The 112,571-nt window shown below is 66.0% G+C and carries 104 protein-coding genes (1 of these 104 running past the window's edge); 66 read left to right on the top strand and 38 right to left on the bottom strand.

The features are described 5' to 3' along the window. Positions 1–620, top strand: partial view of a glycerate kinase gene (locus HOP52_RS10650; RefSeq protein ID WP_238977364.1) — the 3' portion only. 547 nt of this gene lie to the left of the window's left edge; only the last 620 of its 1,167 coding nucleotides appear in the window; the start codon falls outside the window, past its left edge; the stop codon is at positions 618–620. Between the two features lie 7 nt (positions 621–627). Here the strand turns inward: HOP52_RS10650 and HOP52_RS10645 are convergent, their stop codons facing one another. Continuing rightward, positions 628–1,155: a macro domain-containing protein gene (locus tag HOP52_RS10645; protein ID WP_238977363.1), complete on the bottom strand. Its 528-nt coding sequence runs from the start codon at positions 1,153–1,155 to the stop codon at positions 628–630. A gap of 156 nt (positions 1,156–1,311) precedes the next feature. Between HOP52_RS10645 and HOP52_RS10640 the strand changes: the two genes are divergently transcribed. The 5 genes from HOP52_RS10640 to HOP52_RS10620 all read left to right on the top strand — a co-directional run bounded on the left by HOP52_RS10640 (position 1,312) and on the right by HOP52_RS10620 (position 7,685). After that, positions 1,312–1,542: a DUF2798 domain-containing protein gene (locus tag HOP52_RS10640; RefSeq protein WP_238977362.1), complete on the top strand. Its 231-nt coding sequence runs from the start codon at positions 1,312–1,314 to the stop codon at positions 1,540–1,542. A 218-nt stretch (positions 1,543–1,760) separates the two neighbouring features. After that, complete coding sequence (locus HOP52_RS10635; protein WP_238977361.1) at positions 1,761–3,149, top strand: KamA family radical SAM protein; 1,389 nt, start codon at positions 1,761–1,763, stop codon at positions 3,147–3,149. Between the two features lie 340 nt (positions 3,150–3,489). After that, on the top strand, positions 3,490–4,470 hold the full coding sequence (locus HOP52_RS10630; protein WP_238977360.1) for a TAXI family TRAP transporter solute-binding subunit: 981 nt from the start codon (positions 3,490–3,492) through the stop codon (positions 4,468–4,470). Between the two features lie 174 nt (positions 4,471–4,644). After that, positions 4,645–7,242: a TRAP transporter permease gene (locus HOP52_RS10625; RefSeq protein ID WP_238977359.1), complete on the top strand. Its 2,598-nt coding sequence runs from the start codon at positions 4,645–4,647 to the stop codon at positions 7,240–7,242. A 14-nt stretch (positions 7,243–7,256) separates the two neighbouring features. Further along, a complete protein-coding gene (locus HOP52_RS10620; RefSeq protein WP_238977358.1) occupies positions 7,257–7,685 on the top strand; it encodes a universal stress protein in 429 nt (142 codons plus the stop codon). A 107-nt stretch (positions 7,686–7,792) separates the two neighbouring features. Here the strand turns inward: HOP52_RS10620 and soxZ are convergent, their stop codons facing one another. The 4 genes from soxZ to HOP52_RS10600 form a co-directional block, all read right to left on the bottom strand. Beyond that, positions 7,793–8,620: a thiosulfate oxidation carrier complex protein SoxZ gene (gene soxZ, locus HOP52_RS10615; protein ID WP_238977357.1), complete on the bottom strand. Its 828-nt coding sequence runs from the start codon at positions 8,618–8,620 to the stop codon at positions 7,793–7,795. A 19-nt stretch (positions 8,621–8,639) separates the two neighbouring features. Further along, the gene (locus tag HOP52_RS10610) at positions 8,640–9,665 is read right to left on the bottom strand and encodes a YeeE/YedE family protein (protein WP_238977356.1); all 1,026 of its coding nucleotides are present in this window, start codon (positions 9,663–9,665) and stop codon (positions 8,640–8,642) included. Between the two features lie 160 nt (positions 9,666–9,825). Continuing rightward, entirely contained in the window at positions 9,826–11,151 is a 1,326-nt protein-coding gene (locus tag HOP52_RS10605; RefSeq protein ID WP_238977355.1) for an NAD(P)/FAD-dependent oxidoreductase, read from the bottom strand. A gap of 11 nt (positions 11,152–11,162) precedes the next feature. Next, a complete protein-coding gene (locus tag HOP52_RS10600) occupies positions 11,163–11,495 on the bottom strand; it encodes a c-type cytochrome (protein WP_238977354.1) in 333 nt (110 codons plus the stop codon). A 329-nt stretch (positions 11,496–11,824) separates the two neighbouring features. Between HOP52_RS10600 and HOP52_RS10595 the strand changes: the two genes are divergently transcribed. The 4 genes from HOP52_RS10595 to HOP52_RS10580 all read left to right on the top strand — a co-directional run bounded on the left by HOP52_RS10595 (position 11,825) and on the right by HOP52_RS10580 (position 17,726). Then, entirely contained in the window at positions 11,825–12,652 is an 828-nt protein-coding gene (locus HOP52_RS10595; RefSeq protein ID WP_238977353.1) for a DUF2189 domain-containing protein, read from the top strand. Between the two features lie 106 nt (positions 12,653–12,758). Further along, positions 12,759–13,283 carry a putative pterin-binding protein gene (locus HOP52_RS10590; RefSeq protein WP_238977352.1) on the top strand — a complete coding sequence of 175 codons (525 nt, stop codon included), beginning with the start codon at positions 12,759–12,761 and terminating at the stop codon, positions 13,281–13,283. Positions 13,284–13,341: 58 nt separating this feature from the next. Continuing rightward, entirely contained in the window at positions 13,342–15,513 is a 2,172-nt protein-coding gene (locus HOP52_RS10585; protein ID WP_238977351.1) for an ATP-binding protein, read from the top strand. Positions 15,514–15,623: 110 nt separating this feature from the next. Next, positions 15,624–17,726, top strand: a complete 2,103-nt coding sequence (locus tag HOP52_RS10580; protein ID WP_238977350.1) for a NosR/NirI family protein — start codon at positions 15,624–15,626, stop codon at positions 17,724–17,726. Between the two features lie 159 nt (positions 17,727–17,885). Here the strand turns inward: HOP52_RS10580 and HOP52_RS10575 are convergent, their stop codons facing one another. Beyond that, the gene (locus tag HOP52_RS10575) at positions 17,886–18,299 is read right to left on the bottom strand and encodes a tetratricopeptide repeat protein (protein ID WP_238977349.1); all 414 of its coding nucleotides are present in this window, start codon (positions 18,297–18,299) and stop codon (positions 17,886–17,888) included. Positions 18,300–18,503: 204 nt separating this feature from the next. Between HOP52_RS10575 and pqqA (HOP52_RS10570) the strand changes: the two genes are divergently transcribed. The 8 genes from pqqA (HOP52_RS10570) (at position 18,504) to HOP52_RS10535 (ending at position 28,697) form a co-directional block, all read left to right on the top strand. Continuing rightward, positions 18,504–18,572: a pyrroloquinoline quinone precursor peptide PqqA gene (gene pqqA / locus HOP52_RS10570; protein WP_238977393.1), complete on the top strand. Its 69-nt coding sequence runs from the start codon at positions 18,504–18,506 to the stop codon at positions 18,570–18,572. Positions 18,573–18,631: 59 nt separating this feature from the next. Beyond that, entirely contained in the window at positions 18,632–19,561 is a 930-nt protein-coding gene (pqqB, locus tag HOP52_RS10565) for a pyrroloquinoline quinone biosynthesis protein PqqB (RefSeq protein ID WP_238977348.1), read from the top strand. 50 nt (positions 19,562–19,611) lie between these two features. Next, on the top strand, positions 19,612–20,385 hold the full coding sequence (gene pqqC, locus HOP52_RS10560) for a pyrroloquinoline-quinone synthase PqqC (RefSeq protein WP_238977347.1): 774 nt from the start codon (positions 19,612–19,614) through the stop codon (positions 20,383–20,385). Between the two features lie 238 nt (positions 20,386–20,623). Continuing rightward, positions 20,624–21,790: an alcohol dehydrogenase-like regulatory protein ErcA gene (gene ercA / locus HOP52_RS10555; RefSeq protein WP_238977346.1), complete on the top strand. Its 1,167-nt coding sequence runs from the start codon at positions 20,624–20,626 to the stop codon at positions 21,788–21,790. A gap of 16 nt (positions 21,791–21,806) precedes the next feature. Next, positions 21,807–23,507, top strand: a complete 1,701-nt coding sequence (locus tag HOP52_RS10550; protein WP_238977345.1) for a PAS domain-containing hybrid sensor histidine kinase/response regulator — start codon at positions 21,807–21,809, stop codon at positions 23,505–23,507. 175 nt (positions 23,508–23,682) lie between these two features. Next, complete coding sequence (locus tag HOP52_RS10545; protein WP_238977344.1) at positions 23,683–24,831, top strand: porin; 1,149 nt, start codon at positions 23,683–23,685, stop codon at positions 24,829–24,831. A 118-nt stretch (positions 24,832–24,949) separates the two neighbouring features. Then, on the top strand, positions 24,950–26,143 hold the full coding sequence (nosP, locus tag HOP52_RS10540; protein WP_422677705.1) for a nitric oxide-sensing protein NosP: 1,194 nt from the start codon (positions 24,950–24,952) through the stop codon (positions 26,141–26,143). Then, the gene (locus HOP52_RS10535) at positions 26,118–28,697 is read left to right on the top strand and encodes a hybrid sensor histidine kinase/response regulator (protein ID WP_238977343.1); all 2,580 of its coding nucleotides are present in this window, start codon (positions 26,118–26,120) and stop codon (positions 28,695–28,697) included. Before nosP ends, HOP52_RS10535 begins: the two co-directional genes overlap by 26 nt. On the opposite strand, the gene HOP52_RS10530 is transcribed toward HOP52_RS10535, so the two are convergent. Continuing rightward, positions 28,669–29,352, bottom strand: a complete 684-nt coding sequence (locus tag HOP52_RS10530; protein ID WP_238977342.1) for a response regulator — start codon at positions 29,350–29,352, stop codon at positions 28,669–28,671. The two genes, HOP52_RS10535 and HOP52_RS10530, sit on opposite strands and share 29 nt — an antisense overlap. Before the next feature lie 749 nt (positions 29,353–30,101). On the opposite strand from HOP52_RS10530, the gene HOP52_RS10525 reads away from it, so the two are divergent. Genes HOP52_RS10525 through HOP52_RS10515 form a run of 3 tightly spaced genes read left to right on the top strand, consistent with a single transcriptional unit; the run spans position 30,102 to position 32,519 of the window. After that, positions 30,102–31,091: an ABC transporter substrate-binding protein gene (locus HOP52_RS10525; RefSeq protein ID WP_238977341.1), complete on the top strand. Its 990-nt coding sequence runs from the start codon at positions 30,102–30,104 to the stop codon at positions 31,089–31,091. Then, positions 31,088–31,852 (top strand): ABC transporter permease, encoded by a 765-nt coding sequence (locus HOP52_RS10520; protein ID WP_238977340.1) that lies wholly within the window; start codon positions 31,088–31,090, stop codon positions 31,850–31,852. The genes HOP52_RS10525 and HOP52_RS10520 overlap by 4 nt, the downstream gene beginning before the upstream one ends. Next, the gene (locus HOP52_RS10515) at positions 31,845–32,519 is read left to right on the top strand and encodes an ABC transporter ATP-binding protein (protein ID WP_238977339.1); all 675 of its coding nucleotides are present in this window, start codon (positions 31,845–31,847) and stop codon (positions 32,517–32,519) included. Before HOP52_RS10520 ends, HOP52_RS10515 begins: the two co-directional genes overlap by 8 nt. A gap of 46 nt (positions 32,520–32,565) precedes the next feature. On the opposite strand, the gene HOP52_RS10510 is transcribed toward HOP52_RS10515, so the two are convergent. The 5 genes from HOP52_RS10510 to HOP52_RS10490 all read right to left on the bottom strand — a co-directional run bounded on the left by HOP52_RS10510 (position 32,566) and on the right by HOP52_RS10490 (position 36,919). Beyond that, the gene (locus HOP52_RS10510) at positions 32,566–33,372 is read right to left on the bottom strand and encodes an ABC transporter permease (RefSeq protein ID WP_238977338.1); all 807 of its coding nucleotides are present in this window, start codon (positions 33,370–33,372) and stop codon (positions 32,566–32,568) included. Continuing rightward, a complete protein-coding gene (locus tag HOP52_RS10505; RefSeq protein ID WP_238977391.1) occupies positions 33,369–34,091 on the bottom strand; it encodes an ATP-binding cassette domain-containing protein in 723 nt (240 codons plus the stop codon). Before HOP52_RS10505 ends, HOP52_RS10510 begins: the two co-directional genes overlap by 4 nt. A gap of 2 nt (positions 34,092–34,093) precedes the next feature. Further along, positions 34,094–35,077, bottom strand: coding sequence for a PQQ-dependent catabolism-associated beta-propeller protein (locus HOP52_RS10500; RefSeq protein WP_238977337.1), 984 nt, complete (start codon positions 35,075–35,077; stop codon positions 34,094–34,096). A gap of 107 nt (positions 35,078–35,184) precedes the next feature. Next, positions 35,185–36,375: an ABC transporter substrate-binding protein gene (locus tag HOP52_RS10495; RefSeq protein WP_238977336.1), complete on the bottom strand. Its 1,191-nt coding sequence runs from the start codon at positions 36,373–36,375 to the stop codon at positions 35,185–35,187. 52 nt (positions 36,376–36,427) lie between these two features. Further along, positions 36,428–36,919 (bottom strand): cupredoxin domain-containing protein, encoded by a 492-nt coding sequence (locus HOP52_RS10490; RefSeq protein WP_238977335.1) that lies wholly within the window; start codon positions 36,917–36,919, stop codon positions 36,428–36,430. A 294-nt stretch (positions 36,920–37,213) separates the two neighbouring features. On the opposite strand from HOP52_RS10490, the gene pedF reads away from it, so the two are divergent. From pedF to HOP52_RS10435, 12 genes are all read left to right on the top strand, one after another. Next, positions 37,214–37,702, top strand: a complete 489-nt coding sequence (pedF, locus tag HOP52_RS10485; protein ID WP_238977334.1) for a cytochrome c-550 PedF — start codon at positions 37,214–37,216, stop codon at positions 37,700–37,702. A gap of 64 nt (positions 37,703–37,766) precedes the next feature. Next, positions 37,767–38,756, top strand: a complete 990-nt coding sequence (locus HOP52_RS10480; protein ID WP_238977333.1) for a substrate-binding periplasmic protein — start codon at positions 37,767–37,769, stop codon at positions 38,754–38,756. 380 nt (positions 38,757–39,136) lie between these two features. Beyond that, positions 39,137–40,918: a PQQ-dependent methanol/ethanol family dehydrogenase gene (locus HOP52_RS10475; protein ID WP_309674655.1), complete on the top strand. Its 1,782-nt coding sequence runs from the start codon at positions 39,137–39,139 to the stop codon at positions 40,916–40,918. A 500-nt stretch (positions 40,919–41,418) separates the two neighbouring features. Then, positions 41,419–42,939, top strand: a complete 1,521-nt coding sequence (exaC, locus tag HOP52_RS10470; protein ID WP_238977332.1) for an acetaldehyde dehydrogenase ExaC — start codon at positions 41,419–41,421, stop codon at positions 42,937–42,939. A 237-nt stretch (positions 42,940–43,176) separates the two neighbouring features. Next, entirely contained in the window at positions 43,177–45,825 is a 2,649-nt protein-coding gene (locus HOP52_RS10465) for an insulinase family protein (RefSeq protein WP_275298158.1), read from the top strand. A gap of 167 nt (positions 45,826–45,992) precedes the next feature. Next, on the top strand, positions 45,993–46,097 hold the full coding sequence (pqqA, locus tag HOP52_RS19805; protein WP_422677704.1) for a pyrroloquinoline quinone precursor peptide PqqA: 105 nt from the start codon (positions 45,993–45,995) through the stop codon (positions 46,095–46,097). Positions 46,098–46,118: 21 nt separating this feature from the next. Then, a complete protein-coding gene (pqqD, locus tag HOP52_RS10460) occupies positions 46,119–46,460 on the top strand; it encodes a pyrroloquinoline quinone biosynthesis peptide chaperone PqqD (RefSeq protein WP_238977330.1) in 342 nt (113 codons plus the stop codon). After that, entirely contained in the window at positions 46,429–47,571 is a 1,143-nt protein-coding gene (pqqE, locus tag HOP52_RS10455) for a pyrroloquinoline quinone biosynthesis protein PqqE (protein WP_238977329.1), read from the top strand. Before pqqD ends, pqqE begins: the two co-directional genes overlap by 32 nt. A 292-nt stretch (positions 47,572–47,863) precedes the next feature. Next, on the top strand, positions 47,864–48,370 hold the full coding sequence (locus HOP52_RS10450) for a hypothetical protein (protein WP_238977328.1): 507 nt from the start codon (positions 47,864–47,866) through the stop codon (positions 48,368–48,370). A 4-nt stretch (positions 48,371–48,374) separates the two neighbouring features. Continuing rightward, entirely contained in the window at positions 48,375–49,448 is a 1,074-nt protein-coding gene (gene serC, locus HOP52_RS10445; protein ID WP_309674650.1) for a 3-phosphoserine/phosphohydroxythreonine transaminase, read from the top strand. 218 nt (positions 49,449–49,666) lie between these two features. Further along, positions 49,667–50,422, top strand: a complete 756-nt coding sequence (locus HOP52_RS10440) for a dihydroorotate dehydrogenase (RefSeq protein ID WP_238977326.1) — start codon at positions 49,667–49,669, stop codon at positions 50,420–50,422. A 149-nt stretch (positions 50,423–50,571) separates the two neighbouring features. Further along, on the top strand, positions 50,572–51,201 hold the full coding sequence (locus tag HOP52_RS10435; RefSeq protein ID WP_238977325.1) for a methyltransferase domain-containing protein: 630 nt from the start codon (positions 50,572–50,574) through the stop codon (positions 51,199–51,201). 51 nt (positions 51,202–51,252) lie between these two features. Here HOP52_RS10435 and HOP52_RS10430 read toward each other — a convergent pair whose 3' ends face one another. From HOP52_RS10430 to HOP52_RS10415, 4 genes are all read right to left on the bottom strand, one after another. Continuing rightward, on the bottom strand, positions 51,253–51,492 hold the full coding sequence (locus HOP52_RS10430) for a hypothetical protein (protein WP_238977324.1): 240 nt from the start codon (positions 51,490–51,492) through the stop codon (positions 51,253–51,255). 183 nt (positions 51,493–51,675) lie between these two features. Then, a complete protein-coding gene (locus HOP52_RS10425; RefSeq protein ID WP_238977323.1) occupies positions 51,676–52,905 on the bottom strand; it encodes a MerC family mercury resistance protein in 1,230 nt (409 codons plus the stop codon). Positions 52,906–52,924: 19 nt separating this feature from the next. Then, on the bottom strand, positions 52,925–53,188 hold the full coding sequence (locus HOP52_RS10420) for an anti-sigma factor family protein (RefSeq protein ID WP_238977322.1): 264 nt from the start codon (positions 53,186–53,188) through the stop codon (positions 52,925–52,927). Next, positions 53,185–53,898 (bottom strand): RNA polymerase sigma factor, encoded by a 714-nt coding sequence (locus HOP52_RS10415; RefSeq protein WP_238977321.1) that lies wholly within the window; start codon positions 53,896–53,898, stop codon positions 53,185–53,187. Before HOP52_RS10415 ends, HOP52_RS10420 begins: the two co-directional genes overlap by 4 nt. A gap of 216 nt (positions 53,899–54,114) precedes the next feature. Here HOP52_RS10415 and HOP52_RS10410 point away from each other — a divergent pair, with 216 nt between their 5' ends. After that, entirely contained in the window at positions 54,115–54,591 is a 477-nt protein-coding gene (locus HOP52_RS10410) for a cupin domain-containing protein (protein ID WP_238977320.1), read from the top strand. Positions 54,592–54,677: 86 nt separating this feature from the next. Here the strand turns inward: HOP52_RS10410 and betT are convergent, their stop codons facing one another. The 8 genes from betT to HOP52_RS10370 form a co-directional block, all read right to left on the bottom strand. Next, entirely contained in the window at positions 54,678–56,726 is a 2,049-nt protein-coding gene (gene betT, locus HOP52_RS10405) for a choline BCCT transporter BetT (protein ID WP_238977319.1), read from the bottom strand. Between the two features lie 288 nt (positions 56,727–57,014). Next, on the bottom strand, positions 57,015–57,677 hold the full coding sequence (locus HOP52_RS10400; protein WP_238977318.1) for a hypothetical protein: 663 nt from the start codon (positions 57,675–57,677) through the stop codon (positions 57,015–57,017). A gap of 97 nt (positions 57,678–57,774) precedes the next feature. Further along, complete coding sequence (locus HOP52_RS10395; RefSeq protein ID WP_238977317.1) at positions 57,775–58,485, bottom strand: response regulator; 711 nt, start codon at positions 58,483–58,485, stop codon at positions 57,775–57,777. 12 nt (positions 58,486–58,497) lie between these two features. Then, positions 58,498–59,925 (bottom strand): ATP-binding protein, encoded by a 1,428-nt coding sequence (locus HOP52_RS10390; protein WP_238977316.1) that lies wholly within the window; start codon positions 59,923–59,925, stop codon positions 58,498–58,500. A gap of 168 nt (positions 59,926–60,093) precedes the next feature. Further along, complete coding sequence (locus HOP52_RS10385; RefSeq protein ID WP_238977315.1) at positions 60,094–61,020, bottom strand: LysO family transporter; 927 nt, start codon at positions 61,018–61,020, stop codon at positions 60,094–60,096. A gap of 359 nt (positions 61,021–61,379) precedes the next feature. Continuing rightward, entirely contained in the window at positions 61,380–62,045 is a 666-nt protein-coding gene (locus tag HOP52_RS10380) for a hypothetical protein (protein WP_238977314.1), read from the bottom strand. A 107-nt stretch (positions 62,046–62,152) separates the two neighbouring features. Further along, the gene (locus HOP52_RS10375) at positions 62,153–63,502 is read right to left on the bottom strand and encodes a nicotinate phosphoribosyltransferase (protein WP_238977313.1); all 1,350 of its coding nucleotides are present in this window, start codon (positions 63,500–63,502) and stop codon (positions 62,153–62,155) included. Further along, positions 63,499–64,065, bottom strand: coding sequence for a nicotinamidase (locus HOP52_RS10370; protein ID WP_238977312.1), 567 nt, complete (start codon positions 64,063–64,065; stop codon positions 63,499–63,501). Before HOP52_RS10370 ends, HOP52_RS10375 begins: the two co-directional genes overlap by 4 nt. Positions 64,066–64,429: 364 nt before the next feature. On the opposite strand from HOP52_RS10370, the gene HOP52_RS10365 reads away from it, so the two are divergent. After that, positions 64,430–66,385: a methyl-accepting chemotaxis protein gene (locus HOP52_RS10365; RefSeq protein ID WP_238977311.1), complete on the top strand. Its 1,956-nt coding sequence runs from the start codon at positions 64,430–64,432 to the stop codon at positions 66,383–66,385. A 92-nt stretch (positions 66,386–66,477) separates the two neighbouring features. Here HOP52_RS10365 and HOP52_RS10360 read toward each other — a convergent pair whose 3' ends face one another. After that, complete coding sequence (locus HOP52_RS10360) at positions 66,478–67,413, bottom strand: 2-hydroxyacid dehydrogenase (RefSeq protein ID WP_238977310.1); 936 nt, start codon at positions 67,411–67,413, stop codon at positions 66,478–66,480. A 271-nt stretch (positions 67,414–67,684) separates the two neighbouring features. Here HOP52_RS10360 and doeA point away from each other — a divergent pair, with 271 nt between their 5' ends. The 16 genes from doeA (at position 67,685) to HOP52_RS10280 (ending at position 87,664) form a co-directional block, all read left to right on the top strand. Next, entirely contained in the window at positions 67,685–68,884 is a 1,200-nt protein-coding gene (gene doeA / locus HOP52_RS10355) for an ectoine hydrolase DoeA (protein ID WP_238977309.1), read from the top strand. Positions 68,885–69,079: 195 nt separating this feature from the next. After that, entirely contained in the window at positions 69,080–70,108 is a 1,029-nt protein-coding gene (doeB, locus tag HOP52_RS10350) for a N(2)-acetyl-L-2,4-diaminobutanoate deacetylase DoeB (protein ID WP_238977308.1), read from the top strand. Then, entirely contained in the window at positions 70,105–70,578 is a 474-nt protein-coding gene (locus HOP52_RS10345; RefSeq protein WP_238977307.1) for an Lrp/AsnC family transcriptional regulator, read from the top strand. The genes doeB and HOP52_RS10345 overlap by 4 nt, the downstream gene beginning before the upstream one ends. 217 nt (positions 70,579–70,795) lie before the next feature. Continuing rightward, positions 70,796–71,665 (top strand): carbon-nitrogen hydrolase family protein, encoded by an 870-nt coding sequence (locus HOP52_RS10340; protein WP_238977306.1) that lies wholly within the window; start codon positions 70,796–70,798, stop codon positions 71,663–71,665. A 203-nt stretch (positions 71,666–71,868) separates the two neighbouring features. Then, a complete protein-coding gene (locus tag HOP52_RS10335) occupies positions 71,869–73,341 on the top strand; it encodes a biotin carboxylase (RefSeq protein ID WP_238977305.1) in 1,473 nt (490 codons plus the stop codon). A gap of 44 nt (positions 73,342–73,385) precedes the next feature. Then, complete coding sequence (locus HOP52_RS10330; RefSeq protein WP_238977304.1) at positions 73,386–74,384, top strand: C45 family autoproteolytic acyltransferase/hydrolase; 999 nt, start codon at positions 73,386–73,388, stop codon at positions 74,382–74,384. A gap of 85 nt (positions 74,385–74,469) precedes the next feature. Next, a complete protein-coding gene (locus tag HOP52_RS10325; RefSeq protein WP_238977303.1) occupies positions 74,470–77,247 on the top strand; it encodes an aminotransferase class I/II-fold pyridoxal phosphate-dependent enzyme in 2,778 nt (925 codons plus the stop codon). Positions 77,248–77,479: 232 nt separating this feature from the next. Further along, positions 77,480–78,979, top strand: coding sequence for an NAD-dependent succinate-semialdehyde dehydrogenase (locus HOP52_RS10320; RefSeq protein WP_238977302.1), 1,500 nt, complete (start codon positions 77,480–77,482; stop codon positions 78,977–78,979). A 296-nt stretch (positions 78,980–79,275) separates the two neighbouring features. Further along, entirely contained in the window at positions 79,276–80,694 is a 1,419-nt protein-coding gene (locus tag HOP52_RS10315) for an aminotransferase (RefSeq protein ID WP_238977301.1), read from the top strand. A 121-nt stretch (positions 80,695–80,815) separates the two neighbouring features. Beyond that, positions 80,816–80,962: a mercury resistance system transport protein MerF gene (locus HOP52_RS10310; RefSeq protein WP_238977300.1), complete on the top strand. Its 147-nt coding sequence runs from the start codon at positions 80,816–80,818 to the stop codon at positions 80,960–80,962. Then, positions 80,955–82,361, top strand: a complete 1,407-nt coding sequence (gene merA / locus HOP52_RS10305; protein ID WP_238977299.1) for a mercury(II) reductase — start codon at positions 80,955–80,957, stop codon at positions 82,359–82,361. Before HOP52_RS10310 ends, merA begins: the two co-directional genes overlap by 8 nt. A gap of 87 nt (positions 82,362–82,448) precedes the next feature. After that, complete coding sequence (locus HOP52_RS10300; RefSeq protein WP_238977298.1) at positions 82,449–83,120, top strand: MerR family transcriptional regulator; 672 nt, start codon at positions 82,449–82,451, stop codon at positions 83,118–83,120. Between the two features lie 22 nt (positions 83,121–83,142). Beyond that, positions 83,143–83,781 (top strand): cytochrome c biogenesis CcdA family protein, encoded by a 639-nt coding sequence (locus HOP52_RS10295; RefSeq protein ID WP_238977297.1) that lies wholly within the window; start codon positions 83,143–83,145, stop codon positions 83,779–83,781. Positions 83,782–83,912: 131 nt separating this feature from the next. After that, a complete protein-coding gene (locus HOP52_RS10290; RefSeq protein WP_238977296.1) occupies positions 83,913–86,366 on the top strand; it encodes a heavy metal translocating P-type ATPase in 2,454 nt (817 codons plus the stop codon). A 147-nt stretch (positions 86,367–86,513) separates the two neighbouring features. Then, a complete protein-coding gene (locus tag HOP52_RS10285; protein ID WP_238977295.1) occupies positions 86,514–86,873 on the top strand; it encodes an NHL repeat-containing protein in 360 nt (119 codons plus the stop codon). Positions 86,874–86,980: 107 nt separating this feature from the next. Continuing rightward, complete coding sequence (locus HOP52_RS10280) at positions 86,981–87,664, top strand: haloacid dehalogenase type II (RefSeq protein WP_238977294.1); 684 nt, start codon at positions 86,981–86,983, stop codon at positions 87,662–87,664. Positions 87,665–87,756: 92 nt separating this feature from the next. Here HOP52_RS10280 and HOP52_RS10275 read toward each other — a convergent pair whose 3' ends face one another. Further along, the gene (locus tag HOP52_RS10275) at positions 87,757–88,416 is read right to left on the bottom strand and encodes an ArsR/SmtB family transcription factor (RefSeq protein ID WP_238977293.1); all 660 of its coding nucleotides are present in this window, start codon (positions 88,414–88,416) and stop codon (positions 87,757–87,759) included. Between the two features lie 133 nt (positions 88,417–88,549). On the opposite strand from HOP52_RS10275, the gene HOP52_RS10270 reads away from it, so the two are divergent. Both HOP52_RS10270 and HOP52_RS10265 read left to right on the top strand, forming a co-directional pair. Beyond that, complete coding sequence (locus HOP52_RS10270; protein WP_238977292.1) at positions 88,550–88,894, top strand: DsrE/DsrF/TusD sulfur relay family protein; 345 nt, start codon at positions 88,550–88,552, stop codon at positions 88,892–88,894. 44 nt (positions 88,895–88,938) lie between these two features. Then, a complete protein-coding gene (locus HOP52_RS10265; protein WP_238977291.1) occupies positions 88,939–90,138 on the top strand; it encodes an MFS transporter in 1,200 nt (399 codons plus the stop codon). Between the two features lie 201 nt (positions 90,139–90,339). On the opposite strand, the gene HOP52_RS10260 is transcribed toward HOP52_RS10265, so the two are convergent. After that, complete coding sequence (locus tag HOP52_RS10260; protein WP_238977290.1) at positions 90,340–91,296, bottom strand: sulfurtransferase; 957 nt, start codon at positions 91,294–91,296, stop codon at positions 90,340–90,342. A 198-nt stretch (positions 91,297–91,494) separates the two neighbouring features. Here HOP52_RS10260 and HOP52_RS10255 point away from each other — a divergent pair, with 198 nt between their 5' ends. From HOP52_RS10255 to HOP52_RS10240, 4 genes are all read left to right on the top strand, one after another. Beyond that, on the top strand, positions 91,495–93,882 hold the full coding sequence (locus HOP52_RS10255) for a PqqD family peptide modification chaperone (RefSeq protein ID WP_238977289.1): 2,388 nt from the start codon (positions 91,495–91,497) through the stop codon (positions 93,880–93,882). Between the two features lie 132 nt (positions 93,883–94,014). Continuing rightward, positions 94,015–94,338, top strand: coding sequence for a hypothetical protein (locus HOP52_RS10250; RefSeq protein ID WP_238977288.1), 324 nt, complete (start codon positions 94,015–94,017; stop codon positions 94,336–94,338). 92 nt (positions 94,339–94,430) lie between these two features. Next, a complete protein-coding gene (locus HOP52_RS10245; protein ID WP_238977287.1) occupies positions 94,431–94,994 on the top strand; it encodes a DinB family protein in 564 nt (187 codons plus the stop codon). Positions 94,995–95,019: 25 nt separating this feature from the next. Further along, a complete protein-coding gene (locus HOP52_RS10240; RefSeq protein ID WP_238977286.1) occupies positions 95,020–95,373 on the top strand; it encodes a hypothetical protein in 354 nt (117 codons plus the stop codon). Positions 95,374–95,466: 93 nt separating this feature from the next. Here HOP52_RS10240 and HOP52_RS10235 read toward each other — a convergent pair whose 3' ends face one another. Both HOP52_RS10235 and HOP52_RS10230 read right to left on the bottom strand, forming a co-directional pair. Next, a complete protein-coding gene (locus HOP52_RS10235; RefSeq protein ID WP_238977285.1) occupies positions 95,467–95,658 on the bottom strand; it encodes a zf-HC2 domain-containing protein in 192 nt (63 codons plus the stop codon). Beyond that, positions 95,655–96,239 carry a sigma-70 family RNA polymerase sigma factor gene (locus HOP52_RS10230; RefSeq protein ID WP_238977284.1) on the bottom strand — a complete coding sequence of 195 codons (585 nt, stop codon included), beginning with the start codon at positions 96,237–96,239 and terminating at the stop codon, positions 95,655–95,657. The genes HOP52_RS10235 and HOP52_RS10230 overlap by 4 nt, the downstream gene beginning before the upstream one ends. A 511-nt stretch (positions 96,240–96,750) precedes the next feature. Here HOP52_RS10230 and HOP52_RS10225 point away from each other — a divergent pair. From HOP52_RS10225 to HOP52_RS10215, 3 genes are all read left to right on the top strand, one after another. Then, positions 96,751–98,496 (top strand): cation:proton antiporter, encoded by a 1,746-nt coding sequence (locus tag HOP52_RS10225; protein WP_238977283.1) that lies wholly within the window; start codon positions 96,751–96,753, stop codon positions 98,494–98,496. Between the two features lie 115 nt (positions 98,497–98,611). Continuing rightward, positions 98,612–99,043: a DoxX family protein gene (locus HOP52_RS10220; RefSeq protein WP_238977282.1), complete on the top strand. Its 432-nt coding sequence runs from the start codon at positions 98,612–98,614 to the stop codon at positions 99,041–99,043. Positions 99,044–99,083: 40 nt separating this feature from the next. Continuing rightward, on the top strand, positions 99,084–99,461 hold the full coding sequence (locus tag HOP52_RS10215; RefSeq protein ID WP_238977281.1) for a hypothetical protein: 378 nt from the start codon (positions 99,084–99,086) through the stop codon (positions 99,459–99,461). Between the two features lie 132 nt (positions 99,462–99,593). Here the strand turns inward: HOP52_RS10215 and HOP52_RS10210 are convergent, their stop codons facing one another. After that, on the bottom strand, positions 99,594–100,211 hold the full coding sequence (locus HOP52_RS10210; RefSeq protein WP_238977280.1) for a TIGR04282 family arsenosugar biosynthesis glycosyltransferase: 618 nt from the start codon (positions 100,209–100,211) through the stop codon (positions 99,594–99,596). After that, positions 100,201–100,893 carry a TIGR04283 family arsenosugar biosynthesis glycosyltransferase gene (locus HOP52_RS10205; protein ID WP_238977279.1) on the bottom strand — a complete coding sequence of 231 codons (693 nt, stop codon included), beginning with the start codon at positions 100,891–100,893 and terminating at the stop codon, positions 100,201–100,203. The genes HOP52_RS10210 and HOP52_RS10205 overlap by 11 nt, the downstream gene beginning before the upstream one ends. 208 nt (positions 100,894–101,101) lie before the next feature. On the opposite strand from HOP52_RS10205, the gene HOP52_RS10200 reads away from it, so the two are divergent. Next, a complete protein-coding gene (locus HOP52_RS10200) occupies positions 101,102–102,136 on the top strand; it encodes a DUF3179 domain-containing protein (RefSeq protein ID WP_238977278.1) in 1,035 nt (344 codons plus the stop codon). Then, entirely contained in the window at positions 102,133–102,714 is a 582-nt protein-coding gene (locus HOP52_RS10195) for a hypothetical protein (protein WP_238977277.1), read from the top strand. Before HOP52_RS10200 ends, HOP52_RS10195 begins: the two co-directional genes overlap by 4 nt. Positions 102,715–102,889: 175 nt before the next feature. Here the strand turns inward: HOP52_RS10195 and HOP52_RS10190 are convergent, their stop codons facing one another. Together HOP52_RS10190 and HOP52_RS10185 are read right to left on the bottom strand one after the other, a co-directional pair. After that, complete coding sequence (locus HOP52_RS10190) at positions 102,890–103,126, bottom strand: zf-HC2 domain-containing protein (protein WP_238977276.1); 237 nt, start codon at positions 103,124–103,126, stop codon at positions 102,890–102,892. Next, the gene (locus HOP52_RS10185) at positions 103,120–103,419 is read right to left on the bottom strand and encodes a sigma factor-like helix-turn-helix DNA-binding protein (protein ID WP_238977275.1); all 300 of its coding nucleotides are present in this window, start codon (positions 103,417–103,419) and stop codon (positions 103,120–103,122) included. The genes HOP52_RS10190 and HOP52_RS10185 overlap by 7 nt, the downstream gene beginning before the upstream one ends. Before the next feature lie 268 nt (positions 103,420–103,687). On the opposite strand from HOP52_RS10185, the gene HOP52_RS10180 reads away from it, so the two are divergent. Beyond that, a complete protein-coding gene (locus HOP52_RS10180; protein WP_238977274.1) occupies positions 103,688–104,086 on the top strand; it encodes a hypothetical protein in 399 nt (132 codons plus the stop codon). Positions 104,087–104,168: 82 nt separating this feature from the next. On the opposite strand, the gene HOP52_RS10175 is transcribed toward HOP52_RS10180, so the two are convergent. From HOP52_RS10175 to HOP52_RS10155, 5 genes are all read right to left on the bottom strand, one after another. Beyond that, the gene (locus HOP52_RS10175) at positions 104,169–104,804 is read right to left on the bottom strand and encodes an ATP-binding cassette domain-containing protein (RefSeq protein ID WP_238977273.1); all 636 of its coding nucleotides are present in this window, start codon (positions 104,802–104,804) and stop codon (positions 104,169–104,171) included. Further along, positions 104,801–106,498, bottom strand: coding sequence for an ABC transporter permease (locus HOP52_RS10170; RefSeq protein ID WP_238977272.1), 1,698 nt, complete (start codon positions 106,496–106,498; stop codon positions 104,801–104,803). Before HOP52_RS10170 ends, HOP52_RS10175 begins: the two co-directional genes overlap by 4 nt. A gap of 67 nt (positions 106,499–106,565) precedes the next feature. Next, entirely contained in the window at positions 106,566–107,768 is a 1,203-nt protein-coding gene (locus HOP52_RS10165; protein ID WP_238977271.1) for an ABC transporter substrate-binding protein, read from the bottom strand. Between the two features lie 42 nt (positions 107,769–107,810). Continuing rightward, positions 107,811–108,881: a phosphotransferase gene (locus tag HOP52_RS10160; protein WP_238977270.1), complete on the bottom strand. Its 1,071-nt coding sequence runs from the start codon at positions 108,879–108,881 to the stop codon at positions 107,811–107,813. A 318-nt stretch (positions 108,882–109,199) separates the two neighbouring features. Then, positions 109,200–109,604 (bottom strand): VOC family protein, encoded by a 405-nt coding sequence (locus HOP52_RS10155; RefSeq protein ID WP_238977269.1) that lies wholly within the window; start codon positions 109,602–109,604, stop codon positions 109,200–109,202. Positions 109,605–109,690: 86 nt separating this feature from the next. Here HOP52_RS10155 and HOP52_RS10150 point away from each other — a divergent pair, with 86 nt between their 5' ends. The 3 genes from HOP52_RS10150 (at position 109,691) to HOP52_RS10140 (ending at position 112,545) form a co-directional block, all read left to right on the top strand. Next, positions 109,691–110,002 (top strand): putative quinol monooxygenase, encoded by a 312-nt coding sequence (locus HOP52_RS10150; RefSeq protein ID WP_238977268.1) that lies wholly within the window; start codon positions 109,691–109,693, stop codon positions 110,000–110,002. 160 nt (positions 110,003–110,162) lie between these two features. Next, positions 110,163–111,653, top strand: coding sequence for an NfeD family protein (locus tag HOP52_RS10145; RefSeq protein WP_238977267.1), 1,491 nt, complete (start codon positions 110,163–110,165; stop codon positions 111,651–111,653). 55 nt (positions 111,654–111,708) lie between these two features. Further along, positions 111,709–112,545: a slipin family protein gene (locus HOP52_RS10140; RefSeq protein WP_238977266.1), complete on the top strand. Its 837-nt coding sequence runs from the start codon at positions 111,709–111,711 to the stop codon at positions 112,543–112,545. Positions 112,546–112,571 lie beyond the last annotated feature (26 nt).

Here is a 112,571-nt window from a genome sequence, read left to right as displayed (position 1 = left end):
TGGCGTCGCTGGCCGTCGAGACCGCGGTGGACGTGGACAACCCGCTGCTGGGTCCCCGCGGTGCCAGTGCCGTCTTCGGGCCCCAGAAGGGGGCCATGCCGGACGAGGTGGCCACGCTGGACGCGGCACTGGGCCGTTTCGCCGACTGCACGGCGGCGGCGCTGGGCGAAGACCATCGCGAGCTCCCCGGTGCGGGTGCCGCCGGCGGCATGGGCTTTGCGGCTCGCACCTTCCTCGGCGCCGAACTGCGTCCCGGCATTGAGCTGGTGATGGATCAGGTGGGCTTCGAGGCGCGCTTGGCGGCGGCCGATCTGGTGATCACCGGGGAAGGGCAGCTCGACGGCCAGAGCCTGGCCGGCAAGACGCCGATCGGCATCGCGCGGTGTGCCCGGGCCCATGGTGTGCCGGTGGTGGTGTTGGCCGGCCGCCTGGGCGAGGGGTGGCAGGTGGCCCATGCGGAGGGTGTCACCGCGGCCTTCGCCCTGGCCGATGGCCCGATGGGGCTGGAGGAGGCCCTGGAGCGCTGCGCCGAGCTGCTGACGGCGCGCGCAGAGAACATTGCCCGGCTGTTCTTGGTCGCTGGATCGGTTAAGGCCGCAGCCCCACTCGTGGGGGACTGAAGCGGCGTTAACCTCCGTTCAGGGATGCCAGGGTACGCTGATGCAGCCGGGTGCTTTCGCCATCGAACAGTACGAAACGTACCCGTTCGACGTGGGGGCAGTCGGGCAGCGTCTTGAGTACCGTGGAGAGCGCCACGCGTGCGGCCTCCGCCGCCGGATAGCCGAAGGCGCCGGAGGAGAGCGCCGGAAAGGCCACCGAGGCGATGCTGTGCTCCTCGGCCAGCTGCAGGGCGCGGCGATAGCAGCTGGCCAACAGTTCGTCGGAGGGTTCGTCGCTGCCGTAGACCGGCCCCAGGCAGTGGATCACGTAGCGGTTGGGCAGCGCGAAGGCCTCGGTGATCACCGCCTGGCCGGGCTGGATAGGGGCAAGGGAGCGACAGGCCCGGTCGAGTTCGGGGCCGGCGGCGCGGTGCAGCGCACCGGCCACACCGCCGCCTGGGCGCAGTTCGGCGTTGGCGGCATTGACCACGGCCTCCATGTCATTCTGGCGGGCGATATCGCCCTGTCGGCATTCGATGCGGGAGAAAGCGTCCATCGTCATCTCCTTGATGAGGGCTAGTGGAGAGGCATGCCCAGTCTGACCGGTGTCCCGCCGTGAGTTCCCTGCCAGCCACGGCTGCATGGTGTTGTTGATATAGTTATAAGATAATTCCTGTTCCGTTTGTTCCTGTTTTCCGATCGAGGAGTGCCCATGCTGTTTCCGGCCCGCTACGCCCCGCTGCTGTTTTCGGTCCTGATGTCGATCTACATGGTGACCCTGATGACCTTCGTCATCACCTGGGTCAACACTGGGCTGGGCGACGGTTTTGGCGGCCGCTGGTGGCGTGCTTTCTATATCGCCTGGCCGATCGCCTTCGTGCTGATCCTGATCGGTGCACCGCGTCTGCAGCGCCTGGTGGGCGGGCTGGTGCGCAAGCCCTGAAGGGCCTTGGGGAAATGATCAAAGTGTTGCGCTTAATGCCTGATGGCGCGACATTCGTTGCAAATCGCTGCAAAAGCTTGCAAGTTGCCCCTTGAGTCGGTACCAATAGCCACCCCGAAGAGACCACGGCATAGCGGTCGCCGCGCCAGCGGCTCGGTCGCGGCCACCGGCCTGATCCCGGTGCGCCTAGCATGCCGTGCCAGACCAGAGGAGGTGGCATGAACCAGCGTGTGAACATCGATCTCGGCGATCCGCGAGCCGAGGCCTTCGAGGCCCGTCAGTTCAAGGTCTACACTCATCGCCAGCTCGACAAGATCGAGGCGATCCAGAATCTGCCTGACGACCTGCGCTTCGACATGCGGGTGGTGAGCCAGGTGCTGCCGTTTCGCGTCAACGAGTACGTGATCGACGAGCTGATCGACTGGCAGAACGTTCCCGCCGACCCGGTCTTCCAGCTCACCTTTCCCCAGCGCGGCATGCTCAAGCCCGAGCACTTCGAGGAGGTGGCCGAGCTGATGCGCCAGGATGCCAGCGCGGCCGAGATGAAGCCGGTGATCGAGCGTATCCGCTCCGAGCTCAACCCCCACCCGGCGGGGCAGATGGACCTCAATCTGCCGCTGCTCGACGGCGAGCCGCTGCCGGGCATGCAGCACAAGTACCGCGAGACGGTGCTGTTCTTCCCCAGCCAGGGGCAGGTGTGCCACAGCTACTGCACCTTCTGCTTCCGCTGGGCGCAGTTCGTCGGTGACAAGGACCTGAAGTTCGCTTCCAGCGAGGCTGACTCCCTGCATCGCTACCTGGCCGAGCATACCGAGGTCACCGACCTGCTGATGACCGGCGGTGATCCCATGGTGATGAAGGCCAAGCACCTGCGCATGTACCTGGAGGGCTTGATGAAGCCCGAGCTGGACCACGTCCAGGACATCCGCATCGGCTCCAAGAGCCTGACCTTCTGGCCCTACCGCTTCGTCACCGACCCGGACGCCGAGGATATCCTGGCGCTGTTCCGTGAGTTGACGGCCGCCGGCAAGCACGTGGCCTTCATGGCGCACTTCAACCACTGGAAGGAGATGGATACTCCCATCTGCCGCGAGGCGATCCGCCGCATCCGCGCCACCGGGGCCGAGATCCGCACCCAGGCGCCGCTGCTCAAGCATATCAACGACGACGCCGACCAGTGGGCACGCATGTGGACCACCCAGGTGCGCTTGGGGATGATTCCCTACTACATGTTCGTCGAACGCGATACCGGCGCCCGCCACTACTTCGAGGTGCCGCTGGTCCGTGCCTGGGAGATCTACCGCGAGGCCATCAAGCAGGTGCCGGGCCTGGCGCGTACCGCCCGTGGTCCGTCGATGTCGGCAGATCCGGGCAAGGTGGAGATCCAGGGCGTTACCGAGATCCACGGCGAGAAGGTCTTCGTGCTGCGCTTTATCCAGGGCCGCGACAACGACTGGGTGCAGCGTCCCTTCTTCGCCAAATTCAATGAGGAGGCGACCTGGCTCAACCACCTCGAGCCGGCGCTCGGTGAGCGGGAGTTCTTCTTCGAACCTGAGTTCGCCGCCATGAAAGACGCGAAGCAGGCGCTGATCATGAAGGCCTCCTAGCCCCGGCACAGGCCGACCCCGCATGGGGTATGCCGTTTCCGCTTGCAGGCTCCCCGCTCGGTCATCCGGGCGGGGAGCCTGGTGGTTCTGGGGCCTGTGCGCGGTGGGTGACACCCCAATCCCGAGGAGAGGTGCAAGTTAGGTGGCGCCAAAAATTAACGCACACTAAACGGTATTCGTGACTAAAATTAGGCTGTTGAAAAAGAGCTCATCAGGCAGGCGTATTTTTCGCTAAAGTAGGGGGGAGCGGTAAGGACCGCCGGTAGCCGACTGTTCCGGCTGCCAATCAGACCCAGCTGTCAGCAACGTCAGCTTGCTCACAATATCAAGAGGTGTGTTCATGAAACGCCATGCATTCTCGGCTGCTGCCTTCTCCGGCGCCCTGCTCGGTGCCGCGCTGTTCTCGACGCCCGCGGTGGCGGATAGCCGCTTTATCACCATCGGTACCGGCGGGCAGGTCGGTGTCTACTACGTCGTTGGCCAGTCCGTCTGCCGCATGATCAATCGCGGCAGCGACGAGCACAACATCCGCTGCAACGCCCCCTCCACCGGCGGCTCTGTCGCCAACGTCAACGGCATGAAGGCTGGCGAGCTCGACATGGGCGTGGTGCAGTCCGACGTCCAGTATCGCGCCTATCACGGTGAGGCCAACTTCGCATCCGACGGCCCCTGGGAGGAGATGCGCGCCGTCTTCACCATGCACGGCGAGCCGCTGACCGTGGTGGCACGGGCCGACTCCGGCATCGAGCACTTCAGTGACTTCCCCGGCAAGCGCGTCAATGTCGGTAACCCCGGCTCCGGTCAGCGCAACACCATGAACGTGGTGATGGACGCCATGGGCTGGGACATGGACACCTTCTCGCTGGCCTCCCAGCTGGATGCCGCCGAGCAGGCCGCGGCCCTGTCCGACAACAACATCGATGCCATGATCTACGTGGTGGGCCACCCCAACGGCTCCATCCAGGAAGCCACCACCACCATCGATGCCCGTCTCATCCCGGTAACCGGCCCGGAGATCGATGCACTCGTCGAGGAGTATCCCTACTACACCCGTTCGGTGATTCCCGGTGGGCTCTATCGCGGCAACGATCAGGACACCGAGACCTTCGGTGTGGCGGCGACCTTCGTCAGCTCCACCGCGGTGGACGAGGATGTCATCTACGAGACCGTCAAGGCGGTGTTCGAGAACTTCGAACGTTTCAAGCGGCTGCATCCGGCCTTCGAGAACCTCAACGAGGAGGACATGATCTCCGACGGCCTGACGGCACCGCTGCATGACGGTGCGGCTCGCTACTATCGCGAGCGTGGCTGGATCGAGTGACAGATAAGTCGAGGGTCCCGACCCTCCGGTGAAGAATGCGCGGACGCCACTGGGGTCCGCGCATCTGTTTCAAGGCTGGCGGAAGAAGGCCGGCTGCAGTGAGGGAATACCGTACCGCAATGACGTTTCATCAGCAGGGAACTGCACGTCAATCAACACTGGGCAGGGTGACGTATGACTGACGAAAAGAACACCTCCCGAGCGCCCGATGTCGACCTGGAGGATATGGTCGCCTCCAGCGACTCGGGCGCCCGAAAGCCGCTGGGGGCGCCGGGCAAGCTGCTGGTCGGCATCGCCGCTGCCTGGTCACTGTTCCAGCTGTGGATCGCCTCGCCTCTGCCCTACATGTTTCGTTTCGGGGTCTTCAACGCTACCGAGGCGCGCTCGATTCACCTGGCCTTCGCCATGCTGCTGGCCTTCATGGCCTATCCGGCGCTGAAGCGCTCGCCCCGTGACCGCATCCCCATCCAGGACTGGGTGCTGGCCCTGGTGGGGGCCTTCTGTGCCGCCTATATCTTTCTTTTCTATGCTGAGCTCTCCGAGCGCCCCGGGGCGCCGATTACCCAGGATGTGATCATCGGCGCGGTGGGGGTCGTGGTGCTGCTCGAGGCGGCGCGCCGGGCGCTGGGGCCGCCGCTGATGATCGTGGCCTCGGTCTTTATCATCTATTCGCTGTTCGGCCCTCAGATGCCGGGCCTGCTGGCCCACCGCGGCGTCAGCCTCAACGGCCTGATCAACCACCAGTGGCTGACCACCCAGGGGGTGTTCGGCATCGCGCTGGGGGTCTCGACCAGCTTCGTGTTCCTGTTCGTGCTGTTTGGGGCGCTGCTCGACAAGGCCGGCGCCGGCAACTACTTCATCAAGGTCGCCTTCTCGCTGCTCGGCCACTACAAGGGCGGCCCCGCCAAGGCGGCGGTGGTGGCGTCCGGCATGACCGGGCTGATCTCCGGCTCGTCGATCGCCAATACCGTGACCACCGGTACCTTCACCATTCCGATGATGAAGCGCGTCGGCTTTTCCGCCGAGAAGGCCGGGGCGGTCGAAGTCTCCTCCTCGGTGAACGGCCAGATCATGCCGCCGGTGATGGGGGCCGCGGCCTTCCTGATGGTGGAGTATGTCGGCATCCCCTACGTGGATGTGATCAAGCACGCCTTCCTGCCGGCGCTGATCTCCTATATCGCGCTGATCTACATCGTCCACCTGGAGGCGCTCAAGGCCAACATGGCCGGCCTGCCGACGAGCAATCCGGCGCGGCCTTTGCTCAATAAGGTGATCGGCTTTCTCACTGGCCTGCTGCTGCTGATGGCGCTCTCCTTTGGTGTTTACTATGGCCTCGGCTGGCTCAAGCCGGTGCTGGGCGATTCCACCCCCTGGGTGGTGGCCGTGGCGCTGACGGTGGTCTATGTGGGGCTGCTCAAGGTGGGGTCCAACTACCCGGAGCTGGAGCTCGACGATCCCAACTCTCCTGTGGTCAAGCTGCCGCAGACGCGACCCACGGTGATGGTGGGGCTGCACTTTATCCTGCCGGTGATCGTGCTGGTGTGGTGCCTGATGGTGGAGCGCCTCTCACCCGGGCTCTCGGCCTTCTGGGCCACGGTGTTCATGATCTTCATCATGATCACCCAGCGGCCGATCACCGCGCTGTTCCGTGGGCGCAGCCGACTGGCGGCCGACATCTTCGAAGGTTTCAAGGACCTGTGGGACGGCCTGGTGGCCGGTGCCCGCAACATGATCGGCATCGGCATCGCCACCGCCACTGCCGGCATCGTGGTGGGGGCGGTCTCCCAGACCGGCGTCGGCCTGGTGCTGGCCGACGTGGTGGAGATTCTCTCCATGGGCAACCTGATGCTGATCCTGCTGCTCACCGCGGTGCTCAGTCTGGTACTCGGCATGGGCCTGCCCACCACCGCCAACTATATCGTGGTCTCGGCGCTGATGGCGCCGGTGATCGTGACGCTGGGCCAGCAGAGCGGCCTGATCGTGCCGCTGATCGCCGTGCACCTGTTCGTCTTCTACTTCGGCATCATGGCCGATGTGACCCCGCCGGTGGGGCTGGCGTCGTTCGCCGCGGCGGCGGTGTCCGGGGGCGATCCGCTGCGCACCGGCTTCCAGGCGTTCTACTACAGCCTGCGCACCGCGGCGCTGCCGTTTCTGTTCATCTTCAACACCGACCTGCTGCTGATCGATGTCGGCTTCTTGCAGGGAATCGTGATATTCATCATATCGACGATCGCCATGCTGATCTTCGCCGCCGGCACCCAGGGCTTCATGGTGGTGCGTAACCGCTGGTACGAGTCGATCCTGCTGCTGCTGGTGGCCTTCACCCTGTTCCGCCCCGGCTACTGGATGGACAGGATCCACGACCCCTACCAGTCGGTGCCGCCGAGCGAGTTTGTCCAGGCGCTGGGCGAGGTGGAGGATGGCAGCAACCTGCGGGTGCAAATCGCCGGTGAGGATCCCTTCGGTGACCCCATGACCACCTACATCCTGGTGCCGGTGCCCCGGGGGGATACGCCCGAAGAGCGCATGGAGCGCCTCGGTATGGAGCTGTGGGTCGACGGCGACCAGACCCTGGTGGATTTCGTCGAGTTCGGCGGCCTGGCCCAGGACCTCGGTTTCGATTTCGACCAGGAGATCATCGAGGTGATGGCGCCGGTGGATCGCTGGGCCAAGGAGTGGATGTGGATTCCCGGCTTCCTGGTGTTTGGCCTGGTGGTACTGCTGCAGCGTCGTCGACGCAACGTCCAGTCGCCTAGTGAGGCGACTGCCTGAGGAGGTAATGAGCCATGTATAGCAAGATACTGCTGCCGGTGGACCTCAACGAGGAGAGCTCTTGGGAGAAGGCGCTGCCCACGGCGGTGACCCTGTGCCGGACCTTCAACGCCTCGCTGCACGTGGTGACGGTGCTGCCGGACTACCGCATGCCGCTGGTGGGCTCCTACTTTCCCAAGGACTTCGCCAACAAGGCGCATCAGGCTGTCACCGACGCCCAGCACAAGTTCATCGAGGAACATGTGCCCGATGACCTCCAGGTCCAGACGGTGATCGTCGATGGCTCGCCCTGGGAGGCGATCGTCAAGGCGGCCAAGAAGCTCGAGGTCGACCTGATCGTCATGGCCTCCCACAACAAGCGCAAATTCGCCGACTATGTGCTCGGTCCCAACGCCGAGCACGTGGTGCACCATGCGAAGATGTCGGTGATGATCGTGCGCTGAGATCGCCTTGCGTAGGTGGCCCGACCAAGGCAACCGCGACAGACGCCCCAGTCAGCTCTCAGCTGGCCGGGGCGTCTTTTCGTCGATCCACCGAATCGGGCGTGCCGTTAGCCCAGCTCGAAGCTTGCCTCATGCCTGGCCGACTCGCCGCGGTCGTCCCGCCATTCGAAGACCGCCTCGCCGCCGGCCTCGGGGCTGAGGTGGAAGCGCAGGTAAGGATTGGCGGAAATCGACTGGTGCAGCTCGGCCTCGAAGGCGGTTTCGCCGTTGAGGCTGACCCGGAAGCGCTCGACGATATGGCGCGGCAGCGTCTCGCCGTTGGCTCCCTCGCGCAGGCCGGTCTCCATGGGGTGGTTGATCAGGGTGCGCACCTCTTCGGGCTGGCCGGCGGTGAAGCGGGAGGGCACGCTGACGCGGGCGTTGCTCAGCGGTTCGGGCGGGGCGTCGTCGCCGCGCATCAGGCAGCCGCTGACGGTGACGCGCACCTCGCGGGCGGTGGCGAACTGCTCGCCCTGACGGCTGGTGGCGATGGCGATCACCCGCTGCGTCTCGTTGAGCCGCACCCGGGTGGAGATCTCGGGCTTTCCGCTCATGGGGGTGAGATGGAAGCTGGCGATCTCGGGGGAAGGGTTGTCGCTGGCGAAAAGGTCGATGCGCTCGATGTAGTCGCCTTCCGCGAGTCGACCCTCGAAGCCCACCGTCAGCGCCACGGCCGAGCCGTCCTCGGAGACAAGCGGTAGATCGAGCACCAGGCCCTCGGTGTGCGGCGGGGTGTCGCCCAGCACGCTGCGGGCGGCGTCCAGGCGCTGCCAGGGGCCGTCGGCCAGGGCCGGCAGGCTCAGGCCCAGCAGGCCGACGCCGAGGATCGCCGTGGCCAGGCCGCGCAGCAGGCGGCGACGCAGGGCGTCGGGGGGTGACGCAGGGGTCGAACGCATGGTTTCCTCCAGATGAGAATCATTGCTTGGACAGTGCCAAGGGGCTCGAAATTCCCAGCCGGGCACCGGCCAGAATGCCCGCCAGGGCGGCGAAGGTGGCCAGCGACAGCGTCGAGAATCCCGACAGCCCCTGGCCGATGGAGCAGCCCAGCGCCATCACCCCACCGATGCCCATCAGGGTGCCGCCGGCCATGCTGCGCAGCATGTGTTGCGGGCCGTCGAAGCCCCGCAGGCGCAAGTCACGACGCGCGAGCGCCGTGATCAGCGCGCCGGCCACCACCCCGGCCACCACGCTGACACCGAAGCCGAGCCGCGTGCCGGTGGCCAGCATCAGGTACTGCAGCGTCTCCCCGATAGGGGCGATGAAGGTCAGGGTGGCCAGGCGTACCGGCTCGAAGTCGTCGAACCCCACCACGCCGGTGACGTACCAGCCGGCGGGCACCAGGGCGCCGATGATCGATCCGCCCAGCCAGTCCCGCGGCGAGGCGCGAAAGGCGCTGCCGGCCAGCGCCCAGCCGGCCAGTGCGCCGCCGATTACCAGCGCCGGCAGCCAGGCGGGCAGGCCGAGCAGGCGCGGCAGGTCCCGGGCGGGCAGCGGCAGCGTCGTGATGCCCTCCAGCCAGACCCGAAGCGGCGCCAGTACCCCGGAGAGCGTCATGTAGGCCGCCAGGCCCAGGCACACCAGCACCACGAAGCTGCGCAGGTTGCCGCCGGCCAGCAGCACCAGCGAGCGGGCGCCGCAGCCGTTGGCCAGCACCATGCCGTAGCCGAACAGCACTCCGCCCAGCGGCACCGCTAGCCACGAGGGGGATGGCGTCAGGTAGAGGGCATCGCCCAGCGATAGCACGCCCAACGCCACCAGCGCCTGGCTGCCGAGCAGCGCCACCGCCATGGCCAGGGCAAAGCCTCGCAGCTTGCGGGTGTCCGCGTCGCGCCAGGCGTTGACCAGCCCGCGGGTGAGACAGAAGCCGGTGGCCTGCCCGGTGGCCCCGAAGAGCAGACCGATGGCCAGGCCCGACCAGACGACCAGCTCGGTATGGCTCATGGCGATGAGCTCCTTTCATGACGTCGGTGCATAACTACGCGTTGGGTGAGTGCAAGCGGGGCCACCCGAAGGTGGCCCGCGCGCAGTATACCGGGGAAGCGGACGGCGCGTCTTAGCAGGCTTTCGGCCCGGGGCGCCCGAGAGCCGCTAAGCGCCGCGCTCAGGCCGTGCCGGGCGTGGTGCCCCAGGTGTCCTGGCAGATGGCGTTGTACCAGCCCACGGCGTACTGGGCCTCCAGGGCCCGGGTGCTGTCCGGGGCATCGGCCGGGCTCAGCCCGCCAGCGCCTTCCACCTCGGCGATATGGCCGTCCTGGATCCGATAGACCCCGGCCACCGAGATGCCGTATTCCGGCCCGATCAGGCTGTAGCAGGTGTTGCTCCAGTAGGCGTCCGGCGCCGGGCGCGACTCCAGGGAGGCGGCAATGGCGGCGGCCACCACCTTGGCCTGGGCGTTGGCGCAGAAGCCGGACTTGGGCATCGGCGCGGCCACGCTGGCGTCGCCCACCACATAGATATCCTCGACCCGCTGCGACTCGAAGGTTTCGGGCTTCACCGGCACCCAGCCGGAGTCGTCGGTGACCCCGGCGCGGTCGGCGATCCAGCCGGCCTTCTGGGGCGGGATGACGTTGAGCACGTCGGCTTGGTGGCGGGTGCCGAACTCGGTTTCCACCTCCAGGCGGTCGGCATCGACGCGGGTCACCCGGCCGTCGTTGGAGAGGCCCACCCACTCGATGCGATCGCCATAGAGTCGCTCCCAGCCGGCGGTGAACAGGCCCTGCTTGGAGAAGTTGTCCTTGGCGTCGAGGATCAGCACCTTGGATCTGGGCTTGTGCTGGGACAGGTAGTGGGCGATCAGGCTGGCGCGCTCGTAGGGCCCCGGGGGGCAGCGGAAGGGGTTTTCGGGCGCCACCATGACCACGGTGCCGCCATCCTCCATGGCCTCCAGCTGGCCGCGCAGCAGCTCGGTCTGGGGGCCGGCCTTCCAGGCGTGGGGGGCCTTGCGGGCGGCGGCCTCGTCGTAGCCTTCCAGGGCGTTCCAGCGGATATCGATCCCCGGCGACAGCACCAGGCGGTCGTAGTCCAGCGACTCGCCGCTGGACAGCGTCACCCGATGGGCCTCGGCGTCCACGTCCTCGGCCATGGCATGGACCACGCGAACGCCGTAGCGGTCGCGCAGCTCGTCGTAGCCGTGGGCGATCTTGTCCAGGCCGCGCAGGCCGCCCAGATAGAGGTTGCTGAACGGGCAGGTATAGAAGGTCTCGGCGGGCTCGACCAGGGTCACTTCTATGGCCGGGTTGGCGCGCTTGAGGTACTTGGCGGCGGTGGCGCCACCGAAGCCTCCCCCCACGACCACCACCCGGCCGGCGTGCTGGCCGCCGATGGCAAAGCTGCCGACGCCACCCGCCAGGGGCAGCAGGGAGGCGGCTCCCAGCGCCTTCATCAGCTGACGGCGGGTCAGGCCGCTGTGGTTGTGCTGCTGGCTCATATCGCGCTCCCTCATTTCGGATAGATGTCGGCGAAGTGCTGGGCCAGAGCAGTAAGCTCCTCGTCAGTGAAGCCCCTGGCGATCCGGTCCATGATGGTGGTGTCCGGCACCGACTCGTGCTTGAAGGCGAGCAGGCGTGAGGCCAGCAGCTCGGCGGGGCGCCCGGCAATGGCGGGCACGTTGCCGCTCAGTCGACCGTCGGTACCGTGACAGTTGGCACAGCCGCCGGCCATTACCTCGAGCTGGGCGGGGGAAAAGGCGTCATCGGCGAGTGCTGGCGTCACCCCGGCCAGCAGCAGGGCGCCCATCAGCCCTGCGGACATGCGGTGAAAGACCCGTTTCATCATCAGGCTCCCTTGCGATGGGGGTGTCCTTGGAAGGTGTTATTAACTTTGCATGCTAATGTGCCCGCTCGGCCGCCGGAAGGAACGCTTTTGCATTCCGTTATGCCAATATGACCTCTCTGGTTTGTCTTTTATGCACTTTTGTCTATGCCTGCACGCCGGGTTGCATGAGCTTCCGAGAGGCTCAGCGTTGAGAGGCCCGCCCGGCAGTCTTGTGCCAGGTCAACTACATTGTTAAACGTGAACCAAGACAACAAGACGTCACCCGGGCTCAGCCGGAATGGCGCTCACCTTTGTCCCTTCCCACGGCGACTAGACGGGGTAACAAGATGAACGCAACCACCAAATCTACAGGCCAGTCCTCGGTCCCCACGGTGAAGATCACTATCAATCCGGTCGGCATGGACAGGCCGCGCGCCTGGCTGGCGGCCGGCCTGGAGGACTTTCGACAGGCCACGGTGGTCAGCCTGGCCTACGGCATGTTCTGGGTGGGGCTGAGCATTGCCGTCACCGTGGGTGCCATCATGCTGGATCTCTGGCACTGGCTGCTGCCCATGGCCGCCGGCTTCATGTTCATCGGCCCCCTGGTCACGGTGGGCTCCTACGGCATCAGTCGCGCCCTGGAGGCGGGCCGGGCCCCGCATCTTGGCGATGCGTTCAGCGCCTGGCGGCCCCACGCCGGCCAGCTGGCGATGATGGGCGTGATGCTGATGATCTTCTTCCTTGCCTGGATTCGCCTGGCGACCCTGCTGTTCGCGCTCTTCTACGGTTTCGAGGCGCCGGGGCCGGCGGCCCTCTACGCCTCGCTGCTCACCACGCCCCAGGGGCTTGGCATGATCGTGGTCGGCTCGGCGGTGGGTGCGGTGTTGGCCTTCGGCGCCTTTACCATCAGTGTGGTGGCGATCCCGACTCTGATGGACCAGGACCTGACCTTCATGGAAGGCATCGAAGCCAGCGTGCGCTCGGTGGCGCGCAACTTCCGCCCCATGCTGCTGTGGGCGGTCATCCTCACCGGCTGTGTGCTGGTCGGCATCCTGACTTTCTACATCGGCCTGGCGCTGATCCTGCCGGTCCTCGGCCATGCCAGCTGGCACGCCTATGAGGACCTGGTGCGCTGCGAGCCGCTGGAGCCGGACAACGACAAGCAAAGCGCTTGATCGCCCGTCAAGGGGGGCAAGTCCCCCCTTGCGGCCATTTGACGCCTGACCGAAAGCGTGAGATCGCGTAACCTTGATGGCTGTTCCCGCGACCTGCCGGATGGTCATGATGCTTCGAGAAAGGCGACTCCCCTTTGCGTTGTTCCTGTGGTTCCTGCTGCTTGGCGCCCTGCCCGTCAAGGCGCTGGCCGAGCCCCTGCCGCCGCCCGAGGGCGAGGTCATCCTGCGTCTCAGCGGCGACCTGGCCCGCCCCAACGTGGGCGATGAGCTGCACCTGGACCGTGCCATGCTGATGACCCTGCCCTCCACGGTGGTCGAGACCCGCACCCCCTGGACCGAGGGCGTGGGGCGTTTCGAAGGCCCCCTGGCGCGGGCGGTGCTCGATGCCGCCGGCGCTCGCGGCGAGTGGGTTCAGGTGCGCGCCCTCAACGGCTTCGAGGCGGAGATTCCCGTCTCGGATTTTCGTGACTACGATGTCATCCTGGCCATCCAGCGTGACGGCGAGCCCATCGCCGTGCGTGATTTCGGGCCGGTGTTCGTGCTCTACCCCTTCGATGACCACCCGGAGCTGCTCAACGAGACCATCCGCTTTCGCTCGGTGTGGCACGTGGGCAGCATCCATGTGCGCTGAGTCATTGCCCGGCTTGCTCGACAGGCGGCTGGTCTGACCGCTGTTCTGGAGGTCTAACGTGCTGCGCTACCCGCTCCGGCTGAAGCTGGGCGCTATCGCCGCCCTGCTGTTCTTCACTGCCGCCCTGGTGGTGGTGGGGCTGGTGGCCTGGCGCCAGGAGGGGCTGCACAGCAGCGTGGGCGGCGACGCGGCCTGGCACGCCTACAAGCTCGACCGGGATATCGTCCAGCTGCGCAGCGACCTGGCGCTGGCCGGCGGAGAGGCGCTGTCTCAGTCCGGACTGCGGCTGCGCTTCGAGTTGATCTACAGCCGCCTCAACCTGTTGCAGCGGGGTGATATCACCGAGCTGCTGGCCGAGATCGCTACCGTCAGCCGGCTGCTGCCCGCGCTGATTGAGCAGTTCGACGCCCTGGATGCCAAGCTGCAGGGTCTCGAGCGGCTGGGGGAGGGTGAGCGACTCGCCCTCGACGGCCGCCTGGAGCATCTGGGACAGCTCACCGAGCGGTTGATCATCGCCATCAATGGCCATCTCGCCGAGTCGGCCACCCGCGAGCGAGAGGTGCTGCAGTCGCTGTATGCCCTGCTGTTGGCGCTGATCCTGGCCATGAGCCTGGCCGGGCTGCTGGTGGTGGTCTTCCTGGTGCGCGAGGCCCGCGACAACGCCACGGCGCGCCGCTCGCTGGAGCGCCTCAGCCGAGAGCTGCAGACCACGGCCCGGCGCGCCGAGTCGGCCAGCCAGTCCAAGTCCGAGTTCCTGGCCACGGTCAGCCATGAGATTCGCACCCCGCTCAACGGCGTCATCGGCATGAGCGACCTGCTGATGGATCAGCCGCTGGATCAGCGTTCCCGGGACTATGCCCGCACCCTGCATGCCAGCGCCGGCCGCCTGCTGGAACTGATCAACGATATCCTGGATTTTTCCAAGATCGAGTCGGGACGCCTCGAGCTGGAGCGACGCCCGATTCGCCTGGCGGCGCTGATCGAGGATGCCTGTCAGCTGTTCCGCCCGCGCGCCGATGCCAAGGGGCTGGCGCTGGAGGTCCGGCTGTCGCCCGAGCTTCCGGCCAGGGTGATGGGCGACCCGGCCCGGCTGCGCCAGGTGCTGCTCAACCTGCTCGCCAACGCCATCAAGTTCACCGAGTGCGGCGAGGTGCGCATCGAGGCCGGAGTGAGCCGGGCGGGACGGCTGAGTCTGGCCGTGGAAGATACCGGCCCCGGGATTCCCGCCGATCAGCAGGAGCGGCTCTTCGAACCCTTCCGCCAGGGCGATGCCTCCACCGCCAGGCGCTACGGCGGCACCGGCCTGGGGCTGGCCATCTGTCGGCGCCTCACCGACGCCATGGGCGGTGAGATCGGCGTGGACAGCGCCCCGGGCGAGGGCAGCCGCTTCTGGGTCGAGCTGCCGCTGGAGCCGGTCGATGCCGAGTCGGAGCACGAGGCGGCGCTGCCGGCCGCGCCGCCGCCGGTGCCGGGCGCCAGCGTGCTGGTGGTGGAGGACAACCCCGTCAATCAGCAGGTGGCCTCGGCGATGCTCGAGCGCCTCGGATGTCGGGTGCAGCTGGTCGAGAGCGGGGGGCGGGCCCTGGCGGCCGTTGCGGATCAGGCCTTCGATGCCATCTTCATGGACGTCCAGATGCCCGACATGGACGGGCTGGAGACCGTGCGGCGGCTGCGCGAGGGTGGCGGCTGGCGGGCCTCGGTACCGGTGGTGGCGATGACCGCCGGTGGCCCGGGCGCGGAGCAGGCGCGCTGCCTGGCCGCCGGCATGAGCGACTACCTGACCAAGCCGCTGAGCCGGGAGGCGTTGGCCGGCTGTCTGCGGCGGGTCTTGCCCCAGTCGCCGCCTTGCCGGGACGCCGAGGCAGTCGGGGAGCGAGCCGTCGACGAGGGCCTGCTCGACGAGGCGGCGCTGGCCGAGCTCGAGCAGAGTATCGGCAAGGAGGGGCTGGAAGCGCTGACCTCGCTCTATCGGCGCCAGCTGGCCGAGCGCCTTGCCGAATTGGAGCGCGCCCTGGCCGGCCTGGGACTGGATGCGGTCAGGCGGCTCGCCCACCAGCTCAAGGGGGAGTCCGCCAGCCTGGGAGCGGTCCAGATGGCCGACCTGGCGGCGCGGCTGGAGGCGGCGGCGCAAGGTCAGCAGCGCGAGGGCGCAACGCGGCTGCTGGCCGAGCTGCGTGGCTGCGAGCGCCATACCCTCGATGCGCTGGCGGGCTGGTGCAGGCATCGCTGAGCTATATTCACCAATACAAAAGTACCTATCTTGGCACTCGAAAGTATTGTTGAGCCGGACAGTCGCTGCTGAAAGACTATTGCGACAATAAGCCTGTTCGGAGCTAGACGATGGTTATGGCAGCCATTCGCGCCTTAGTGTTGTTGGCTGTGTCAATGGTGGCTTCGGTCCCCTCACTACAGGCGGATCCATCGCCCGAGATACAGGCCCGTATCCAGCAGCTGTTTCCCAGCGCTACCCATATTGAAAATAAGCGAGAGGATTATCCCGTTTACCCGGTATACCAGCTCAATGAGCTGTTGGGTTACGCATTCGAGTCTCGCGATGTAAGTGATTTTCCCGGTTACTCCGGAAAGCCTATCAGCCTTCTAATCGGCATAGGTGTTGGTGGTGAATTCACCGGCGTGAAAGTGATGGGACATCATGAACCGGTTTTTTTGCATGGGCTGGGTGAAGCGCCTCTGCTTGAGTTTGTCGATCAGTATCGGGGTCTGTCAATCACTGATCATATCGTGGTTAGCAGCAAGGCGGGAAGGCGTACAGAAGGTGGTGGCGTGCATATCGACGGGATAAGTTCTGCCACCGTTTCGGTGATCATCATCAATGATGTGGTGCTGTCGTCGGCCCTGAAGGTCGCCCGCAATACACTGGAGGAATTTGCTCAGGCTCCGTCGGCCCAACCCAAGGCCGATCTCTACGAGCCACTGACCTGGCAGCAGATGTTGGATCGGGGATATATTGGCCGCTGGCGCCTTTCGGTCGAGGAGGCTGAAGCCCTCATTGGCAACGCTCTGAACGTCTACCCAGGAGTGCCCAAGCCGCAGCCGGATGAGCCCTTCACCGATATTTTTTTCGCGTATGTCAACGCACCGATAATCGGGCGCAACCTGCTGGGGGATGAGACCTTTGCTCGCCTGACTGACAGCCTCAAGAACGGCGATCAGGTGCTGGCCGTGATGTCCAACGGCCTCTTTACCCATGTGCCGGATGACTTTCGTCCCGGCTCCTTATCCACACGGCTCGCCATGGAGCAGGGCAACATGACGGTGGAGCTGCGGGACACCGACTGGTTAGCCTCCCAAGAAAACCGGCTGCAGGCGGCTGGCATGCCGTATTTCATGCAGACGCACCTGTTTAAAATGGGCGGTGCCGGTGGCTTCAATCCCGGTGCCGATGCCAGTTTGGTGATGAGGCTGGAACTCTCCAAGAACCACTTGGTCTCGGATTTGGCAAATTTTCGTAGAGAGGTGGCGCTTCCCCAGGAGCTCTTCGAGTGGGTGGAGGTGTCCGAGCCCCTGAGGCTTCCGGCTTGGGTGGGAGTATGGCAGGAGCGCTGGCTGCAGGTGACTATCCTGATGACCGGTCTGGCGGTGTTGACGGTGTTTTTCGCTTGCCAACGCCATTTTCGGCGTTACCCGAAATGGTTGCACCGATTCCGCTGGTTGTTCTTGTTTTTTACCCTATTGTTTGTCGGTTTTTATGCTCAGGGGCAGCTTTCCGTCGTCAATGTCACCACGCTGTTGCTATCTCTCCGTGATGGCTTCAATATAGAGTTCTTTCTTTTGGATCCAGTGATTTTCATTCTCTGGACCTTTACCTTCGTTACTCTATTCATCTGGGGGCGTGGACTGTTTTGCGGTTGGCTCTGCCCGTTCGGAGCCTTGCAGGAAATGGCATCCTGGCTTGGTAAGACACTCAAGTTCCGCCAGTACAAGATTCCAGAGGCCTGGCATCGTCGCTTGGTCCACTTGAAATATGGAATTCTCATCGGCTTGGTTGGTACGGCCTTCTATTCACTCTCGCTGGCCGATCAGTTGGCCGAGGTGGAGCCCTTCAAGACCAGCATCACCCTCTACTTCTGGCGCTATTGGCCATTCGTAGTCTATGCCGTGGGGTTGCTGGTGGTAGGCATGTTCGTGCACAAATTCTTCTGCCGCTATTTATGCCCACTGGGGGCAGGGTTGGCCATGCTGGGAAAGTTACGGTTGTTCAGCTGGCTGGACCGAGTCAAGCTCTGTGGCCAGCCTTGCCAGGTGTGCAAGAAGCGCTGCGAGATCAATGCTATCCATGTGGATGGTCGTATTGACTACGATGAGTGCATCCAGTGCTTGGAGTGTGTGGTGATCCTGCAGGATGACACCCAGTGCGTGGACAAGCTGGTCCGGAAGAAGCGCCAGCGCCGTGAGCGGATTCCGGCGGTGAATGTGGCCTGAGACACGGGTGTATTTTATTCTGGCGCCAAGCTATCGGGGGCTGCGCTGGCAACCGGTCGAGATGGATGTTGAATGTCGTCGGGAAAGACGATGTGCGAGCAGCGGTACACAGCCTCCAGGTCGGTGAGCTCAAGGCGACCGTATTTGAAGTGGGCCGGCTCAGTCGAGTGAGGACGGTGACTCGGCCATCTTCCGATAGTGCTGGCTCAGAGCATGGTCGACGGCAAGACCTGGGGCACCCTCGCCGTACAGTGCGGCGAGACGATGCGCCGCGCGGCGGCTGCCGCCTTCGCTGGCCTGGCGGTAGTAAGAGAGTGCCCGCTCCAGGTCGGGGGGTGTACCACGGCCATCTTCCAGCATCACTCCCAACTGAAACGCGGCGTCGGCATTTCCTTCCATTGCCAGGCGCTGCCAGATATCGAAAGCCTGTTCATAGCGTCCCATCTTGAACTGCCCATAAGCCAGATAGCTGTCAATCATGCGCCCCTGGGGCGACGCAACGGACGGTTCGTCGGCCCAGGAGAGTGAGCCATGGACCAGGGTCGCCATCAGCAGCAGAAGGTAAGGTTTCATCTCAGTTCCCGGCACGAAGAGGATCTCTCGAGGCTAGCCGGCAACCCACGGGCGCGCTAGTGCGTTCCATCCCGTTTGGTCCCAATGAAGGGGGCTGTCTCCCTCCAAAGTACTGCCCATGAGCAAGGCGTCGGGTGCTTTACTGGGCCTGTGCCGCTGGCTGCGGCTCGTACGCAAACCAACAATACCAACAGGAGATATGCCATGTGGACCAAGCCTAGCTTTCGCGACCTTCGCCTCGGCTTCGAAGTCACCCTCATCGCCAACCGCTGATCGCTAGACATGCCAACGGGGCCAGCAGTGGCGCCGTTCGGGCAAGAAGGAGAAGCGCCATGCAAGTGCTGATACTCGGTTCGGCTGCCGGGGGCGGGTTTCCGCAGTGGAACTGCAACTGCCCCAACTGTCAGGGAGTGAGAGCGGGTCAGCCGGGCCTGACGCCGCGCACCCAGTCGTCCATCGCTATCAGCAGTGACGGAGAACGCTGGCTGCTGTGCAATGCCTCGCCGGATATCCGCGCCCAGATCGCCGCCAATCCCGAACTTCAACCGCGCCGGGGCATACGCGACAGCGGCATCGCCGAGATACTGCTGGTGGATGCTCAGATCGATCACGTCACCGGTCTGCTGTCGCTGCGCGAGGGGTGCCCGTTGGACGTATGGTGCACCCCCAGTGTGCATCGCGACCTGAGCAGCGGGTTTCCACTCTTCCCCATGCTGCAACACTGGCAGGGGGGGCTGCGCTGGCAGCCGATCGAGATGGATGTGGAATCTCGTCGGGTGGGGTTCAGCGTACCGAGCTGTCCCGACCTGCGGTTCACCGCCGTCGCCCTGGACAGTAATGCCCCCCCCTATTCGCCGCGCCGTGGTTCACCCGCCCCGGGGGACAACCTGGGGTTGTTCATTGAGGATATCGCCAACGCGACCTCGCTGCTCTACGCTCCCGGATTGGGGGCGCTGGACGACGAGATTCGCACCCTGATGAAGCAGGCAGGCTGTGTGCTGGTCGATGGCACTCTGTGGCACGACGACGAGCTGCAACGGCTGGGCATCAGCCGCTCGAGCGGCGCGGACATGGGCCACCTGGCGTTGGCCGGGGAGCGCGGCATGATCCGTGAACTCGATGCGTTGCCGGCTACCACCCGACGTATCCTCATCCATATCAACAATACCAATCCGATTCTCGACGAGACCTCTGCCGAGCGGGCGGTACTCGATGAGCATGGCATAGAAGTGGCCTTCGACGGCATGCGCCTGTCGCTGTGAGGCGCTTGTTGCCGTGACGGTCGTTGCGAGCGTAGAAAAGGGAGCCTGTCATGTCTACCACCGTTGAAGAAGCACCCGATGCCGTAGCGCTTTCGCCCGAGGCCTTCCGTGCGGCGCTGCTGGCCAAGGGCGACTATTACCACATCCATCACCCCTACCAGATCGACATGAGCGAGGGGCGCGCCACACCCGAGCAGATCCGCGGCTGGGTGGCCAATCGCTTCTATTATCAGGTCATGATTCCCCAGAAGGATGCCGCGCTGCTGGCCAACTGCCCGGATGCGGACACACGCCGGCGCTGGATTCAGCGCATTCTCGATCATGACGGTCGCGGCGAAGACTCCGGGGGCATCGAAGCCTGGCTGGCGCTGGGCGAGGCAGTGGGATTGACTCGTAAGGAGCTATGGTCCCAGGAGTATGTGCTGCCCGGGGTGCGCTTTGCGGTGGATGCCTACGTCAACTTCGTGCGCCACGCCAGTTGGCAGGAGGGGGCGATCTCCTCGCTGACCGAGCTGTTTGCACCCCTGGCACATCAGAGCCGACTGGACACCTGGCCGGGCCACTATCCGTGGATCGACCCGGCGGGCTACGGCTACTTTCGCAAGCGGCTCAAGGAGGCGCGACGGGACGTCGAGCATGGCCTGGAAGTCGCACTGGCGGTGTGCACCACGGTTGAGACACAGCAGCGGGCGCTGGATATCCTGCAGTTCAAGCTCGACGTGCTGTGGTCGATGCTCGACGCCATGACCCTGGCCTATCAGCTCGATCGACCGCCGTATCACAGCGTTACCGACCGGCGTGTCTATCATCGGGGGCTGGCATGAAAGATGCCAGTGTCCTAGCCCTGCGCGCGCTGCTCGGACCATCCGTGAATAGCCCGCGCGACGGCAAGCACGGCAAGCGCAGCGGACGGTGGGGGCCCAGGCCTCGAGTCGCGGGTGTTCCGCGGGAGGTCTGCAGGAAATTGGGCGGGGCGCACGGCCGAGACGATTGCAGTAAGGTGGGAATCGGCGGTATGGGGTAATATGCTTGCTATAACAATTTCAACAGTGTGAAGGCTTCATGTCATCAGCCAGCATCACCCAACTGCGCAAGTTCGTGGCGCCTGAGATCATCTTCGGCGATGGCTCCCGCCATGCGGTGGCCAATTATGCTCAGGCTTTCGGTGCCGATAAAGTGCTGCTGGTTTCCGATCCAGGAGTGCTGGCCGCCGGCTGGGTGGCCGAGGTCGAGGCCGATCTGGCCGCCGGGGGCATCGCCTGTCAGCGTTTTCTGCAGGTGTCTCCCAATCCCCGTGTCGAGGAGGTCATGGCCGGTGCCCGGACCTATCGCGACTACGGTTGTACCGCCATCGTGGCGATAGGCGGCGGTAGTCCCATGGACTGTGCCAAGGGGATCGGCATCGTGGTGGCCCACGACGGCCATATCCTCGATTTCGAGGGCGTTGACACCATTCGTGTGCCGATCCCACCGCTGATCTTCATCCCGTCCACCGCCGGCACCTCGGCGGATGTCTCCCAGTTTGCCATCATTTCCGATCGCGAAAGGCGGACCAAGTTTTCCATCGTCAGTAAGGCAGTGGTGCCCGACGTCTCGTTGATCGACCCTCAAGTCACCCTGACAATGGATCCCTTCCTTACCGCCTGTACCGGTGTCGATGCGCTGGTGCATGCCATCGAGGCCTTCGTATCCCTTGGTAGCGGCCCCTTGACCGATGCCCATGCGTTGGAGGCGATGCGGTTGATCAATGGCCACCTCGAGGCGCTGGTCGCCAATCCCCTCGATGGCGAACTGCGGGCCCAGGTGATGCTGGGCAGCATGCAAGCGGGGCTGGCTTTCTCCAATGCGATCCTGGGTGCGGTGCATGCCATGTCGCACAGTCTGGGCGGCTTCCTCGACCTGCCCCATGGGTTTTGCAACTCGATGCTGTTGGAGCACGTGGTGGCCTTCAATTTCGAGGCCGCGCCGGAGCGCTTCACGCGTATTGCCGAAACATTGGGCATCGATTGTCGTGGGCTTTCGTCGCGTCAGGTCAAGCAGCGTCTTATTGAGCATCTCATCAAACTCAAGGGGGCGGTAGGCCTCGACGGTAAACTGGGCAGAGCCGGAGTGAGTGTCTGCGATGTGCCTTTCCTTACCGCGCATGCCATACAGGATCCTTGCATCCTGACCAATCCACGCCGCCCCTGCGAGAGAGACGTGGCGGTGGTTTACGAAGAGGCACTATAAGCGCCCCGGGGACGCCATGAAGAAACCCACTGACCCCGATGGTTTCTCGGTCAGCGAACTGATCGGTCTCGGTAGTCACTCGACGCGCAAGAGCTACTATCCCGAGCTGACGGCTCGCATGGCCGAACTCGAGGCTGAGCGAAACCGTTACAAGTGGCTGTTTGAGAATGCCCTGCATGGAATCTTTCAGGCCTCCCTGACCGGCGGCCTTCGCGCGGCCAATCCCGCCCTGGCGCGTATGCTGGGAGACGCCTCGGTGGTGACAACGCTCGAGCGATGTACGACCTGGGTGGCGCTGTTCGCCGACCCCCGTGACGCCATGGAACTGCAGCGACGGGTCGCCAAGGAGGGTCGGGTGCAGGGCTACATCACGCGGCTGCGCACCTCTGGGAGCGGCGAGGTGCCGGTGTCCCTGACCCTGGTTCAGAAACCCTCGCCCGACGATGAGCCGCTGGTGGAAGCCTTTGTCGCCGATATCACCGAGCGTGAGCAGGCCCGCCGGCGGCTGGAGCAGCTCAATGAGGAGCTCGAGGCGCGAGTCAAGGAACGTACCCGGGAGCTGGAGCAGCTCAATGCCGAACTGTGCGAGGCGCGGGATGCGGCCGAGCAGGCCAACCACAGCAAGGACCGATATCTCGCGGCGGCCAGCCATGACCTGCTGCAACCGATGAACGCCGCGCGCCTGCTGGTCTCGTCCCTGTTGGAGCGATCGCTGGAAGGTGAGGTACGCGAACTGGCTGAGCGTATCCATGTGTCGCTGGAAGGAGCTGAGGAGCTGCTCACCGACCTCCTCGATATCGCCCGCCTCGACCAGGATCGCGTTCAGGTACAGCGTGAGCCCTTCGCCTTGGAGGCCCTGTACACGGGCCTGGTGGCGGAGTTCTCGTCGCTTGCTGCCAGCAAGGGGCTGGCGTTTCGCCACTGCGTCGCCGATACCTGGGTGGTCAGCGACTGCCGCCTGCTGGGGCGGGTGCTGCGTAATTTCCTCGCCAACGCCTGCCGCTATACCCAGCAGGGCGGGGTACTGCTGGGCACCCGTCGTCGCAACGATACACTGTGGATCGAAGTATGGGACAGTGGGCCGGGCATACCCGGCGATCAGCACCGGGCGATTTTTCGCGAATTCCATCAGCTTGCCGCGCCGCGTGCCCGGGACCGCCAGGGAGTGGGCCTGGGGCTGGCCATCGTCGAGCGTATCGCCTCTCGGCTGGAGCACGAGGTGGAGGTGCGCTCCTGGCCGGGACGAGGGTCCTGCTTTGCGGTAGGTGTGCCCTTGGGTCCGGTCGGCTCGCCCACCCGGCCGCCGACGGCACTTCCCCAGGTGCCGCTGCCGGTCCTGGAGGAACGACGGGTGCTGGTCATCGACAATGAGCCGAGCATCCTGGCCAGCATGCGGAGCTTGCTCGAAGGCTGGGGCATGCGCTGCGAACTGGCTTTCGATGTCGAGGAGGCGCTGGCGGTGTCGCCAACGCCGCCGGATGTCCTGCTGGTGGACCTGCACCTGGATGGTGGCCTCACGGGGGACGTGCTGATCGCGCGCTTGCGTGAGCAGTGGCAGCGACCCCGACTGCCGGCGGTGATCGTCACTGCCGAGCGCGGAGCCCCCTGGTTACAGCACCTGCGCGAGCTCGGTTTGCCGGTGCTCAACAAGCCGCTGAAGCCCGGCAAGCTGCGTGCCGTGCTCAGTCGGCTGCTGGCGCCGGAGCTCTGCGATTGACTGCCGTATCCGCTGCCTCTGTCCTGCGTTCGTACAAGGGCGTAAGGCTTGGGTATCCCCACCAAGGCGCGCCGTAACTCCCACCCACGAGCCATGGTCGCTCGACGCCTCAGTTTTGATACTCCCTTGCGGACCGCGACCGACGGTCCGTCATCATACAAGGGAGAACAATCATATGCGTTTCAAGACTCCGCTGGGGATCAGCCTTGCCGCCATTCTGGCCGCCACGACTCATGCCGCCCAGGCAGAGATCGTCCTCTACGAGAGCGATGACACCAGCTTCAGTGCCGATGGCTATATCAATGTCTTCTACGCCAACACCGACGTCGACCTCCCCGGTTCCGACTTCGACCGCCGTCAGTCGCGGGTCAAGATGGGCTTTCTGCCCAACTGGATCGGCTTCAACGCCAAGCGCCAGGTCGGCGGCCTGGAGCTGATGGCGCGCTCATCGTTCTGGGTGACCATCAACGACAGTGATCAAAATGGCACCGAGACCGGTATCGACGTGCGCCAATTTTACGGCACCATCGGTGGCGATTGGGGCGAGCTGCTGGTGGGCAAGGACTTTGGCCTGTTCGCCCGCTCCAATATCTTCCTCGATCAGCTGCTGTCGGGCTACGGCCAGGTCAGCGATACCCTGGGACTGGTGGACTTCGGGGGCGTCTCGTTCGGCAATATCGGCTCCGGTTATCCCTACTCCTTCCCCAGTGCCCAGATCACCTACCGCACCCCCAAGGCCGGCGGCCTGCGCCTGGCCGCCGGTATCTTCGATCCGGTGCATACCACCGCGGAGAGCGCCACGGGGAGTCGCTTCGAAGAGGTGCCGCGCTTCGAGTCCGAGCTGACCTGGGAAACCAGCCTGGGCGGCGTCGACCTCTACACCTGGGTGAACGGCCAGTACCAGACGTCCAAGAGCAGCGACCCCGGCGTCGAGAGCGTGACCTCGCGCGGCCTGGGTTATGGGGTGCAGGCGTCCATGGGGCCGGCGACCCTGGCCGCCTCGGGCTTCAACGCCGAGGGCATCAACGCCTTCTTCACCAACAACGTCGGCAACGCCGAGCTGCGCGAGGTGGATAGCGACGGCTACCTGCTGCAGGCGGGCTACAGTTTTGGCGCCAATCGCATCGCGCTGTCGTACGGCAAGACTGAGGACGAGCAGAACGACTGGGAGCTGCGTACCCGAGGCGCGGCTGTCTTTCACAGCATCAACGACTACCTGACCCTGGTCGGCGAGGTCAATCGCCACGACATCGCGGCGCTGAGCGGCGGCGGCAAGATCGAGCAGACCGATACCGTGGCATTGGGCGTCGCCATGTCCTGGTAAGGTCGTCTGCTACTATGGTAGTGGTGCCGGGTGCCAGGGATGGCACCCAAGTGGCATACCCCTCGGGAGCGGCGCTTTCTATACTGCTCAAGCAGCGACAGGCCACCGAGAGCTTTCCATGGACAACGATCTTCCGGTACCGGCTGAAAGTGCCCCACCTATTGCGTGCCACGACGCGGCCCTGGTCGCCCACTCCGCTTCCCGCGACCCGGACATGGCCGCCCAGGACCTGGCACGGCGCCTGTTACATCCTTGGCTGGGCAGCGTGCTGTTCTTCTGCTCGGCGGAGTACGACCTCGAGGCCCTGGGGCAGGCGCTGGAGCAGCACTTCGGTGGCGTGACGTTGTGCGGTTGCACCACGGCGGGCGAGATCACCGATGAAGGCTATAGCCGGGGGGGCATCACCGCCATCGGTTTCGATCAGCGCGACTTTGCCGTCGACTATGCGGTGATTGACGACCTCGAAGGAGTCTCGCTGCTGGCGGCACAGCAGCTCACCGACCGTCTGCTCGACAACTGTCGGCAGGCGGGTATCGCGCCGATCAAGGAGCACACCTTCGCCTTGACGCTGCTCGATGGCCTATCTGCCAGCGAAGAACGGGTTTTGGCAACGCTCAACGCCGCCCTTGGCAGCATTCCTCATTTCGGCGGCAGCGCCGGTGACGACAACCGCCTGGCGGGCACACACGTCTACGGCAACGGGCGCTTCCGCGCCGGGGCCGCGGTGGTGGTGATGGTCAACACAGTGCTCGACTTCGAGGTCTTTACCACCCATCACTTGCGCTCGCTCGATGACAAGCTGGTCGTCACTGCCGCCGATCGCGAACACCGTCGGGTGATCGAACTCAACGCCGAACCCGCCGCCGAGGAGTATGCGCGGCTGGTGGGCTGCCAGGTCGATGACCTCGACGAGGAGACTTTTGCCCGTCATCCGCTGGCGGTGAGACTGCACGATCACGCCTATGTGCGCTCGATCCAACGCGTTAACGAGGATCTCAGCTTGAGCTTCTACTGTGCCGTGGAGAACGGCATCGTGCTGACCGCCATGCGCGCGGCACCGATCCTCGACGACCTGCGTGATGTGCTCGATGAGATCATCGCGCGCCTGGGGTCGCCACGCCTGGTAATCGGCTGCGACTGCTTCCTGCGCCGGCTGGAAATCGAGGCCGACGGAGTCAGCGATGCCGCCTCGGCGCTGCTGCGCGCCTATCGAGTGGTAGGCTTCAATACCTATGGGGAGCAGTGCAATGGAATGCACCTCAACCAGACTTTCACCGGAGTCGTCATTGGTCAAACACGTCGCGGTGGCTGAATCCAGCGAGCGCGAGCGGGAGCTCGAGCGTGAGATCGCCAAACTCAAGCGCATCAACGCCGCCCTGATCGAGCGCGTGGAGGCCAGTAACCTGCCGCGCAGTGGGCCTTATGCCGCCTTCGAGCATTCGGTGCTGCTCGCCGAGCAGGTGCGCGAGCGCACCCAGGCACTCAACCAGACCACCCACGAGCTGCGTGCCAGCAACCGCCTGCTGGCGGAGGCTCGTGAGCGGGCGGAAACCGCCGGTCAGCACCTGGTCGATGCCATCGAGAGCATCACCGATGCCTTCGTGCTGTTCGATGCCGACCAGCGTATCCAGCGTTTCAACAGCCGCTTCGCCGAATTCTGGCGACCGGCGGGGATTCGTATCCGCCAGGGCATGCGCCTGGAGGATCTGCGGCGTCTGGCATTGAGTTCGGGGCTGGTGATCAGCGAGCAGTTGGGACGCCGCGATGGGCGCACCGTCTACCGTCTGCACGACAATCGGTGGGTCCAGGTGCATCAGCGCCCGACTCGTGGTGGAGGACGGGTGATCCTGTACGTCGATATCACCGCGCTCAAGCGCCACGAGCATGCCCAGCGTGAGCATGCCCTGGCGCAGAAGACCCGGCTGCTGCAGGCGACCGTCGATAGCCTCTCCCAAGGGGTGGCGGTGATCACGGCCAGCGGCATGCTGGAGATGTGCAACCAGCGCTTTTGCGCCCTGACCGGGCTGACCGCGTTCGAGGTGGCGCACGACCTGGTGGCGCTGAGCCGGCGCAGCGAGCTGATCGACGCCGCGGATGCGCGGGGTGTGACGCCGGCCTGTGAGCGTTGCCTCGCCGATGGCCGGGTCGTGGAAGTGCGAGGCCACGCCATGCCCGGGGGGGGCCAGGTGCTGACCTTTACCGACGTCACCGAGCGGATCCGCCAGGCCGAGACATTGCGCGAGCGGGAGCACTGGATTCGCACCATCACCGATGAACTGCCGGCGATGATCGCCTATCTCGATCGCGACCTACGCTACGTATTCACCAATCGCGTCTATGACGAGTGGTACGGTTGGCCACGTGACCTGATCCTGGGGAGTGAGCTCGAAGCCTTGCACACCGCCGAGCACTGCACCCGTCTGCGCCCTTACCTGGTCCGCGCCCTGGCCGGAGAAAGCGTCTCCTTCGAGTTTCCGGAATCCAGCTACAGCGGCGAGCACCGGGTGCTGCTGCGTTCCTATGTGCCGCATCATGATGGCGAGGGCGAGGTGATCGGGCTTTTCGCGCTGATCCGTGACATCACCGAGCGGCGTCGTACCGCCGAGGCACTGCACCAGGCCTATCAGAACCTCGAGCAGCGGGTGCGTGAGCGAACGGCCGAGCTGACCCGGGTCAACGACCAGCTGCGCGAAGAGATCGCCGAGCGGACCGCCGCGGAGAGGCGCCTGCGCGAGGCCAAGGCCGAGGCCGAAGCGGCCAACCTATCGAAGACCAAGTTCCTGGCCGCGGTCAGCCACGATCTTCTGCAGCCGCTGAATGCCGCGCGGCTGTTCACCGGCGTGCTGTGCGAGCAGGAGGTGGCTCCCGGTGGCCGCGAGCTGATCGACCAGATCGGTCGCTCGTTGAAGGATGTCGAGACGCTGCTCGGCACCCTGGTCGATATCTCCAAGCTCGATGCCGGGGTGGTGACCCCGGATGTCGGCGCCTTTACGGTGGCCGAACTGCTCGATGGTCTGGCGCGAGAGTACCTGCAGGTGGCGGACTGTGAGGGGCTCGAGTTCCGCTATGTGCCGAGCAGCGCCGTGGTGCGAAGCGATATCCATCTGCTGGCCCGGGTAGTGCGCAACTTCCTCACCAATGCCGTGCGCTATACCGCCGAGGGGCGCATCCTGCTGGGGTGTCGGCGGCGTGCCGACGGCCTGGAGATCCTGGTCGGCGATACCGGCATGGGCATCGAGAGCGAGGACCTGGGCGTGATCTTCCAGGAGTTCCGCCGTTCTCAGGCCGCCGGCAAGCGTCAGGACCGCGGCCTGGGGCTGGGCCTGGCGATCGCGGACAAGGTCGCGCGGATGCTCGATCACCCGCTTTGGGTCACTTCCGTTGCCGGGCGTGGCTCACTGTTCAGCATTCTCCTGCCCTATGGCGAGCTGGCGCCGCAGAGTCCACTAGTGGCTCCGGCGGCCATGTCGTCCGGTGACATGGGACTGGAGGGCAAGCGGATCTGGGTGGTCGACAATGATGCCGATATCTGCGAGGCCATGCGTCTGCTGTTGACGCGGTGGGGCTGCGAGGTCTGGGTGGCCGACAGTGAGATGGCGTTGGCGGAGCAGGTGGCGCTGGACACGGCTTCGGTTGATGCACTGATCGTCGATTACCACCTCGACGATGGCGATACCGGTCTGGCGCTTGCCGAACGCATCAACGCCCGACGCCGGGAGCCGCTTCCCGTCATGACGATCACGGCTAACCACAGCGCGGAGCTCAAGCAGCGCATGCGCGCGCTGGGGTATGCCCTGCTGCACAAGCCGGTCAAGCCGCTTAGGCTGCGCATGGCGCTCAGTCGCCTGATCGCGGCACGCGTTTGAAGTGGACGTTGAAGTCGATGTCGCTGGTGGAGAGGATCGCCTGGACCCGGCTATGGACGCCAAGTTTGCGTAAGATCGCCGACACATGCGCCTTGACGGTGGTTTCGGCAATATTGAGGTTGTAGGCGATCATCTTGTTGGACTCGCCTCGGGTCATATGCTCGAGTACCTGGAGCTGTTTGCGGGTCAGCGTTTCGAGTTGCTGCGAGGTAATGGCGTGCTCGTTGCGGCTGCCGCTGCGCTTTGTCGTGTCGCTGGCCCGGATGATATCCGAGGGTAGGTAGATGTTACCGTCAAGGATCTGCGCGATGGCCTTGGTCATCTGCTCGCGGGGCGACGACTTGGTAATGAAACCCACCGCGCCGTAGGTGACCGCCTGCAGGATCACCTGCTTCTCCTCCTCCGCGGAGATGATCACCACGGGGATGGTGGGGGCTTCGGTGCGTAGCTGAATCAACCCGGACAGACCGTGTACGCCTGGCATGTTGAGATCGAGCAGGATGAGGTCGATATCCTCATGCTGTTGCGCCAGTGTCAGGGTGGCGTCGAGGTCTTCGGTTTCAAAAATTTCCGCTTCTTGAAAGGCATCGCGAATCACCCGGACAATGGCTTCGCGAAAGAGTGGGTGGTCGTCGGCAATCAGCAGCTTGTACATGGCGGAGGCCTGATAGTTGTATGGGATGATGCATGGCCAGGTCTTTGCTTGGAGCCTGGCTCCTATCATCGCGCCAATGGGTTCGGGAGCCACTACGACTTATGTCGCACTCCTATGTCCCAGGCCGCCCACGGGTAGCCGTGGATCCCGAACGGCATCATGCGGGCCATCGGCCTCCGATCGCTGTGTTTCGGTCACTATGGCATTGCTATCGTCATGCTCAGGGTCGATCGCGATGGAGCTGCGTCCGAACAGGCAGAGTGCCAGCATGGCGGCTTGGGCGGGGGTATGAGTCAACGGAAATCGGGACATGATGAGAGGCTCCTGCTCAATGGTGGCTGTCGCCGGTGTCCGGCACTCGCCGCGGTAGAGACGAGGGCCAGGCGTAGGGAGCGCCTGTCACTATGAATCCGCATCTTGGCTCACTTCTGAAGGTGGGCTCTATGTGCCATGGAACGGCCTGCTCAAGGGGAGATGGCGGATTCATGGACAGCTTAGGCGGGGTGCAATGCTTGCCGAAATATGACGATAGTCGTGGCTGAATAGTACTTAGGGACTATGACTGACGGGGGCGTGGCAAAGGGAGGGCGGCACAGTGGTCAAGAAGGTCTGCCTCCAGGCCGATTCGGTGCCGCCATCACCGCTATATCAGGGCGCTTTATACTCCGATAGCCACCCAACCTTCGTAGCGAAGAAGAAACACCAAAGTGCTATTCTGCGGTACCGGTGGTCTTCGTATGCTGAGGACCATGAAATCCGAAATCCCCCTCTCTAGGCTGTGTTGGCTGCTGGTGGTTCTCTCCTGGTTGCTCGCAGCATCCCCCGTTTTTGCGGGACAACTGCCGCTGCTGAAGCTCAGCGTCTTGCAGTTCGGGACGGCTCACTGGGAGCTGGATCACCTGCGCCGGATGGGACTGGATCGTCAGTCGGGCTTTGAGCTGGATGTCAGGCTGGTCGCCAACCTGCCGGCTTCGAGAATTGCGGTATCCAGTGGCGAGGTTCACGGCGCCGTGGTGGATCTCACCTGGTCGCAGGCTCGATATGCCAGCGGTGATCCCTATCTTTATCTCCCCTACTCGGCGCAGATGGGCAATGTTCTGGCCTCGACGGACGTGCGAATCGATTCCATTGCCGATCTGCGCGGCAAACGAATCGGTGTCGCCGGCGGTCCCGATAGCAAGGGCTGGATCTTTCTCGATGGAGTGGCAAAACGGCACGGCATCGACCTGTCTCGAGACGCCACTATCCAATACGCGGCGCCGCCTCTCTTGAACCAGGCGCTACGTCGTGGACAGGTCGATGTGCTGGTGACCTTCTGGCACTTCGCCGCCGAGCTGACGGCGGCGAGGCAGGCCTATACGGCGCTGGATATGCAGGAGTTGCTGCAGGAGCTGGGTCTCGAAGCGGGCTTGCCGATACTCGGCTATGTCTTTCGCGAAGCCTGGGCCCAGGCTCATGAAGACCTCGTCGCGAATTTCGCCTCGGCGCTGGCCAAAGCGAAGCAACAGCTGGCCGAGGAGCCACGGCACTGGCAGGCCATTCGTCCGCTAATGCGAGCGATGGATGACGATCACTTCCTGGCGTTGCGCCAGGGGTTCGTGGAGGGAATTCCCGCCGAGCTGAATGCCCGTCAGGTGGTGGGGCTGCAGCGCTTGCTGGAACATACCGGGGTAAGTGCCGATGCGGTCATGCCGGAGCGTCTGTTCTATCGTCATGAACGCTGGCCGAGATCGCCATGAGGGCCTCGCCGCTTGCCTACTGGATCGTGCTTCCACTACTGGTGGCCGTGTGGTCCATCGCCGCCTGGTGGATCGACTCCAGCCTGTTGCCGTCGCCGCTGGCTGTCTTTCAGACCCTGCAATCGGCCGCGGTGAGTGGAGAATTGCAGCGGCATCTGGCCATTACGCTTCAGCGTGTCGCCATCAGCTTCGCCCTGGCCATGGCGCTGGGCACGCTGATAGGCCTCTGCATGGGGCGCTCGCCCCTGACCAACGCCCTGTTGGATCCCCTGCTGGTGCTGCTGCTCAATCTCCCGGCGCTGGTCGTGATTATCTTGCTGTATGTCTGGTTCGGGCTGATCGAGGTGGCGGCGGTAATGGCCGTGGTAATCAACAAGATCCCCAATGTGGCCGTGACCATGCGGGAAGGAGCGCGTAGCCTCGACCTGCGTCTGGAGCAGATGGCCAGCGTCTATCGTTTCAGTGCCTGGCAACGCCTGACGCATGTGTGGATGCCCCAGCTGTTTCCCTATCTCATGGCCGCGACCCGCGGCGGACTGGCGCTGATCTGGAAGATCGTGCTGGTGGTCGAGTTGCTGGGCCGTTCCGACGGCATCGGCTTTCAACTGCACATGGCGTTCCAGGTCTTTGACGTGGCCAGCTTGCTGGCCTACAGCCTCGCCTTCATTGCGGTAGTGCAGCTAATCGAGCTAACGGTTCTTCAGCCCATGGAGCGGCGTGCTTCCCGCTGGCGGTCGGTCGGAGGAGGGCGTCATGCTTGACCTGCGGATCGTCGCTGATGCGCACCCTGTGCTGGGCGCCATCGAGACCTCGGTGAACGAAGGGGATCGCATCTGTCTGCTGGGGCCGTCGGGCATTGGCAAGACCACTCTGCTCAATCTGATCGCTGGCCTCGACGCTTCGCAAGCGGCGATGGACCAACGAATCCTGAAACCCTTGCGCATTGGCTACCTGTTTCAGGAGCATCGCCTGCTGCCGTGGCGAACGCTACGTCAGAACCTGATGCTGGTGGGGGTGCGAGCGCCGGACGTCACCGAGATTCTTTCGCGGGTGGGGCTCGAGGGATGCGCGGATCTGCTGCCCGATCAGCTCTCCCTGGGGATGGCTCGGCGTGCGGCCCTGGCGCGCTGCCTGGCCGTCGACCCTGATCTCTTGCTGCTGGACGAGCCCTTCGCCTCCCTGGACCCCGATCGCGCTGAAGAGCTGCAGTCGCTGATCGCGGCACTGCTGGACGCGCGCCCTGCCATGGCGATGATCTGCGTTACCCACGAGATGCGGGACGCCCATCGGCTGGCGAACCGGGTCTGGTACCTCGACGGCCGGCCGGCCAGGCTGCAATACGATGCCCCCTTGAATCGTGATGACGGCGACGCCGCCAGGCTGGTTGCCGGCCTGCGCCGCCTCGGCCGGTCATGCCGCCTAGGGTGATCGCTAGCCTGATCGCCCCGCCGTCAAGGCTGTGTGCCAAGGGGCGTCAAACGTTTCTGACGCCCAGTAGCCGTGTGCGCTGAGGGCGAAAGCCGGTCGTGGCCAGGGCCGCGAACACCAGGGTGACCGCCAGGGTGATGGCGAAGGCCAGGGGATTCCACTGAAGATAGAGTGCGAAGCGGATCGTCTCTACTGCGTAGGTGAAAGGGTTTAGCAGGCAGAGCTGGTGTATCCAGGGGCTTGCCTCCTGCATCCGCCACAGCGGATAGAGCGCCGAGGAGAGGAAGAACATGGGAAAGATGACGAAATTCATCACCCCGGCGAAGTTCTCCAACTGCTTGATCCAGGTGGCGATCAGCAGGCCCAGTGCCCCCAGCATCAGCGATGCCAGCAGCAGCGCCGGCAGTACCGCCAGGTAGCCTTCCAGGGGGGGGCGCACGCCGACGCCCCAGCGGGCGATCAGCAGGAAGACATAGACCTGGATGACCGAGACACTGCCCATGGCCAGCAGTTTGGTAAAGAGCAGGAAGGGGCGCGGCAGCGGGCTGGTGAGCAGGACGCGCATGGAGCCTAGCTCGCGGTCGTAGACCATGGAGAGCGCGCCCTGCATCGAGTTGAACAGGATGATCATCCCGCACAGGCCGGGCACGATATAGGTCTCGTAGGTGATGTAGGTGACATAGGGGGGGATGATCGACACGCCCAGCACCATGCGAAAGCCGGCGGCGAACACCACCAGCCACAGCAGGGGGCGCACCAGGGCGCTGGCGAAGCGGGTGCGTTGCTGCCAGAAGCGCAGCCACTCCCGTTTCTGAACTCCCATGAAGCAGTACCAGAAGTCGCGGAGCGTCATGCGAGTGCCTCCCGGGTCAAGGCGTTGAAGGTATCGGTGAGGCTGATGCCGCCGTGTCGTCGGCATAGCGCTTCGCCCGGCTCATCGGCCAGCAGTCGGCCGCGGTGCAGCACCAGTACCTGATCCTCGGGCGCGATCTCCTCGATGAGGTGGGTCGCCCAGAGCACGGTGACCTGGCGCTCCCGACAGAGCTGGCGGACGTGGGCGGCGAGGGCCGCCCGGCTGTCGAGATCCAGCCCGGCGGTGGGCTCGTCGAGCAGCAGCAGGGCGGGGCTGTGCAGCATGGCGCGGGCGATCTCCACCCGCCGGCGGTGGCCGCCGTTGAGCCGGCGCACCGGAATGCGGGCATGTTCGGTCAACTTCTGGCGCTCCAGCTCCTCGGCGCAGCGCAGCTGGGCTTCCCGTGGCGACATGCCGTGAAGGGCCGCATGGTAGAGCAGGTTCTGGCTCACGCTGAGGTCCAGGTCCAGGGCGTTCTGCTGAAAGACGGCCCCGATATGGCGCATCACGGCGGCAGGCTGATGCCTGAGCGATCGCTCGCCGAGACGCAGTTCGCCCCGCTGCAGGGCCAGAAGGCGGGTCATCAGGCCGAACAGGGTCGATTTGCCGGCCCCATTGGGGCCCAACAGGGCGTGGAAACGGCCGGAGGCCAGCGTGAAGCTGACCTCCTGCAGGACGGGCTGGCGCCGGTAGCGATAGCCGATGCCCAGGGCTTCCATGATCACGACCCGGACCCCGAGGTGATGCGCACGCCCCAGGGGAAGCGGCCCACGTCGATGGTCTTGATCACCTCGAGCTTGTCGACGTCGATCACCGAGACGTCACCGCTGACGCCGTTGGTGGTCAGCAGGGTCTTCTCATCGGGGCTCAGCGCCACCTGCCATACCCGGGCACCCACCAGCAGGTAGTCGAGCACCTCGAAGGTCTGGGCATCCACCACGGCGATGTGATTGGCCGGCCCAAGGGCGACGAAGGCGTAGCGACCGTCGGAGGTGAGCTGAATGCCCACCGGTTGCACGCGGTCCTGGTTCACGCCGGGGATGCGGAAATCGATGGTATGAATCTCTTCCAGCGCTTCCACATCGATGATGTGCACGGTGCCCCCGATCTCGGCGGAGGCCCACAGCAGGGCGTCGTCGTGGGTGAACTCCACGTGGCGCGGGCGTGCACCGATCACCATGTTCTTTTCGATCTCGAAGGTTTCGGTGTTGATCCAGTGGAGCATGTTGGAGGTCTCGCTGGTGTTCACCGCCCAGCGGCCGTCGTAGCTGACGCCCATGCCCTCGGGCTCGATACCGACCTCGATCTGCGCCAGCACGCGCTTGGTCTCCACGTCGATCACGGTGACGATGGCATCGTCCTCGTTGGCGACATAGAGGTGCTTGCCGTTGGGATGCAGGGCGAACTGCTCCGGATCCTCACCCGATGGTAAGGTATCGACGATACGGTTTGTCGCCAGGTCGAGGATCTGCACGGTATCGTCATCGCTGGCACAGATATACAGCTGCTCTTCATCGGGGGTCAGCAGTATCCCGCGCGGCCGCTGGCCCACGGGGATGGTGTCGATGACCTCGAGCTTTGCCATGTCGATGACCGAGATGGTGTTGTCCCGCTCATTGGAAACGTAGGCCAGGCTGGCGGCCCAGAGCGGGGTGGACAGGCTGAACAAGATGCCCAGTGCGGCAAGTTTCGGTATGAGTGTCATGCTGTCGTCTCCGTTTCCGATGTCATGGTGCGGTCAGGCCCAGCGATGGGTGTAGTGCCTTGACCGGCAAGGCTGGCCACCTTGGGCATGGGTTGCCTGGATTGCTGTCAGTCGGTGATCCTGCACTCGCTTTCCGGCTCGTCGTAGCCCAGGGTGTCGAGTTCGGTGTACTGATGCAGGAAGCCCTCGAAGGGGGCCATGGCCACCAGGCTGTTGGGATGGGCCAGGGGAATGGGTTGGCGCAACTGGCCGTTCCAGCCCCGAAAGCTCAGCGGTCGGCCCTTGAAGGCGGCCAGTTCGAACTCGTCGCCCAGCAGGTACTCGCGCAGCGTCTCCATGCTGTCGCTCTCGGTGCGCGTCACCGCCTCCCCCACCGAGCGGATCGCCGCCCAGGCGGCATAGTCGGTACTGGTCATATGGCGCTCGGCCTGCTTCTCGAAGCGATTCTGCAGCTGGGCGGCGCCCCAGGCCTCCACGGCGGGGTGCCAGGCGTCCGGGGCCATGCCCTGGGTGCCGACCACGGGACGGGGCAGCCAGGTGTTGAAAGGCACGAAGTCACCGAAGTCGTTGCGCTCGTCGGCCACCACCACCACGTCGTAGTCGGGGCCCTGAGTGAACAGCGGTAGCTCCGCCGAGGCGTTGCGGCGCATGTCGGCGTCGAAGGTCCACGCCTTGTCGTCGACGATGGTGAGAGCGAATTTGTCGGTGGAGCGGCGGAAGGCATCCGCCCAGGCGATGTCGCCCTCCGTGGGGCCGGTGATCAGCAGCACGGAGCGCCAGCGGCGCATGTTCAACCATTGCGCCAGGGCGTCGGTGAGCATGCTGTGGCTGGGTGCGGTGTGGAGGAGATAGGGAGAGCAATCGCTGACGCGCAACGACACGTCCCGCGAACCGGCGTTGAAGATCAGTGCCTGATCGTTGCCAAGCGCCGCGGCCCGGCGCAGGGTGTCGGCCGGCACGTTCATCACGATCATGGAGATCTCCTCGGCCAGCATCTCCTCCAACGCCTCGAGCAGCGCGTCTTCACTGTCCGCGATGACGCTCTCCAGGTGGTAGGCCTGGCCGAGGAAGCGGCCCGTGCTGAGATTGTCGGCGATCGCCAGCCGCGCCCCCTGCAGACCCGAATCCTCCGGCTCGGGAGTGAGTTGGGCCAGGGCCGGGCCACGGTCGGGTTGCCATTGCAGGTAGCCGACGCGAATCTCCATCTCGTCGGCCAGGCTCTGGGTTGAAAATGCCAGGGCCAGCCCGGCCAGGGCGAGCCCGGAGGCGACGCGACGTATCCGGGGAGAAGTGTCCATGGTGAGCTCCTAGGGCGTTTCCCAGTGGGATGATTCAGGGGGGCGGCAGGGTTCAGCGCACGATGAAGGTGCCGGTCACGCCGCGCTCCTCAAGGCCGGCGCAAGCCCATTCGTAAGTGCCCGGGCGGATCGGCACGAAGAACAGCTCGGCCTCCCCCTCGCGCTCGAACTCCAGCTCGGTCAGCGTCGGCGCCTTGATCTCCACATGGCCGACTTCGATCTTGCGCAGCCAGGCGTTCTTGAAGAAACCGGGGGCCACCCAGGCACACTCCCGCATGCCCGTCGCCTCGATCACCAGTCGGTAGGACTGGCCGGTCTCCAGCTCGTGCTCGCGCACCGAAACGCCGAGCATGCTCTCGCCGGTGCCGATGACCAGGCGTTCCAGGCGCTCCGGCCGGTTGGCCAGGTCGCCGGCGGCCAGGGCGCCCGTCGAGGCCAGGCTCAGGGCTGCGGCGACCAGGGCCATGCCCCAGCGGTGTCGGGTCGGCTGGGGGGTTGAGGGCAGCAGGGGGCGTCGGGCATGCGAGTTCTGTTGATAGGACATGGCGGGTTCTCCGTCAGGGTAAGCCGGGGCGGTGATGCGGATTGTTTGAGCCAGTTCAGCAGCTCTCCCCGTTTCGTGGCATGCCACCATGGCGCTTTTCCTTTCCTTCCAAAGGAGTACGACCGAGGGGTGGTGTGGCGGGCGAGGGTAGGGGGCTAGTACCAAGGGAGGAGTGGGGAGAGGCGTAAAGTGGCGGTGCGGTGCCGGTGCCTCGCTACCTAGACTCGAGTCAACCTGCCGATGGCCTCCAGGCTCTCGGTATTCCCGGAATGACTTGCAAGACAGGTGACCACCATGCGCAATACGACCGCCATCCTGCTGCCGACTTCATCATTGGCCACTGCCCAGCCAAGCCGCTGTCTTCGGCTCGCCGCGACCGCCTGCACCGCCTTGCTGCTGCTGGGTGCGGCCGGCATCGCTCTGGGCCATGGCGACGTCACGCCCCAAGAGGTCGACACCCAAGGCCTGCCCGACCTGGGTGAAGCACCATTGATGGAGAACCCCTTCCGTGCCGGCGGCGAATACCACGATGAATATCACGACAGGGCCGTGGAAGTCGGCCGCCGTGGCTATGCCGGCAACTGTGCCGTTTGCCACGGTATCGAGGCCATGTCCGGCGGGCTGACACCCGACCTTCGCCAGCTCGAAGAATGGGACGACGAGTACTATCTGCAGCGCGCCATGTATGGCACCGATCGCGGCATGCCAGCCTTTGAGGAAAACCTTGATCAGACTGCCATCTGGGCCATCAAGACCTACATAGAGTCGGTGACGTCGCGCTGATCCGGCGAATCACCGTTGAGGGGAATCGCCACAACGCAAAATCGCCTACGGGAGGGTCAACGTCATGTGGAAAAGACTACTGATTGCGCTGGCACTGCTGCTCGCTCAGCCGTCGGCCTGGGGGGGGGCGCTGTCGTCGGTGGCGCTGGAGGTCGCCACGGCGGATGTACTGCCAAATCGCGCGGAGAACGATGTGCTCCTCAAGCGACCTCCGTTGCGCAACCTTGATGAGGTCATTGCCTCGGGGCATATCAATATCGGCCTGTATGAAGATTTTCCTCCCTATGCCTATCGTGAGGAGGACGGGAGTGCCAGGGGGGTCGATGTCGAGATCGGACATGCCATCGCCGAGGGGCTGGGGCTCGAATTCCGGCCCTTCTGGATCAAACCCGCCAGCAGCTTGGGGCGCGACCTCGGTAACACCATTTCGCGCGGCCACTACTTACGGCCGACCCAGGTGGCCGACGTGATGCTGCGGGTGCCCTATGATCGTAACTTCGCCTACATGCGCGACTCTACCGGGGAGTACATCAACAAGAGCGTGGTGATGTTCGGCCCCTATCAGCGCGAGCAGTGGGACATCGCCTTCGATTCGGCTCAGCTTGACGATGCGGTGACGCTGGGCAGTTTCCGCCAGCGTCCTATCGGCGCGGAGTACAGGACCCTTCCCGCGACCTACCTGACCGCCGCGATGGGTGGCCAGTTGCGTGACAACGTCCGCCACTATCGCGATGCCGGGGACGCCTTCGCGGCGATGGCCCGTGGCGAGATCGCCGGGGTCATGGCCATACGCGGTGAGTTGGAGCACTTCGTGTCGCACTATCCGGAGCATGACTTTCGGCTGGCGGACGCCACCTTTCCGGGCATCTCCCGCCAGCAATGGGATATCGGCATGGCCGTGCGGCACAACCACCGGCAACTGGGCTATGCGGTCGAGGCGATCGTGGACCGGGCGGTGCGTGACGGCACGCTGGGAGATATCTTCCAGGCCCACGCCCTCGAGTATCGCATGCCCGACTTCTACGAGGAGATCCTGGGCGCTGACAATGACTGATAAATGGTCATGCAGAGACACTTAGACTTTGTCCAAAAAGTGCCTGCGCCCGGCCATACGGCGTTAAAAATCAGCTAAAAGTACTCATTTACAACCCGTTAACTCCGTTTTTTCGCTGATTTTTGCCTTGTCTGACCATCGCTCGTCGACTTTTCAGATATAGCCTAATCGCCGCCCCGGGCGGCTTTTTTTTGGAAGCTCTGCTTCAGTTCGTGCCCTGGGCGGTGGAGCGGGTAGTAGGACCAAGTGAGTAGGTATGTCGTTCCGGAGGGGCATGGTTGTTCACCAGAGGATCCACCACATTGGATAGAGCGATGGTGAGTACCGATTCGCACCGACAGTGAACAATGACCAACATATTGCCCCATCGGGAGAGCATCATGATGAAGTCGATTCGCCCGGGCAGGATTGTAACGCCCTTTGCCCTCACTGCCTTATCCCTAGCCGTGTCTCTCAGTGCCCATGCGGTGACCTACGAGGAACTCCTCGATGACCACCAGTCCGTCCATCAGGTGGTGACCAATGGCATGGGCATGCACGGGCAACGCTACAGCCCGTTGGCAACGCTCAACACCGAGAATGTACATCAGCTGCGTCCTGTCTGGGCCTTTTCCTTCGGTGGCGAGAAACAACGGGGCCAGGAGTCCCAGCCGCTGGTCAAGGATGGGGTGATGTATGTCACAGGATCCTACTCCAGGATGTGGGCCGTCGATGCCCATACCGGCGAGCAGATCTGGCAATATGAGGCGCGATTGCCCGACGGTATCATGCCCTGCTGTGACGTCATCAACCGCGGTGCTGCCATCTATGGCGACAAGGTCTATTTCGGCACCCTGGATGCGCGCCTGGTGGCGCTTGATCGCGAAACGGGCCGTGTTCAGTGGATCAAGCGTGTCGCCGACTATCAGGCGGGGCACTCCATCACGGCGGTGCCCATCATCATCGACGGCAAGCTCATCACCGGTGTCGCCGGCGGTGAGTTCGGCGTCGTGGGCACCGTCTTCGCCTTCGATGCCGAAACCGGCGACGAGCTCTGGACCCGGCCCGTGGTGGAAGGCCACATGGGCTATGTGTACGAGAATGGCGAGCCCGTCGAGAACGGCATCACCGGTGGAGAAGCGGGGGTCACCTGGCCTGGTGACATGTGGCAGCATGGTGGCGGTGCGCCTTGGCTGGGCGGTTTCTATGACATCGATACCCATAGCCTGCTGATCGGCACTGGCAACCCGGCACCCTGGAACTCCCACCTGCGTCCCGGGGACAACCTCTATACCTCGTCACGTCTGGCCATCGACCCCGATGATGGCACCATCAAGTGGCACTTCCAGGCGACGCCCAACGATGGCTGGGATTACGATGGCGTCAACGAGGTCATCTCCTTCGAGTACGAGGAGAATGGTGCCACCATCAAGGCGGCGGCCACCGCGGATCGCAACGGCTTTTTCTATGTGCTGAATCGCGAGACCGGCGAGTTCATCCACGGCTTCCCCTTCGCCGACAAGATTACCTGGGCGGAAGGACTGGATGAGAACGGCCGACCGATCTTCGCCGAGGGTGGGCGCCCCGGCAATCCCGCCGATACGAGTGATGAGCAGGGCGAGACGGTTCTGGCACAGCCCGCTTTCCTCGGTGCCAAGAACTGGAATCCCATGGCCTACAGCCAGGATACCGGTCTGTTCTACATCCCCTCCAATGAGTGGCTGATGGATATCTGGAACGAGCCCGTCTCCTACCGCAAGGGGGCCGCCTATCTGGGGGCCGGTTTTACGATTCGCCCCGCCAACGATGACTTCATCGGCGTGCTGAGAGCCGTGGATCCGGTCTCCGGCGAGGAGGTGTGGCGCCACGAGAACCGCGCCCCACTGTGGGGCGGTGTCATGACCACGGCCGGCAACCTGGTCTTTACCGGCACGCCGGAAGGCTATCTCAAGGCCTTCGACGCGACCACCGGCGAGGAGCTCTGGCGTTTCAATACCGGTTCTGGTGTGGTGTCCTCGCCGATCACCTGGGAAATGGACGGTGAGCAGTATGTCTCGGTGGTCTCCGGTTGGGGCGGGGCGGTGCCCCTGTGGGGTGGTGAAGTTGCCGAGGTGATCAAGGACTTCAATCAAGGCGGCATGCTGTGGACCTTCAAGCTGCCACGTGAGTACGTCGAACAGTAAGCAGGCGCAGGCATACCTGTACGCCATAGAGGGTGCCCGTCCTGCTGTCAGGGCGGGCATCGCTGCCACTGAAGCGCTGGATGACACGGAGCTTTCCCCTGTGGCAGCGCAGCATGGACTCGCCCGGGGTGTCTCTTTTGGCACTGCCCCGAGCATCTACTACCAAAGGCTCGCCCATTATGCTCCAAGGGAGCATGGGTGATCGGAGTGAGCTCACTACACTGATCTTCGAGGCTGCTTTTGCAGAAGATGGCAGTGGCAATGCCCCGAAATCATGAAATACGAGAGGGAGGCATATGGGGTTTTCACTGAACAAGCTGACACAACTCTTCGCTCGTTCACGGTCCCCCGCGACTGCGAACGTAAGTGCTTCGGTATCGACGGAGCCGCCATCGGCGTTAGCAGCGGTTTCTGGAGGCGCTCGGGAGGGCGTCACCTCACAGGAGCATCCAGCTCAGTCACACAGTGCGCAAGAACCAGCGACTCAAGGAGTCAGTAACATGATCTATGCCAACCCCGGTCAGCCCGATTCCGTTGTGAGCTTTGAAAAACGCTATGGTAACTACATCGGTGGTGAGTTCGTGCCGCCGGTGAAGGGGCAATACTTCGACAACATCAGCCCGGTCAACGGCGAGGTGTTCTGCGAGATCCCGCGCTCCACGGCGGAAGACGTTGAGCTGGCGCTGGATGCGGCCCACAAGGCCGCACCGGCCTGGGGCCAGACCTCGGCGACCGAGCGCAGCAACATCCTGCTGAAGATCGCCGACCGGCTCGAGCAGAACCTGGAAATGCTCGCCGTGGCCGAGACCTGGGACAACGGCAAGGCGGTGCGCGAGACACTCAATGCCGATATCCCGCTGGCCGTGGATCACTTCCGCTATTTCGCCGGCTGCATCCGCGCCCAGGAGGGCACGGCCGCGGACATCGACGCCAAGACCGTCTCCTATCACTTTCACGAGCCGCTGGGCGTGGTCGGGCAGATCATTCCTTGGAACTTCCCGATCCTGATGGCCGCCTGGAAGCTGGGCCCGGCGCTGGCGGCGGGCAACTGCGTGGTGCTCAAGCCCGCCGAACAGACCCCGGTGTCGATCCTCAAGGTGGTCGAGGTGATCGGTGACCTGCTACCGCCCGGCGTGCTCAACGTGGTCAATGGCTACGGTGCCGAAGCTGGCCAGGCGCTGGCCACCAGCAAGCGCATCGCCAAGCTCGCCTTCACCGGCTCGACCCCGGTGGGCCAGCATATTCTCAAGTGTGCCGCGGAGAGTCTCATTCCCTCCACCGTGGAGTTGGGCGGCAAGTCACCCAACATCTACTTCGCCGACATCATGGACGCCGAGCCGGAGTTCATCGACAAGGCAGCCGAGGGCCTGGTGCTGGCGTTCTTCAACCAGGGCGAGGTGTGCACCTGCCCGTCGCGCGCGCTGATCCAGGAGAGCATCTACGACGCCTTCATGGCCCGGGTCCTCGAGCGGGTGACAACCATCAAGCGCGGCAACCCGCTGGATACCGATGTCCAGGTCGGCGCCCAGGCCTCCCAGGAGCAGTTCGACAAGATCATGTCCTATATGGAGATTGCTCGCCAGGAGGGCGCCGAGTTCCTCTCCGGCGGCGACAAGGAAAGCTTCGATCCGGCTTACGACAAGGGCTACTACATCCAGCCGACCCTGCTCAAGGGCCACAACAAGATGCGCGTCTTCCAGGAGGAGATCTTCGGTCCGGTGGTCGCGGTGACCACCTTCAAGGACGAGGAAGAGGCCCTGGCGATCGCCAACGACACCGAGTTCGGCCTCGGTGCCGGGGTGTGGAGCCGCGATATCAATGTCGCCTTCCGCATGGGACGGAGCATCCAGGCGGGTCGCGTCTGGACCAACTGCTACCACCAGTACCCGGCACACGCCGCCTTCGGTGGTTACAAGAAGTCCGGGATTGGCCGCGAGACCCACAAGGTGGCGCTGGAGCACTACCAGCAGACCAAGAACCTGCTGGTCAGCTACGATACCAACCCGCTGGGCTTCTTCTGAGCCTTGCGGACGCTCCGAACTCTTGACGAGCCTGCCGGGCGGCTCTTGCCGCCCGGCAAGCGGCCGGACAGCAACGTAGCCTCGACTAGCAACCCCCCGTGCGCTGCTTGACGACTTCATCGCGAGACTCTCTCACGGCAAGCGGTGGTTGTGTGTGGTGAGTCCTTGGGGCGCGACTTCGGTTGCGCCTCTTTTTTAGGTTCGCCAGGACATTCCTTTCGCCCCAGAGCCACCTCGATGATCCACACTCCGCCCGACCATCGTCAAAGCCGCTCACTCACCTTGCCAAGCGGTCTTAGGGTCCTGCTACTTTCCGATCCCGCCGCGGACCAGGCGGGGGCCGCCATGGGCGTGGGAGCCGGCAGCGGCGATGAACCGCCCGAGTGTGCCGGGCTGGCCCATCTGCTGGAGCACATGCTGTTCCTGGGCACGGAAAAGTATCCGGCGCCGGATGAGTTCCCGCGCTATGTCCAGGGGCACGGCGGGCGCTACAACGCCACCACGGAGTACGACCTGACCCGCTATTTCTTCGAGATTCCCCCCGACCACCTGGCCGGTGCCCTGGACCGGTTCGCCCAGTTCTTCATCGCTCCGAGCCTGAGCGTAGCGGCCATCGCCCAGGAGCGGGAGGTGATCGATGCGGAATACCGGGCTCGGCGGGAGGATGACGAGCAACGCATCCTGGGGGTCATCAAACAGCTCCTCGATCCGGCGCATCCCGCCAGCCGATTCTTTGCCGGCAACCGTGACACCCTGGGGGCGGTGCCCGAGGCGTTGCGCCGAGCCCTGCTGGCCTTCCGGGAGCGCTATTACAGGGCCGCCAATCTGCGGCTGGTGGTTGTCGGAGCGGCGCCGTTGGACGCGCTGGAGCGGCAGGTGGGCCATTGCTTCGAGGGGATTCCCGGCGGGGCGATGCCGCCGCCGGCTGCCTGCCCCCCCCTGATCCAGCCCGACAGCTTGCCCTTGCAGGTGGAGCTGCAACCGATGCATTGCTGCCACGAGCTGCGGCTGTGCTTTCCGGTGCCCGCCCCGCGGCCGGAGGATTATCTGCAGCCCTGGGAGTATCTGGGGGAGCTGCTGACCTGCCGGGGCCCCGGCAGCCTGCACGGCCGGCTCGCGGACCGGGGATGGCTGACGGCCATCGACGCCTCGGTGCTGCTTCAGACGCGTCCCCAGGCCCTCTTCCAGATCCAGCTGCGCCTCACGGCTAACGGCATGGCCCACCGCGAGGCCATCACGGCAGCCGTGTTCACCTACCTGCAGCGGATCGGGGCGGACGGCATTGCCGCCTGGCGCCATCGCGAGAGGCAGACCCTAGCCGAGCAACGGTTCCGGCACCTGGCCACGACGTCGACCATCGAGTTCGTCAAGTCGCTGGCGCGACAGCTCCACCGCTATCCCGTCGAGGAGGCGCTGCGCGGCCCCTACCGACTGGATGCGTTCCAGCCCCAGGTAATCGCCGACTGCTTGTCCCACCTGACCCCGCGCAACCTTCTAGCGCTGGCGGTCGACCCCGAGGCCACGGGCGACCGCATCAGCCCCTGGTTCCCGGCCCCCTACCGAATCTCGGGGGCGCCGCGGCACAGGGACACCTGGGCAGAGGCGTGCCGCTTCACCCTGTCGCCCCCCAACCCCTTCATCTTGGCGACCCCTTCCGGCCCCCCGGAGACGAGTGCATCCTCCCTGCCCCGGCTGCTGCACGACAGCGGACGGTGCCGGATCTGGCACCAGTCGCTGCCGGGCACGCGAACGGAGCTGTACGTTAACCTAGTGTTGGCTCGCGACCTGGATACCCGCAGCGGCCTCGTCCTGACGGAACTGCTGATCGCCTGGCTGGAGCAGGAGCTTGCCGGGGAGCTGCAGCAGGCCCGGGCGGCCGGTCTGCGGCTGACGTTGGAGCGGTATCACCAGGGCATCACGCTGCAGGCCAGCGGCTTTCCCGGACAGTTCGAGCGGCTGCTGCAGCGACTGCTGCGCTGCCTGATGCACGATCCGATCACCGTGTCACGCTTCGACCTGGCCCGGCAGGTGCTGCAGGCACGCTGGGAGGCGCAACGGCATGACTATTCGTTCCGGCGCCTGCTGCAGCTGCCCGCGGTACGGCTGGGCCACGGCTTCAGCGAGGAGGAGCGCCTCGCCGAGATGACGACGGTTGCGGTGGAGTCGCTACAGGCCTTCCGACACGAGTGGCTGCATGGCGCGGGGTTCGACTGCCTGATGGCCGGCCGGCTGGAGCCGTCTCAGGCGCGGCATCTGGCCGCCGTGTGGGAAGCCGCTCTGCCGAGCGGCGACCGGCCAGCGGTGGTGCGCCGCCAGCCGGTGATTGCGCCCCTGCGGGCCGGCCATACCTACCACTACCGGCTCTTGGCAACCCATCCCGACAGCGCGGTGGCGTTGTATTTGCCAGCCCCAGACGCTTCTCCGCTGCGGGAGGCCTGCCACCGACTGCTGGCCCCGCTGCTCCACGATGCCTTCTTCCAGCGGCTGCGCGTCGAACAGCAGCTGGGCTACGTGGTGCTGGCCCGCTATCTGCCCCTGCATGAGCGTCCCGGCCTGATACTGCTGGTGCAGTCGCCTTCGCTATCGGTGGCGGAACTGCAGCAACGGATCGGGCATTTCCTGCTGGCGTCCGAGCCGTCACCCGTCGACATCGACCCCGCGCGCTTTAGGCACTACCGCGACGGCCTGCTGCAGAGTCTGCGGGGACAGCTGCGACAGCCTTCCCAGCGGGCGGAGCAGTGCTGGAGCAGCCTGACGGTGGGCGACACCGCTTGCCAGCGTCCCCGCCAAGTATTGCGGGCGGTTGCCGACCTGACCCTCGAGGAACTGCAGCGGTTTTACCAGATGCAGTGGCTGCCTTTGCCCTGGGTATGGCTGCATACTTAATGAAAGCCGTCCTTGACCGTTATCAATAATCAGGTTTCAGTTCAATGTTTGCAAGGTGTAAAGAATAAGAGTTGCGACCAAGGAGGGTGGGTTTTAGTTCCAAAGTCCTATGCATGCGTCTGTTTTTCCTCTCTACCCTTATTAGGGCAGCATAACAAGTTGCAACAATGGTGTTTTATCATATCGGGAGATTTCTTATGCAATGGATCGATCCGGCGTACTGTGACCTGCGTCTGGGGTTTGAAGTCACAGCCTATGTCTATGTCCGCTGAGTGAGTCGCCGGGAGTGGTCTATGGCCATTCCCGGCTTTAGTCACGATTACAATAAAGAGGAGCTGGGCATGGCAGCGCACAATGAGGTTAGTCTGGGCGATACTTATTTCGTTAGTCCCACCTTTCTCTTTCGCTGGGAAGAGTCCCAGAACGCGCACGTGCTTCTCTATCCCGAGGGTATCGTTAAGTTGAATGATACTGGCGGGGCCATCCTGAAATGTTGCAACGGTGAGACTACCGTCGAAGAGATCATTGATGAGCTAGAGGCGCTCTATCAAGCCGATCGTGATGCCATTACCGAAGGTGTCATCAAGTTCCTGGAGGTGTCCCATGCCAAAGGTTGGATCCGAATTGCGTCTTGATGGGGAAGGAAAGCCCATCTGGGTGTTGCTCGAACTCACCTATCAATGCCCGCTGCAGTGTGTGTTCTGCAGTAACCCGGTCGATTTCGACCGCTATCGTGAGCATGAGTTGAGCACCGATGAATGGAAGGGCGTGATACGCGACGCCCGTAAGATGGGTGCCATGCAGATCGGCTTTTCTGGCGGTGAGCCCACCCTGCGCAAGGATCTCGAGGAGTTGGTTTGCGAAGCCAACGACCTGGGCTATTACACTAACCTGATCACGTCCGGCATCGGTCTTACCTCGAAACGCCTGGCGGCACTCAAGGAGGCCGGGCTCAAACATATTCAACTGGGCTTCCAGTCCAGTGACCGTGATACGGCGAATATGCTGGCAGGGGTGGAGAGTTTCGACAGGAAACTTTCAGTCGCCAAAGAGATCAAGATCCATGGTTTCCCCATGGTGCTGAATGTTCCCATCAGTCGGCACAATATCGCCCAGGTGCCGGAGATTATCGAACTTGCCAGCGAGATGGGCGTGGAGTATCTGGAGCTGGCCAACGTGCAGTACTACAACTGGGCGTTACTGAATCGAGACCAGTTGCTGCCCACTCGTGAAGAGCTGGAGTGGGCGGAATCGGAAGTGAATAAGGCCCGTGAGCGCCTGGGCGACGCCATGACCATCTTTTTTGTCATTCCCGATTATTACGAGGGGCGTCCCAAGGCGTGCATGAACGGTTGGGGGTCCATCCACCTGACCATCGCACCGGATGGCTCGGCGCTGCCCTGCTCCCAGGCCCGCAGCATCGACACCCTGGAGTTTCCGAATGTCCGAGAGCACAGCCTCGAGTGGCTGTGGCGGGAGTCTCCGACCTTTCAGAAATTCCGCGGTGATGCATGGATGAAAGAGCCTTGCCGCAGCTGCGACGAGAGGGAGAAGGATTTCGGCGGCTGCCGCTGCCAGGCCCTGCTGCTGACGGGCGATGCCGCCAATACCGATCCCGCCTGTAGCAAGTCTCCCCACCACCATCTCATCCAACAGGCGGTCCAGCAGTCAGCGATTCCGGACAAGCATGTCGGCTCGTTGATCGCGCGGAGTAGCAGTCATCGGTTGGGGAGGAAGGCGACATGAAACTGCCACACGACTCTCTCGGGGGCACTCTGGCCGCGGGCATGGCGCTGACCGCCGTGCTCTATTTGTTTGTCCGTACATTGGTTTAGGCTTTGTTCGAAAAGTGCCTGCGCTCGGCCATACGGCGTTAAAAATCGGCTCAAAATACTCATTTACAACCCGTAAACTCCGTCTTTTCGCCGATTTTTGCCTTGTCTGACCATCGCTCGTCAACTTTTCAGACAGAGCCTAGGTGGCTTTCGGACTCGACGCTGATCGACCGCGACATTTGACAGCTTCCCAGGGACTTGCCATGACCCTTGCATTGCTCGACTTCGTGTTCCGCTGGGCACACATCCTCTTTGCGATCATCTGGATCGGCCACAATTACGCCAATGTCGTGAAGAACCCGACCTTCAAACCGTTCAATGGCGAGGCGACCGAAGAGGCGCGCAGCGCGGCACTGGAGGCGCGGATGCAGCGTGAGCACGGCACCTTCCGCTACGCCTCTATCGTGGTCTGGGTATCGGGCATGGGTATGCTGTGGTATCGCGGCTGGCTGCCTGATGCCCTGATGCTCGAGGGGCCCTACGCGGTGATCGGCATGGGGGGCTGGATCGGCACCCTGATGCTGCTCAACCTGTGGCTGGTGCTCTGGCCCCACCAGAAGAAGGTGCTGGGATTCGTACCGGCACCGATGGAGGAGCGGGTGCGCTGCTCGCGCATCACCTTCCTCTCGTCACGCACCAATACCATCCTGTCGATCCCCTTGTTGTTCTTCATGGCGGCCAGCGGACATGGTCTGCATCTCTTCGTCTGAACCCGTGTTCAACTTCGCCGCCGGCCCGGGCATGATGCCCCGCGACGTGCTGCGCCAGGCCCGGGAGGAGTTGCTGGAGTGGCAGCGCAGCGGCATGTCGGTGATGGAGATGCCCTTTAGCGGCGAGGTGTTCCAGGCCATCCAGCAGCAGGCGCAGCAGGACCTGCGCGAGCTGCTCGGGGTACCCGCCGACTATCGCATCCTGTTTCTGCAGGGTGGCGCCTCGGCGCAGTTCGCCCTGTTGCCGATGAACCTGCTGCCCGCGGGTGCGACGACAGATTACGCCGATACGGGACACTGGTCGCGGAAGGCGATTGCCGAGGCCAGTCGCTACGTGCGGATCAATGTCGCCGCCAGTGGGGCGGCTAGGGATTACCGTCAGATTCCCACCCAGGCCGATTGGCAGCTGACCCCGGGCGCAGGTTACTGCCATATCACCAGCAATGAAACGGCCGATGGCCTGGCGTACCACTGGCTGCCGGAGACGGGTGAGGTGCCGCTGGTGGCTGACATGACCTCCGATTTCTTGTCTCGTCCCCTGGCCGTTGAGCGTTTCGGTGTCATCTATGCCGGTGCGCAGAAAAACATCGGCCCTGCCGGGCTGACCATCGTCATCATCCGTGACGACCTGCTGCGACCGGCGCGGCCAGAGACGCCCTCGGCCTTCAGCTACCGGGTACAAGCGGAAAGCAACGGGCGCTTCAATACCCCGCTGACCTATGCGGTCTATATCGCCGGCCTGGTGTTCCAATGGTTGAAGCGCCAAGGCGGGCTGAGTGTCATGGCCGAGTGCAATCGGCGTAAGAGCGCCAAGCTGTATGAGGCCATCGACGGCAGTGACTTCTACCTCTGTCGTTCGTGCGCCCTGGACCGGTCGCGAATGAATGTCTGCTTTCATTTGGCTGATGATGCGCTGACGGGAGAGTTTCTGCGGCAGGCCAGTGAACAGGGGTTGTTGCACCTGAAGGGGCACCCGGCCGTCGGGGGAGTGCGCGCCAGCCTTTACAACGCCATGCCCGAGGCGGGCGTCGATGCCTTGATCGCTTTTCTGCATGCGTTTGCCGCGCGGCACGCCTGATCGCCGTGCCGGGGCGCTGGCCGGTCTTGGGTGCCATTTCACCTCTCTTGGGTTCTGCCCCCATGTCTCGATATCTCATGACCGCCTTGATGCATCGCAAGCCGTCGCTCGGCCGCCGGCTGGCGTTGGCGCGGGCCAGGTTGAGCGCCCGTCTCCTGGGCGGTTTGCCCCCTTCGTTAGCGCGGGGCGCGTACCCGGCGTATGCTCCGGTGCGGACCATGGGCCTGAGCTTCCCGAACCCGCTCGGCATCGCCGCCGGCTTCGACAAGCAGGGAGCCCTGGGGCGGGAGGCGGGTGCGCTGGGATTCGGGAGTATCGAAGTCGGTACGCTGGGGCCACAAGAGGCGTCTGTGTGCCTGGCCGGTGCGCGTTCGCCAGACTCCGCCGGCACCATCCTGGGAGTCAGTATCGGTATGGACCCGCAGTCCGTACCCCGGCAGGCCTGCCATGACTACCTCGAGGGGCTGAGGTCAGTCTGGAACCAGGCCGACTATGTCGCCATCAACCTGTGCAGTCGGCAGGCCGCTGCCTTGCTGCACCCGAGCCATGACGAGCTGCTGGAGGAGTTGCTGGTCGCCCTGAAACAGGAGCAGCGGGCCCTGACCGTACTGTCCGGCCGCTATGTGCCCCTGGCCGTAAAGGTCAAGCTAAGCCTTGAGGGCCTCGCGCTTCCCCCGGTCGTGACCCGGCTGGCGGCCCTGCGCTTTGATGCCTTGACTGCGGCGATCGACCCCGGTCCGCCGGCCACGCCACAGCGCTATGTCGAGTGGCAGGCGCCGCAGCGCCAGCGCCAGGCCTGCCAGTGGATCGACCGGCTCGCCGTTGAGCTGGCGGGACGCCTGCCGATCATCGCGGTGGGAGGTATCCGTTCGGCGTGGCATGTCAGTGAGCGCCTGCGGGCCGGTGCCACCCTGGTGCAGCTGCATAACGCTCTGGTCTACGAGGGGCCGCGGGTCGCTCTGGGCAAGATCTGAAAGGCCCTCTCGAGGCAGGCGTGTGGCGAGTTTGGGGCGCAAGCCGTGTTGCGCCCTTTTTCCGAGCTCCGTTCGCTCGCAAGAGCCGCGCCGGCTTCAAACGGCCCGGTTTCTCGTTCATCATCCTTGTCCTACCGAGCGGGGGGCGTATGAGCGATATCGAGGCACCGGACCTGCACCAGGAGCGGCTGCGCTGCGTGGCCGGCATGCTGGTCGCCAGCGGGGCGCGTCGCGTGCTCGATTTAGGCTGCGGCACCGGCACCCTGCTGCAGTACCTGCTGCGTGAGCCCCAGTTCGAGCGGCTGGTGGGGCTGGAGCTCTCCGGCGAGCTGCTGGCCCAGGCCAAGCTGCGCCTGGCGGCGCCGGGGGCTGCGGTTGCCGCGCGCCTGGAGCTGATCTGCGGCTCCTATGCCGAGCGCCACCCGCGTCTCACCGGCTTCGAGGCGGCCGCCATGGTCGAGACCATCGAGCATGTGCCGCCGGAGGCGCTGTCGCGGGTCGAACGCGCCGTGTTCGACGGGCTGCGCCCAGGGCTGCTGGTCATGACCACCCCCAACCGCGAGTTCAACCCGCTGTTCGGCCTGGCGCCGGGTGAGTTTCGCGAGCCCGATCACAAGTTCGAGTGGGACCGCGCGCGCTTTCGCGACTGGGCGCGGGGGGTTGCCCGCCGCAACGGCTATCGTGTGGCGCTCTCGGGCATCGGCGAGTGGCACCCGAGGCTCGGCCAGCCGACCCAGCTGGCGCGGTTCAGCCTGAAGAGGAGCGCCCCGGCGGACTGACACCTCCCCGCCCGCTCGTTTCACGTGCTTGTCTTCCCATTCGATGCCGATTCATGGCCGCAGGACCATGTTCACCTCGTCCAGCTCCTGGGCTAGCTTTGCGTAAGGGGTTTTCAGGATCAGCACTTCGCCGTTCGCCAAAGTGACAACGGCGCCCGGTTCATGACGGGGCTCGTTTTCCGCTTCGGCTTCCGGTCGGATATGCACGATCTGTTCGATCTGCAACAGCAGCGTATAGACTTGCTCGGTCGTCGGGTAATCGGTTACGACCTCGATAAACCTGTGGCTCATGATCTCCCCTCCGTCAGCGTGCGGCACGGTCGCCATCAGTTCATGCAATCAGTGTATGTTGCAGTGGCTTGTGCTGCACTCGGTTGGGCCCGGTCGGATGTCCTCACAGCCTGCCGTGTGGGCTCTGGTTTCCTGTGCACGGGGGGGGAACCAGGCGCTCGTTCGAGCTTCATGCCGGATGGTTCACCCCTTGTCCAGCCCCAGCCCCAGCGCCCGGGCCTCCTGACGTCGCCGCTGTGCCAGGTCCCACAGCGCGGCTCCGGCCAGCAGGACGAAGCCGGCCAGCTCCACCAGCGCCTGGTAGTCGATGAACAGCGCGTAGAGCACGGTGCCGCTGCCCGCCGCGGCCAGCAGCGTCGGTCCCAGGTGACGATGGTGGCGATAGCCGGCCGCCAGGGTCAGCAGCGTCAACAGCACGAACAGCGTGATGGTGCCGGCCCAGGCGCCCTCGTTGAGCGTCAGGCCGATGCCCAGCAGGGGGAGCAGCCCGACCAGCGCCAGGGTGCCGTAGCAGCTCACCAGCGCCAGGGCGAGCGCCGCCATGCCCAGCAGGCCCCGGCGCTCAAGGCGCAGCCAGGCGCGCCGCGGATCGAGCCGGCGCCACCAGCGCTGGAGCGCCGAGGGGGGCTGCTCGCCGCGGCGCATGCCCACTTCAATGGCGTGGGCGCCGAAGCTTTGCGCCACCTCGCGGGTCTGTCGGCTGGGGCTCAGGGCGAAATAGTCGTGGCTGCCCACCACCTCGACGTCCTCGAAGCCGGCCTCCGCGAACAGCGCCAGCAGCTCCTCCTTCACCGTGGCACCCACCACGCACTCGACCCATAGCCGCGGGTCTTCATGGCAGTCCACCGACACCGGCCGGTGGATCACCACGTCGGCCAGCTGGAGACGTCCGTTCGGTCGCAGCACCCGGAACATCTCGGCCACGGCGCGACGCTTGTCCGGGACCAGATTGAGGGCGCCGTTGCTGGTGATGCTGTCGATGCTGGCATCGGCCAGCGGCAGCGCCTCCGCCGAGGCCTGGACGACGCTGAGATTGTCGTAGCCCGCCTGGTCGGCCGTACCCTTGAGCTTGCGGGTCATGGCGGCGGTGAGGTCCAGGGCGATCACCCGTCCTTCGGGGCCGGCGAGTCGGCTGGCGATCAGGGTGTCGTTGCCGGCGCCAGCCCCGATGTCGAGCACCCGGTCGCCGGGCTGAATGGCCTGGGCGCGAAAGGGGTAGCCGACCCCGGCGAAGGAGGCCAGCAGCGCGTCGGGCAAATCGGCCGTCAGCGTCTCGGGATAGCCGAGCCGCTGGCAGGCCGCGCGGCCCACGGGAAAGTGGAAGGGGCTGTCCGGCGCGTCGGCCACGGTCGTGTACATCTCCTGGACCGCGGCGGCGATCTGCTGCCGGGAGTAACCGAGTATGGCCACCATAAGCAGCGCTCTTCAGGGGTCAGCGGGTGGTATCCGACTCGTCTCCGTTGAACTGGTCGAGCAGGTGCCGGATACGTCGCTGCAGCCGCGGCGGGGCGCTGGCCGTGCCGGCGGCTGCCACCCTGGCTCGTAAGCGTTTTTCGAATTCGCTGCGTGTGAAACAGTCGCGACAGCGGTGCAGGTGCCGATCGATATCGGCCGCCTGCTGCGCATCCAGCTCTTGATCAAGATAGTCGAAGAGCCGCTCGATGACCTCTTCGCAGTTCAGGTCGCGGGCGCTCATGGCGGCGACCCTCCTTGTCCCGGGCGTCCTTGGTCGGCGATGACGCCGGCCTCCCTGGCCTGCTCCCAGAGCTGCTTCTGCAGCAGGCCGCGCGCTCGGCTGAGTCGCGAGCGAACGGTACCCAGCGGGACCCCCAGCAGGCGAGATGCCTCCAGATACGTATAGCCCTGCACCTCCACCAGCACGATCGCCAGCCGGAAGGGATCGGGCAGGCTGTCCAGGGCACGCTGCAGGTCCTCCTGGAGGAGTCCGTTGAAGAACTGCTCCTCCAGGCTGGCCCACCACAGCAGGAAGGGCTGATGCAGCTGCTGGAAGAGGGTGAAGCTGGCGATGTCGAGATCATCCGGCGTGGGCGGCTCGCCGCCGGGCGCGGGCTTGGGGCGGCTTTGGCGGCGGCGCCACTCGCTGATGAAGGTATTGGTCAGGATATGGAACAGCCAGCCCTCGAAGCGCCGGGCGTCGCGCAGCTCGTCGAGCCGGGTCCAGGCCTTGCCCACCGCCTCGGCGACGATGTCCTCGGCATCGTCCGGGTCGCGGGTCAGGCGCAGGGCGTTGCCGTAGAGCCGGTCCAGCAGGGGCTCCAGACGCTGTTCGAACCACTGTCGCCGCTGAGCGGCATCGCGGAACTTCATGGCGGCCCCCGATGCGTCCCGGCGCTGGCGCTGTGGCCGCGCCGTCGGGACGCTGGTGAACGGACTGGCGAGAGACATGGGCCACCTCTGAGCATGGATCGTCCCCGGAATCTGGACAAGGGGATCATGGACGAGGACGCGGCGGTGTCCTCCGGGGTTCCCGACCGGGGTTCGCGACGCCGATGGGCGGCGCCGTTGGCGTGGTTGGGAACTCTCTGTGAGGGCGCTGCGTCCTCGGGGGCAAGCGGCCTCGATGCCGCGCCACGACCCTGACGAGCAAGAGGAGCCAGCATCATGAAGACTCAGACCGCGATCCTGACCAGCGCCGCCCTGACCCTGGCCATGGCCGCCGCCGGCCTGCAGGCCGCGCCCTATCACGGTGACGGCCATCTGCTGGGCACCCCGGACGACCTCTCCTGGGGGCCGGTGGGCTCCATGGGCGAGGGAGCGGAGATCGCCATCATCGAGGGGAATCTCGGCGAGGAGGTCCCCTTCACCTTCCGCCTGCGTCTCGAGGACGGCTATGAGATCAAGCCCCATGTCCACCCGGCCTACGAGCGGGTCACGGTGCTCCAGGGCACCCTGCATTTCGCCCACGGCGAGACCTTCGACCCCGATGCCACCAAGCGGCTCCCGGTGGGCGGCTATGCGATCATGGCGCCGGGGTACCCCATGTTCGGCTACGCCGAGGGTGAGACCATCATTCAGCTCCATGGCACCGGCCCCTGGGGAATCGAGTACATTGATCCGGACGACGACCCGCGCAGCTGATCGCCGCCGCCGCGGCGACCTCCCGCGCACAAGCAAACGGCGACGCCGGGTGGCGTCGCCGTTTGTCCGTTGGGGGATGGGCGGAATCAGCCCTGAGTGGCACCGTCCGGCAGCTCACCCACCGCGCCGGGCATGGCCTGGACGCTGCCGCCCTGGCCGGCGAGGGCCAGGAAGTGCAGGTGGCGCTCGTACTCGGAGAGCACGTCGCCGATCACCTGGCCGCGGGTGTAGCCGTTCAAGTCCTTGTCCAGGCCGCCCTCGGCCAGGTAGACGTCGAGGCGCACGTAGTAGTCGTCATCGGCCGGCAGGAAGCTCGGCGTGCGCATGCGGTGCGGGCACACCTGGTAGACGAAGCTGGCCGCCTCCTCGAGATCCACCTGCAGGGTGAGACACGGCAGCGGCTCGCCCTCGATCGCCTCCTCGGTCACCGTGGCCTGCTGGCCGCGGCTCTCCAGCTCCTGGGCGAACTGGGTCAATGCAGGCCGGATGGCGTGCTCGATGGAGGCCGCCGCCCCGGCGCGGGTGGAGGTGTCCAGCGCCCGGTCCAGGCGCTCGCGCCAGTCGCCGCCGGGGGCGGTGCCGGCGATCTGGCGGCGGGCGTCGGCCTTGCTGCCTTCCAGCTTCAGCGCCTTGTACATGCCGGCCATGATCGCGAAGATCACCAGCGAGAAGGGCAGGGCGGTGATCACCACCGCGCTCTGCAGGGCGGCCAGGCCGCCGGCCATCAGCAGCGCCACGGTCACCAGGCCGATCATCGTCGACCAGAAGATACGCAGCTTGATCGGCGCATCGTGGTTCACGTCGCTCAGGATCGAGGTGAAGTTGGCCAGTACCAGGGCGCCGGAGTCCGCCGAGGTGATGAAGAAGACGATGCCGAGCACGGTCACTACGGCAGCGGTCAGGCCGATCCAGGGATAGTGCTCGAGCAGGGTATAGAGGGTGGTCTGGGGAGTCGTCAGCGCCTGCTCGCCGAGCTCGACGACGCCTTGGTTGGCCACAAGCTCGATGCCGCTGTTACCGAATACCGACATCCACACCATCATGAAGGCCAGCGGAATGCCCAGCGCGCCGGCAACGAACTCGCGGATGGTGCGCCCGCGGGAGATGCGCGCCAGGAACAGGCCGACGAAGGGGGTCCAGGCGATCCACCAGCCCCAGAAGAAGATGGTCCACCACATCTTCCACTCGTTGGCCTCGTCGCCGGCGAAGGCGTAGGTGTCGAAGCTCTTGGCGATGAAGCCGGAGAGGTAGTCGCCGGCGTTGTTAACCACCATGTCGAGCAGCTGGAGGGTGTGACCCTGGAAGAGCACGAACAGCAGCAGGGCCAGCGCCAGCAGCATGTTGAACTCAGAGAGGCGACGGATGCCCTTCTCCACGCCGCTGACCACCGAGATGGTCGCCAGCACCACCACCAGGGCGATCAGGATCACCTGCACCGAGAGGCTCTCGGGCACGTCGAACATGTAGCTGAGCCCGTAGTTGAGCTGCATGACCCCGATGCCCAGGCTGGTGGCGATGCCGAACACAGTGGAGATCACCGCGGTGATGTCCACCGCATGGCCGATGGGGCCGTAGATGCGTTTGCCGAGCAGCGGATAGAGGGCGCTGCGGATCGCCAGCGGCAGGCGGTGACGGTAGCTGAAGTAGGCCAGTGCCATGCCCATCAGCACGTAGAGCCCCCAGCCGGACAGCCCCCAGTGCAGGAAGGTTTGGACCACCGCCTGACGCATCGCCTCCTGGCTCTCGGGGGCGAGATCCGGCGGTGCCAGGTAGTGGGCCACCGGCTCGGCGACGCTGAAGAACAGCAGGTCGATGCCGATGCCGGCAGCGAACAGCATCGCCGCCCAGGAGAGCAGCGAGAACTCCGGCCGCGAGTGGTCGGGACCGAGTCGCACGCTGCCGAAGCGCGAGCAGCCGATCAGCACCACGAACACCAGATAGGCCACCACGGCCAGCATGTAGTACCAGCCGAAGGTCTCGCTGACCCAGGCCAGGCCGGCGTCGAAGAAGGCGCCGGCCTGTTCGGTGAAGGTCATGGTGATCACCAGGAACACCAGGATACCGGCCACCGAGCCGTGGAAGACCACGGGGTTGAGCCGGTCGCGTCGTTCGGGAAGCGGGGTGTCATGCGCCATGCAGAGGAACTCCAGTTGAGAGGAATACCGGCCTTCGCCAGTCTCGCCGTCGCGACGCGCTGTGGATTGTTCCGCACAATCGAAAGCACGCCCGCTCGACGCCGAGGCGAATGGCCACTCTTTTTTGAATGAACGTTCAAATAAAATACGCGCATCCCGGAGGGGGTTCAAGCCCGACCGCTATATCGGCCATCGCTGATGGGTGAGGGAAGGGATGGGAAGAACCAAAAAAACGCCCGACCTAAGAGGCCGGGCGCGGGGTAGTGCAGGGAGGCTTGCGAGGGCGAATCAGTCGCCGTACGGCTGGCCCGAGCGGTACTTGGCCTTGCCGGCCCCCTTGTGGCCGCGGCTCGGCATGGCGGCCTCGAGTGCGCCGATCTGCTCCTCGGTGAGCAGCTCGGCGAGTGCCGCGTGATGCTCGTCGCGCAGTGCCTGCCACGCCTCGCGGCGCTCGTCGCGGGAGTCGAAGCTCTGGCCGCGCAGCTCGGCCATGTCGGCGTAGAGGGCCTCGCGGGTCTCGCGCAGCGCCTCGCGCTCCTCGTCGGAGAGCTCCCAGGAGTCGACCAGGGCGGTGAGGCGCTGCTGCAGGCTACCGCGCTGCTTGGCGCCATAGGCGCTGCGCTTCTCCTGGTGCAGCTCCTGCTTGGCCGCCCGCAGTGCCTGGCGCTGGTCGTCATCGAGGATCTCGTCCATCCGCTGGCGATGCTGGTCGTGCAGCTCGCGCAGGGCCTCGTGGTGCTCGGCGTGGGCCTCCTCCAAGGCGCTGCGGGTGGCCTCGTCGAGGCCGGCGCGCTCGAACAGCGCCTCGCGATGCGCCTCGAAGCGCTCCTGGCGCTGTTCGTGCCAGCCCTTGTCGTCCTTCTCGCCAGCGGTGGCGGAGAGCGCCAGCGGCGCGATGGCCACGGCGAGCAGGGCGGGCATCAGCAGCTTGCGGGACAGCGAATCTTTCATGGTGGCGATTCCTTGCGTGCGTGAGTTGTACGGTGCCAGTCTCATCGGGCGGCGTGCAACGGCCATGCAGGGAGTGTGCAAAGCTCGTGCAGGGGCGTCACTCCTCCGGCTGGTACTTGTAGCCCACCCCGTAGACCGAGCGGATGATCTCGCGTTCCGGCCAGACGTCGGCGATCTTCTTGCGCAGCTTCTTGACATGGCTGTCCACGGTGCGCTCGGAGACGATGCGGTGGTCGCGGTACATGTGATCCATCAGCTGGTCGCGGGAGAAGATCCGTCCCGGCGCCTGCATCATCACCTTGAGCAGCTGGAACTCCACCGCGGTCAGGCCCAGGTCGTGGCCCTCGGCCAGGGCGCGCCAGCCGTCGTCGTCCAGCACCAGCTGCTTGGGGTCGGCGGGCTGCGGGTCCTGGGCCGCCCGGCTGCGGCGCAGCACCGCCTTGACCCGGGCCACCACCTCCCGGGGGCTGAACGGCTTGCAGATGTAGTCGTCGGCGCCGAGCTCCAGGCCCAGCAGGCGGTCCACCTCCTCGACCCGGGCGGTGAGCATGATCACCGCGATTCCCGGCCAGCGCTGGCGAATCTCGCGGCACAGGGTGAGGCCGTCGGTGCCGGGCAGCATCAGGTCGAGCAGCACCAGCGCCGGGCGGTTCTCCGCGGCCTTCAGCCAGGGCAGCACGCTGTCGCCGTGGTCGATATGCCGGGTGGCGAAGCCGCTGCCTTCCAGGTAGTCGGCGACCAGCCGGGCGATCTTGGGTTCATCCTCGACGATCAGCACGCTGTCGCGGGGGGGGTCGGTGTCGTGCATGGGGTCCATTCCTTATCGGCTACGACCGTCGTCTTCCAGGGCGGGAAACTCCAGCGTCCAGCATAACCCACCCAGCCGCGAGGGGGAGGGCTCGAGGCTGCCGCCGTGGGTCTTGACCAGGGCGCTGGCGATGGAGAGCCCCAGGCCGCTGCCGCCGCTGGCCCGGCTGCGCGAGCCCTCGACCCGATAGAGCCGCTCGGTGAGCTGGCCCAGCGCCGCCTCGGGCACCCCGGGGGCGCTGTCCTCCCAGGTCACCCGGACCCGCTCGCCGTCACGGGCCACGCCCACCGCCAGCCGGCCCGGCGGGGTGGTATAGGCGCAGCTGTTGTCCAGCAGGTTGGTCCACAGCTGGCGCAGGCGGCGGGCGTCGCCGCGAATCCACGTCGGCCCCTCGATGTCGGCCGACAGCGCCAGGCCGCTGTCGTCGAGCCAGCCGCGGGCCTCGTCGAGGCGCGATCTCAGGCTCGCGGCCAGGTCCAGGGGCGCCATCTGCACCTCCAGGGCGCCGGCGTCGCTCTGGGAGAGCAGCCGCAGGTCGGCGACCAGCCGCTCCAGCTGGCCGACCTCCTGGAAGAGCGAGTGCAGGTTGTCCTGGTTGAGGGGGCGAATGCCGTCCTGCATCGCCTCGATCTCGCCGCGCAGCACCGCCAGCGGGGTGCGCAGCTCGTGGGCGATGTCCGAGACCCAGCGCGCCCGGGCCTCCCGGCTCGCCTCCAGGGTGGCGGCCAAGACGTTGAAGTCGCGGGCCAGGCGCGACAGCTCGTCGCGGCCGCGCTCGGGCAGGCGGATGCTGTAGTCGCCCTCGGTGAGGCGGCGGGTAGCCAGCGCCATGCTGCGGGTGCGGCGTCCCAGCCACCAGGCCAACCCCCCGGCCAGCAGCAGCGAGGCCACGCCCAGGGCGGCGATGATGATCCCCAGGTTGCGCTGCTGGCGGGCGAGGAAGATGCGGTCCATGCGCGCCATCAGTTGCTGGGGCGGCCGGTAGCCCAGGGTCCCGACCCGCTCGCCGTCATGTTCGATGGGCAGCCAGTGCAGCTCGGCGGCCATGGCCTCGTCGTCGGGGGGCAGGCCGATCACCGGCAGGCCCTCGGCGTCGTGGAGCACGAAGTCGCGGGCGTCGCCCAGGCGCCGTTCGATGCCGTGGGCCGGCGGCCCCTCTCCGGGCCACACCTGCTGGCGCACCAGCCGCCGCCAGGCCGGCGGCGAGTCGCGCAGCCACTGCCAGTCGCCGCGTCGCCCCCACTCCTGGCCGAGCCCTTCGGCCAGGGTCTCGGCGCGGCTGGCCTGGGTGGTCTCCAGATAGTCGATGAAGCCGCGATCCAGGCTGCGCGACACCGCCAGGAACACCAGCGCGGCGATCACCACGTTGACCATCAGGATGATCGCGAACAGCTTGACTCCCAGGCGCGACAGGGAGGGGCGGGGCAGGCGAAGGATCATGGGGCGGACTCCTCTAGCGGGGTGCCGTGGCCGCCGACGATCAGCAAGACCGAGAGTGACAGCATCGCCCGGGGCGATGCAGCCAATGGTCATGAATTGTGCAAGCAACATGCAAGCCTCGCCGCTTGCCGTTGCCCGATGGCGACAGGCGGCGACAGTGCCCGGCGGCTAGAGCGATAGCAGCAGCAGGATCAGCGGCGGCGACAGCAGCGAGAGGATGAAGCCCGAGACCACCGCCACCGGCACGCAGGCCACGCCGCCGTGCTGCTGAATCACCGGCAGGGTGAAATCCATGGAGGTGGCGCCGCCGTAGCCGATGGCCAGCGGGGCGTGGCGGCGGATCAGCAGCGGGATCAGCACAAAGGCCAGCAGCTCGCGGGTCAGGTCGTTGAAGAAGGCCACGCCGCCCATCACCGGGCCGAGCTGGTCGCCGATCAGAATGGCGGAGAGCGAGTACCAGCCGAAGCCGGCGGCCATGGCCAGCCCCTCGTTCCAGCGCAGCTCGAGCAGCGGCGCGGCGAGCAGGCCGCCGAGCAGCGAGCTCACCGCCAGGGTGGCGGCGATGGCCAGGCCGTGGCGGTTGAGCAGGATCTGGCGCAGCGGCATGCCGGAGTTGCGCAGCTGACAGCCGATCAGTGCGAGCAGCGCGTAGAGCACCCACTCGGCGAGCCGCTCGGCACCGCTGAAGATGGCCTGGCCGCCCAGCCAGCCGAGCCCAAGGCCGAGCAGCACGCCGAGGATCACCACCGCCACCAGCGACAGCGAGCCGAGCATGGCGGCCAGCTTGGTGGTGGGGGCGCCGGCCACCACCGGGGAGTCGCCGCTGCGAAGGCCGAGGCGCCTGGAGAGCCACCACAGCGCCACCAGGTTGAGGGCGGTGATCACCGTGAACAGCTGCAGGGCCTGGCCGCCCATGCGCGACAGCTCCCGGGTCAGCTCCTCCAGGCCCGCCAGGCTCACCCCCATCAGCAGCAGGATGACGTATACCGAGGCGTGCACGCCCCGGTTGATCAGCGCCAGCAGGCCGGCATGGCGCACCGGCACCAGATAGCCCAGCAGCAGCGGCAGCAGCACGATGACAAGCCCGGTCAGCATAGAGTCCCTTCACAACGCGCTGCGCCGCCGAAGGGCGGCGCAAAACGCTGCATTCTAGCCAATTCGCTGCGGCGGGGCTAATGGATGCGACGCCGGGGCGGGGCTATCGCAGTTTCGAAAAGGGAGGGGCGCTGGAGGCAAGCCGAAAAGGAGGTCCTGCGCCAGGGGTGAGGAGCACTGCTCCGAACGGGCTGGCCATGGATGGCCAGCACCGGACCTGCAAGCGGAGCGGGACGCGAGAGCGTAGCAGGGCGCCGGTAGCGCCCAGGGAGGGGTTCACAGCGCCTCCTTGCAGGCTTGCCTACAGGTCAGCCCCGAGCGATGCGAATTATCTGCGATAGCCCTGGACGCCTGGGAGCTCAGGGCGTGTCCAGGTTCAGCGAGGTCAGCGACAGGCGGCTGCGCTGCTCACCATCGCGGTGGTAGTCCACCGCCAGCAGCAGGCCGGGCAGCTCGGGGTGGAAGCTGAACTCCATGCGCCGCTCGGGGCTGTCGGGCTCGGTGACTTCGACCCTGACCGCCTCGAACTCCCCGGCGGGCAGGCGCAGTGTCTCCCGGGCGAGCGAGCGAAACTCCAGGCGTGTTTCGCGTCCGCGGTGGTCCAGGTAGCGCAGCTCGCAGGTCGACTCGCAGCGCTGGCTCACCGCGCGGCGGGACAGCTCGAACAGCGCCGCCTGGCGGTCGGGCAGCTCGGTCAGATCGCCGGGGGCGAGGCGGTAGTCGCCGCCGAAGCCCAGCAGCGAGTAGCCGCTGGCATACTGCAGCGCATTCACCCCGTTCTTCTGGATGAGAAAGCGGCTGCGTTCACGGCCGCGAGCCACGGCGATGGAGCCGCGCATCTCGCTGTACCAGGAGGCGCCATCGCGGGTCAGGCGGTGGTCGATGGTGGCGTTGGGCCAGCCGCGCACTTCCAGCCGGTAGCTGGCGGCGAAGGGCGTGGCGCCGGTGGCGGCCTTCGCCGCCAGCGGCAGGGTCAAAAACGCGCCCAGCAGCAGGGTCGAGAGCAGACGGTATCGGGCGATCATGGCAGTCATCCGTGTCGAGTCGGCCTGCTTCTGAGTGCCCGCCACGGTGCTCGGTTCCCGCTGGCCGGCGGCTTGCAACCTTGTTGCGCATTCTCCCGTCGAAACCCTTAGCCGGTCTCGTGGCGCAGGCGCTCGAGCGCGTCGCTCAGCGCCACCGGGTAGTCGCTCTCGCCGGGGTCGAGCCGGGTGAGCGAATCGGGCAGGGTGCCCAGCGCGGCGGCCACCCGCTCCCGGGCGCTGTCGGCCATGGCCAGGGTCTCCTGGTCCACGGCGCCGCTGCGCACCAGCGGCAGCAGCAGCGCCTCGCCGGCATCGAGGGTTTCGTCGCGCCGGGCGATGACATCGCCGGCCAGGCGGCCGTTGGCGTCGCGGCGGCGGTAGAGCTGCTTGCGTCCCGGCAGGTTGACCTTGCCGGAGGAGTGTTTGACCCGGGGCCGGCCGGCGTACTCCACCAGCTTGTAGGAGAGGTCGATCACCGGCGCGTCGGCGGCTACCCCCATGGCGGTGCCCACGCCGAACACGTCGATGGGGGCGCCGTCGTCGAGCAGCGCCTGGATCTGGTGCTCGTCGAGCCCGCTGCTGGCGATGATCTTGATGTCACGGTGGCCGGCCTCGTCGAGCAGCCGGCGCGAGGCCTTGGCCAGCTCGCCCAGGTCGCCGGAGTCGAGCCGGATGGCGGCGACGTCCAGCTCGGGCTCTTCCGCTAACAGCGCGATCACCTTGCGCACTCCCTCGAGGGTGTCGTGGGTGTCGACCAGCAGGGTGGTACCCGGATAGCTGCGGGCGAAGGCGCGCAGGGCCTCGCGCTCGTCGTCATGGGCGAGGATATAGCTGTGGGCCATGGTGCCGCGCAGCGGCAGGTCGTGGCGCAGGCCGCCGAGCACGTTGCTGGTGCCCGCCAGGCCGGCGGTGCGATAGGCGCGCACGCCGCGCACGGCGGCGTCCACCCCGTGCATTCGCCGCAGGCCGAAGTCGACCACCGGACGCCCCCGGGCCGCCATGACGATGCGTACCGCCTTGGAGGCGAGCACGGTTTCCGGCTGCACCAGGTTCATGATCAGGCTCTCCAGCAGCTGGGCCTCGGCGATCGGGGCGTCCACCTCCAGCAGCGGCTCGTTGGCGAACACCGGTGTGCCCTCGGGGAGGGTCCAGATATCGCCGCTGAAGCGAAACCCGGCCAGCCAGTCGAGAAAGGCCGGCTCGAAGGTGCCGGTGCCGGCCAGCTGCTCGAGATGGCGATCCTCGAAGCGCAGCCGGCTGGCCAGCGCCGCGGCGTGCTGCTGGCCGCAGGCCAGCATGAAGCGGCGGCTCGGCGGCAGCTTGCGAAAGTACAGGCTGAAGGTGGCCGACTCGCTCATCGCCTCCCGCCAGTAGGCTTGGACCATGGTCAGCTGGTAGAGGTCGGTGAGCAGGATCAGGTCGCTGTCGTCCACCTGGACCGGGGGCGGCGCTCTCATGGGCACACCTCGATACCGGCCGCGTCCAGCTCCCGGGCGCAGTCGTCGCGGCCCTCGGGGGCGACCGGCTCGGTCAGCGAGGCGAGCAGCAGGGTGGTGAAGCCCTGCTGGTGGGCCTCCAGCGCGGTGGCCTTGACGCAGACGTCCATGGCCAGGCCGCAGACGATCACCCGCTCGATGCCCCGGTCGCGTAGGTAGCCGCCCAGGCCCGTGCCGTCGAAGGCGGAGTAGGCGTCGGCGTCGAAGGCGGTGGCCTTGCTGACCCGCACGGTGTCTTCGCTGAGCGCCAGGTCGGGATGGTAGGCGGCCCCCGGGGTGTCCTGCACGCAGTGCACCGGCCAGGTGCCGCCGCGGTGCTTAAAGCTCACATGGTCGATGGGGTGCCAGTCCCGGGAGGCGACCACCAGGGCGCCCGCCTGGCGGGCGGCCTGGATCTGGGCGTTGATCCCCGGCACCAGGGCGCTGCCGCCCTGGACGGCCAGGGCGCCGCCCTCGCAGAAGTCGTTCTGCATATCGACCACCAGCAGGACATCGTGCGGGCCGTAGTCCAGTTGCCGTGTCATGGGTGACCTCCATGGCGGTTGGGTTCTGTACCTACCAGCGTATCCCCTGAGGCGCGCTTCGTGTAGGGGAAGCATAGCGCGGCCTCGTTGGCAAGGGGCGCTGGGCCCCCGGCGAGCGGGGAAAGCCACAACCGGCGGGGAAGCTGATGCGGATCAAGCTTGCCCGTCGCTGCGCAAGGGCGGGACTCAAGAAGGGGCGTAAGGCGCCGACATTCTGGCCATGGACGCGGTTAGGCCATCGAGCTGGACGGGACCGGTAGCCCGAACAGGGCCGTCGCCGGCGATATCACAAGAACAACCGCGCATGCCTCGCTCATTACCCCCCATTCTTGGATATCCCACAGATTCGGCAGGAAGAGCCCCCATGAAACACCTCCTTCATCGTATTCCCATGTCGCGCAAGTTTGCGCTGGCCCTGGCGCTGCCGCTGCTGGTGATCGCCTGGCTGGCCGGTACCGGCATCGTCGAGCGCCAGCAGCTGGCCGCCAACATGGCCGAGGTCGAGCGCATGACCGACCTGGCCACGCAGATGGGCGATCTCATCCATGAACTGCAGGTCGAGCGCGGTATGTCGGTGGGCTACCTGACCAGCGACGGCGAGGCCTTCGCCGGCGAGCTCGGCGACCAGCACGACGCGGTGGACCGGCGGGTCGCGGCCTTCCGCTCTCGCCAGGCGGAGTTGGCGCTGGAGGAGGATGGCATCGTCGCTGACCGCCTCGCCGCCGCCGAAACGCAGCTGGCCGCACTGGACGGCCTGCGCGGCCGTATCGATGGCCTGCAGGCCGACCGCGAGGCGGTAATCGAGACCTTCAACACCCTGATCGACGACCTGCTGGTGGCGGTGGGGCGGATGTCCTCGCTCACCGACCAGGGGGCGGTATCCCGTCGCCTGGCCGCCTACTATGCGCTGATGGAAATGAAGGAGACCGCCGGCATCGAGCGCGCGGTGCTGACCGGCGCCTTCGGCCAGGACGGCATGTCGTCGGCCGTCTACCGGCAGTTCGTGCTGCTGCTGGGCGAGGAGTCGGCCTTCCAGGAGAGTTTCTACTCCCTGGCCACCCGGGAGCTGCGCGAGCGTCTCGAGGCGGCGATGGACCACCAGGAGGCGAGCCAGCTGGGCATGATGCGCCAGATCGCCCTGACCCGGGGCATCGAGGGCGGCTACAGCATCGGCGCCCAGCGCTGGTTCGACATGCAGACCCGCAAGATCGAGCGGCTCAAGGAGGTGGAAGACGCCATGGCCGCCGATATCCGTGAGCGGGTGGCCGGCCTGGCCACGCAGGCCCGCGGCGCCCTGCTGCTCTACGCCCTGCTGGCGGGGCTGGCGGCGCTGGTTGCCATTGTGCTGTCGGTGCTGATCGTGCGCAGCATCGTGGGGCCGCTGCGCGAGGCCCTGGATGATATCCAGTCCCGCGGCGGCGACCTGACCCGGCGCCTGGCGGTGCCGGGCAGCGACGAGCTCTCCCGGCTCTACGCTGCCTTCAACGACTCCACCGCCAGCATGGAGACGCTGGTCGCCAGCATCCAGCAGGGGGCCCAGGGGGTGGGCTCGGCCAGTGGCGAGATCGCCCAGGGCAACGAGGACCTGGCCAGCCGCACCGAGGAACAGTCCTCCTCGCTGGTGGAGACCGCCACCAGCATGGAACAGATGACCGCCACGGTGCGCCAGTCGGCGGATAGTGCCCGCGAGGCGCACGACAAGACCGAGCAGGCCGCCGAGCGCTCGGAGCAGGCCAGCCGGGTGGCCGGCGAGGCCCGCGACGCCATGCAGGCGATCTTCGAGGCCAACCGCCAGGTTACCGCCATCGTCGAGGCGATCGATGGCATCGCCTTCCAGACCAATCTGCTGGCGCTCAACGCCTCGGTGGAGGCGGCCCGGGCCGGTGAGCACGGTCGCGGCTTCGCGGTGGTGGCCGGGGAGGTGCGCCTACTGGCCAGCCGCAGCGCCGAAGAGGCCGAGCGCATCCGCCGCCTGATCGCCGACAATGCCAAGCGGGTCAAGACCGGTGATGGCCTGGTCACCCAGACCCACGACGCCCTGAGCGAGATCGCCCGCGAGGTACGCCAGGTGGCCGACCTGGTGGCGGACATGTCGGCGGCGACCACCGAGCAGTCGGCGGGCATCGAGCAGATCAACCAGGCCGTCTCCCAGCTCGAGGAGACCACCCAGCAGAATGCCGCTCTGGTCGAGCAGGTGGCCGCGGCCAGCCGCTCGCTGGACGGCCAGGCCGGCGAGATGGGGCAACTGATCGCCCGCTTCAAGGTCGGCGAGGCGCAGGAGCGCCGGGAGGACATCGGGCTGCTGCCGCAGCCGGGCTGAGCCCCGGTCGCGGGACGCCGACAGAGACGCCAAGGCCGGGGGAACGCCCGGCCTTGGCGCGTCTGGAGTCGGGATGGCGTTAGAGCGCGCGCTCAGTAGCCGGCGGCGGGGTCCACGGTCGCTTGCGGCTCGCCGGCCTCGAAGGCGCGCAGCGCCTCGGCCACCTGGTCCAGCGCCTCGCCCAGCGGCGTGGGGCCGGCCATATGCGGCGTCACCCAGACCCGCGGATGTGACCACAGCGGGCTGGCCTCGGGCAGCGGCTCCTCGGGGAAGGCGTCGAGCAGGGCGCCGCGCAGCCGGCCCTCGGTTTCGCCGTCGCCCAGCGCCTCGAGCAGGGCGGCCTCGTCGATCAAGGTGCCGCGCCCCGGGTTGATCAGGCTGGCGCTCTCGGGCAACTGCGCCAGGGTGGCGGCATTGACGACATGGCGGGTCGCCGGGGTGTCCGGGAGCAGTAGCACCAGGGTGCTGACCCGGCCGAGCAGGTCACTCAGGCCGTCGTCGCCGTGATGGCAAACGATGCCCTCGAGGGACTTGGGGGAGCGGCTCCAGCCGTGCACCGGAAAGCCGTCGGCGGCGACCATGGCCGCCACCCGGGCGCCGATGGCGCCCAGCCCCAGCACGCCCACCGCCCAGTCGGCCTTGTCGACCACCGCATGCTCGCGCCACTGCCGGGAGTGCTGTTGGCGGCGGTAGCGGTCGAAGTCGCGCTGGAAGTGGAGGATGCCGTAGCGCACATAGTCGCCGATCAGCTCCGCCATGCCGGCGTCGCGTAGCTTGACGATGGGCACGCCCGCCGGCAGCGCGGGGTTGTTCAGCAGCGCATCCACCCCGGCGCCCAGGTTGACGATGCCCTTGAGCCGGCCCTGCTCGCGCAGCAGCGCTTCCGGCGGCTTCCAGGCCGCCAGGTAGTCGGCGTCGCGGCGCTGGGCCTCGGGGGCATCGCTGGTTACCACCTCGGCGTTCGGCAGCCGGCTTTCCAGGGCGTCGCGCCAGTGGGCGGCGTCGTCGATGTGGACTACGACTTTCATGACGATCTCCTTGTGGCTGGCCCGCTTTATCTTGGGAGCCGGGCGGCCCGGGAGCAAGCCCAAAGCCCGATGCATCGGGACATCAGGAAATGCTTGACCGGCTACCAGGGGTTGGCAGTAACCTCCATCCAAGGGGGCTTGCCCCACTGCCTGGCGCACTTGACCGGTGTTCCTGCCTGGTCAGGCACTCCACAGTGAGTCGTCACCCTGGCCGGCCTTCTCCCATCATGAGAGGGCCGAATTTCTTGATGCTGCGATGGCGAGTGGCCCTATGAATGAGGTAACCCTGCCCTTCACCCGCGAGGAGTATGCGAGTCGCCTGTGGAAGGTGCGTGCCGAAATGGCCGGTCGAGGCATCGACGTGCTGGTCATCAGCGACCCCTCCAACATGGCCTGGCTGACCGGCTATGACGGCTGGTCCTTCTACGTGCACCAGTGCGTGCTGGTGGGGCTCGAAGGGCAGCCGGTGTGGTACGGCCGGCGCATGGACGCCAACGGGGCGCTGCGCACCTGCTGGATCGATCCGGAGAACATCACCTACTATCCGGACTACTACGTCCAGAACCCGGACATGCACCCCATGGACTACCTGGCCCAGTCGATCATGCCCGACCGCGGCTGGCACCAGGGCGTGGTGGGCTTGGAGATGGACAACTACTACTTCTCGGCCAAGGCCTACCAGAGCCTGCTGCGGGAGTTGCCCCACGCCCGCTTCCTGGACGCCAATTCGCTGGTCAACTGGTGCCGGGCGATCAAGTCGCCCCAGGAGGTCGCGTACATGCGGGTGGCCGGCAAGATCGTCGAGGGCATGCACTCGCGCATTCTCGAGGTGATCGAGCCCGGCCTGCCCAAGAGCAAGCTGGTCTCGGAGATCTATCGGGTGGGTATCGAGGGCTGGGTCGATGAAAACGGCAAGGTCTTCGGCGGCGACTACCCGGCCATCGTGCCCATGCTGCCCACCGGCAAGGACGCGGCGGCGCCCCATCTGACCTGGGACGACACGCCGTTTCGCAAGGGCGAGGGCACCTTCTTCGAGATCGCCGGGGTGTTCAAGCGCTACCATGCGCCGATGTCGCGCACCGTGTTTCTCGGCAAGCCGCCCCAGGACTTCGTGCGCGCCGAGTCGGCGCTGCTCGAAGGCATCGAGCTTGGCCTGGCGGTGGCCAAACCCGGCAATCGCACCGCCGATATCGCCATGGCGCTGGGCACGGCCATGGACAAGTACGGCTTCGACCGCGGCGGTGCCCGTTGCGGCTACCCCATTGGCATTAGCTATCCGCCGGACTGGGGCGAGCGGACCATGAGCCTGCGCCCCTCCGACGAGACCATCCTGCAGCCGGGCATGACCTTTCACTTCATGCCGGGCATGTGGCAGGACGACTGGGGGCTGGAGATCACCGAGAGCATCCTGATCACCGAGACCGGCTGCGAGACCCTGGCGAACTTCCCGCGCCAGCTGTTTGTGCGTTGAACGGGTAGAAGCTGAGCCCATCTCAATGATCAACGAGGGGCGCTGGGGGCAGATCTAAGAGGGGGGCCTACGCCAGGGATGGCGTCGGTAGCGCCCAGGGAGGGGTTCACAGCGCCCCCTCGCAGATCTGCCGCCGGATCAGCCCCGAGTGGCGTGGGAGCCATGACGCCCATGCCGAACAAGGAGTTTTACATAATGACCAAGCGCCCCAGCCAAATGCGGCCCAGTCCGATCAGCGCCACCGTCGACTTCGACGCCGAGGGCGTCCAGCACGGCTTTCTCAAGCTGCCCATCTCCGTGGACGACTCCGCCTGGGGCGCGGTGATGATCCCGGTCACCGTGGTCAAGAACGGCGAGGGCCCCACGGCTCTGCTCACCGGCGGCAACCACGGCGACGAGTACGAGGGGATCACCGCGCTGCTCAAGCTGTCGAGCACGCTGCGCGCCGAGGACGTCAGCGGCCGGGTGATCATCGCGCCCTGCATGAACACCCCGGCGGTGATGGCCGGCAAGCGCACCTCCGGGCTCGACGGCGGCAACCTCAACCGTAGCTTCCCCGGCGACCCGGACGGCACCGTCACCGAGAAGATCGCCGACTACTTCACCCGGGTGATGGTGCCCATGTGCGACGTGGTGCTCGACCTGCACTCCGGCGGACGCACCCTGGACATCATTCCCTTCGCCGCCTCCCATGTGCTGGATGACCCCGAGCAGCAGCGCCAGGCCCTGGCGGGCGCCAAGGCCTTCGGCGCCCCCTATGCGATGATGATGTTCGAACTCGACGCCGCCGCACTCTTCGACACCGCGGTGGAGCGCCAGGGCAAGGTCTTCGTGGCCACCGAGCTGGGCGGCGGTGGCACCTCCACCCCCGAGAGCATGGCGATCAGCGAGCGCGGCATCCGCAACTTCCTGATCCACTACGGCCTGATGGCCGGCGAGGTAGAGATGCCCGACGCGCCCCAGGTCTATCTCGATATGCCCGACGCCAGCTGCTACGTGCAGAGCGAACATTCGGGCGTGCTGGAACTCTGCTTCGCGCTGGGCGAGCGGGTCGAGAAGGGGGAGGTGGTGGCCCGGGTCTATGACATGACCCGCACCGGTAGCGCGCCGGTGGCGTATCACGCCAGCCGCAGCGGGGTGCTGGCGGCGCGACGCCACCCGGCGCTGGTCAACATGGGCGACACCATCGCGGTGATCGCGGACGTTATCGATAGCCTCTCATGAAACTCGATCGCTATGACCTGAAGATCCTCGAGATCCTCTCCCGGGACGGGCGCATCACCAAGTCCAAGCTGGCCGAGGCGATCAACCTCTCGGTCAGCCCCTGCTGGGAGCGGGTCCGGCGCCTGGAGCGGGCCGGCGTCATCGAGGGCTACAGCGCCCGCATCAACACCGAGGTGCTGGTCAAGCGCACCCCGGTATGGGTGCAGATCGAGCTCAAGGCCCACAACGCCGAGAGCTTCGCTCGCTTCGAGGCCCTGGTGCACGCCACCCCCGAGGTCACCGAGTGCGTGGCGGTGGGTGGCGGCGTGGACTACCTGATCAAGGTGGAGGCCGACACCATCGACGCCTACCAGCGACTGATCGACCGGTGGCTCACCGGCGAGGCCGGCATCGAACGCTACTTCACCTATATCGTCACCAAGACCGTCAAGCAGGCCCGGCCCGACGCGCTGCCTCGAGAGCCGGCCTGAGGCCGAGACAGGCCTATGTGGCCAACGCTAATTCAGCGTTGATGTCATGTCGTGGCCAATTGGCTTAAGCTTCAGGGAGCGGGTGAGTCATTGCTCACCCGTGACGGGCGATCCCACCGGTACCTATCGTCATGATTTTGCAAAGGCTACCGGTCAGTGCCACAAGCGTACCCAGTACCTGAATGTTTCGAGATCGCCTGACGCAGAGAGAGTAACCATGAGCTATTTCACTATTGCCGGAGTGCAGATGCATGCCCTGCACCACGGTGACAATACCGAAGCCATGCGCCACCGGGTCGACGTGCTGATGAGCCGCTTCCCCCAGGTGCAGATGGTGCTGTTCAGCGAGCTGATGCCCATGGGGGCATCGCCGCACCACGCCCAGCCGCTGCCCAGTAACACCGAGGCGATGTTCTGCCAGCTGGCCGAGCAGCATCGCATCTGGCTGATTCCCGGCTCGATGTTCGAGCAGGCGGAGGGCCAGGTCTACAACACCCTGTCGGTGATCAATCCCCACGGCCAGGTGGTGGCGCGCTACCGCAAGCAGTTTCCCTTCCGCCCCTACGAGGCGGGGGTGGAGAGCGGCAGCGAGTTCGTCACCTTCGACGTGCCCAACGTGGGACGGTTCGGGGTATCGATCTGCTACGACATGTGGTTCCCCGAGACCACCCGCACCCTGGCCGCCATGGGCGCCGAGGTGATCCTGCACCCCACCATGACCGACACCATCGACCGCGACATCGAGCTGGCCATCGCCCGCACCAACGCCGCGGTCAACCAGTGCTACTTCTTCGACATCAACGGCGCCGGTGCCATCGGCAACGGCCGCTCCATCGTGGTCGGCCCCTCCGGTGACGTCATCCACCAGGCCGGCACCGGCGAGGAGGTCATGCCCATCGAGGTGGACATGAACCGGGTGCGCCGCGAGCGCGAGACCGGGCTGCGCGGCCTGGGCCAGCCGCTGAAGAGCTTCCGCGACCGCCGGGTGGACTTCTCGCTGTACCGCAGCGAGACCGGCTCGTCGGCCTTCCTCGATACCCTGGGCCCGCTGCAGAAGCCCCTGCGCGCCGACATCGAGGAGTACTGAGCACCGGGCGGCCCAGCGACGCGCGATAATGATAATAAAGGAGGCACCCCCACATGCTGGAGAACCTGATTCGAGCGCTGCGCCGCCTGCTGGGCCGTCCCTCGACAACCGACAGGGCCGCCGACCCCCCGCCTTCCCCCGAGCCGGTCGCGTCTGAAGGACCGGTTTCCGGGACGCCTCCCGCCACCGATGGAGCGACAACGATGAGCAAAATAACAAGCATTGCCGATGTTCGCCGCCACTTCCGCAACAACAAGGAGCCCATCTACTTCATCTCCGCCACCAACTTCAACCTGCTGGGTATCGGTGACTGGGTGGGGAATTTTCGCCATATCAACTACATCGACTGCTTCGACGGCCAGCAGCGCAATGTCTTCGTGCCCAAGGAGAAATTTCCCCGCGACTTCGAGAGCATCGAGGACATCAATAACTACCTGCTCGAGCACAAGGAGGTCATCGACTTCATCCAGTCCCGGGCGGACGGCGACAAGGCAGGCACGGCCGCCTTCCTGATGTTCGACGAGCACACCGAGGAGGTGTGCGAGCAGTTGGGGCTTCGCGTCGCCTTCCCTCCCGCGACACTCCGGCAGCGGATGGACAACAAGATCGAGACGGTGCGCATCGGCAACAAGGCCGGGGTGCCCAGCGTGCCCAACGTGCTGGCCAAGGTGGGCAGCTACCAGGAGCTTTGCGAGGTGAGCCAGGCGCTTGGCAACGACCTGGTGGTGCAGACCGCCTTCGGCGACTCCGGCCACACCACCTTCTTCATCGCCAGCGAAGAGGACTACTACAAGCACGCCGAGGAGATCGAGGCCGAGCCCGAGGTCAAGATCATGAAGCGGATCAACTGCCGCGGTTCGGCCATCGAGGCCTGCGCCACCCGCTGCGGCACCGTGGTGGGCCCGTTGATGACCGAACTGGTCGGCTTCAAGACCCTGACCCCCTACAAGGGCGGCTGGTGTGGCAACGAGATGTTTGCCGGGGCCTTCGACCAGTCGATCCGCGACAAGGCCCGGGAGTACACCTTCCAGTTCGGCGAGGCGCTGCGCGATGAGGGCTATCGCGGCTACTTCGAGCTCGACTTCCTGATCGACATGGACAACGGCGAGGTCTACCTGGGCGAACTCAATCCGCGGGTCACCGGGGCCAGCTCGCTGACCAACGTGGCCGCCTTCGCCCACTCCGACATCCCGCTGTTCCTGTTCCACCTGCTGGAGTTTTCCGATCTCGAGTTCGATATCGACATCGAGGAGATCAACGAGCGCTGGTCCCATCCCGACAGCGTCGACAGCTGGAGTCAGCTGGTGATCAAGCACACCGACGAGAGCGTCGACCTGCTCACCCAGGCGCCGCGTACCGGGGTGTGGAAGATGGCCGAGGACGGCAGCATCGCCTACGACCACTACAGCTATCACCCCCACGCCGCCGAGAACGAGCAGGAGGGCTTCTTCCTGCGCATCAGTGGCGCCGGCGACTTCCGCTACGAGGGGGCGGACCTGGGCATCCTGATCACCCGCGGGCGGCTGATGGATGACGATTTCCAGCTCACCGAGCGGGCCAAGGCGTGGATCGATGGCATCCGCGGCCAGTACGCCGGCCAGTCGCTGCAAGACCCGGTGGTGGAAGAAGTCGCCGTCAGCCACGCCGTGGGCGGTGGCAACTTCAAGATCCTGTGAGCGGGGTGTGCGGCGGCGCCCATTGCGTGGCGCCGCCGGTCGATATGGACAAGACGCTGGTTTTCCAGAGTGTGCGAGAGTTGGCGCCGGGCCCCAAGTGGCAGGCACTGTTCGATTACCACTGGCCGGCCTACGAGCAGTGGTATCTGTCCGAGGGAGAGCGCGAGCGGCCGGCCTATCTGGCCTGCTACAACGCCCTGCGCCGGCATATGCCGGAACTCCTGGACACCTACCGTGCGCTTTGCCAGTTGGCCGGCGGCGGCGACTTGGCCGCGCGCCTGCTGAGCCTGTATCGGCCACCGCCCTATATCACCGGCTGCTCCCAGGCGGTGCTGGCTCATGCCGGCAACACCCTGCTGGCGCGCAACTACGATTACCCGCCGGAGCTGTGCGAAGGCACCATCCTGCTCAGCCGCTGGAACCAGCGGCGGGTGATCGCCATGTCCGACTGCCTGTGGGGGGTGCTCGACGGCATGAACGACAGCGGGCTTGCCGTGTCGCTGGCCTTCGGGGGACGCAAGGCGGTGGGCGACGGCTTCGGCGCGCCGATCATCCTGCGCTACATCCTCGAGTTCTGCGACACGGTGCCCGAGGCCGCCGAGGTGCTGGCGCGGGTGCCGACCCACATGGCCTACAACATCACCGTCGCCGACAGCGCGGGGCGCTATGTCACGGCGATGATCGCCCCGGACCGCCGCGCCAGTATCCGCCGGGTGCCGGTGGCCACCAACCACCAGAAGAAGATCGAGTGGTACGCCCACGCCCTGGCCTCCGAGACCCTGATCCGCGAGCGCCAGCTCTCCATCCTGGTGGACGATGAGGCCACCACCGAGGAGCGGCTGATCTCGGCCTTCTTTTCGCCGCCGCTGTTTCGCCACGACTACGCCCGCGGCCTGGGTACGGTATACACCGCGGTCTACCGGCCCGGCGAGGGGCGCACCGAGTTTCACTGGCCGGGCCGCGGGTGGCATCTCTCGTTCGACGATTTTCCGGAGGAGCGACTGACGGTGCGCTATGGCGCACGCAACCTGACCGCCGGATAGCGGCCGGGCATCGCTTCCGGCGGGCGCTCACCGATTCGCGCTCGACGACAGCGGCCGACAACAATCGACACAGAAGGGTGGCGTCATGCAAGAGACTAACCATACCGATACGTCCTATTCGGCGCTGGGCTTCTACCACAAGATCTCCCAGCTGCGTGCCGACACCTGGAATGCGCTCAAGCGTGACATGGGCATCCTGGTGCGCCTCAACGACGAGAGCCGGGCCAAGAACCTGATCAAGGCCGTCGACGTCAAGCTGACGCGGCTCGAGATCATCGAGGACTATCACGCCTTTCCCTCCAAGGAGGACTTCCGCCACCTCTGGTCGCTGTTCGACCGCGAGGAGTACGTGCTGCTCGAGAAGGTGGTCAAGCGCCTGGTGCGGGCGCTGATCAGCGAGTCCTACCGGCGCCGTCACGTGGACCTCTCCGAGACCGACGCCGACGCCGAGGATCTCGAGACCCTCGACGCCCTGGCCCAGCTCAGGCGCGGCCACCCGGCCTCCAACAGCGCCGCCCAGCCCTACTTCGAACTGCTGATCGTCGACAACCTCTCGGCCCAGGAGGAGGAGGTGGTCCGCGAAGCCTTTCGCAACATGCGCCGGCCCGAGGACCGCTTCGTCTACGACGTGGTCACGGTGAGAAGCTTCGAGGACGCCCTGATCGCGGTGCTGGTCAACCCCAACATCCAGGCCTGCCTGATCCGCTATGAGTTTCCCTACAAGTCCAAGTACAACCTCAGCGCGCTGCGCAACTACTTGGAGGGGATCTCCGAGAAGGAGCTGGAGAACCAGACCGAGGCCGAGCGCAGCATCCTGCTCAGCTCGATGATCCACGAGCTGCGCCCGGAGATCGACCAGTTCCTGGTCACCAGCGGCGACGTGGAGGCCACGGCGAGCCAGGACATTCGCTACTTCAACCGGATCTTCTATCGCGAAACCGACTACATCGAGCAGCATCACACCATCCTGCGCGCCATCGACAGCCGCTACCGCACCCCCTTCTTCGATGCCCTGCGCGAGTACAGCCGCAAGCCCACCGGGGTCTTCCATGCGATGCCGATCTCGCGGGGCAAGTCGGTGACCCGTTCCCACTGGGCGGGACAGATGATCGATTTCTACGGCATCAACATCTTCCTCGCCGAGACCTCGGCCACCTCCGGCGGGCTCGACTCCCTGCTGCAGCCCTACGGGCCGATCAAGAAGGCCCAGGAGTACGCGGCCCGGGCCTTCGGCGCCCGTCAGAGCTTCTTCGTCACCAACGGCACCTCCACGGCCAACAAGATCGTCGTCCAGGCGCTGGTCAAACCACGGGATATCGTGTTGGTCGACCGGGACTGCCACAAGTCGCACCACTACGGCATGGTGCTGTCCGGCGCCCACGTCAGCTACCTGGACTCCTACCCGCTCCACGACTACTCCATGTACGGGGCGGTGCCGCTGCGCGAGATCAAGAAGACGCTGCTGAAGTACAAGCGTGCCGGGCAGCTCGATAAGGTCAAGATGCTGCTGCTCACCAACTGCACCTTCGACGGCGTGGTCTACAACGTGCGCCGGGTGATGGAGGAGTGCCTGGCGATCAAGCCCGACCTGGTGTTCCTGTGGGACGAGGCCTGGTTCGCCTTCGCCGGTTTCAATCCCACCTACCGGCCGCGCACCGCCATGCACACCGCCCGAACCCTGCGCTACCGCTACCGGACCGACAGCTATCGTGCCGACTATGACGCCTGGAAGGCCGAGTTCGACCAGCTCGACCCGGACGACGAAGCCACCTGGCTCGACAACCGCCTGATGCCCGACCCCGACCAGGTCCGCATCCGCACCTATGCCACCCACTCCACCCACAAGACCCTGACCTCGCTGCGCCAGGGGTCGATGATCCATGTCTGGGACCAGGACTACCGCCAGAAGGTCGAGGCGCCCTTCCACGAAGCCTACATGACCCATACCTCGACCTCGCCCAACTATCAGATCGTCGCCTCACTGGACGTGGGGCGCATGCAGGCCGAGATGGAGGGCTTCGAACTGGTCCATGCCCAGGTCGAGGCGGCGCTGTCGCTTCGCGAGCAGCTCTACACCCATCCGCTGCTGCAGAAGTACTTCCGGGTGCTCAAGAACAGCGACATGGTGCCGGCGGAGTATCGCGAGTCGGGGGTCGAGTCCTACTACGACCCGGTCACCGGCTGGAATCAGATGGAGGAGGCCTGGGCGCAGGACGAGTTCGTGGTCGACCCCAGCCGGGTGACCATCGCCATCGGCGCCACTGGGGTCGACGGCGACACCTTCAAGAACGACTATCTGATGAACAAATACGGCATCCAGATCAACAAGACCTCCCGCAACACCGTGCTGTTCATGACCAATATCGGCACCACCCGCGGCTCCATCGCCTACCTGCTCGATGTGCTGATCAAGCTGGCCAAGGAGTTCGAATACCGCTGGGAGGAGAGCAGCCGCCCCGAGCGCAAGATCATCGAGCGTCGGGTGCGCTCGCTGACCGAGGAGCTGCCGCCGCTGCCCGACTTCAGTCGCTTCCACGACGCCTTCCGTCCGGGCGGCGAGACGCCGGAAGGCGATATCCGCCGCGCCTACTTCCTGAGCTACGATGAGGAGAACACCGAGTACCTGCGCTTCGACAACGGCGAGCTGCAGGCCGAGATGCGGGCCGGGCGTGACGTGGTCTCGGCGAGCTTCGTGATCCCCTATCCGCCGGGCTTTCCGGTGCTGGTGCCGGGCCAGGTGGTCAGCGAGGAGATTCTCTACTTCCTGCAGGCCCTGGATGTCACCGAGATCCACGGCTATCGCCCGGAGCTTGGGCTGATCGTGTTCACCGAGCAGGCGCTGGCCGACCCGCCGGCCGGCTGAATCCGGTCTCCTCGGTCCCGCGCGGCAGGGCGGGACCGGCTCCCAGAAGAAATCGGCCACTTCGCGGTGCAGCACGAAAAATTCCGCATCCTGCCGGACGTCGATCGAAAAGTCCTTCCCCTTCCAAGCCTTTACCCTGTAGGCATCGAGCGGCCAGGCGGCCGCTCGACCATTTTGACCATCACCGGCCACGCTCACGACCCGCGGCCGGTGCGCTCAGGGGAGGTGCCGCATGAACATGAAGCTGGCCAGGACGCTGTCCACCATGCTCGACGATCCGCGTTTGTTTCGTCAGTACGCCTATGTCGACGGCCAGTGGACCCACGGCGACGGTGGGCGCGAAGAGGCCGTCTTCGACCCGGCCACCGGCGAGGCGCTGGGGCACATCCCCTGGCTCGAGGCGCACCAGATCCGCGCCGCCGTGGATGCCGCCGATGCCGCCTTCGTGCACTGGCGGGCGCTGCGCGCCGATGAGCGCTGCGAGCGGCTGCTGGCCTGGCACGACTTGATCCTGGCCAACCGCGAGGACCTGGCCATCATCATGACCCTGGAGCAGGGCAAGCCGCTGCCGGACGCTCGCGGCGAGGTGGAGTACGGTGCCAGCTTCGTGCGCTGGTTCGCCGAGGAGGGCAAACGCACCTTCGGCGAGACCATTCCCAGCCATATCCCCAGTGCGGCCCTGGGCACGCTCAAGGAGCCGCTGGGCATCGCCGCGCTGATCACGCCCTGGAACTTCCCGCTGGCGATGATCACCCGCAAGGCCGCCGCGGCGCTCGCCGCCGGCTGTACGGTGATCGTCAAGCCGGCCGGCGAGACTCCCTTCTCGGCGCTGGCGCTGGCGGAGCTGGCCGAGCGCGCCGGGATTCCGGCCGGGGTGTTCAACGTGGTGCTGGGCGAGCCGGCCGAAGTCTCGAAGCTGCTGTGTGCCGAGGAGCGGGTCAAGGCGCTGTCGTTCACCGGCTCCACCCGGGTCGGGCGGCTGCTGCTCGAGCAGAGCGCGGCAACCGTCAAGCGCGTCTCGCTGGAGCTTGGCGGCAACGCGCCCTTTATCGTCGGCCCGGACATGGACCCCAAGGAAGCGGCCTTCGCGGCGGTGGCGGCCAAGTTCCAGACCGCGGGGCAAGACTGCCTGGCGGCCAACCGCATCCTGGTGCACGAGTCGATCCACGACGCCTTCGTCGAGCACTTCGCCGAGCGTATGGCAGCGCTCACCGTGGGCAACGGCCTGGAGGGCGAGGTCGACCTGGGGCCGCTGATTCACCGCCAGGCGGTGGACAAGGCCGCGGCCATCGTCGACGACGCCCTCTCCCGCGGCGCGACCCTGGTCGCCGGCGACCAGAGCGCGGCACCGGGCGCGAACTTCTTCATGCCGGTGCTGCTCACCGGGGTGACGCCGCAGATGAAGGTATGGCGGGAGGAGAACTTCGCCCCGGTGGCTGGCGTGACTGCCTATGCGGACGACGAGGAAGTGATCGCCATGGCCAACGATACCGAGTATGGTCTCGCCGCCTACGTCTACACCCACGATATCCGCCGCATCTGGAAGCTGCTGCGGGCGCTGGAGTACGGCATGGTCAGCGTCAACTCGGTGAAGATGACCGGTCCCCCGGTGCCCTTCGGCGGCGTCAAGCAGTCGGGCCTGGGCCGCGAGGGCGGCATCACCGGCATCGACGAGTATCTGGAGACGAAGTATTACTGTCTCGGTGGCCTGGGGTCAGTATCGGGCAGTTGAGCATGCAGCAAGAAGCCGGGATGCGACATCGAGCGATATCTACCCGAGGACGCTGAGGCGAGCGCAGCGGCGCGCGGCGATCGACAGGGATGTCGATCGAGAATCGGCAAGAGGGACCTTGTTCCGATTCGACGCGCAAGCCGCAAGCGAAGCCTCAGGGTTTCGTCCGAGGGCATCGCGAGTCGTCGCATGGCGGCGATTGACACCCGTCGCATGGCGGCGATGAACGCTCAGAGATGAGCCGTGTGAACACCCTCCCCGGCGGAGCCGGGGAGCCTGATAGAAAAGAGGACATGATGAACCAGCAGCACAGGGAACTGATCGACCGCGACCGCAAGGTGACCTTCCACGCCTCCACCCATCTGCGCGACTTCGCTCACGGCGACGCGCCGGGTCGGGTGATCACCGGTGGCAAGGGCATCCATATCCGCGACAAGGACGGCCGCGAGTTCATCGACGGCTTTGCAGGGCTCTACTGCGTCAATATCGGCTATGGCCGGACCGAGGTGGCCGAGGCGATCTACCAGCAGGCGCTGGAACTCTCCTACTACCATACCTACGTGGGGCATTCGAACGAGCCGCAGATCGCGCTCTCCGAGAAGATCCTCGCGCTCGCCGGCCCCGGCATGTCCAAGGTCTACTACGGCCTCGGCGGCAGCGACGCCAACGAGACCCAGCTCAAGATCGTGCGCTACTACAACAACGTGCGCGGCCTGCCGCAGAAGAAGAAAGTCATCTCGCGGAGCCGCGGTTATCACGGCTCGGGGCTGGCCACCGGTTCGCTCACCGGCCTCAAGGCGTTCCATGACCAGTTCGACCTGCCCATGGCCGGGATCCTGCACACCGAGGCACCGTTCTACTACCAGCGCGCCGCCGAGCTCGAGGGCATGAGCGAGCGCGAATTCTCCCAGCACTGCGCCGAGCGGCTCGAGGCGATGATCCTCGCCGAAGGCCCCGATACCGTGGCCGCCTTCATCGGCGAGCCGGTGCTCGGCACCGGGGGCATCGTGCCGCCGCCCGAGGGCTACTGGGCGGCGATCCAGGCGGTGCTCGCCAAGTACGACGTGCTGCTGATCGCCGACGAGGTGGTGTGCGGCTTCGGGCGCATCGGCGCCGACTTCGGCAGCCACTTCTACGGCATCGAGCCCGACCTGATCACCGTCGCCAAGGGCCTGACCAGCGCCTACCAGCCGCTCTCCGGGGTGATCGTCGGCGACCGCGTCTGGAGCGTGCTGGAGCAGGGCACCGCCGAGTACGGCCCCATCGGTCATGGCTGGACCTACTCCGGCCACGCCCTGGGCTGTGCCGCGGCACTGGCCAACCTGGCGATCATCGAGCGCGAGGGGCTCACCGCCAATGCCGCGGAGACCGGCGCCTATCTGCAGCGGCAGATGCGGAGCGCCTTCGGCGACCACCCCATCGTCGGCAACGTGCGCGGGGTGGGCATGCTGGCGGCGCTGGAGTTCTCCGTGAACCCCGAGCAGCGTGAGGACTTCGACCCGGCGCTCAAGGTCGGTGCGCGCATCGCCGCCGCGGCGCTGGACGAGAACCTGATCGCCCGGGCCATGCCCCAGGGCGATATTCTCGGCTTCGCACCGCCGCTGGTGGCCACCCGCGAGGAGGTTGACGAGATCGTCGCCCGCGCCCGTCGGGCGGTGGACAGGGTGACCGACGAGCTGGTCCGCGAAGGCGCCGTCCAGGCCGTACGCGCCTGATTTCCGGCCAGCCGATGACCGACGCCGCGGGGGCTCCTCGCGGCGTTTCGCGGCCGGTGTCCGCCTCAAGCTGGAGTTCCTGCAGCCCAGCGGTGCCTTCAAGCTGCACGGCGCCACCAATATGCTCGCCGCGCTGATCGAAGAGCAGGGGAGCGAGGCCCTGACCTTCTTTATCGGCCTGACCCTCTATGCGATTTGGCGTAAAAAGCAGTACGACGCCTGTTGTGTCGACAACGCTAACCAATCGAGGCATCTCCCCCATGAGTGACGCCAAGATCCCGCATATCGCCGTGATCGGCAGCGGCGGCGCGGCCATGGCGGCGGCCCTGAAGGCCGCCGAGCGTGGGGCCCGCATCACCCTGATCGAACGCGGCACCCTCGGCGGCACCTGCGTCAATACCGGCTGCGTGCCCTCGAAGATCCTGATTCGCGCCGCGCATATCGCCCACTTGCGCACGGAAAGCCCCTTCGACTCGGGCCTGAGCGCCCAGGCGCCGGTGGTGGATCGGGCGAAGCTGCTCGAACAACAGCAGGGGCGTGTGGAGGCGCTGCGTGAGGCCAAGTACGCGGGGATCCTGCGCGACCACCCGGCCATTACCGTCCTGCAGGGCGAGGCCCGCTTTGTCGATGAGCGGACCCTGACCGTTGCCCTCAGTGGCGGCGGCGAACAAACCGTCCGCTTCGATCGCGCCTTCATCGGCACCGGCGCCCGGCCGGCCGTTCCGCCGGTGCCGGGCCTGGCCGACACCCCGTACCTGACCTCCACCAGCGCGTTGGCCCTGGAGACCCTTCCCGAGCGGCTGATGGTGATCGGCGCCTCGGTGGTGGCCCTGGAACTGGCCCAGGCCTTCGCCCGCCTGGGCAGCCGGGTGACCCTGCTGGCCCGCAGCCGGGTGTTGTCCCAGGAGGACCCGGCGGTGGGCGAGGCCGTGGAGGCAGCGTTTCGGCGTGAGGGCATCGAGGTCCTCGAGCAGACCCTGGCCAGCGAAGTGAGCCACGACGGCCAGCGGTTCACCCTGCAGACCAACGCCGGCACCCTGCAAGCGGAGCAACTGCTGGTGGCCAGCGGCCGCACACCCAACACCGAGGCGCTGAACCTGGCGGGTATCGGCGTGGGAACCGCGGGTGGCGCGATTCGGGTGGATGAGCACCTGCAAACCACGGTGCCGGGCCTCTATGCCGCCGGGGACTGCACCGATCAGCCGCAGTTCGTCTATGTGGCCGCCGCCGGGGGCAGCCGGGCCGCCGTGAACATGACCGGCGGCGAGGCAACGCTCGACCTCAGCGCCATGCCGGCGGTGATCTTCACCGACCCCCAGGTGGCCACCGTCGGCCTGACGGAAGCCGAGGCACTGGAGCAGGGCTTCAGCGTGGAGTCGCGTGTGCTCGATCTGGAGAACGTGCCGCGGGCGCTGGTCAATTTCGACACCGGTGGGTTCATCAAGCTGGTGGCCGAACGCGACTCGGGGCGGTTGCTGGGGGTGCAGGCGGTGGCCGGCGACGCCGGTGAACTGATCCAGACGGCTGTGATGGCGCTGCGCGCGCGCATGACCGTGCAAGAGATCGGCGACGAGCTGTTTCCCTACCTGACCATGGTGGAAGGTCTCAAGCTCTGCGCCCAGACCTTCACCAAGGACGTGACGCAGCTCTCGTGCTGTGCGGGATGAGGGGCATCATTACCGGTCGCAGAACCCTTGCCCCCGTACTATGGTACGGCCATTAATCTATCCCCATAGAACCGTGCGGGTGCCGCCATGAGTGACATGACCATCGGCAAGGTGGCAAAAGCGGTGGGTGTCGGGGTCGAGACGATCCGCTTCTACGAGCGGCGCGGGCTCCTCGACCAGCCGCCTCGTCCGGAGGACGGAGGGTACCGCGTCTATCCGGATGAGGCGGTGCGGCGGGTGCAGTTCATTCGCCGTGCCCAGGAGCTCGGTTTCTCCCTGCGCGAGATCACTGAGCTGCTCTCGCTGCGTAGCGCCCACAGTGCCGATGCCGGTGATGTACGGCGGCGAGCCACTGTAAAACTCCAGGATGTGGACCGGAAGATCGTGCGGCTCCAGCGTATCCGCCAAGGACTGGCGACGTTGCTCGACCGTTGTCCGGGAGCAGGGCCCCTGCAGTGCTGTTCCATCCTCGACGCCTTGGAACAACACGACGAGGGGCTGAGCGGCGAACTGACCCAGCAACAGGAGGAAGGCATGCAGACAGTTAGACTCACCATCGGCGGCATGCACTGCGAGGGTTGCACGGAGATCGTCCGCCAGGTTCTCGAACAGCAACCGGGGGTCAAAGGGTGCTCGGTCTCCCATGAGAACGGCGAGGCCCGGGTGGCGGTCGATGCCGCTCTGATTTCCGGCGAGCAGCTCGCGGAGGCGGTGCGCGGTGCCGGGTACTCGGCAAGCATCGCGGCAGAGGCAGACTAGCGCCTTGGAGATCGCCGCCGCCTTGCCGCTAGCCGTCGGGCTCGGGCTGCTGGGCTTCGTCGAGCCCTGTTCGGTCGGCAGCCACCTGCTGTTCATCCGCTATCTCGAACGGCTACCGCGCCGGATGCGGGCCGTCCAGACGCTGCTGTTCACCCTGACACGGGCCACCTTGATGGCGGGGCTCGGGGTGCTCGCCGTGCTGATCGGCACCGCCTTCACGGGGCTTCAGCACGGTCTCTGGGCCGTACTGGGGAGCCTCTATGTGATCGTCGGGCTGCTGTACCTCGGTGGGGGTGCGCCCGGGTTCCTTGCCCGCGTGAATCGCCTCCTGCCACGCCTGTCCGGTACCCCGGGCAGCCTGGGGCTGGGGGCACTCTTCGGTCTGAATGTGCCGGCCTGTGCCGCCCCCTTATTGGCGGTGCTGCTCGGTGATGCCGCTGCTCGGGCCGCGGCAGGCGGGGGCGTCATCTACGGGGCCTCCACCTTGCTGGTGTTCGGCCTGGCGCTCTCCAGTCCCCTGGTGCTTGCCGTCTTTACCGCCCGTGGCCGGCGCTGGCTCGAGGCCCTCGCGCGTCTCGCTGGGCGCGTGCCGCGCTGGACGGGCGCCGTGCTGGTGGGGCTGGGGGCGTGGACCCTGTGGTTGGCGTTCTCCTGGGCGTGAGGGCTCGACCGGCTCCACTTCGGCTGTGCTTCTGTACCGTCCCGCATTGATATCCATCGGCGCTTGACCCCGTAGCGAAGTACGGCCCCTATCCTTGGTGCATGACCTCATTTTTATCCAGGGGAAAGGCCATGAATACGGCCGCGACAACAACTGAGGAAGGCCTCCAACCCTGGAGCCTGGAATCCACTGGGGAAACGGATATCCAGCGAGTACGAGCCCACATCGGTGGACTGCACTGCTCGCTATGCACCGGCACCATCGAGCGCGCCCTGGGACAGAAGCCGGGCGTGCGCCGCGTGGCGGTCAGCCTCACCCACGAACAGGCCCTGGTGGAATACGACGCCCGTGAGACCAGTGCCGAGGCGTTGATGGCCACCCTGCAGGCCATCGGCTATACCCTCAGCGACCCCCGCAAGGTGAAACCCTACGCCAACCAGGAACGCGAGCTGGCCCGCGAGCGCAACCGCTTCCTGGTCGCGCTGGCCGCCAGTCTCGCGGCGGTGGGCCTGATCGTCGATCCCACGTCGCCCTGGACCTTGGGGCTCTCCACCCTGGTCTATGTCAGCCTGGTGATCTTCGGCTATGCCGTCCTTCGCGGCCAGGGCACCAGAGCCGCCCTGGGCGGTAGCGCCCTGTTGGCCCTGGGGGGTCTGAGCCTCTTCGCGTTGCGTACCGGCGGGGTGCTGGCGGGCCATGAAGCGGCGTTGGTCGCGGTCCTGGCAGTGGCGATGGTGTTCGGCATCGCCCGGCAGATGCTGGTCATGGCCTATCAGGCCCTGCGTCGGGGCATTCTCAATCAGCACGTGTTGGTGGAGATCGGCGCCTTTGGGGGCCTGGTCGGCGGCGGCATCGGCCTGGTACTGCGGCCCGACGGCTATCCCACCGCCGCCTTCTTCGCCGTCTCGGTCATGGTGCTGACCTACCACCTGTTCTCCGAATGGCTCTCGCTGATCGTCAAGACCCGTAGCTCCCAGTCGGTGCGCCGCTTGCTGGACCTGCAGCCGGAGACCGCCCACGTCATTGAAGAAGGCGGCGAACGGGATCTGCCCGTGGAACAGGTGGAAACCGGCATGCGGGTGCGCATCCGGCCCGGTGAGCGTATCCCCGTGGACGGTGAAATCGTCGATGGTGCCTCGGCCGTGGATCAGTCCCTGGTCACCGGTGAACCGCTGCCGATCGAGAAGACGCCGGGCGACACGGTGGTCGGCGGCGCCATCAATGGCAGCGGCACGCTGGTGGTGCGGGTGACGGCCATCGGCGAGGCGAGCTTCCTGCAGCAGGTGGCACGTAGCCTGGAGGATGCCCGGGCGCTCAAGCCTGGCTTGCTGCACCTGGTCGACCGGGTGCTGCGGGTCTATACGCCCACGGTGCTGATCGTCGCCACGCTGGCCTTCGTGTTCTGGATGAGTGCGCCGCTGCTGTGGGGGGCTGGGTCCGACCTGGAGCGCGCCGTGTTCGCCGCCCTGACGGTGCTGGTGATGGGGTATCCCTGCGCCGTGGGTATCTCCGCGCCGCTGTCCATCGTGCGTGGCGCCGGCGAAGCGGCCGATCAGGGGGTGTTGATGCGCACCGGCGAGTCCTTTCAGGCCCTGCGGCGCGTCACCACCGTGGTGTTCGACAAGACCGGCACCCTCACCGAGGGACGCCCCGCGGTACGCGATGTCATCAGTGTCGATGGCGACGAAGGCACGCTGCTGTCGCTGGCTGCCGCGGTCGAGTCCGCCTCGGAACATCCGCTGGGGCGTGCCGTGGTCGAAGCGGCCCTGTCACGGGACCTGGCGATACCCGACGTCGCCGAGTTCCAGGCACACGCCGGCCGCGGCGTCACCGCCCGGGTGGACGGCGAACCGGTACAGGTCGGCAGCCCGGCCTTTCTCGTCGAACAGGGCATTGACCTGGCACCGGTGAGCGATGGCATCGAGACCGCCGAGCGCCAGGGCCAGACGGTCATCGTCGTCGCCCGTGGCGAACGGCTGCTGGGGGCCGTCGCCCTGGGCGACGGCCTGCGGGCCGACGCCGCGGAGACCGTGCAACGGCTCCACGCCCTGGGCATTGACACCGCGCTGATGACTGGCGACAACGCGCGCACCGCCCGGCACATCGCCGAACTGGTGGGCATCGAAACCGTCCACGCCGGCGTACTGCCGGAACAGAAGGCCGACCTGCTGCGGAAGATGCAGCACGGGGGGCGGGTCGCCATGGTCGGCGACGGCATCAATGACGCCCCCGCGCTGATGCAGGCGGACGTGGGCATCGCCATGGGCAGCGGCACCGACATCGCCATCGACGCCGCCGACATCATCATCCTCAACGCACAGGTGAGCAGCGTGGTGACCGCTTGGGAGATCAGCCGTTGGGGCTATCGCAAGATGCTGCAGAACGTCTCGCTGGCGTTCCTGTTCAACGGCATCGGCATCCCGCTGGCGTCCACCGGCCTGATCTACCCGGTGTGGGCCATGGTGGCCATGGCTGCCAGCGTGACCACCATCTTCGTCAATTCGCTCTGGCAGCGGCCGACGCTGCTGTTCGACGCCGTGGCCAGCGTGCGCTCGAATGCCCGCGGCGAACCCACGGCCCCATGACCTTTGTCAGGAGCCACTCAACCGGGTTAGGCAGAACAACACACGGGCCAACGAGGCCCCGGTGAGGGACCCGGCGAGTTCGATGCGCCGGGAGGCGTTGCCGTTGCCGCAAGCGGCGATCTGTTCGTCGCCGACGCAACCCTCTACGTGGCGGACGGCTATGGTAATCGCGTGCAGGCGTTCGAAGCCGAAGGCGCGTTCCTGCGCAAGTGGGGTGGCCCCTTCGCCATCGGCATCCATGGCCCGTTCAACGGCTGGTTTACTACGGTAACAGGCATCGCAATAGGCCCAGACGAGCGGGTGTTCGCTGCTGACTTTTACAACGATCGGGTCCAGGTCTTTACCGCTGAGGGAAAGTTCCTCAACACCTTCGGCGAAACAGGCGACGGTCCAGGGCAGTTCAACCACGCTATCGCCTTGGATATCGCACCGGACGGTACGGTATTCGTGGCCGATTTCCTGAACAATCGCATCGAGAAATGGCGCCCGATCCGAATGGCACCATGACCCCATGCCCCTTTCGGGGGCCATCCGTCTCAACGAGCCGCTTGAGTCCCTGCTCATCTGGCGCCATGCTCTGACAGCGTGACACCTGAACCTGAGGAGCTGAGCGGATGGCAACGGTACTGGCCTTCGATGTCTACGGCACCCTGATCGATACCCATGGCGTGGTCACCGAATTGGAAGAGCGGCTCGGCAAGTCGGGCAGGCAGGCGTTGGCTGCCGAGTTCTCGCGGCGCTGGCGCGAAAAGCAGCTGGAATACAGCTTTCGTCGCGGCCTGATGGGCGCCTATGTGCCGTTCTCCCAGTGCACCCTGGAGGCGCTGGCCTTCACCGACCGCGCCCTGCAGACGCAGCTATCGGACGTCGACAGGGACCACCTGATGGAGGTCTATGGGCAGCTGCCGGCGTTTCCCGAGGCCGCCGAGGCGCTGTCCCGGCTGTCCCGGGGCGGGGTGCGCTGCGTGGCCTTCTCCAACGGCACCCGGGAGGCGGTGGAGGCGCTGCTTGGCCAGGCCGGCATCCGCGAGCACTTCGACGAGGTGGTCAGCGTCGACGACATCAAGCGCTTCAAGCCCGACCCGGCGGTCTATGCCCACCTGCGCCAGCGACTCGAGGTCGCCCCCGGCGATACCTGGCTGATCTCCAGCAACCCCTTCGACGTGATCGGCGCCCGTCATGCCGGCCTGCATGCCGCCTGGGTGCGCCGCAGCCCGGAGGCCCCCTTCGACCCCTGGGGCATCGAGCCCGACATGACGGTGGCCGACCTCGACGCCTTGGCCGAGCGGCTGGGCTGACAAGCGGGGAGGACGCTGCCCGGCTCGCCCTTGCCTCGCGCCACACCCCGGGGCAGTGACGGAGATGCCGGTGTCCCTGTCTGTGTCGGTGCCTATCTCATCACCGGCAGGCCAGCCGCCTTCCACTCCGGATAGCCTTCCTCGAAGCGCCTGACCCGATAGCCGAGCTGGTGCAGGCGCTGGACGGCCTCGTGGGAGAGGGCGCAATAAGGCCCCCGGCAGTAGGCGATAATCTCCTTGTCGCGGGGCAGCCTGTCCAGCATCGCCTCCAGCTGGGCCAAGGGAATGTTGATCGCCTCGGGCAGATGGCCCGCCGCGTACTCCTCTTCGGGTCGGACATCCAGCAGCGCCACCTGACCGCCCTGCAGCTTGGCCAGCAGCTCGCGTCTGGAGACCGCCTCCAGGGCCCCTTGGGCATCGTCGTCGGCGAACAGTCGACCGACCAGACGCTCCATTTCGGCCAGGTTGGTCTCGGCGACCTGCCGGAGCAGCCCCATCAGGAGGACGATGCGTTCGTCGGTCAGGCGGTAGATCATCTGCTTGCCGGAGCGGCTGGCGGTCACCAGCCCCGCACGGCGCAGCTGCTGAAGATGCTGGGAGGCGTTCCCTACCGTGAGATCGGTGGTGCTCGCGAGGGTGTCTACCGATGCCTCGGCCTGGGCCAGGCGCTCCAGCAGTGCCAGGCGGTGGCCGTTGCCCAGGGCGCGGGCGACCAGGGCCAGGGTGTCGAGCAGGTCCTGTTGCGAGGTCATGGGGTCATCTCTAATTGGTTCATCGCTAACGGTTGGAAGCGGGCCATTATGGTCTATTGTGCTGCTTGACAGGGATCCTGCCTACTACCATCATTCTATCGTTTCATTGAATGATAGCAAAAGGAGCAGCGCCATGCAGACCCTTATCGTCATCAACGATCCTCCCTACGGCACTGAACGGCTCTACAACGGCCTGCGCCTCGCCCATGCGCTGCTCAAGCGCGAGGGCGAGGTGACGGTTTTCCTGATGGGAGATGCCGTGTCGGGCGCCAAGCGCGGCCAGCATACCCCGGACGGCTTCTACAATGCCGAACGCATGGTCAAGCGCGTCGCCACCAAGGGCCGGGTGCTGCTGTGCGGGACCTGCATGGAGGCTCGGGGCATCGCCGATGACGAGATCGTGCCGGGGTCCGAGCGCAGCACCATGGACGCCCTGGCCGAGGCCACCGAGCAGGCCGACAAGGTCCTGATCTTCTGATCATTGCTGCTTGAACCGAACCAACCGCGAAGGAGAGGTGCTCCATGGAGCCGGCACGCCGAGAAAAACGCAATGTGGCCATTCTGGTGATCAGCCAGACCCTGTTCATGGTGGCCTCGATCACCGTCATGACGCTGAGCGGGGTGGTCGGTCAGTCGCTGAGTCCCGATCCGAGCCTGGCGACGCTGCCGATCGCCATGATGATGCTGGGCACGGTGCTATCGACCCTGCCGGCATCGCTCTACATGAAGCGCGTGGGGCGTCGTCGGGGCTTTATCACCGGGGCGAGCCTGGGCGGGGTGGCCGGGGGGCTGGTGAGCTTCGCGGCGATCGGGCTGGGCGTTTTCTGGCTGTTCTGCGTCGGCAATCTGCTGCTGGGACTCTACCAGGGGTTCGCCATGTACTATCGCTTCGCCGCCGCCGATGTGGCCAGCCCCGCCTTTCGCAGCCGGGCGATTTCCTTCGTGATGGCCGGCGGGGTGGCCGCCGCCTTCCTCGGCCCCTGGAATGCCAGCGCCGCCGCCGATCTGGTGGCCGGCGTGCCGTCCGGCGGCCCCTATCTGGTCATCGCCATCCTGGCCCTGCTGGCGATCGGCCTGCTCAGCCAGCTCCGGGTGCCGCCCAGCGGCGAGCCTCGGCCCGGCGAGACGTCCCGTCCCATGGCGGCCATTGCCACGCAGCCGAGCTTCCTGGTGGCGGTGCTGGCCGGTGCGGTGGGCTACGCCATCATGGTGCTGGTGATGACCGCGACCCCGCTGGCCATGCGTGCCCGCGGCTTCGAGATGGCCCAGGTGGCCTTCATCATGCAGTGGCATGTGCTGGGCATGTTCGCCCCCTCTTTCGTGACTGGCGGCCTGATTGCCCGCTGCGGCGTGTCGCCCATCCTGCTGACCGGCGCTGGGCTGCTCGCGGCCGCGGCCCTGGTGGCCAACCTCGGCACCAGCTTGGCCCATTTCTGGACGGCCCTGGTGATACTGGGCATCGGCTGGAACTTTCTGTTCGTGGGCGGCAGCGCCCTGCTTTCCTCGGTCCACACCGAGGCCGAGCGCGGCAAGGTGCAGGGGATCAACGACCTGATCATCTTCTCCCTGGTGGCCATGGGCTCGCTGATGTCGGGGGCGCTGCTGCACCGCCTGGGCTGGGAGGGTCTCAACCTGGCCATGCTGCCAGCGATCCTGGTGGTGGCCCTGGCCACGCTGTGGCTGCATCGGGCGAGCCGTCGAGGCGTATCGCGTCCCGCCTAGAGTCGCCCCCGATCCGATCGGCCCGGCCCCCGCGATCGCTTGCCATGATCTTTCTGCCGGGGTTGTTGTTGCTGGTGGCGGTGCTGCCCGCCTGGGCGGTGGTGGCGATCCTCGCCGGCGGCGGCATTCTCATCGATGCCTCCCCGGCAAGCTCTGCTGGCTGAGGAGGCATTGGCTGCTCGGCGATGGCCGGGCAAGGGATCAGTCGCGCAGCTCCCCCACGGTGACGATGTCGCGGCCCGCCAGCTGGATGGGGTGCGCGTCGTCGCGGGTCCAGGCGGCCATGGAGCCGTCGTACATGGTGGTCTGCTCGAGGCCGCCGATTTCGCTGAGCTGGAACCAGCCGCTGGCGGCCCAGTGGCCGGTGTTGCAGAAGGCGACGGTGGCGGCCTCGCGGTCCAGTCCCAGGGCGTCGATATTGGCGTTCAGCCGCTCGGGCTCCAGGTAGTAGGCGCCATCGCGCTCCACCAGGGCGCCATCGTGGGGCAGGTTGATCGCACCGGGGATGGTGCCGGGCACTCGCGTGGCCGGCGACTGGGTTTCACCGGTGTAGAAGCCTTCGGGGCGGGCGTCGACCAGCTGCTGCCCGGCCTGGCGGGCCGCTTCCACCTCTGCGGTGCTGGCCAGCAGAGGCGCCTGCAGCGTGCCCGAGAAGTCGGTCGCCTCGGGGGCGGCTGGCGCGCCGCTGGCCACCTCGAAGCCCTGCTGCGCCCAGCCGGCGAAGCCGCCGTTGAGGATCGTCACCTCGTCGTGGCCCAGTGCCTTGAAGGTCCAGTAGACCCGGGCGGCGCTGCCGAAATCGGTGGGCCCGGTGCCGCCGGCCACGACCACCACGGTGTCGTTCTTGCCGATGCCCAGCCCGCCGATCAGTGCTTCCAGATCGTCCACATTGGGCATCAGCCCGGGCACGCCGTCGCGCTCCTCGCGCCAGCCGTCATCGGTGTAGCTGCTGTAGCGGCTGCCGGGAATGCGCGCCGCCTCGAAGGCGTCGCGGTCGCCGCCGTCGTCGATGCTGGAGCGCACGTCGAGTACCACCAGGCCATCGCTGCCCAGCTGGCCCTCGAGCCAGTCGGCCTCGACCAGGGGGGCGGGGTGCAGGGCATGGGCGGGGGCGGCCACGATCAGCGCGCCGGCCGCCAGAATTGGGTGCAGTCGCATGGGATGTCCTCCACGTCAGGGATGAGATGAGCCTAGATCGGCTGACGGGTCGGGGCAATGCCCGAATGCCGCTGGGCTACGCTTGGGTGTAAGGATGCCGCCACGGCTGCGACATAAGGGCTACGACGGCGTCGACCGGCCCCGCGAGCGTCAGCGCCGGTGGCCGCCGACAACAACAAAGTACAGGAGATCGCGAGCATGACGGAACAGCTGCCGCCGACACCGCGTTTCTGGCTGGGAGGCAAGCGCGCCGCCGAGCAGGACCGCTTCTTCCGTGAGGCCCTCGAGCCGCTGGGTTGGCAACAGGGCGATGCCGAGCACTGGGAGGCCGCCTGGATCACCGGCATGCCCGAACCCGCCCAGTTTCGTCGCGTCTCATCGCGGCGCAAGCTCAACCACTTTCCCGGCAATGCCGCGCTGACCGTCAAGAGCCGGCTGCACGAGAGCCTCTCCGGTCTGCGCCGGCGGCTGGTCGATGGTTATGGCGAAGATCACCCGCTGACCTCCCGGCTGGACTTCTTCCCCCACGCCTATGTGATGCCCCACGACTATCACGCCCTGCAGCAGGCGGCGCTGGACAACCCGCGGCAGCGCTGGATCCTCAAGCCCACCAACGCCTCCAAGGGCAAGGGGGTACGGGTGCTGCGCGACGTGGCCGAGGCGCCGCTGGCTCCCGACTGGCTGGTCCAGGAGTACCTGGACAACCCCCATACCATCCGCGGTCACAAGTATGTGCTGCGCCTCTACGTGCTGATCAGCTCGCTGGCGCCGCTGCGGGTCTACCTCTATCGCCAGGGCTTCGCCAAGCTGGCCTCCGAGCCCTGGGACCCGGACGATGCCGACAACCCCTTCAGCCAGCTCACCAACCCCGACATCAACGCCCTGAACACCAGCGCCGAGGTGCCGGTGGAGTTCATCGACCTCGACCGCTACCGCGCCTGGCTGGGTGAGCAGGGCCACGACGCCGCGGCGCTGTTCGCACGCATCGAGGACCTGGTGACCCTGACCGCCATCGCCGGAGTGGACGCCATGCGCAGCCGCACCGCGGCGGTGGGCGCCGACCCGCGGGGCTGCTATGAGCTGCTGGGGCTCGACTGCATGGTGGACGATACCCTCAAGCCGTGGATCCTGGAGTGCAACCTCAGCCCGTCGCTGGGGATCTGTGCGGCGCCGGAGAACGGCGGGCGGATCGAGGAGCAGGTCAAGGGCAGCCTGGTGCGCGACATGATCGCGCTGGTCGACCTCGCCAATACCGATGATACCGACAGCGAGGCCGCCGAGGCGTCCGACCCGCTCGCCGAGACACAGGCGGAGCTGGCCCGGGCGGGCGGCTTCCAGCGTCTGCTGCCGGCCGCCGACCCGCTGCGCTACCTGGCCTGTTTTTCCCTGCCGACCCCGCAGGACCTGGCGCTGGCCGATGCGCTGGCGGGGCAGCGAGTGCCGCGCCCGCGGCTGGTGCGCCGCCGGGTCAGCGAACTCTATGATGACGACCGCCTGGCCCTCTACGCTCCCGACAGCGGGCGTCTCTACCGGCCCAACGACACCGCGGCGCTGATCTGGCTGCTGGCCACCGAGGGCCTGGAGCCGGAGGCCATCGCCGAGGCCCTGGCGGCGGCCGCTTCCCCGGAGCCAGGCGTGGCGCTCGAGCCGGAGGCACTACGCCGCGAGGTCTGGTCCACCCTTGGTGAATGGTGTCGGGCGGGGCTGCTCTGCCAGGGCGAGGTCGAGCCGCTCACCGCGGCGGACCCCCCTCAGGCGCAACGGTCCGCACTACCCCAGGCCGAGCCCCCAAGGCGGCTGCAGCTGGAGCACGAGGGGCGGCACTGGGCGCTGGAGGTGGCCGATGCCGCCGCCCTATGCCGTCTGCAGGCATGGTTCGACTCGCGGCTTGCGGCGCTGGACGCCGAGGCCGCCAGTCGACTGCCGCGGCTGGCGGTGCTGAAGGCGGCGGCAGGCTATGCCCTGGTTGCCGAGGGGACGCTGATCGCCTCGCGCCTCTCCTTGGCGGACATTGCACCGGCCCTGGTCGACCAACTGCTGCGCCAGGCGGCGGCCCCCGGTCAACTGGTGATCGATGCGGGGCTGCTGGTCACCCCGGGCGGTCGTACGGCGCTCTGTGCGGCCGCCGATGCCCCGGCTCGGGAGGCACTTTCCACACTGGCGGCTTCCCTCGGCGGTGGGTTGTCCCGCGGCGTACGGCTGGTCCCGCAGGAGGGCGGTGCGCGCCTCGAGCCGCTGGGGCTGCCCTGGTCGGGGGCGGTCGCGCCGCTTGCTGCGGCGGTCAGCGAGCGGCTGAGCGACACGCCTGTCGTGAGTTTCAGCGATAAGCTCGCCGAGACCGATGCCCCGGTACCGCTGGCGCGGTTCGATGCCCTGGCGGCGCTGCTGCCCGGCTGCCGCGCTGCCCTGGGCGAACCGCCGTCGGCCGAGGCGGTCCAGGCGCTGGATCGCTGGCTCCAGGGTCGTCCCTGTCATTCGGTTGGCGCCGCTATCACTGCGACACAGCTGATCACCTGGCTCGACACGCCCGAGGGCGAGACGGCCCGGCATGACGCTCCGGCCGACTCCGTGTCGGCCGGGGCCTGAGCCTGAGCAGTCGGCGATCCACTCGACTGGGTCGCCTTTTCGAAGCGGGTGCATCCGGGCTCGCTTCGCAGCAAGCGGCAAGTCGGCCAACGGTCGTACCTGCCGTGCCACAACCCTGATGGAGGTCATGACATGACAGAGCACGACGAAAAGCGCCGCTCGCTACTAAGCCGGCTCAGTCGCCAGCTTGGCTATGCGGCACCCGCCCTGGCGCTGGTGGCCAGCGGTGCGGCCATGCAGGCCGTTGCCGGCGAGACCGGCGCGGAGCCGGCCTACACCAGCGGGCAGGAAGCGCCGCTGATGCTGGCCGAAGCCCATGCCGAAGGCGAGGCGGAGGGGAAGCCTGAGGGCGAAGCCGAAGCCGAAGCAGAAGCGGAAGGCGAGGCCGAAGGAGAAGCGGAAGGTGAGGCCGAAGGAGAAGCGGAAGGCGAGGCCGAGGGCGAAGCCGAAGGCTGATCCGTAGCCGAACGGGAAGCCACGGCCAGGCGACTCGCCGAGGGCTGTGGGCTTCCCCTTTTCACAACGACAACTTGCTAGGGAATGTCGCCATGTCATTGATCACTGCCATGCCATCGTCGGAGCGGGAGGCGCTCATCGAGGAGAACCTCCAGGCATTGTCGCAGCTTCGGGAGCTCGTCGCCGAGCTGGCGCCGGAGCACTACCGGCGGCCCTTCGGTGCCCAGGGGCGTCACAGCCTCGGCAAGCATGTGCGCCATATCATCGATCACTACGATGCCCTGATGGCCGGTGCCGGCGTCGGGCGCCTCGATTACGAGGCCCGCGAGCGCGATGCGCGACTCGAGGACGAACCGACCCTGGCGGCTGAACGACTCGCCGAGCTTCGAGCCGACTTGGTGCGGATCGCCGAGCCGGTGTCGACGCCGCTGTCGCTGGGTTATCCCACCGAGGGCGCCAGCGTCAGCCTGACGCTATCGACCAGCCTGGCACGCGAGCTGGCGTTTCTGACCAGCCATACCGTCCATCATATGGCGATCATTGGTCTGCTGGCCGAGCAGCTCGACATCGCGTTACCGGAAGACTTCGGTGTTCACCCCTCGACGCTGCGCCATTGGGAGCGCAAGGCGCGGCAGGGGCAGGCGGCGCAGGCATGATACAGGCGGTTGCGGAGGGGCGCCAATGGCAGATAACGACCAAGCGATACCTTCGCCCAGGGACCATATCATCGAGGCAGTTCTGATGATGCTGGCCGTCGGGCCGGTGCTCGTCTCCGCCTATGCCAGCCTCGTTACCGGGGAAGGACACTGGTTTCAGCGCTCCGGTGCCCTGATGGTGCTGTTCTCGTTTGCGGTGGAGTATCACCGCACCCATATGATGCGCTGTGTTGATCCGGGGCAGGTCCCCCTGTTCGGACATTCGCAGTGGCTTGCGCGGCTGATTACGCGCTTCTGGCGCTCGGTTCCCTTCGTTTGCTATCTCGCTATCTTCCTCGGCACCCTGATCTGGAGCTATGGCGACCTGCTGTTCATCTGAATCTGGCCAACACCCCGTCCTGCCAAGAGGCAAAGTCTGGCAGTTTAGCCGTGTCAATGAACGCTTTATTAGCAAATATGTTTGGCGCTTTCCCTACGGCGGGCCGTCCTGCCGATCCAGGTCGAAGCGGTACTTGGCGCGGTGCAGCAGCTCGAACTGCCGGTTGCACTGGGTGCAGGCGCCGCACATGGCAAGGTGGAAGCGCAGCGATACCCGCTCCGGCCAGGTCAGCTGGCGGTCCAGGCGCTGGGACATCAGTTCGGTGGCGCGTCGACACATGATCATGCGGTTGTCTCCTTCAGCCAGCCCTGTTCGATGCAGCTGCGCAGGCGCAGTCGCGCCCGGTGCAGGATCACCCAGCAGTTGTTCTCCTTGATCTCCAGTTCGCGGCAGATCTCCTCGGTGGAGAGTCCCATTAGCTCGCGCAGCGAGAAGACCCGGGCGACATTGTCGGGCAGGGCGATCATGCAGGCGTCGAACACCTGCCAGAAATGCTCGTTCTCGAACGCCGCCTCCGGTTCCCCCCAACTGGCCGGGCGTGCCTCTTGTCGCCAGCGTCCGTTCTGCTGGAACTGACGGTCCAGGGCCTCGTCGTCGGTCTCGTCCTCGAGAGGCTGCCATTTACCCTGGCGCTTCTGGGCGCGCATGGTATCGAGGATCTTGTACTTGAGAATCCCGAACACCCAGGTCTCGTAGCCCGAGCGTCCGGAGAAGCTGGCGTCCTTCTCGATGGCGGCTTCCAGCGCATCCTGGACGGCGTCCTCGGCCTGGGCGTTGTCGCGCAGGTGCAGCCGGGCGAAGGACACCAGCCGTGGCCGGACGGCGGACAGGCGCTGCATGCGGTCGTCTAGCGTTTGTTCAGTCACGGTACGGCATCCTGTCTCGATACAGTGGGTAACACAGCATGGTATATAGGCCTAGGCGTTGGCAACTATATCAACTCTCTCTTAACGGGAGGGCGGCGACCGACCTTCTGAGTGGAGCGACACCATCGGCATCGGCAGCATATGCAGGCTTTTACCGTCCACTCTGGCTCATTTGGCTGGGCTCCTCGGCTACCCTTTAGTTGGGCGTCACCTTGGGAAACACTGCACAAAAGCCTGCGCGAGCGAATCGCTGCGTTGCGCGGTGCCGAAGCGTCGGACCGGCGGAAGCCTCACATATACCCCATATGCTCCGTTTCCTGTGCTCCGGGCGCCTTGCGCTTCATCTCGCTCGGCAATTTGTTCAGCGCTTCCCTTGAAGTGGCGACACGCCCCAGCGAACTGCTCAAGCATTGATATGTGTTCCGTACCAATCGTTCCAATATTGGCCAGAATAGTACCACTACACCTAAGGCACATACAGGCTGACGCGATTTGAGGAGGGAAGTGGTGTATGGAAGGCTTCGCCGACGACCATACCCGGCTTCTGGCAGCGCTGTGCGGCTTTCTTTTCCTGGTGTCTGCGATTCGCCACTATGCGCCGCGTACCGTACTGCCGGCAGAGTCATGGCTGCTTCTGGCGGGCATTGGCTACGGTCTGGCTGCGTCGCGAACCCCCGGGCTTCCGTCTGTGCGTCTCGATCCGGCAGTGGTATTCGGCATACTGCTGCCGGTGCTGGCCTTCTCGGAAGGACGCCACCTGCCGATCGCGCTTCTGGTGCGCGCCGCTTGCCCAGTAATGCTACTGGTACTTCTCGGCATGCCCATGGCGATGGTGCTGATCGGTCTGCCTGCCGCCTGGCTGTTTGATTTACCCTACCTCCACGGGCTCATGTTCGGTGCCGCCGTTGCTGCCACCGATACCATCTCCGTTGCTCATTTGCTGGACCGCTTCAAAATACCCAGGCGGCTCAGGCTGCTGCTGGATGGTGAGTCGATCTTTATCGATGCCATCACCGTGGTGATGTTCACGGCACTCGCCGGGGCCGTGATCGGGGCCGGCGACTTCCTGCCGGGGGATATCGCCGTCGAAACCTTTCGCAGCATGCTGCTTGCTGTGCCGGTTGGGCTTTTGCTTGGGTGGTTGATCGGGCGCCTGGTGCGCCACTGGGGCGAGCAAAACCGTATGTCGGGGCTGACCATGACCCTCGCCCTGCCCATCGCGGGCTTTCTGCTCAGCGAGCGCCTGCTGCACGCCTCGGGGATTATCGCGGTGGTGTTCGCGGCCCTGGCCTTCAGCCACTCCCGCCGCAGCGCCGAGACAGGCAAGCGAGAGCTGTATGACGACTTCTGGGAATACCTGGGCAGCCTGGGAGCAAGCGTGCTCTTCTTTGCCCTGGGGGCTGCCATGGCGCTGCAGGTGTTTTCCCTCGACTGGACTCACGGACTGATCATCGTATTGCTCTTGCTGAGTCGTGCCTTACTGGTCTATGCCTCGGGCCCCCTTCTCCGTATGCAAGGCTGTGCCCTGCCGCCAGGATGGCGCCATGGCCTGATGTTGGGCGGGCTGCGGGGGGCGATACCGGCGGGGCTGGCCCTGATGCTGCCCCTGGATTACCTCTACCGGGATGAGCTGCTGGTGATGGTGTTCGCCGTGGTCGCCTTCGGCATCCTGGTTCATCCGCTGCTAATGGAGTTTTACTTGAAGCGCTTCCCCGTCCAAGAGCTTCCCGTTCCCGAGGGAAGGGAAAGCTCGGACCCCGGGGAGGCCATGAGCGGCCTGGCGCCTATCCTGGGGCAGCGCCTGAAGCAGAGCGCCTGGGGGCTTGCCGCCATTGCCGGTTTCATTGCCGGCGTCGTTTTCATCCTCTTGGAGATGGCCATGGTCTGGCTCTTTCAGGGAATGAGCCCCTGGGCACCAGTCAGAATGATCGCGGCTATCGGCATGGGGCCGGAAGTGCTGCCACCGCCTGCTAGCTTCGCCATCGACCTGACGCTGGTCGCCGCGGTCGTACATTTCACTCTGTCGCTGGTCTATGCTTGGATTATCGCCCCCTTCATCGAGGAGGTCGGCCTGATCAAGGCGCTGGGAGCTGGCCTGTTCTTCGGGCTGGCGATCTACCTGGTGAATTTCTACCTGTTTACCGCCATGTTCCCCTGGTTCGAGATGGCGAGAAACTGGATCACCATCTTCGCTCACCTGGTCTTCGGCGCCGTACTGGCCGTGAGCTACTGCCTGGCTCGCCAGCGTTCCCACTGAGGGGCAGGTGCCGGCGGTTGATCGAAATCCCCTGCCTCCTTTGTAAGGTTGCGCACCCAATCTCGACAGACACTCGAACCCCGATACGTTGAGATCAAGCCAAGGAGATGACGACATGAACACAGACAGAACCACAGGCACCGTCCAGCAGGCACCTGGCGAGCGGCACGCCCACTGGTTTCTGCGCTTCGCCCTGGCCAGTGTCTTTCTCTACATGGGGATCGATAAATTCATGGGAGGCGGTGTTGCCGAATTCTCCATGGTGATGGGACTCCCCCTGGTGCTTGGCGCCGCCGTGGCCTTGGGTGAGGTCGGTACCGGCCTGTTGATCCTGCTCGGTGGTTTGATCGCGTCGCAGCTGGGCGACCTGGCCACCCGCCTGGCCGCCCTGGGAATGATCCTGATCCTGCTGGGGGCTATCTTCATGGTGCATTGGGGGCAGTGGCACTTCATGGCCACTGCGTCCCACCCGCTCGGCGGCATGATGTTCCAAGTGACGCTGGTGATGATGGCGCTCTATCTGCTGGCCAAGGGCAATAATGCCTGAAGTGAGCGATCTCCCCTGATACTCCCGACAAGGAGGATATATGCCGGACGACAAACGACAAAATCTTCTTAATAGCCTTTCCAGGGGCGTTGCCTATGCGGTCCCCGTCTTGGCACTGGTTGCCGGCGGCTCGGCTCTTACGGCGATCTATTCGGATGTCGCCACCGAAAGTGGCTACCACATGATGGCTGAAGCCGAGGCCGAGGGTGAAGCCGAGGCGATAGGTGAAGCCGAAGCAGAAGCCGAAGCGGAAGCCGAAGCAGAAGCGGAAGCCGAAGCGGAAGGTGAGGCCGAGGCAGAAGCGGAAGGTGAGGCCGAGGCAGAAGCGGAAGGTGAGGCCGAGGCAGAAGCGGAAGGTGAGGCCGAGGCAGAAGCAGAAGGTGAGGCCGAGGCAGAAGCAGAAGCAGAAGCCCAATAAGGCCGGTGACTGCAAGGCAACTGGCTGAAGTGGCCCAATGAGCGTGGAGCGCGACGGGTGTTACCCGGTGCGCTCCGCACTGAGTCCATAAGCATGATCAAACCAGTGGATAACACCGCATGGTAGGTAGGCTCAGGCGCCAGCCGCCGCATCAACGCCTTGCAAGCGAACGACGTCTTCCGGGCGGTCCACGTCCCATACCGTCGCCGGGCAGGCGAGCCGCCAGCCCAGCGCTTCGACGCGGTGTCTCGTCTGGGCCATGACTCGCTCGCTGCCCCAGTCGATGCCGGCGAACAGCCCCGACTCGGGGCGGCGCGCGCCGATCAGCGCATAGCCGCCGTCTTCGGCGGGTAGGCAGACGGCGTCCGACTCTGAAAGGGCCGAGTGACACTGGCGCAGTAGCGCCGGGGTCAGCACGGCGCAGTCGCTGCCGATCACCAGTCCCGGTTCCGGCATGGCCGCCAGCGCGTAGTGCATGCGCCGGCCCAGGTCGCCTTCCGGCTGGGCGCATAGCTCAATCCCGAGATGCCTGGCCAGTTCGAGAAACAGCGGGTGAGCATGATCCAGCGCCGTCCACAGGGTGATGCGATGGGGCACGGTGGCCGCTGTCGCCACCGCCAGGGTCTGACGCAGCAGCTTGGCATGCAGCCGTGCCGCCGCCTCGGCGCCCAGCGCCGGGATCAGTCGCGTCTTGACCCGACCTGGCAGCGGCGCCTTGGCAAGTATCGCCAGCGGGAACTCAGCGGACATGGCGGTACTCCCTGGCCAGGACCTCGGCCGCCTCGCCGCGCCAGTAGCGAAAACGCAGCCGCCACATCAGCCGGATCGTTGCCCAGGCGCCGGCCTGGTCCCAGCGGCGGCCGCTGGAGGTGACCCTGGCCCCCAGGCAGGCGGGGGCAGAGAGGCGTTTGAGTCGCCTGGACATCTCGATGTCCTCCATCAGCGGCTGCACGGGAAAGCCACCGACCGCCTCGAACGCCCGACGTGTCATGAATAGCGCCTGGTCGCCGGTGGCGATACCGGTCAGCCGCGAGCGGCGATTCATGGCGAAGGCGATCAGCGGCAGCAGCGGGTGGCGGCCCTCCAGCCTTACGTTGAAGCGCCCCCAGCAGCGTGAGCCCGCCAGCGCCCTGGCCACCAGTCGGTCGGCGCGGCGTGGCAGCCGGGTGTCGGCGTGCAGAAACAGCAGGTGTTCCCCGCGGCTGGCCCGGGCGCCGGCGTTCATCTGCCTGGCGCGCCCGGGCTCACTGTGGATGAGGCGCGAGGCAATGGGCGCGGCCCTGGCCACGGTATCGTCGCGGCTACCGCCGTCGACGACCACGATCTCCACGCCGCAGCCCCATAGCGCCAGCAGGTGATGCATCAGGGCGTCAATGGTATCGCTCTCGTTGAGGGTCGGCACGACAATACTCAGTCGCGGGGTGGGGGGCATGAGCGGGCTCCTGATTCGCTTTTGCCGTTTCGTCGCATTAACGCGGGCAATCTTACGTTGATTGTGATGGATCGTCCCTCGATTCGCTTAGCGGCGAGATTCCATCCTGTTTCGCGTGAGGCGCCGTAAGGCTTGCCGGGGGATAGCGACCAATCAGTATCACCCCATGGTGGTCGAGCCGTTGATTCGCGTGATAGGAGGTACCCCCATGACATCCTGGCCCTCCCTGCCGTTGGCCCTGACGCTGCTGCTGTCGCCGCTGGCATCCGCGCTGGCAGGGCCTCCTGCCGAGCGCCCCCCTGCGGTTCCCCTGGCCTATTCGCTGGAGGAATTTCGCAACGAGATCCGAGCCGGGGGGCCGGGCAAGGACGGCATTCCCTCCATCGACCGACCGCGCTTCCAGCCTGCCGCCCAGGCGAGCCTGGCCCCCGGTGATCGGGTGGTCGGGGTTTACCACAACGGCGTGGCGCGAGCCTATCCGCAGCGCATCCTGGTCTGGCACGAGATCGTCAACGATGAGCTGGGCGGCGAGCCGGTGAGTATCACCTACTGCCCGTTGACCGGCACGGCGCTGGGATTCAAGCGCGGCGGCACCGAGCTTGGCGTCTCGGGCCGGCTGGTCAACAGCAACCTGATCATGTACGACCGGGCCACCGACAGCGAGTGGCCGCAGATCCTGGGCGTGGCCATCGATGGCCCGCTGGAAGGGCACGGGCTGGAGGAGTTCCGGGTGGTCTGGACCACCTGGGAGCGTTGGCAGGCCCGCCATCCCGACAGCGAGGTGCTGACCGAGCAGACCGGCTTCGTGCGCAACTACCAGCGTGACCCCTACGGCAGCTACAACCCCCTGTCCGGCTACTATCGCCCCGACAGCAGCCGGCTCTTTCCGGTGATGCACCGGGATGACCGCTTCGCCCCCAAGACGGAAATCCTGGGCTTTCGCACGCGTCACGGCGCTGCCGCGATCACTCCCGAGGCGCTGGCGGAGGACGGGGTGGTCGAGCTGGCGCTGGGCGATAGCCACTACAGCGTGGTGCATGACCCGGAGCTTGCCACCGGCTGGGTGTTCCACAACCCCGACCGCCTGGCCATCGATGAGCGGAGCCTGAGCTTTGGCCCCGACGGGGTCAGCGGCGCAGGCATCGACAGCCTGGAGGCGGTCAACGCCTTCGAGGCGATGTGGTTTGCCTGGGCGGCCTTCTATCCCGATACCGTCCTCTATGAAAGCGGGGAGGCGCCATGAGGCCCCTGCTGCGAGTCGTGGCATCACTGCTGTCGCATCCGGGCATGGCAAGCGCCGTGGGTGCGATCATGGTTGTATACGCGCTGCTGTACCTGTGGCTGACAGGTGACATCATGGGGGGAGGCCAAGGCGGCTGGCTGGCGCTCTTTCCCGCCTGGGAAAGGGTATGGGAGACGCGGGGACCGTTCCAGTTCGAGCCCGTGGGGCTGTTCTTCCTGGGCAAACTGGTCTGGACCTTCAGCCCAATCAATACCCTGCTTGCGCTGATCGTCGGCCTGCTGGTGGGGCTCAACCTGGTGGCCGGCTGGCGTCTGTGGCGTGCGCCGCGTGCTTGCGGCCTGGGAGGCTCCGGCACCGGCCTGCTGGCGGCGATACCCGCCTTGCTGGCCGGTGGGGCCTGCTGTGCACCGCTGGTGCTGATCTGGCTGGGCCTGCCGATCGCCGGCGCCGTGGCCAGCCTGGCGCCGGTATTGATTCCGCTGGCGGTGGTGCTGCTGCTCGCTGGGCTGTGGGGTATGGCGAGCCGGCTCGACGTTGCTCGGGGCGGCCAACTGGACGATGCTGAACACTCGCGCTGAGACATGACAAACTTAAGCGCGCTGAACCACGACAAGTAGGCACCGGTATGTTCCAGATTCACAAGCCGCTGGCAATGTTGCCGACTGCCGGCCCGGCGCTGCCGATCAGGGGATCGATTACCTGTCCAGTAGCTCGTCAGGCCATTGATTGTGTTGTGAGGTGCGCGCCCGGATGCTACCGGGTGCCGTTGCCTCCTCGATCTCCTTTCCCGCGGTGCGGGTCGTCCTCCTCGGGGGGAGGCTCGGGGGCGAATCGCCGGGCACTGTTGTGCAGCAGCGTGAATTGACGATCGCACTCGCGACAGGCCTGGCACATCGAAAGGTGCAAGCGTAGCGCGATACGCTCCTGAAAGGTGAGCGGCCGATCCTGCTTCAGGGACATCAGCCGGGTGGCTTCTTTGCACATCAGCATGGCAGGGCCTCCGGGAGCCAGCGGCTTTCGATACAGGCCCTCAGCTTGAGCCTCGCGCGGTGGAGCAGCACGGCGCAGTGATTCTCCCTGATTCCGACCTCCCGAGAGACGTCCTGCGTCGATAACCCCATCAGCTCACGCAGCGAAAAGACCCGCGCCAGGTTGTCGGAAAGGTGCAGCCGGGAAAACGATATCAGGCGAGGGCAGACGGCCGCCAGTCGCGCGATTCGTACTTCCTTGCTGGAGACTTCTTTGTGCTCATCTCCTCTGATGGATAGTGGCTCATCTGCCATGATCCCACTCCTGTGTTTGTTTTTCGGTGCCTGCCTTTCCATAAGCTTGGAAGAGCAACAATGATGAATGGATTGGTCGTGTAAATGGCCTCATCCTTACAGGAAATTATGGAATATTTTGTTAGGTGTATATCAGGCAATAGAATCTTCATTTCTCCGCGTTTGATGTAATGAATGAACATGTCTCTCCTACTAAGAGGCAAGGATTCACACAAGAAAATCCTGGCGATAGTTGAAAAGACAAGCTGATTAAATCAGGAGAAATGTCATGAAATCTACAATGAAAATTGCCGCTGCCGTGATGACCGCCGCACTCGCTCTGGGCGTGGCGAGCCAAGCATCCGCAATGTCGTTCGACCTGAACAATGGCTACTCGAGCTCGCAGGCCGTGGGCGGTAAGGACCACTACATCCTGCAGGTTCAGTCACCCACTCGGATTGAAGTCGCCAGCCAGGCGTTCATTCCCACGGAAACGGCGCATATCCACGTGCGAGCCGTCCTGCGGGATGACAACGGCAGCCTGGTGACCATGGCGAGCCGTCAAGGCAATAACTTCGTGCTCGACCGTCAGGTGCAGCCCGGCACCTACACGCTGGAAGTCGAGTCCTGGAACACCAGCGCCAAACAGCAGGGAGCCAACCGCTACCAACTGCACGCCGACTTCTGAATCGGTGTCATCCCCCTCCCCGAGACATCGCCAGGCGACCCGCCTGGCGATGTCGTGTTCGTGGCTGACGGATAGGGCATGCTCAGTGACTGAGTTCGATCACCCGGCCGCCGGCATCCTCGGCGTCTTCCCGGTCGTGGGTGACCAGCAAGCTGGGCAGGCCCGCAGCGCGAAGCCGGTCGAACACCAGTTGGCGGATCTCGTGGCGCAGGTGAGTGTCAAGCTTGGAGAAGGGCTCGTCGAGCAGCACGGCGCAGGGCTCGGAGAGCAGCAGGCGCATCAGGGCCACGCGGGACTTCTGGCCGCCGGAGAGGGTGGCCGGGTCGCGCTGGCCGAAGCCGGACAGGCCGATCTGGGCGAGGGCCGCCTCGACCCGCTCGGCCTTGTCGGGGGTGGCGCGGGGCATGCCGAAGCGCAGATTGCCGCCCACCGAGAGGTGGGGAAACAGCAGCGGGTCCTGGAACAGCAGGCCGATGCCGCGCCGCTCCGCCGGCAGGGCGGTGATGTCCTGATCATCGAGCAGCGCCCGGCCGCTGGCCTGGAATGCCGGGGCGAGAAACCCGGCCAGGTAGGCCAGCAGGGTCGACTTGCCGGAGCCCGACGGCCCCATCACGGTGAGTACCTCCCCGGGGCCGACTTCGGCATCGAGTGCCAGCAGGGTCACCCCATCCAGGGCGATATGGATATCTTTCAGCACCAGGTGATGGCGGTCGTTCATGGGGCTCCTCGCATGCCGCGGCGGTTGGACCAGAGCAGCCGTGGCAGGCCCACGGCGATGATGAAGCCCACCAGCGGCAGGCTGGCTTGGACCAGGGCCCAGACGCCGATCACCCGCCGGTTGCCACCGGCGGCCAGTGACACCGCCTCGGTGGTCACGGTGGGCACGCGGCCGGCGCCGAGCAGTTGGGTGGGCAGGTACTGGCCGATGCTGACGGCGAGCCCCACGGCGCAGGCGGTCAGCATCGGCGCCAGCAGCATCGGCAGGCGCACCCGCCAGAAGGCGGCGTTGCGCGAGGCGCCCAGGCTCAGGGCCAACTGCGACCAGCGCGGGTCGAAGCGCCGATAGGCCTCCGAGAGCGACAGGAATACATAGGGCAGCACGAACAGCAGGTGGCCGAAGATCACCAGGGCATGCTGCGGGCGGGTGCCCAGTGACTCCATCACCACCACCAGGCCGAACAGGAAAGCGATCTGCGGCACGATCAGCGGCAGATAGAGCAGCCCCAGTGCCGATAACAGACGGCCCTGAGCCGGATGGCGGCCGGTGCGCTGCTCGTTTTCCAGCGCCGCCAGTGCCAGCGCCAAAGCGATCAGGGTGGCAGCGGTGGCGATGATGATGGTCGAGGCCACCGGGCCCGAGAGGTTGGGCAGGGCCCGCAGCCAGTGGCTGGCGGTGAACCCCTGGGGCAGGGCCTCGGGGAAGCGCCAGAAGCCGGCGATGGAGTTGAGGGCGAGGCTGGCGATTCCCACGAAGGCGGTCAGGGTGGCCAGCAGGATCAGCCCCTTGCCGGCCAGGCGCAGCGACAGCTCGCCGCGCCGGCGTCCGCCGCGGGCGACCCAGTGGCTCCCCAGTCGGGAAACGAGGCACTCCAGGCACCACCAGGTCGCCAGTGCCGCGGCGGTGACCCCAAGCTGCAGCACCGCCCCCGCCGAGGCCATGAAGCGTCGGGTGAGATCGGGGTCGTGGAACCAGGTGAGGATCGACACCGACAGCGTCGGCGGCAGGGTGGGGCCGAGGATCAGCGCCACGTCCACCACCGAGGTGGCATAGGCGATCACCGCATAGACCGGCAGACGGATCAGTGGATAGAGGGCGGGCATCACCACCTTGAGCCAGGCGATGGTCGGCCGGTAGCCCAGCGAGCGGGCCATGGCCACGCGCCGTTCCGGATCGAGCTGGGGCAGGGCGGCCAGGCTCATCAGCAGCAGGAAAGGGATCTCCTTGATCACCAGGCCAGCCATCAGCGACAGCCCCCAGGGGTCCTGGACGATCAGGGCATCGGGCGGGCGCTCCCAGCCGGTCACCCCCGGCGAGACCAGTCGCGAGATCAGACCCGACGGCGCGATCAAAAAGGCCAGCCCGAAGGCGGCGGCGGCGTGGGGAATCGACAGCAGTGGCGAGACCATCCGCCGGATCCAGCGATCCAGCCGGCTGCCCGAGGCGCCGGCCAGAAACAGCAGCACCACGGCCAGCGAGATCAGGGTCGTCACCAGGCCGCTGGTGAAGCTGACCGCCACCGAGCGCATCAGGCCGGGCTGAGCGAACAGCTCCCGCCAGGGCGCCAGGCTGAACTCGGTGCCGCCCAGTGCCGGCAGGTAGCCGAAGGCGGGGAGCACCGCCATGACCAGCCCGGCCAGGATCGGCCCCACCAGCAGGGTGACGATCAGCGGTGGGGCGAGACGCAGGATCATCTCGCGGCCGCCCTCGCTCGGTATCGCTTACGGGGTGGTGACGACATGGCGATTCGTGTCACTGCCATCAGTTGCCGACGTAGCGGGCCTGCCAGGCGGCCTCCAGGGCATCGACCCAGCTCGGATGGGGCTGGCCGAGCACCGTGCCCAGTTCGTCCGGCGAGAGGGTGGCGATGCCCAGGTCGATATCCTCGAAGCGGGCGCGGTCCGCTTCGTTCAGGGTCTCCAGGGAGAGCACGGTATTGCTGCCCCAGACCACCGGGTCCTGCTTCTCGGCCTGGGCCTCGGGGGAGAGCAGGAAGTCGGCCACCACCATGGCGCCGGCCTTGTGCTGGGCGTTGTAGGGAATCGCCAGGAAGCTCATGTTGCCGATCATGCCGCCGTCATGCACATAGCTGCGCACCGTGTCGGGCAGCTCGAAATTGGCAATGGCGCCGGAGGCCTCGGTGGTGCTGAAGGAGAGCCCGATGCTGATTTCGCCGTCGCCCATCAGCCGGCGCAGCTCCGCGCTGTTGGCCGGGAAGGCCCGGCCGCTGCGCCACAGGTGGGGGTGGAGCGCGTCCAGGAACTCCCATAGCGGGGCCGTGGCGGCCTCGAAGTCGGCGTCCTCGACCGGGGCATAGAAGCGTTCGGTGTCGTCGGCAAGCTCCAGCAGCGCCTGGGTGATAAAGGCGTTGCCGAGGAAGTTGGGCACCCGCGCATAGGTGAAGTCGCCGGGGTTCTCCCGCGCCCAGTCGAGCAGCTCGGGCATGGAGCGCGGGTGTTCCTCGACCAGCGCCGTATCGTAGTAGAAGACCACCTGGGAGCTGCTCCAGGGCAGCTCCAGGCCATCTACCGGGATGGTCCAGTCGTAGCGCACCGCCGGAGTGTTTTCCGGGTCGGTGAGCGGGTAGTGGGGCGCCTGCTCCGACCAGGGGCCGAAGAGCAGATCGTTGGCCTTCATGGTGGCGAAATTCTCGCCGTTGATCCAGATCAGGTCCACATTGCCGCGCTCATGGTTGCCGGCCTGCTTCTCGGCCAGCACCCGGGAGACCGCCTCGGCGGTATCGCCGAGCTTGACGTGCACCAGCTCGATATCGAAACGCTCGGCGACCTGGCGCCCGGCCCACTGGATATAGTCATTGATGCGCTCCTCGCCGGCCCAGGCATTCCAGTAGACGGTCTGGCCGCGGGCCTCGTCGAGCACGGCCTCCCAGTCGGCGGGGTCGGGGGCGGCGTGCAGCGACAGGGGCAGCAGGGCGAGGGCGGCAGCGAGCGGGCGGATTGGCATCGGCGAAGTTCCTTTCTTCAGCGGTGGGCCACGGGGGCCGGGTCAAAGGGGCAGGGCGGTAGCGAGGTCACGCAGCTCGGCGCGTACCCGCTCGATCACGGGGAGCGACAGGTAGTGCTCGACCCGGTCGCGGACATGGGCGACCAGGGCGTCGTCGCTGAGCTCGGCGGACCAGTCCTCCCCGCGGGCGGTGGCGTCCTGCGCGCGGCGGTGGCTGGCGCGCCACTTGGCGCACCAGGTCAGCGACCAGAGCCACATGGCGCGCCGGCAGGCCAGCAGGCTGGCCTTGCCGCCGGCCGGCCCCGCGGCCTGCGCCCAGTCATGATAGAAGCTTGCCACCTCGTCGGGCGCGAGTTCGGCGTAGCTGTTCATATCCCAGGTGGTGGAGGTGTAGAGCGTCGCATGGGCCAGGTCGAAGCCGGGCAGGCCGTAGCGGCACTTCTCCAGGTCGACCAGCACGGCTCGGCCGTCGTCGGTCATCAGGAAGTTGCCCGGGTGCGCATCGAAGCTGATCAGCCGCGCTTCGCTGCCGGGCAGCGTCTCGGGCAGCGCGGTGAGTTCGCTCTCGATGGCCCGGCGCACCGCGGAGTCGAGGCCGGCCTCGTCGAGGAAGGCGGCCTGGGTGGCGACCTCGTCGCGCATCGCCGACCAGGGATCCTTGGGGGCGAGCAGCGGCGGGCGCCGATCAGGCGACGGCAGCGGCAGGCCATGCAGGGCGGCCAGCGCTCGGGCGATGGCCGGCAGGTCCTGGGGCAGCCGCGCCGGTCGGCCATTGATCGCACTGACCAGCAGCCCGCCACGCGGGAGTGCCTTCGAGGGCGGCAGCACCCCGTGTAGCGCGGGGGTGTGGCCGCTTTCGCCGGCGCGCGCGAAGCAGGCCGCCTGATAGTCCAGGTTGGCCCGAGCGTCGAGGCCCAGCTGGCTCTGCTTGGGCAGGCGGGCCACCCAGTCGTCTCCCTCACGGCTCAGCCACAGGTGGTGGTGGGCCAGGCCGGTATCGGCCATCGGCCGTATCTTGCCGATGCCCCACGACTGGCCATCCAGGCTGAGCGCCGCCTCGAGCTGAGCGGACAGCGTTAGCGGCTGAGCGGAGGGTGAAAGGGTATCCGGCATGACATTCCTCGGTATCGGGTCATCTGATCTCGTGCGCTGGGCCTGTCGCCAGTGGACCACTCTATTGTGTGACAGGGAATGGTCGGGGGCGAGCCGCTTTCCTTACAGCGTCGCCGCAATTGGATGAGTCGCGGGCAAAGGGGGCGACGCTACGCGGGAGAGCCCCACGAGCTGTAACCGATCCCTATAGCCCTTGCATGACCGATTGACGAACCAAAAAAGGGGTGCCACCGCCAGCGGTGGTGGCACCCAAGGAGTCAGCATGTCGGGCATGCCGGTGAACCGGCGGCCGGAAGGCCGCCAACGAGAGAGTCGGGGTCAGCGTAGCCGCTGGCCGGAAACGCTGGGGTGATAGAGCGGCTGCACGGAATTGCCGTCGGGGTCCCGGCAGTAGAGGCTGCGGCCGCCGTCGCCGTGATCGTGGGGGCCGCGCACCACCTCGACGCCGCTGGCCTGCAGGTAGGCGTGCCAGGCGTCCACGTCTTCCGGGGTATCGACCACGAAGCCGAAGTGGTCCAGACGCTGCGGGTCGCCGCCGGTGTCGGCCTTGGCGCGGCTCAGCGAGAAGTTGTCGTTGCCCAGGGTCAGGTAGACCAGGTCCTCATGGGCGCGTCTCAGCACGCGCATGCCCAGGATATCGACGTAGAAGCGCTCGCACGCCTCCAGGTCCTGAACCTGCAGGGCGATATGGCGCATGCCGTTGAGCGGAGCGGGGCGTTGCATGGCAGCGGTCTCCAGAGACAGGGTTTCACGTGAATGTGGAAAATGTTTTCATAAAAGTTCTTCCACCACAACCCTGGAGCCACCCCATGTACTGCATCATCGTCCAGACCCGCCTCAAGCCCGGCCAGCGCAACGCCTTCCTGGCCGCCATGCTGCCCAATGCCGCCGCCTCGGTGCGCGAGGAACCGGGCTGTCATGTCTTCGACGTGATCGAGGATCGCGACAGCCCGGATCTCTTCCACCTCTATGAGCTGTATGCCGACGAGGCGGCGCTCGCCGCCCACAAGCAGACGCCGCACTACCTTGCCTGCCGGGAGGTGGTGAACCCCCTGATCGCTGAGCAGACCGTGATTCGTGCCGATGTGCTGGCGACCCGGCCGCGAGCGGCAACCCCCTGATCCGTGGCGGCTCGCCGGCGTTGCGAGCGCGCCCTGCGGCAGGCGATTCGATTCGGCGTCCCCACGCCTGTCCTGCTAGGCTGGAATCAGAAGAGGCTGAACCAACCGCGGCGGGGAAACTCACAAGGGACAGCTGCCGCCATCGGAAGGAAGGGTCATCATGAGCGTGCTCCGTGCCACCCTCTTTCATCGCCTGTTGCTGCTTTTCAGCCTGCTCTGCCTGGTGCTGGGCGGGCTGATGGCGTGGCAGGTCAATGCCCAGCAGGAGCAGCGCACTGCTCTGGTGCTGACCGTCGAGGGGGCCATCGGCCCCGCCACCAGCGACTATTTCCAGCGCGGCTTGAGCCGTGCCGCCGATCAGAACGCCGAGATCGTGGTGGTGCAGATGGACACCCCCGGCGGGCTGGACGCCTCCATGCGCGACATGATCCGGGCCATGCTCAACTCGTCCGTGCCGGTGGCCATCTATGTCTCGCCCAGCGGCTCCCGGGCCGCCAGCGCCGGCACCTACCTGATCTACGGCAGCCATGTGGCCGCCATGGCACCCTCCACCCACCTGGGCTCGGCGACGCCGGTACAGATGGGCGGCGGTTTCCCCGGCATCGGCGATGACGATGATGACGACAACGACGCCCGGAATGAGGAGGCGACCGAGGAGAACGGCGCCAACGATGAGGAGGCGCTGCCCGACGACGAGGCGGTGCGCGAGGAGGCCGACGAGCGCAGCGAGGCCGCCGACAGCCCGCGGCGCGGCGAGACCGCCATGGAGCGCAAGGTGCTCGAGGACGCCGTCTCCTACATTCGCGGGCTGGCCGAGCGCCACGGCCGCAACGCCGACTGGGCCGAGGAGGCGGTGCGCGAAGCGGTCAACCTGACCTCCCGCGAGGCGCTGGAGAAGAACGTCATCGACGTGGTGGCCAGCGATATCGAGGACCTGCTGGCGCAGATCGACGGCCGGACGGTGGTGATGGATCGCGGCGAGCGCACCCTGGAGACCGCCGATCTGGTCATCGAGCGCTTCGATCCCGACTGGCGCACCCAGCTGCTGCAGGTGATCACCAACCCCAACGTCGCCTACTTCCTGATGATCATCGGCTTCTACGGGCTGATCTTCGAACTCTCCAACCCGGGCAGCCTGGTGCCGGGCACCATCGGCATCATCTGCCTGCTGCTGGCGCTGTTCGCCTTCCAGGTGCTGCCGGTGAACTTCGCCGGCCTGGCGCTGATCCTGGTGGGGCTGGCGCTGATCGTCGGCGAGGCGCTGATGCCCAGCTTCGGGATACTGGGTACGGGGGGGATCGTCGCCTTCGTGATCGGCTCGGTGATCCTGATGGACGCCGACAACCTGCGTATCTCCATCCCGATGATCGCCAGCGTGGCGGCCCTGGCGTCAATCCTGATGCTGTGGGTGATGACGCGCTTCGCGGGGCTGCGACGCAGCCGGGTGCGCACCGGGCAGGAGGAGCTGGTGGGCGCCGAGGCCGTGGCGCTGGAGGATTTCGAGGGGCAGGGGCATGTACGCCTTCGCGGCGAGCGCTGGAAGGCCCGGTCAAGCCAGCCGATATATCGAGGGCAGCCGCTCAGGGTGGTGGCCATCGATGGCCTGACCGCCGAGGTGCGCCCGCTAGAGTCCCACTCATCCGGCTCGTAGCCGTGGGCTGCAGCCATCACACCGCAAGCCAAGGATTTGCCAAGGAGACGCGACCATGTTGATTACCTATCTCGTGCCGCTGGTACTGGTGCTGATGTTTCTGGCAGCAGCCATTCGAATCCTGCCGGAATACAAGCGTGGGGTGGTGTTCTTCCTCGGCCGCTTCCAGGCGGTCAAGGGGCCGGGCCTGATCATTATCATCCCCGGCATCCAGCAGATGACCGTGGTCGACCTGCGGGTAATCACCATGGACGTGCCGGAACAGGACGTCATCTCCCAGGACAACGTCACGGTAAAGGTCAACGCGGTGCTCTACTTCCGGGTGGTGGACCCGGAGAAGGCGATCATCCAGGTGGAGAACTTCACCGTCGCGACCAGCCAGCTGGCCCAGACCACGCTGCGCTCGGTGCTCGGTAAGCACGACCTGGACGAGATGCTCTCAGAGCGCGACAAGCTCAACGATGACATCCAGGAGATCATCGATGCCCAGACCGAGGAGTGGGGCATCAAAGTGGCTAACGTGGAGATCAAGCATGTCGATCTCGACGAGAGCATGATTCGCGCCATCGCCCGTCAGGCCGAGGCCGAGCGTGAGCGGCGTGCCAAGGTGATTCACGCCGAGGGTGAGCTGCAGGCCTCCAGGAAGCTGGTTGAGGCGGCCAACGTCATGGCCGAGAACTCGGCGGCGCTGCAGCTGCGCTACCTGCAGACCATGAGCGACATGAGCAACAAGAACGCCTCTACCATCTTCTTCCCGCTGCCCATGGATATCATGGAGGCCTTCCGGCACCTGAAGGCATCGCCGGCGGCCCAGGCGCGTGCCGACAGGAACGCCCGGGGCAGTAGCGAAGAGGGCGATAGCGAGCAGGGCAACAGCGGGCAGGCAGGATAGAGGCGACGGTACCTGACCACACTGCC

The sequence above is a fragment of the Billgrantia campisalis genome, from assembly GCF_022341425.1.
Classification (GTDB): domain Bacteria; phylum Pseudomonadota; class Gammaproteobacteria; order Pseudomonadales; family Halomonadaceae; genus Halomonas; species Halomonas campisalis.
The sequence above is the reverse complement of the archived record's forward strand: the minus strand, read 5'-3'. Positions and strand labels throughout refer to the sequence as shown.

Excerpts from the sequence above, each read along its gene's own strand:
- HOP52_RS10645 (WP_238977363.1), bottom strand. The coding sequence starts at position 1,155 with ATGGACGCTTTCTCCCGCATCGAATGCCGACAGGGCGATATCGCCCGC.
- HOP52_RS10640 (WP_238977362.1), top strand. The coding sequence starts at position 1,312 with ATGCTGTTTCCGGCCCGCTACGCCCCGCTGCTGTTTTCGGTCCTGATG.
- HOP52_RS10635 (WP_238977361.1), top strand. The coding sequence starts at position 1,761 with ATGAACCAGCGTGTGAACATCGATCTCGGCGATCCGCGAGCCGAGGCC.
- HOP52_RS10630 (WP_238977360.1), top strand. The coding sequence starts at position 3,490 with ATGAAACGCCATGCATTCTCGGCTGCTGCCTTCTCCGGCGCCCTGCTC.
- HOP52_RS10625 (WP_238977359.1), top strand. The coding sequence starts at position 4,645 with ATGACTGACGAAAAGAACACCTCCCGAGCGCCCGATGTCGACCTGGAG.
- HOP52_RS10620 (WP_238977358.1), top strand. The coding sequence starts at position 7,257 with ATGTATAGCAAGATACTGCTGCCGGTGGACCTCAACGAGGAGAGCTCT.
- soxZ (WP_238977357.1), bottom strand. The coding sequence starts at position 8,620 with ATGCGTTCGACCCCTGCGTCACCCCCCGACGCCCTGCGTCGCCGCCTG.
- HOP52_RS10610 (WP_238977356.1), bottom strand. The coding sequence starts at position 9,665 with ATGAGCCATACCGAGCTGGTCGTCTGGTCGGGCCTGGCCATCGGTCTG.
- HOP52_RS10605 (WP_238977355.1), bottom strand. The coding sequence starts at position 11,151 with ATGAGCCAGCAGCACAACCACAGCGGCCTGACCCGCCGTCAGCTGATG.
- HOP52_RS10600 (WP_238977354.1), bottom strand. The coding sequence starts at position 11,495 with ATGAAACGGGTCTTTCACCGCATGTCCGCAGGGCTGATGGGCGCCCTG.
- HOP52_RS10595 (WP_238977353.1), top strand. The coding sequence starts at position 11,825 with ATGAACGCAACCACCAAATCTACAGGCCAGTCCTCGGTCCCCACGGTG.
- HOP52_RS10590 (WP_238977352.1), top strand. The coding sequence starts at position 12,759 with ATGATGCTTCGAGAAAGGCGACTCCCCTTTGCGTTGTTCCTGTGGTTC.
- HOP52_RS10580 (WP_238977350.1), top strand. The coding sequence starts at position 15,624 with ATGGTTATGGCAGCCATTCGCGCCTTAGTGTTGTTGGCTGTGTCAATG.
- HOP52_RS10575 (WP_238977349.1), bottom strand. The coding sequence starts at position 18,299 with ATGAAACCTTACCTTCTGCTGCTGATGGCGACCCTGGTCCATGGCTCA.
- pqqB (WP_238977348.1), top strand. The coding sequence starts at position 18,632 with ATGCAAGTGCTGATACTCGGTTCGGCTGCCGGGGGCGGGTTTCCGCAG.
- pqqC (WP_238977347.1), top strand. The coding sequence starts at position 19,612 with ATGTCTACCACCGTTGAAGAAGCACCCGATGCCGTAGCGCTTTCGCCC.
- ercA (WP_238977346.1), top strand. The coding sequence starts at position 20,624 with ATGTCATCAGCCAGCATCACCCAACTGCGCAAGTTCGTGGCGCCTGAG.
- HOP52_RS10550 (WP_238977345.1), top strand. The coding sequence starts at position 21,807 with ATGAAGAAACCCACTGACCCCGATGGTTTCTCGGTCAGCGAACTGATC.
- HOP52_RS10545 (WP_238977344.1), top strand. The coding sequence starts at position 23,683 with ATGCGTTTCAAGACTCCGCTGGGGATCAGCCTTGCCGCCATTCTGGCC.
- nosP (WP_422677705.1), top strand. The coding sequence starts at position 24,950 with ATGGACAACGATCTTCCGGTACCGGCTGAAAGTGCCCCACCTATTGCG.
- HOP52_RS10530 (WP_238977342.1), bottom strand. The coding sequence starts at position 29,352 with ATGTACAAGCTGCTGATTGCCGACGACCACCCACTCTTTCGCGAAGCC.
- HOP52_RS10525 (WP_238977341.1), top strand. The coding sequence starts at position 30,102 with ATGAAATCCGAAATCCCCCTCTCTAGGCTGTGTTGGCTGCTGGTGGTT.
- HOP52_RS10520 (WP_238977340.1), top strand. The coding sequence starts at position 31,088 with ATGAGGGCCTCGCCGCTTGCCTACTGGATCGTGCTTCCACTACTGGTG.
- HOP52_RS10515 (WP_238977339.1), top strand. The coding sequence starts at position 31,845 with ATGCTTGACCTGCGGATCGTCGCTGATGCGCACCCTGTGCTGGGCGCC.
- HOP52_RS10510 (WP_238977338.1), bottom strand. The coding sequence starts at position 33,372 with ATGACGCTCCGCGACTTCTGGTACTGCTTCATGGGAGTTCAGAAACGG.
- HOP52_RS10505 (WP_238977391.1), bottom strand. The coding sequence starts at position 34,091 with ATGGAAGCCCTGGGCATCGGCTATCGCTACCGGCGCCAGCCCGTCCTG.
- HOP52_RS10500 (WP_238977337.1), bottom strand. The coding sequence starts at position 35,077 with ATGACACTCATACCGAAACTTGCCGCACTGGGCATCTTGTTCAGCCTG.
- HOP52_RS10495 (WP_238977336.1), bottom strand. The coding sequence starts at position 36,375 with ATGGACACTTCTCCCCGGATACGTCGCGTCGCCTCCGGGCTCGCCCTG.
- HOP52_RS10490 (WP_238977335.1), bottom strand. The coding sequence starts at position 36,919 with ATGTCCTATCAACAGAACTCGCATGCCCGACGCCCCCTGCTGCCCTCA.
- pedF (WP_238977334.1), top strand. The coding sequence starts at position 37,214 with ATGCGCAATACGACCGCCATCCTGCTGCCGACTTCATCATTGGCCACT.
- HOP52_RS10480 (WP_238977333.1), top strand. The coding sequence starts at position 37,767 with ATGTGGAAAAGACTACTGATTGCGCTGGCACTGCTGCTCGCTCAGCCG.
- HOP52_RS10475 (WP_309674655.1), top strand. The coding sequence starts at position 39,137 with ATGATGAAGTCGATTCGCCCGGGCAGGATTGTAACGCCCTTTGCCCTC.
- exaC (WP_238977332.1), top strand. The coding sequence starts at position 41,419 with ATGATCTATGCCAACCCCGGTCAGCCCGATTCCGTTGTGAGCTTTGAA.
- HOP52_RS10465 (WP_275298158.1), top strand. The coding sequence starts at position 43,177 with ATGATCCACACTCCGCCCGACCATCGTCAAAGCCGCTCACTCACCTTG.
- pqqA (WP_422677704.1), top strand. The coding sequence starts at position 45,993 with ATGGTGTTTTATCATATCGGGAGATTTCTTATGCAATGGATCGATCCG.
- pqqD (WP_238977330.1), top strand. The coding sequence starts at position 46,119 with ATGGCCATTCCCGGCTTTAGTCACGATTACAATAAAGAGGAGCTGGGC.
- pqqE (WP_238977329.1), top strand. The coding sequence starts at position 46,429 with ATGCCAAAGGTTGGATCCGAATTGCGTCTTGATGGGGAAGGAAAGCCC.
- HOP52_RS10450 (WP_238977328.1), top strand. The coding sequence starts at position 47,864 with ATGACCCTTGCATTGCTCGACTTCGTGTTCCGCTGGGCACACATCCTC.
- HOP52_RS10440 (WP_238977326.1), top strand. The coding sequence starts at position 49,667 with ATGGGCCTGAGCTTCCCGAACCCGCTCGGCATCGCCGCCGGCTTCGAC.
- HOP52_RS10435 (WP_238977325.1), top strand. The coding sequence starts at position 50,572 with ATGAGCGATATCGAGGCACCGGACCTGCACCAGGAGCGGCTGCGCTGC.
- HOP52_RS10430 (WP_238977324.1), bottom strand. The coding sequence starts at position 51,492 with ATGAGCCACAGGTTTATCGAGGTCGTAACCGATTACCCGACGACCGAG.
- HOP52_RS10425 (WP_238977323.1), bottom strand. The coding sequence starts at position 52,905 with ATGGTGGCCATACTCGGTTACTCCCGGCAGCAGATCGCCGCCGCGGTC.
- HOP52_RS10420 (WP_238977322.1), bottom strand. The coding sequence starts at position 53,188 with ATGAGCGCCCGCGACCTGAACTGCGAAGAGGTCATCGAGCGGCTCTTC.
- HOP52_RS10415 (WP_238977321.1), bottom strand. The coding sequence starts at position 53,898 with ATGTCTCTCGCCAGTCCGTTCACCAGCGTCCCGACGGCGCGGCCACAG.
- HOP52_RS10410 (WP_238977320.1), top strand. The coding sequence starts at position 54,115 with ATGAAGACTCAGACCGCGATCCTGACCAGCGCCGCCCTGACCCTGGCC.
- betT (WP_238977319.1), bottom strand. The coding sequence starts at position 56,726 with ATGGCGCATGACACCCCGCTTCCCGAACGACGCGACCGGCTCAACCCC.
- HOP52_RS10400 (WP_238977318.1), bottom strand. The coding sequence starts at position 57,677 with ATGAAAGATTCGCTGTCCCGCAAGCTGCTGATGCCCGCCCTGCTCGCC.
- HOP52_RS10395 (WP_238977317.1), bottom strand. The coding sequence starts at position 58,485 with ATGCACGACACCGACCCCCCCCGCGACAGCGTGCTGATCGTCGAGGAT.
- HOP52_RS10390 (WP_238977316.1), bottom strand. The coding sequence starts at position 59,925 with ATGATCCTTCGCCTGCCCCGCCCCTCCCTGTCGCGCCTGGGAGTCAAG.
- HOP52_RS10385 (WP_238977315.1), bottom strand. The coding sequence starts at position 61,020 with ATGCTGACCGGGCTTGTCATCGTGCTGCTGCCGCTGCTGCTGGGCTAT.
- HOP52_RS10380 (WP_238977314.1), bottom strand. The coding sequence starts at position 62,045 with ATGATCGCCCGATACCGTCTGCTCTCGACCCTGCTGCTGGGCGCGTTT.
- HOP52_RS10375 (WP_238977313.1), bottom strand. The coding sequence starts at position 63,502 with ATGAGAGCGCCGCCCCCGGTCCAGGTGGACGACAGCGACCTGATCCTG.
- HOP52_RS10370 (WP_238977312.1), bottom strand. The coding sequence starts at position 64,065 with ATGACACGGCAACTGGACTACGGCCCGCACGATGTCCTGCTGGTGGTC.
- HOP52_RS10365 (WP_238977311.1), top strand. The coding sequence starts at position 64,430 with ATGAAACACCTCCTTCATCGTATTCCCATGTCGCGCAAGTTTGCGCTG.
- HOP52_RS10360 (WP_238977310.1), bottom strand. The coding sequence starts at position 67,413 with ATGAAAGTCGTAGTCCACATCGACGACGCCGCCCACTGGCGCGACGCC.
- doeA (WP_238977309.1), top strand. The coding sequence starts at position 67,685 with ATGAATGAGGTAACCCTGCCCTTCACCCGCGAGGAGTATGCGAGTCGC.
- doeB (WP_238977308.1), top strand. The coding sequence starts at position 69,080 with ATGACCAAGCGCCCCAGCCAAATGCGGCCCAGTCCGATCAGCGCCACC.
- HOP52_RS10345 (WP_238977307.1), top strand. The coding sequence starts at position 70,105 with ATGAAACTCGATCGCTATGACCTGAAGATCCTCGAGATCCTCTCCCGG.
- HOP52_RS10340 (WP_238977306.1), top strand. The coding sequence starts at position 70,796 with ATGAGCTATTTCACTATTGCCGGAGTGCAGATGCATGCCCTGCACCAC.
- HOP52_RS10335 (WP_238977305.1), top strand. The coding sequence starts at position 71,869 with ATGAGCAAAATAACAAGCATTGCCGATGTTCGCCGCCACTTCCGCAAC.
- HOP52_RS10330 (WP_238977304.1), top strand. The coding sequence starts at position 73,386 with ATGGACAAGACGCTGGTTTTCCAGAGTGTGCGAGAGTTGGCGCCGGGC.
- HOP52_RS10325 (WP_238977303.1), top strand. The coding sequence starts at position 74,470 with ATGCAAGAGACTAACCATACCGATACGTCCTATTCGGCGCTGGGCTTC.
- HOP52_RS10320 (WP_238977302.1), top strand. The coding sequence starts at position 77,480 with ATGAACATGAAGCTGGCCAGGACGCTGTCCACCATGCTCGACGATCCG.
- HOP52_RS10315 (WP_238977301.1), top strand. The coding sequence starts at position 79,276 with ATGAACCAGCAGCACAGGGAACTGATCGACCGCGACCGCAAGGTGACC.
- HOP52_RS10310 (WP_238977300.1), top strand. The coding sequence starts at position 80,816 with ATGCTCGCCGCGCTGATCGAAGAGCAGGGGAGCGAGGCCCTGACCTTC.
- merA (WP_238977299.1), top strand. The coding sequence starts at position 80,955 with ATGAGTGACGCCAAGATCCCGCATATCGCCGTGATCGGCAGCGGCGGC.
- HOP52_RS10300 (WP_238977298.1), top strand. The coding sequence starts at position 82,449 with ATGAGTGACATGACCATCGGCAAGGTGGCAAAAGCGGTGGGTGTCGGG.
- HOP52_RS10290 (WP_238977296.1), top strand. The coding sequence starts at position 83,913 with ATGAATACGGCCGCGACAACAACTGAGGAAGGCCTCCAACCCTGGAGC.
- HOP52_RS10280 (WP_238977294.1), top strand. The coding sequence starts at position 86,981 with ATGGCAACGGTACTGGCCTTCGATGTCTACGGCACCCTGATCGATACC.
- HOP52_RS10275 (WP_238977293.1), bottom strand. The coding sequence starts at position 88,416 with ATGACCTCGCAACAGGACCTGCTCGACACCCTGGCCCTGGTCGCCCGC.
- HOP52_RS10270 (WP_238977292.1), top strand. The coding sequence starts at position 88,550 with ATGCAGACCCTTATCGTCATCAACGATCCTCCCTACGGCACTGAACGG.
- HOP52_RS10265 (WP_238977291.1), top strand. The coding sequence starts at position 88,939 with ATGGAGCCGGCACGCCGAGAAAAACGCAATGTGGCCATTCTGGTGATC.
- HOP52_RS10260 (WP_238977290.1), bottom strand. The coding sequence starts at position 91,296 with ATGCGACTGCACCCAATTCTGGCGGCCGGCGCGCTGATCGTGGCCGCC.
- HOP52_RS10255 (WP_238977289.1), top strand. The coding sequence starts at position 91,495 with ATGACGGAACAGCTGCCGCCGACACCGCGTTTCTGGCTGGGAGGCAAG.
- HOP52_RS10250 (WP_238977288.1), top strand. The coding sequence starts at position 94,015 with ATGACAGAGCACGACGAAAAGCGCCGCTCGCTACTAAGCCGGCTCAGT.
- HOP52_RS10245 (WP_238977287.1), top strand. The coding sequence starts at position 94,431 with ATGTCATTGATCACTGCCATGCCATCGTCGGAGCGGGAGGCGCTCATC.
- HOP52_RS10240 (WP_238977286.1), top strand. The coding sequence starts at position 95,020 with ATGGCAGATAACGACCAAGCGATACCTTCGCCCAGGGACCATATCATC.
- HOP52_RS10235 (WP_238977285.1), bottom strand. The coding sequence starts at position 95,658 with ATGATCATGTGTCGACGCGCCACCGAACTGATGTCCCAGCGCCTGGAC.
- HOP52_RS10225 (WP_238977283.1), top strand. The coding sequence starts at position 96,751 with ATGGAAGGCTTCGCCGACGACCATACCCGGCTTCTGGCAGCGCTGTGC.
- HOP52_RS10220 (WP_238977282.1), top strand. The coding sequence starts at position 98,612 with ATGAACACAGACAGAACCACAGGCACCGTCCAGCAGGCACCTGGCGAG.
- HOP52_RS10215 (WP_238977281.1), top strand. The coding sequence starts at position 99,084 with ATGCCGGACGACAAACGACAAAATCTTCTTAATAGCCTTTCCAGGGGC.
- HOP52_RS10210 (WP_238977280.1), bottom strand. The coding sequence starts at position 100,211 with ATGTCCGCTGAGTTCCCGCTGGCGATACTTGCCAAGGCGCCGCTGCCA.
- HOP52_RS10205 (WP_238977279.1), bottom strand. The coding sequence starts at position 100,893 with ATGCCCCCCACCCCGCGACTGAGTATTGTCGTGCCGACCCTCAACGAG.
- HOP52_RS10200 (WP_238977278.1), top strand. The coding sequence starts at position 101,102 with ATGACATCCTGGCCCTCCCTGCCGTTGGCCCTGACGCTGCTGCTGTCG.
- HOP52_RS10195 (WP_238977277.1), top strand. The coding sequence starts at position 102,133 with ATGAGGCCCCTGCTGCGAGTCGTGGCATCACTGCTGTCGCATCCGGGC.
- HOP52_RS10190 (WP_238977276.1), bottom strand. The coding sequence starts at position 103,126 with ATGCTGATGTGCAAAGAAGCCACCCGGCTGATGTCCCTGAAGCAGGAT.
- HOP52_RS10185 (WP_238977275.1), bottom strand. The coding sequence starts at position 103,419 with ATGGCAGATGAGCCACTATCCATCAGAGGAGATGAGCACAAAGAAGTC.
- HOP52_RS10180 (WP_238977274.1), top strand. The coding sequence starts at position 103,688 with ATGAAATCTACAATGAAAATTGCCGCTGCCGTGATGACCGCCGCACTC.
- HOP52_RS10175 (WP_238977273.1), bottom strand. The coding sequence starts at position 104,804 with ATGAACGACCGCCATCACCTGGTGCTGAAAGATATCCATATCGCCCTG.
- HOP52_RS10170 (WP_238977272.1), bottom strand. The coding sequence starts at position 106,498 with ATGATCCTGCGTCTCGCCCCACCGCTGATCGTCACCCTGCTGGTGGGG.
- HOP52_RS10165 (WP_238977271.1), bottom strand. The coding sequence starts at position 107,768 with ATGCCAATCCGCCCGCTCGCTGCCGCCCTCGCCCTGCTGCCCCTGTCG.
- HOP52_RS10160 (WP_238977270.1), bottom strand. The coding sequence starts at position 108,881 with ATGCCGGATACCCTTTCACCCTCCGCTCAGCCGCTAACGCTGTCCGCT.
- HOP52_RS10155 (WP_238977269.1), bottom strand. The coding sequence starts at position 109,604 with ATGCAACGCCCCGCTCCGCTCAACGGCATGCGCCATATCGCCCTGCAG.
- HOP52_RS10150 (WP_238977268.1), top strand. The coding sequence starts at position 109,691 with ATGTACTGCATCATCGTCCAGACCCGCCTCAAGCCCGGCCAGCGCAAC.
- HOP52_RS10145 (WP_238977267.1), top strand. The coding sequence starts at position 110,163 with ATGAGCGTGCTCCGTGCCACCCTCTTTCATCGCCTGTTGCTGCTTTTC.
- HOP52_RS10140 (WP_238977266.1), top strand. The coding sequence starts at position 111,709 with ATGTTGATTACCTATCTCGTGCCGCTGGTACTGGTGCTGATGTTTCTG.